We start from the raw sequence: 95,770 nt of genomic DNA, 5'->3' as shown, positions 1-95,770 counted from the left end.
CAAGTTCAACCGTAACGATAGGATCATTTACCAGAAGAGCTGCGGCATGAGCGATATTCATTGTGCTATGTCAGGAAACACAGATTTCTGGCTGGCCGTCCGAGCCTTCCAGTCGGAAATGGACGCCAGCTCAGACAATTCACCCGATCATCCGGCTGACCCCTACAAAAGGTTATATAGTTTCATAGGCGATCTAGCTTCATACCAATGGGTATGAATGTTTAGGAGGACTATGGAGCGATTCTCCGCTGGATGTCAATCGATTGGATACATGAGTTCCAGTATAAAATATGGATAATTTATAAGGTCAGATCGCAGGCTCGTATCATTGAGATCAACCGCATGTGAGATTCAGAATCCGTGAGTAATTATGCCACTGGAGAGCGATTCCTTACAAACTATTCTATGAATCGAGCCCACTACCTAAGGTTAGATTAATATGCGGAATGATATGCGGAATGCTGCGGTAAAATATGGTATGATGAATATGAGACCATTATGGATGTTTTATCTGATGATGCTTTGTATTTTTTGTGCACAATCATCAGCTCAGAGCTCTTACACGGATTCGCTGGCAGGAGATCTGCTCTATTCAGATGAATTCTCAGATCCATCAAGCGGATGGCCACGGGTGACCACAGAGGGCTACAGGATGGACTACATGAATGGCATGTACCACATCTACGTCAACACCACCTATACAGTAAAAAATGCCAAGGTACCTGTGGGAACTGAATTCAGCGATTTCGTGCTTGAGACGACTGCATACGTGGTGGACGCGTCTAAGTATAGCGAGTTCGGGCTGAATCTCAGGAGAGATGCGGAGAGCGGCGATTTCTACAGGCTTGTGCTGAACACCGATCACAAGTTCGCCTTCTTCAAACATAAAAATGACTCTTGGACGGATCTCATACCCTGGACGAGGTCAGATGCATTGGATTCGAATGCGAACAAAATAAAGGTGGTGGCATCCGGAGAGGAGTTCACAATATACATAAACGACCGCTTGGTTGGAAGCTGCAAGGACGGCAGCATCCGCTCTGGAGTCATAGATATCTTCGGCGAGACACAGGATGAATCGCCGGTGCATGTCGCATTCGATTATCTGAAGATCTGGTCCATCAGGGGCGTATCAGAAGGTCAGGCACCAGCAAGCAGAAACATCCTGACGGTTGGTGTGGGTAAGCAGTACTCGCGGATCCAGGACGCCATAAATGCCTCCACCGAGGGAGACACGATCGAGGTCAGCCCCGGCACGTACAGGGAGAACATCTTCGTCGACAAAAAGCTCACGATACACGGCATCGGTATGCCTGTGATAGATGCAGGCAGGCTTGGTGATGGCATCACAATATCTGCGGATGGCGTCACTATTGAGGGCCTGAGCGTGATCAACGCGAGGGGCGGCTTTCTCGGATACTCCGGAATGATGGTATACTCCAGCAGCAACGTCATAAGAAACAACAGCATAAAGCTATGCGATAAGGGAATTGAGCTGTACGATTCAGGCAGCAACCTGATCGAGGCAAATATCATAGAGGAAAACGATGACAATGGGATATACCTCCTGAGCGGATGCAATGAGAACACGATCCGCGGAAACAGAATATCGAGAAACGGCGGCGATGGAATACATGTTTATGAGTCCAATCGGAACCTGATATTCAACAATCTGATCACAGATAACATCGGTGATGATGCATACGATGATTACAATGCCACAGAGCTCGGTACAGGCGACGCCAACAGATGGGATGATGGATCTAGAGGCAACTACTACAGCGATAATCCCTGCATCGACTCGAACCGCGATGGAATCTGCGACTCTCCGTATAGCATTCCAGGCGGTGATGGAGTTGACAGATACCCGCTTGCATCGCCTTTGATTCCTGAGGAGCGCCCGCCAGAAAGGCCACTGGAGGGAACTGGATCTGCCACACTTTCAGGCAGCCAGTCCGGGTCTGTCTCCCTTGGCGGTGCTGTCGTTGATATACCCGCCGGATCCATTCCGCCCAACGAGGATGGCACTCCTGGGACGATGGTCATCAGCATAGAGAAGACAGATATGAGACCCGAGCTACCGGAAGGCCTCTCTCCAGTCGGAGAGGTGTATCAGCTCGGGCCTGAGGGTACGGTATTCGAAAGACCGGTGCAGATCACCCTGAGGATACCGGAGGGGGTTGATCCGAACACGATCATAGGAGTGACGACCTTCAACGCTACCTCTGGAAGATGGGAGCTGATACCAGGCACAGTCGATCCAGAGGGGAGAACTGTGACGATATTCACGGATCACTTCTCCCCCTACGCTCTGGTCAGCGGTGCTGATGAATGGATGAGAAGAAATGGCGGATGGATCGAAGTGATCAATGCGCATCGCTACAACAGCCCGCCGTACTACAGCCCCTGTGCCGGCGAAGAGCGCTGCAGAGTTCTTCCGACGCACACAGAGCACGGCATATGCATACAGAATGTCGTCTTCAACGATCCATCTGTGGCGGTCTCCTGGACCCCTCCGAGCAACTGGCTGATACTGGCATTTGACGTTCCGTCTGGAAGCACGAGAAGCGAGACCAGAGAGCGCTTCTGGGTGCCTGCAGGTACGTACACGCTGACCGAGTTTCTGTTCGTATCAGAGGTGAACCCAGGAGATCCGATGTACGTTCCGTGCTGCCATGCTGTATCAAAGCCGACAAAGGTATACCAGATAGATCCGGGGGAGACGCTGCGGTTCGATCATCTCTCTGAAGAAAGCATGGACAGGAGCAGATGCGTTCCTGGAGGATATCCGTGCAGGTCAGCTGTTGCCACCTCTGCCAGGAGTGGCAGGACCACATCGGTCCACACAGGAGACGTCCAGGTCACACTGACGTGGTATGCGAACGCAGACATCGATCTCTACGTGGAGGATCCGAATGGGGACGTGGTATACTACAGCAACCCCCAGGTTCCGTCAGGAGGCCAGCTCGACCGCGACAACATGTGCTCCAACTTCGAGATGGGCAAGCCGGAGAACATATTCTGGCCGACTGGCAGCGCGCCGCCTGGCGTTTACAAGGTCCGAGTCAATTACTACAGCGACTGTGAGGACGTCGGTCCGGTCAGATGGACTGTGCGCACAGTGGTCGGCGGGAACGTGAAGACATACACGGGAGTTCTGAATGAGGTGGGCGAGACACAGGAGGTCACTACATTCGAGATCCGATAGCACCGCCCTCACGGGCGGGGCCATTCTCTTGGATCAGTTATTTTTTTAGATCGACACCCTGAATACCAGGTCTCCCACATATCCAGAAATTGCATGAGAAGATCGATCGCAGAGATAGACGAGCGAATACGCAGGGGTGAGGCGACGGTGCTCACCGCTGAGGAGGTGAGGGATCTCGTGGACGGTGGCGCGGTCGGCGAGCTCCGGGATGTCGATGTTGTCACAACCGCCACCAGAGCTGTGATGAGTGGGACGTATGCTGTCCTCTCATTCAAGATCGCAGAGAGGGATTCGTTCACTCGCGCTGTGGATGCCAGAATCAATGGCGTTCCCGCATATGTGGGACCATGCCCTAACGAGCGTCTGGGGCATCTCGACCTCATGGTCTTCGGGACCGCACACCGGGACGGGAGGTACGGGGGAGGTCATCTCTTCAGAGACCTTGTTGCTGGAAGAAGCGTTTGTGTTGATGTTGAGACCTCAGATGGGCGCCAGATATCGAGAGATATCACCCTCGATGAGATGCCGCATGCCAGGATCTTCGGCACGAGGCACGCTTTCATGAACTACTCCGCGTTCGTGAACAGGGGGAGAGATGCTCTGAGCACTATATTCCATGCGATCCCGTTTCCCCCGGCCATGAGCGGTGCCTCTTTCTCAGGATGTGGCTCTCTGAATCCGCTCAAGAACGACCCGCACCTAGAGACTATAGGCGTCGGAACGCGCGTTCTCATAAACGGGGCTGAGGGCTTCGTTATCGGGACTGGAACAAGAAGCACTCATGAGAGGCCGAATCTAGCCGGATTCGCTGACATGCATCAGATGATCCCGGAGTTCATGGGCGGATTCGTGACATCTGCAGGTCCGGAGTGCATAACCTCCTGGGCTGTGCCGGTTCCTGTTCTGAGCACCTCAGTCTTTGATGCTGTTGTGCGTCCCGAGGAGTCCATCCCGATGCCAGTGATGGACGTAAGCACGCGATCCGCATTATGGATTGCGGATTACGCCCAGGTCTGGCGGGATGTGGATCTCGCTGTTCGTGCAAGATCAGACTCATGCAAGGACTGCACGAGTTGCATCGCAGAGATGAGCTGCCCGATGGGCGCAATTAAAAGACCGCTGCGCATAGACAGGAGCTTGTGCTTCAACTGCGGCCTCTGCTCGGTGCTCTGCCCGGATGTCTTCCATGCGCGGATGGGCACAATAAGATCGCCTGATGGTCTCAATATTCCCGTGACTTTAAGACAGTCAGACCGCCTCCGCGCCGCCAAGCTCGCGGGGATCCTCAAAAAGAGGATACTCGATGGGAGCTTCAGGATCTCCGCATGCGTGGAGAGGCTCTCTCCATGAACCTGCTCAGGATCTCCTCAGGGGATAGAGGAACCACAGGGACGTCTGCATTCCCTGGCTCCACGATGGCCACAACCACACCGCTCCCTGAGAGGCTCATCCTGAGCTCTTCTTCGCTGGAGACAACCCTCACGTACCTCACACCCGCCCCTCGGGCGACTGCGGCCAGATCTGTACATCTGGAGGTGCATGTCGGCTGGCATCCTGTGGAACCGTACACACGGTTATCGAGCACGACGAGAAGATAATTGGATGGCGCAAAGCTCGCGATGGTCGCAAGCGTGCCGAGGTTCATGAGCACGGAGCCATCTCCGTCGATTGCCATAACCCTCCTCTCCGGAAGCGCCAGCGAGAGTCCCAAAGCTATGGAGGAGGCCAGACCCATCGATCCGAGCATGTAGAAGTTCTCCGGCCTGTCTCTGACATAGAAAAGCTCCCTGCTCGGATATCCCAGATTGCAGACGATGAGAGCATTCGATGCATCAGCCATCTCTGCGATGATCGCTATTGCATCTATTCTCTTCATGTGACCTCCTGGAAGGCATGGACAACTCCGGTCCTCAGGACTGAGCGGCTGCCCTCCACTCCCAGAACTGTATATCGAGGAGGATTGCGACAGGATGTCGCTCGCTCACCGCAAGGCTCCAGGCGGCCTCTATCATCTCCTCTGCATCATTCGGTCGCGGCCTGAAGAACGTGATCCCCATAGCGTTCAGCAGAGGCTCTGTCAGCCTCCCCATGGGGATCTGGCCCACAAGCCGCTCTCCCTGAGTCCCGCGATGGCTTATCACCATAAGAAGCGGTATCCCGTAGAGCATGTTCAGGGATGCCAGGGCATTTATGCTGTTTCCAAGACCTGAGTTCTGCATCGCAATCGCCGGGCTCCTGCCGCCCATGTATGCGCCAGCGCATATCCCGATGCCCTCCTCCTCTCTCGTGACAGGTATGTGCATTATATCCGGATCAGATGAGATGAGGCATAGAAGCTCCTGGAGGTTCACACATGGAACTGAGGCGACGATATCTATGCCTGCACTTTTTAAACCCCTGTAGACCAGCTCGCTTGGTCTGAGATCGGTGAGCATGATTCTTGACTCGTTTCAGTCCGTGATTGTAGCGCTGATGTTGAGCGTCTCTCTACCTCTTCTGATTCAGCTCAGCAGCTCTGAATGCCTCCTCAGCCTCTTTATTCATGCCGAGCTTTTGCAGCGCAAGGCCCTTGTTGCGCAGCGCATTTGGGTTGCCAGGGTCCAGCTGGAGGGCCCGCTCATACATCGCCAGGGCCTCGTGGTACCTCTCCTGGTAGTAGAGGGCCATCCCCTTGCCTATCCAGGCGCCTGTGTACGTCTGATTTATAATGATAGCTCTCTCGAATGCTGAAAGGGCGTCATCGAGCATCCCCATGCTCACGAGCGTGTTGCCCTTGTTGGTCCAGGCCTCGTAGTTCATGGGATCTGCCTGTATCGCTGCATCGAAACACCGGAGCGAATCGTTGTATCTCCTCATCGCCACCAGCACAATCCCCTTGAAGTTCCATGCCTCTGCATCAGATACATCGAGCTGTGTGGCCCTGTCGAAGCTCTGGTATGCGTCTCTCAGCATGCCACTTGTGAACAGTATCTTACCGCGGAGAAGCCAGGCCTGCTCTAGGCTGCTGTCCATTCTGAGCGCAGTCTCTGTGAGATTCAGGGCCTGAGCGTAATCCTTCGCAGCAAAAAGCGCCTTTGCATTCTCAACAAGCTCATGGGGTGTGTTCTGAGCCATGGATGCATCGAATAGGAGAACCAGCATGAGCAACACTGTCGTTTTTCTCATGCTGAGCTCCATGCAGCGGAGATCAAATATAGATTCCGGTCAGCACTATTCGCGCTCAGCGAGCCGCATCAACAATCGGGGAGATCTCAGCAGAGAGGCCGGATGATCCTTAGATACAGAGCACCAGGCCCTCTGGCTCATAGAACCCCTGGGGTGGAGGGGTGTCGGAGACGCTGGTCTTCAGGCCGGAGTTGCTGACATACCTCTATCTTTGTGATGAGGCGCAGCGAGCTTGTGAGACTCAGGCAGTGTTATGCCATTGACTGCTGATTCCTCTAAGATTTTCAGCGACCAGGCAAACAGACCAGAATTCTATTCCTCTCGATGCCAGCTCCCATCCTCATGCAACCCAAAAAAAAGATATTGTCACATGCCCAACTGAGGGCTGATGTCCTACCTGGTCCATCCACTTCTCAAACCGGAGAGCGTGGAGAAGCGGCTCTTTCAGATGGATCTAGCCGCCAGAGCGCTGCGCGGATCGACGCTTGTTGTGATGCCGACAGGTCTGGGAAAGACCATCGTGGCGCTGATTGTCCTGCTCGCCCGCCTCGAGAGGGGGAGGGTGCTCTTCCTGGCGCCGACGCGCCCACTGGTTGAGCAGCATGCAGCCTTCCTTCGCAGAGTTCTCACAGCCCCGGAGTACGTCGCATCTGTGACAGGTGAGACTGATCCTGAAAGCAGGGTTGAGATCTGGAGGAACAGCAGGATAGCTGTCTCGACTCCCCAGGTCGTGGAGAACGATCTCCTCTCAGGCAGGATGGATCTCAGGGATGTATCGCTTGTTATATTCGATGAGGCGCACAGGGCGACGGGAAACTACGCCTACGTATACATAGCGGAGCGCTACAGGAGAGATGCCAGGGATCCGCTTGTCCTGGGCATGACAGCAAGTCCTGGAAGTGAGGCGGAGAGGGTAGCTGAGATCTGCGCCAACCTCGGGATAGAGAGCATCGAGACGAAGAGCGAGAGCGATCCCGATGTCGCCCCCTTCGTCCATCACAGGGAGATAGAGTGGATAAAGGTGGAGGTGCCGGAGCAGCTCCAGAAGATTCGGGGCGTGATAGACAGCCTCGTGGGCGAGAGGATGGAGGAGATCAACAGCCTGGGGATGTGCAGGATAGATCCCAGGACATCAAAGGGCGAGCTTCTCGATCTCCAGAAGCAGTTCAGCAGCGCGCTCGCGCGTGGACCTAATCAGAACGTCTTCAGGGGCATCTCCCTGCTCGCGGAGATCCTCAAGCTCAAGCACGCGGTTGAGCTCGCGGAGACGCAGGGGGTTAGCGCTCTCAGACAGTACCTTGAGCGTCTGGCCCATGAGGCTAGATCGAGAGGGGGATCGAAGGCATCCCGCAGGCTCATGGAGGATCCAAGGATACAGCATGTTCTCTCTTCGCTTGAGAATACAGATCTGGAGCACCCCAAGCTCAGCAGGGCGCTAGAGATCATCGAGGATCAGCTCTGTAGATATCCAGAGTCCAGGATAATCGTCTTCACCAACTATCGCGATACAGCAACAGCGCTTCTCAGGTTTCTTCAGTCGAACGCATCTGATGCGGTGAGACCCGTTCGTTTCGTCGGCCAGGCTAGCAGGGAGAACGATGAGGGTCTGAGCCAGAGAAAGCAGTCTGAGATCCTGGAGAAGTTCAGAACTGGAGATTACAATGTACTCATAGCGACCTCTGTTGGTGAGGAGGGCATAGACATACCGTCCACGGATATGGTTCTGTTCTATGAGCCCGTGCCCTCTGAGATAAGGAGCATACAGCGCAAGGGCAGAACAGGGCGCGCAAGGGCCGGCCGGGTGGTCGTGCTGATCGCGAAGGGAACCAGGGACGAGGCATACTACTGGATAAGCGATCGGAAGGAGAAGACGATGCGGAGGCAGCTCCAGGGGATGGCAGAGCCCCTGCCTGTTGACTCTGCTGGATCTTACATGTCAGCGAGGGCATCGAGGCAGATCAGCATCACTGAGATCTGCGAGCCTGATGAGCCCCCCGAGGATGTGCCTATCATAATCATCGATCCCCGTGAGCGCGATATGGCCAGGCTTCTAGAAAAGACGGGCCTCAGAATAGTCCTGAGGGCGCTGGAGGTGGGGGATTACGTCCTTTCCGAGCGGCTTGGTATAGAGCGCAAAACAGCGGACGATCTAATAGATTCGATCGTATATCCTGAGCGGGAGCTCTTCCGGCAGATAGGGGATCTTGCCAGAACATACGACAGACCGCTGCTGATCATAGAGGGCCAGAACCTTTACTCCCGACAGGTCCATCCGAACGCTGTCAGGGGAATCCTGGCCACGATAGCAGTGGATTTCGGCGTCCCGATCGTGCCGACAGCCAGCATGGAGGAGAGCGCAGCCCTGATATCGCTGATGGCGAGGAGGGAGCACGAGGCCGGCTACAGGGATGTGAAGCCGCACGGCAGGAAGACGTCCAGAACGCTGAAGGAGCAGCAGGAGTATCTCGTATCAGCGCTTCCTGGAGTCGGGCCGTCGGTGGCGCGCAGCCTCCTGCGCCACTTCGGATCTGTGGAGAGAGTCATGACAGCGACAGAGGAGGAGCTGATGGCTGTGGAGAAGGTCGGCCCGAAGACAGCTGCCAGGATAAGGGAGATCGTTGCAGGCGAATACAAGGGTTAGGTTTCAGTGAGATTCACGCGATACAAAACCGCCGTCTACTTATGAGTTTCATCATTTGCATCAGGATTCATCGCCCTGTATCTTCTCATCATACTTGTCCGGGAAGTCTGTCAGACGCCTCTGTGAGATCACGCATCTCTCACCTGGTATTTCCAAGGGGTATATCCCTGTGAGGCAGCCGGTGCAGAAGTGATCTTCCGGAAGGCCGATAGCTCTTATCAATCCATCCAGGCTAACGTATCCCAGAGAGTCCGCGTCTATGACGGTCTCGACGCCTGCCACAGTCTTGTGAGCTGCTATTAGCTCATCCCTGCTCGCCATGTCGATCCCGAGATAACAGGGCGCGATTATCGGCGGGCTTCCTATCCGCACATGCACCTTCCGCGCTCCAGCATCCTTTACCATCTTCACGATCCTGCGGCTCGTGGTGCCTCTGACTATGCTGTCGTCCACCAGGACGATGCGCTGCCCCTCGATGTTCGGCCTGATCGTGTTCATCTTCATGCGCACCGCTGCCTCTCTCATAGATTGATCCGGCATGATGAACGTCCTCCCGACGTAGCGGTTCTTCATTAGACACTCCTTGTACCGTATACCGGAGCGCTGATGGTAGCCTACGGCCATTGTGATCCCTGAGTCGGGGATCGGAGAGACAACATCCGCATCTGCTGGATGCTCATCTGCGAGGATCGAGCCTATGTTCACCCTGACATCGTAGATCAGCTTTGTATCCATGATGCTGTCAGGCCTCGCGAAGTAGACATACTCGAATATGCAGTGAGCAGGCCGCGGAGAGTTCACGAGCTTGATGCACTTCATCCCCCCATCTCTCAGCACGACCATCTCGCCCGGGGCCACATCTCTTATGAGGCTGCCGTTGAGCGCATCGATGGCGACGCTCTCAGATGCCACCATGAATCCATCATCTAGCGCCCCGATGCAAAGCGGCTTTATCCCGAGCGGATCCCTGAGACCGATAACAGTGTCATTGCACATGATAGCCAGAGAATAGGAGCCGACTAGCCTGCGCATGACTGCCCTTACAGCATCTGCGAGATCGTATCTCTGTATCTCTTTCACTAGAAGATGGGCTATGACCTCTGTATCTGATGTCGTGGAAAATATATCACCGGCACCCTCGAGCTCAGATCTCAGCTCCCCTGAGTTCACCAGGTTGCCGTTGTGAGCTACTGCGATGGTCTTGTCCTTGTATTTCACAAGAATCGGCTGGCTGTTCTCCAGGGTGTGCGCGCCTGATGTGGGATAGCGGACATGCCCTATACCCACAGGCCCGGGGAGAAGTGTGATCTGGGCATCGGTGAAGACATCTGCGACCAGCCCCAGCCCCCTGTAACTGTGGATGGATTTACCATCATGCACACAGATGCCGGCGGCCTCCTGGCCGCGGTGCTGCAATGCATGCAGGGCATAGTAGATCATCTTCGCCACAGATCTGTCAGCATCCCCCAACGAGATCCCAACGACCCCGCATGCATCTCGCATATCTCAGTATCCAGCCTTACGCATCCACTTGTAACTTCTGAGCCTCTTCGACCTGCCGAAACCGCACGCAACGCATATCTTTCTGTTGAAGTTGTATGAGAGCTTGCCGCATCTCCTGCACCTTACATGCGTCCTCTTGTGACATTTGCCCATCGAGGGCGTGCCTTTGCTCATCTAGTCCACCTCATGGCGATATGTATACGACGTTATCCCCACGTACTATCACAGCGCCGATCTTGCGTGCTGTGCCCTCTACGATCTCCTCCGTGTTCTCCAGGACCAGGTTCATGTGTATGTCATATCCCTGGAGCTCTCCGCGAAATGCCCTTCCATCTTTGAGCTTCACTATCACGGGCGAATTTAGCGATTCATTCAAAATATCAAGCGGCCTCTGAGCCATCAACTCCTCTCCACGCTGATGTACCAGCAAAATGCTTATCTGCACCTGACTCTCTCGTTGCATATTTAAATTTGTCGGGAAAACCTCTCGGCCATGAGGATCAAATCCAGGCACCATCTGAAGGGCAGCGATGTCAAAAGGATACTGAGCGCAATAGGGGATCGGATCGAGGATCCTGATGTTCTGAGAAAAGCCTCGATGGAGCTCGCCGAGACGGATGAGGGGTTTGAGATCATAATCGTTAACGGTAGGCCTCTTCTGATGATAATAGACGGAGAGCCCTTCTTCACCGTCCTGGGGGCCATTGAGCTATCTCCCAAGGGGAGAACCGTGGTTGTTGATTCGGGCGCTGTTCGTTTCATAGCCAACGGCGCCGATGTGATGGGGCCAGGGATAGTGCATGCAGATCCCGAGATCGAGGCCGGAGATCTTGTAGTGGTTGTGGAAGAGCGGCACAGAAAGCCGCTTGCTGTGGGGAGAGCGCTCAAGGCCGGTCCGGAGATGAAGGGCGAGGGGAAGGCTGTTGAGTCGATCCATCACGTTGGCGACAGGTTATGGAAGAGCATCTGCTGAGATGCCGGCGCTTTGGACAAAAAAGGCCTGCGCAGCTGTCACAATGGTCGTGTGCTCGAACGGCTGAATGGGCCGTCAGTATCCAGCATCCACTGGCATAATGCCAAATGAATCCCATGATGTCGCACGCCTCTGAATTCGAGATATGAGTATATAAACTCTCAAAGACCGATGGTCTCACCACATTACATCAGGCGGCCAGATCGGCTGTTCGGGTTCACCGCCGCGGAGTAAAAATAACATAATTATAATAGATAAACTTCATCCAAAAAGTCTATAAGCTAGTATACGCAATATAAAAAACAGGTGTTAGATATGTTCGGAAAGAGATACATCTGCGGTTGCTGTGGTGCTGAGATCGACGTGAAGAGGACAAAGAAGGTCGATCTCGGGAAGGGCTGGGTTGAGTGCCTGCCTCCTGCCGGCAGAGAATGGAGGGCTCCGACAGCTAAAAAAGAGCTATCAGATGGAAATGTGTATTATATTGATGTACTGAACAATCTCCATAAGAGGGAGGAGTTCATAGAGCTCTTCGGGGTGGATCCTGAGAAGGCGATAAAGTACATGCGCGAGCACATAATGCTGAGCAGCAGGAGGAGTGATGGGAGTAAATGATATGCCTGTTAGAAAAGCTCCCATCCATGATGGATAAAAGGCCATCCTGAGAAATGAAATAGATATAAAACATAAGTTATATATACATGTGTTCAGTACAAAAATAATATAGTGTGGGTGATGTGATAATGATTAAAAAGCTTATCTGTCATCACTGTGGTTCTGTGAACCTTCTCGACACACAGCAGCTTGAGCAGAGCGTCGCTGATAATGAGGACTGGCTCGAGTGCTCGGAGCCGGATGATTTTCAGTGGAGGCTGCCTGCAGGGAAGATCACCCCTGTTATAGGAGATCCGATATACATCACAGCTGGGGGGATGCGGCTGACCAGAGGGCAGTATATAGAGCAGTACGGCATAGATCCCGAGATCGCGCTGACCATGATGAGGGGCATGGGCAGAGCTGTGAGGGCAACCATAAATACCGCTGCTGAGATCGGCAAGACAGACTCCAGGGTTCCGGGATCGATCAGAAAGCTCATGGAGAAGTTCAGCCGGACTAAGGGCGATCTTTGAGGGCCTTGCGGATACGGCTTCCGCAGGCTCAGATAGCTGAGCGTCCGAATCGTTGGAGATCTCAACCTGGCCTTCATCGAGCGGGTCTTCAAATCCCACTCGGGTTCACAGGCCGGGCTGTAGCTGGATGTAGCTGAATGATACAATGTGACGAACCGCATCGGCGATCTAACGATGGACCGAATGATGCGCAGATGAAACGGATATACAGCCTGAAATTAAAAAGTGATGAAAGGAGCTCTCACTTCTTGAATGCGGACTCGAGCGGCGGGATGACCTGCTTCTTTCTTGAGAGCACCTTCTCCTTGTAGATGGAGTTGTTGACGATCTTTCCACCGAATGCCTTCTCGAACCCCTCTTTTGCGGCCTCTGTGCCGACGAAGAGGAGGTCTGACGCCTCCTTTATAACGTCTGTGAGCATCAGGACAACCATATCGAGCTTCTCAGAATCCATGGTCTTTCTCATCTCTGCAAGGATCTCCTCGCGCTTCGGAGCTAGATCAGCGAGATCCATGACCTCGATCTGGCCGACGCCAGCCTTGACCCCACTGAAGTCGAACTTCTTGAAGTCGCCAAAGACTATGTCCTTCGCTGTCTTGGACTTTATATCGCTCTTGGCCTTGAGCATCTCCATCCCGAACTTCTGCGGGTCCTCTCCGCATATCTTCGAGAGCTTCTCCACTGTTGCCTTGTCCTTCTCGGTGCATGTGGGAGACTTGAAGAGAACCGTATCGCTCAGGATCGCGGCCATCATAAGGCCTGCCATCTCCTTTGATATCTGAACTCCATTCAGCTCGTACATGCTGGCGATGATCGTTCCGGTCGCGCCCACAGGCTCGTTGTGGAAGAATATCGGCTTGCCTGTCTGTATGTCTCCAATCTTGTGATGGTCGATGATCTCCTGGATGTCAGCCTTCATTATGTTGTCCACGGCCTGGCCCACCTCGTTGTGATCGACCAGGATCACCTTCTTATCTGTCGCGTCCTTCAGCACAACCGGGGGAGCTATCCTGAAGTGCTCAAGCACGTACTTCGTCTCGTTATTGATCTCACCTGCAGCTGCGGGGACAACATCCTTCATTCCAAGCTGGTTCTTCAGATTCGCATATGTTATCGCAGAGGTCACGGAATCTGTATCCGGACTCTTATGCCCGACCACATAGATATTATCTGCCAAACCCAACACCTCGGGGCTGTTGATAGCTGGACTGCCATGGCGGAGAGATCCGCAGGGCATATCACTGCTTGAGATGCATCATAAATGGAGATGCATCAGCTCAATGAGTGTGCGATCTCTTCCCTCCCAGCAGCCGTCTTACAAGCAACCGTAAGACAAAATAATCAGTAAAGAATCATAATATTTAACAGTTATCGGCCATGCACATAAATCCTGGAAGGATCAGGGCGATTCGCGACGGCGAGGCTCACGGGCCTGTAATCTACTGGATGAGCCGTGACCAGCGTGTCAGTGACAACTGGGCCCTGCTGTACTCTCTTGATATCGCCAGAAGGCTGAATGAGGCCCTGGCTGTTGTATTCTGCCTGACGCCACGGTTTATGGGCGCAACAGCCGAAGATCGCTCTTACAGATTCATGCTGGATGGGCTGAAGGAGCTTGAAAAGCGCCTTTCAGGCCTTGGGATCGCGTTCATACTCGCACACGGAGATCCTGGCGATGTGATTCCGTCTCTTATTGATGATTCCAGAGCCGGTATACTGGTGGCAGACTTCAGCCCTCTGAGGATCTCGCGAACCTGGAAGTCGATGGTCGCAGGGCGTACAGAGATACCATTCCACGAGGTTGATGCGCACAACATAGTTCCATGCTGGATCGCGTCGCAGAAGCAGGAGTGGTCTGCACACACATTCCGATTGAAGATAAGAAAGCATCTCGCAGAGTTCATGGAGGAGTTTCCGGATCCCCGGCCACCGCCCAGACCGTGGAGGGAGAGCGTGGATAACAGATGGAATGCTCCGGCTGATCAGGATGCGCCGAGCTGGATGATCCGCTCCGGCGAGCAAGCCGCAGCGGCGCAGCTGGAGCGTTTCATCTCGGAAGACCTGGATCTGTACGCATCACATCGCAATGACCCGACAAGAGATGTTCAGTCCGGACTCTCCCCTTATCTCCACTTCGGCCAGATCTCTGCTCAGAGGGTGGCCCTGAATGTCATGGCCGTGGGTGGGGATCACAGTGAGTTTCTCGATGAGCTGATCGTGCGCAGAGAGCTGGCCGACAACTTCTGTTACTACAACGAGCACTACGACTCCATGGATGGCATGCCTGAATGGGCGCGCACGACTTTGGATGATCACAGAGGTGACAGGCGCGATTACATATACTCTCATGAAGAGCTGGAGTGCGCGAAGACTCACGACGACCTGTGGAACGCAGCACAGCTCGAGATGCGAATCCGGGGAAAGATGCACGGGTATCTCAGAATGTACTGGGCAAAGAAGATCCTCGAGTGGTCGGAATCTCCAGAGGATGCGCTCAGGACTGCTATACGCCTCAACGATAGATACGAGCTCGACGGCCGCGACCCGAACGGCTATACAGGCTGCGGATGGAGCATCGGAGGCCTGCACGACCGTCCCTTCGGGGAGAGACCTGTGTTCGGCAAGATAAGATACATGAGCTATGGGGGTATGAGAAGAAAGTTTGATGTCCGGAAGTACATCGATCGCATCTTCCAGATGGCAGATCAGTAGATCTCCTCGAGATCGTTTATCTGCTCGAACGCCTCATACAGCTCGCTTCTTGCCCTGTCCTTCCGCTCGCGCTCCTCCTGGATGGCCCACTTCGCCTTCTCATAAAGCTCCACCAGGCCCGGCGCCCTCTCAAGTGAGAGGACTGAGAGCACCCTTGGCTCGCCCTTCTTTATCACTATGCCCTTGAATACATGGCCTATCGTCTCGGTCAGAGACTCGATCTCTTTTGTTATCTCATCAACATCCAGATGCTCTTTTGAGCCCTGTATCACTATCATCGCCCTGCCGGCCTCTCCCGCGTCGACGTTAGCTGGATAGAGAAGACCGACCTCGCGCAGGCTGTTCTTTATCGCCGCTCTCACTGATGGGCTCTTCTTGTCCGCCTCGTAGTATCCCAGTGTGCCCATCCGCAGGCCTCCGCTCATCACGGTCTTGAAGTCGCCGAGGTCCGTGACTGAGAGCATCTCGCTGTCCAGAGCCTCTATCAGGAACAAAAGCCTCTGGGCGACCATTGTGTTGATCCTATCGTACGCGGATGCGATGTCGCCGCTGAACCGCTTGAGGTACTGGTTATCCACGAGTATCATGCCGTCTGCCTCTACCTCGATCATCTCTCTAAGACAGAAGGCGGCATTCTGGAGGTATATCGTGCCCTCCTCGCGGAAGGGAAGAACAGCGATCGGCACTATTGTGGCATTCTTGTATCTCTTTTTGAGCTCATGGATCATGAGGGGGGAGAACGACGATCCCGTGCCGCCTGAGACTGAGGTCATAACAAATATGAGATCAAAATCGCCCCGCCTCTCGATCTCCTCCATGATCATCTCCTGGTTCTCCCAGAAGCCCTGCTTGCCCTTGTTCCTGTTCGCGCCAACACCATGCAGGTTTGGCACATGAAGCCTGTCCTTTGCGGCGGTGAACTTGAGCTCCTTCAGATCGTTTATGGCGGTGTTAATGGCGATCGTCTCAACGCGGCTCGGAAACCTCTGCCTGGAGTAATACTTCGCGAGCCTGGAGCCTCCAAATGCCTGCTTGTTCACGGCATCCAATATCCTGTTGCCGCACTGACCAACTCCCAACATGAGTACGTTCAACATGATCTCAAACCCGTTCCTGGGTGTTTAGGATTTTCATCTCAGCAGCACCATTCATACGATTACTATAACTGTTAGTATTTATATTCCTTGTATCTTTTGTATACCCATAACCCCACTATCATCAATGGTAGAACGAGTAGGTAATACAGATATTTATACTCTCGTTCGAGAACGCTCACACTCGCAGCCGTCTTTGTGATTGACATTGTCTCTCCGCTGCGGTAGCTCACTGTCAGGGTGATGGTGTAGTTGCCGCTTCTCTCCCCCCGCATCTGCGCGGTGTAGCTCTTCGCGCTTCCGGGGGGAATCTCCGGGATCAGCTGATCGAGGCCGGTGCACCTCAGCCCCTCCGGCGGCTTCACCTCAGAGCTGACCTCAACCATTGTTGCGGTCGCCTGCCCGGTGTTCTCTATGCTCACCTCTATCTGAGCTGTCTCTCCGGACGTTACATTTGTGACGTTTATCCTCGCAACGAGATTCGGCCTCTTTGGCGGCGCCACTATTATCTCAAGAGGCTCAGTTGTGTTCGTCTTGATCCTGTCCTTTGCGTCCCTGTACCTGACCTCTATCTGGGGGACCTTGACGAGACCCTCCTTCACGGCGCGCATCACATAGACAGCAGAATCGGACTCTCCAGGACCGAGCTCGCTCTTTATCTTCGGCGGATAGCCTGCTATGTATGCGAACTCAGCCAGCGGCGGTATGTCGTATACCTCCACGCTCCTGGCAGCCTCGGTCCCGATGTTTTTCACCGTGACAGTCACCTTCACCTCATCGCCGTAGTTCACTGTGCTCTTATCGAAGCTCTTCTCCACCACCAGGTTCGGGGCTGCCCTCGGCTCGCGCCTCTCAGCGGTCCTCTTCCTCGGAGTCCCCAGGCTCTCTCTGTACTCGACCCTGAGCTTGGCCGACTCCTCATCGAATATGTCTGTTATTGTGAGGGTCAGGCCCCCCTCCTCCGCGCCGCCGTTGAAGCTGTTCGGGCTGCCCTCTATCACGACCCTCTGCTCTTCGAACTTGCTGCCCTGAGTGACAAGGAGCACCACAAGGCCGTCCTTCAGAGACTGTATATCGACAAGCTCAACCCTGTAATCGCCGATCTCCACACGGTCTCCGATGCTCAGCGTGAACTCCTGGAAGCTCACGCTCTGATCCTCGTTCTTCTCGGCTGCCAGAGACGCATGCGCTAGAAGGATGAGAATGAGAAAGATGTATCGCATAAGCGCTCACCGCTCTTTCATCTGTTGCGGACCTCCATGCTGAAATCGATCCACCTGGCGCTGCGTGTGAGTGCGCCCATAGATATCACATCCACGCCTGTTGATGCGTATGCCTCGAGGTTGCCCGGATTTATTCCTCCTGAGGCCTCAAGTATGACTCTCGGCCTTATGCCCATCTCATCGAGCATTGCAACGCCCCTCTTTATATCCTCAGGATCCATGTTGTCAAACATTATGATATCAGCTCCGAGCTCTGCAGCTCTCACCATCGTATCCAGGTCCTCCACCTCGACCTCGATCCTCTTGGTGAAGCTCGCGCGCCTCCTCGCCTCCTTTATCGCATTCTCCAGGCCCATTATCGCTATGTGGTTGTCCTTTATCATGACAGCTCCTGAGAGGTTGAACCTGTGAGTATCCCCTCCGCCGATCAGTACAGCCTTCTTCTCAAAGTACCTGAAGCCAGGCGTGGTCTTTCTCGTGCATGCTATCCTCACTTTCTGCGCCCTCAGGACGCATTCTCTTGTGAGCGTGGCTATGCCGCTCATCCTGCCGAGCATGTTCAGAGCCACCCTCTCGCCCCTCAGGATGTTCCGGGCGCTGCCGTTGAGAGCCACGACCTCGGCCCCGGCAGGCGCGTACTCTCCATCATCGAAGAGGGGATTCGCATTCACATCAAGGTATTCGAAGAGCTCCGAGACCTCCTCCAGTCCGGCTAGTATACACTCCTCCTTGCACGTGATACATGCATCAACATGGACATCAGGCAGAATGCTGTTTGAGTCGTCCCACTCGCCGAGATCTTCCTCAAGAAATCGCTCGATATAAGACCGTAGCATACCGCAAAGGCTTTGATCTCCAATTGATTTATAGCCTTTGATGCCCCTAAAAGTTGGCCTTGTAGGCTGCGGAGCCATAGGTTTTGAGATTGCGTCTGCTATCGATCGTGGAGATGTAAATGCAGATCTTGCAGCTGTATTCGATCGAAATCCTAAGAACATTAGCAGGCTCATAGACGCCCTGAGAAAGAAGCCGGAGGTTGTGGAGCTCGAGAGGCTCGTAGAGCTCTCAGACATAGTCGTAGAGGCTGCATCTCAGGCTGCAGTTCCCCAGGTCGCGGAGGCAGCTCTCAAGCGCGGAAAGGATATCATGATAATGTCTGTGGGCGCGCTCATGGACAGAGAGCTTTACAGAAGTATATGCTCGATGGCCGAGTCTAACGGGTGCAGGGTGTACATCCCCTCAGGCGCCATAACCGGCCTTGATGGGCTCAAGTCCGCCTCCATCGCCCGTCTCAAAAGTGTCGTTCTGACGAGCACGAAGCCCCCTGCGGGCCTTGAGGGCGCGCCGTATGTTGTTGAGAAGAAGATAGATCTTCACGCATTCAAAGAGCCGAGTTTGATATACGAGGGGCCCGCCTCAGAGGCTGTCAGGGCGTTCCCTGCTAACGTCAACGTTGCAGCGACACTGAGCCTGACCTACGGGCAGGATGCATGGGTCAGGATAGTGGTTGATCCAGACGCCACAGTCAATGTGCATGAGATCGTCGCAGAGGGAGATTTCGGCAGGATGGTGACGAGGGTGGAGAATGTGCCATCGCCCAGAAACCCCAGGACAAGCTATCTGGCAGCCCTCTCAGCGATAGCCACCCTCAAGAATCTCACGCTGAACGTCAGGATCGGCACTTAGGAGGAGGCATGCGCAACACCACAGCTCTTCTTCTCATGGGATGCCCTGAGGTGCCGGTTCAGATGAGCCTTGTGCTCTATCTCTCAGGAACTCTCAGGGATAAAGGAGTGGAGGTGTTCATCGCCGGCAATCCCGCCGCCCTCAATCTCGCCCGGGTCGCGGACCGGAAGAGATGTTACTTAGGAAGAATGATCGAGATTGACAGGGCGATCGCGGATATCGTAGAAGGGCGCAGGGATTTCAGCATGTGCTTCGCCTTCGCTCACAACGATGCTGGAATCACATATGCCGCCACTGTCAGGGCGCTGCTGCCTGAATCAAAGTTATTCATGATAATCTTCGGGAGGAATGCGGAGGAGCTTGCTGCTGTCGTTGATTTCGATGCAGAAAAGCTCGTGGAGAGGGCCGTACATAACCCTCTGGGCCTTAAGAAAAAGATAGACGAGGTTCTGGCATGGGCTGTATAGAGATGCTCAAACCTCAGGTGCTCCTCAGAGGCATCTCCTTTAAGGAGGCAAGGGAGTACATAGAGTCGAGCTGCGACGAGTACTACTACTTCCAGCCAGGGTTCAAGCTCTTCGGAGAGTACATAATCGGGGTGCCGCCGATAGCTGTGGGCATCATGAAGGATGGTAGCGTTGTATTCCCGTACACTAAGCCATGCCACGGGACCTTCGTGCTGAAGCACAGGGATGAGGCGGAGGCAGAGCGTGTCAGGAGGCTCGGAAGGGAGGAGGTAATGAGGTCGATAAAGAGGCGCTGATATGAAGATAAATATAAGGGCGTTTGCGGGCTTCAGGGAGATACTCGGAAGGGAGATCTCTCTGGAGATTGAGGAAGGCTCAAATGTATCAGATCTCATCGAGCGTCTCTGCAGAATTAAGCCAGGGTTCAGGGATGCTGTCTTCTCCGAGACCGGAGAGCTCAGGGATTATGTCATCATCATGCTCAACCGCAGACGGCTGGATATGCCAGAGGATCTCAATTCACCTCTCTCAGATAATGATGAGGTGGCCATATTCCCGCCGGTGGCAGGTGGTTGATTGATAACAGAAGGTGCTATAGACCTGGCAGAGATGCTCCGCGGAGCCATCAGCCCCGAGTCCGGGGCGGTGGTCGCGTTTATCGGGGTCGTCAGGGCGGATCCGGGCGTTACAGCTCTTGAGATAGAAGCTTATGACGATGCAGCTCTGGATGAGCTCAGAAGGATAAAAGAGGAGGCGATCTCCCGCTTTGGGGTCTCCTACGTGAATATCTTGCACAGAAAGGGCAGAATCTCACTTGGAGAGATTATTGTGGTGGTCGCATGCGCATCACCACATCGGAAAGATGCCTTCGATGCCTGCGAATATGTTATTGATGAACTGAAGAGAAGGGTTCTGATATGGAAGAAGGAGCTGACCGGCGAGGGCGGGAGATGGGTGAATACACGCTGATAATAACAACTGCTCCCCCAGGAGAAGCGGACAGAATAGCACAGGCCCTGGTGGAGGAGCGTCTGGCAGCATGTGTAAATATACTCCCCGTCAGGTCGCACTTCCTCTGGGAGGGCAAGCTATCGAGGGAGAACGAGGAGATGCTCCTCGCCAAAACGAGGTCTGATGTGGCCGAGAGGGCGTGCAGGCGCATCAGGGAGCTTCACAGCTACCAGCTGCCTGAGATCATAGCTCTGGAGATCGCCCACGGGCATGAGCCGTATCTGAGATGGATCGATGCGTCTGTGGAGTAATTGCCGCACTATTGCTCCGGCCTAAAGACGCTCTGGAATGGACGCGGCCGTTTCGCTTTGCGCTCTTCAGTCGCCCGGGGAGAGGCAATCCGTACCGCAGATCCTAAGGAGGGTGTTGGGAATGAGGCGAGATGCTGAGCCCTGGTACCGGGAGGGGCTGAGGTTCGAGTGTATCAGATGCGGCAGATGCTGCAGCGTCCAGGGGATCGTCTGGATCTCGCCTGAGGATTGCAGGAGGATCGCGGAGTTTCTGGGAGTTTCTCAGGATCTTCTGATACGCGAGTACCTTCTCGAGTGCGAATATGGATTTCTCATCAGGGAGAGGATGGACATGGGCTGCGTGATGCTTGATGGCGATCGCTGCACCATCTACCCGGCAAGACCTCTGCAATGCAGGAGCTACCCGTTCTGGCCTGAGATCCTGAGGAGCAGGGAATCCTGGCTCTCAGAGGCATCGAGGTGCCCGGGCATCGACCGAGGACGCCTGTGGAGCTTCAGGGAGATACGGGAGAGGATGCTGCGATGACGAGTGACCCAAGAGATGCGGAGATCGCATGTTGTAATTTCATTGGGCACACACGCCTCCCACATTATGGATGGCGCTCCATTGGACGCTGATTACAGCACATTCAGTTATTCGAGGCAAGTACCTGCTCACCAATCCATGAACCCGTGCTATCCTGAACATCACCACAACCTGCTGTGTTGAATAATTAAGAGCTCTAAGGTCGAGAGCTATCGATTTTTACTAGAATTGCAATTCGTATGAATCCAGCCTCTGCTATCGGGTTCTCAAACATTATTCAACACATCACCACAACCGCAACCATTAAATCTGATTCTCCGCATTCGCAGCCCTAATTGTACAAAGTTATCCATCAATGCCAAAAATCTTGTAAGAAAATCTGTCGCACACGGCGGGCAGATTCAGAGTGCTGGTGGAGTGATCTGAATGAGGTCCAGTTACCACAACGAAAGGATGGAGAGAGCTTCCAGAGAGGAGCTGCGCGATATACAGACGATGGGACTTCGCAGAATCGTGCGTTATGTCTACAGATCGAATTCCGTCTACAGGAAGCTCTTCGATGATCACGGCGTCTCGCCTGAAGATATCAGGGGTCTGGAGGACCTCCAGAGGCTGCCGATGACGAACAAGGAGCTGCTCCGGGAGAGCTATCCGATGGGGCTCTGCTGTGCTCCAAGAGAATCGATCGTGGAGATGCACATGTCGAGCGGCTCCACCGGGACCCCAGTGATAATGCCCTACACAGAAGGGGATCTGGAGCAGTGGGCTGAGTGCATGGCCAGGTGTTACATGATGTCCGGCGCCAGGAAGGGAGATGCAGTCCAGATCACACCCCTCTTCGGGCTGTTCAACGGCGGCTTCGGCATGTACCATGGCGCAAGGGCGGCGGGTCTCTTTGTAATACCAACAGGCCCCGGAAACACCGCACGCCAGATAAAACTCGCGAGAGACCTTGGAACCAGAATAATCACCGGGGTCGTGAGCTACGGAGTGCGCCTGATAGAGGTCATGAACGAGCTGGGTGTGGAGCTGCCTGAGCTCGAGATCGGGATATTCGGCGCGGAGACCTTCTCGGATACGATGAAGAAGAGGATCTCCGCAGGCCTTGGAGTGGAGGTCTTCGATATATACGGGATGACAGAAACAGGCGGCGTCGGAACCCTCGGGATGGACTGCGAGATGCACGACGGCATCCACGTCTGGGAGGACCATTACATCGTGGAGGTCGTGGATCCGAAGACGGGTGAGCCTGTGGAAGACGGCGAGCCCGGGGAGCTGGTCGTGACATCGTTCACAAGAGAGGCTCTCCCTGTAATACGATTTCGCACAGCAGATCTCACAAGGGTCGTCTCAAGGGAGCGGTGTGATTGCGGGAGAACTCATCTCAGGATAGCGCCAATAACAGGGAGGCTGGACGACATGATAATAGTGAAGGGCGTGAACTTCTTCCCGAAGCAGGTCGAGCAGGCTCTGATGCAGATCCCAGGAGTTGGCGCGAACTATCAGATCATCGTCGAGGATGTTGATGGCGTCAAGGATGTCAGGATCAACGTCGAGGCAGAGCCAGGGGTGACAGGTTATACCGTTGAGAAGGCGCTCAAGGAGGCGCTGGGATTCAGCCCGAAGGGCGATGTGTTTCCAATAGGCTCCCTTCCGAGAACGGAGGGCAAGGCTCAGAGGGTCATACACATAAAGCGGTAGCCTGGACAAAGTTCATCTTCATCGCACGACTCCCAGAGATACATGCCAGATGTATCGATAATCTCAGGATCAAAATCGGATCAGCATGTTGTGGACAGAATTCTGAGAGTGCTTGATGAGCGGGGCGTGAGCTACGAGCACAGGGTCATCTCTGCGCACAGGAACCCGAAGGAGCTCGATCAGTACATCGAGAGCACTGATGCGAGGGTCTTCATCGCTGTCGCTGGAATGTCAGCTGCACTCCCTGGCGTTGTGGCTGCGAGAACGGACAGGCCTGTGATAGGCGTGCCGGTGAGCGGGAAGCTTCTGGGTATAGATGCGCTTCTCTCCATAGTTCAGATGCCTCCAGGAGTGCCTGTGGCCTGTGTTGGGATAGATGCAGGAGAGAACGCCGCATTACTGGCTCTGCGGATGCTAAAATCATGAAGATAGCTATTTATACCAAGTCGTTGATAGAGGTCACAAAGGTGGGATTAGGATGTACAAGCGTATTTTGATCGCCACAGATGGCTCCGACAAGTCCAGACTTGCTGCGCAGGAGGGGCTTGAGCTTGCGAAGGCTCTGGGTGCGGAGGTCCTAGCGCTTTACGTGGTCAATGAGGTCGTCATAGCGAGCGCTGTAAGGCAGCTGGGTGCCGACAAGAAGGAGGTCGAGGCTAAGCTGCAGAAGCAGGGCGAGAAGGCCTTGGATGACATAAAGGAGATGGGCGAGAAGATGGGCGTCAAGGTAGAGCCTGTCATAAGGATCGGGGCGCCTGCAAATGTCATCATAGATGTGGCCAGAACCGAGAACATCGACTGCATCGTGATGGGCAGCCACGGCGAGAGTGGCGTGTCGAAGCTTCTCATAGGCAGCGTGGTCCAGAAAGTCTTATATTGGGCAACAACTCCTGTCCTGGTAGTGAGATAGATGACTGGCGGAGAGTTTGTCATAGCAGATTCGATGATCTTTGGCGCATTTGCAGTTGTGTTTGTCGTTGGTACGCTCCTGGCTTATCTGGTCATAAGCCTGATTGGGGGCAGCTGAGGCGGAGTGTGCGTCTTAGCCGCCTCATGTCAATGTTTTTGCTTTTGTTAATTGCTGAGCTCTGGTTAATCTGCGCATATCGATGTTTGCCATTCACTGTATCTGCGTTGCGGCCCATCTCGTAAATTTGATCGCCTGAGGGAAAGGATGCTTGAAGAATGGGTTCATGACAATACAGGTTCCTTCCACAACTACCTCCCGCCTGGATGTGAGATATGCAGGCAGGGAGCATCTCTGGTCCTCTTCGTGACAGGCATCTGCACCAGAGGCTGCTTCTACTGTCCGCTCTCAAATGAGCGGAAGGGGAAGGATCTGATCTTTGCGAACGAGCGGATGGTCTCATCCCCGCAGGACATCCTGGAGGAGGCGCAGGCTATAGATGCCCTCGGCACGGGCATAACCGGAGGGGAGCCTCTGCTGAGGCTGGATCTGGTTCTAGACACAATTCGCATGCTCAAGAGAGAGCTGGGGAGGAGTCATCACATCCATCTCTACACCGGAATCTTGCCCGGGGAGAGGGTGCTCTCAAAGCTTCGCGATGCAGGTCTGGATGAGCTGAGGATACATCCGGATCTGGAGCGGGAGGATCGCAGCCTCGCGGAAGCACTTAAATCCGCGATGGATCTCGGGATCGAGGCAGGCGTGGAGATCCCCGCGATCTCTTCCGCCCGGTGGATCGCAGAGGCTGTGCAGAGCGCAGATGCTTTTCTGAACATCAATGAGCTCGAGTTCTCAGAGACGAACGCGGATGCGCTCAGGGCCAGAGGCTTCGTGGCCGATACAGACTCGTGCGCAGCGATCGGGAGCGAATCGATAGCCAGATCCTTCATGCGCCACAATATCAAACTCCACTACTGCTCCTCCGTATTCAAGGACGCTGTCCAGCTGAGGGAGCGTCTGAAGAGGCGCGCTGAGAGGGTCCGGAGAGAGTTCGATATGGTGAGCGATGATGGCACTTTACTGACGGGAGTCATCCTCACTCCTGATCCGCGGCATGCGATGCGATTGCTCTCAGATCTGGGGGTTCCGGAGAACATGTACATTCTCGTGGACGGCGAGATAGAGATGGCTGCCTGGATCCTCGAGGAGATCGCGGATGATGTGAGGCATATCGGATCTCCTTACATCATTGAGAGGTATCCAACAGAGGATGGACTGGTCGTGGAGAGAATACCTTTATAAGCCATCGCTTCCTTCTTTATGGCCGGTGAGCTTGCTGGATGGAGAGCGCTGAGGAGAGAATTCAGGAGCGGCTGAGGAATTATCTGAAGCGAGATGGTATAGGAATCAGAAAAGCGGTGTTGAGGTTGTTCCTGAGCGATTCGTCTTTTACGACCGAGGACATATTCACGTATCTGGAGAAGGAGGGCTTCAATGTAAGCTATCGCGGCGTGTCTGCCATGGTCGGACTCATGAACACTCGCCTGGGTATTCTCAGCATAGATGTATCTGGGGACCACAACGTCTACTCGCTGAAGAACGACCACAAGATGATAGTGAAATCGGTGCTGGAAAACTACTAGCTTCAGGCCATCCTCAGTCTTGGATTGAAGATTTCTTTCAGTTTGGCGGTTCTCCCCTTTTCATTCTTTCCATGTATTTCGGGAGAACGATGTCCGCTGCCATGTTGATAAGACGCAGGCCCAGGTGTACCATTGGGTTGGGAGTCATGCGCTCTCTGTACAGACTGTGAAGCTTCCTGAGATGTCTGAGATTGTACTCCATGCACGTCCCGACCAGCTCCCAGTGCTCAGGAAGGGCATTATCCTTTCCGAGTCCTCTATAACTGCCAAGCGATGTGCCTGCCATCGGCGTGAAGAAGAGCGGCAGCATCAGCCCTGTGTACCCCTTAAGCGACTCCACAAGCTCCGTGGTCCTGACAACATCATCAGCTGTCTCACCTGGCAGCCCCAGGACCAGGCTCGCGACCGGCACCCACTTCTCCTCGTGGAAGAGCGCGTAGCAATCCCTGACGATCTCCGGCCAGCGATCGGGAGATTCTGGTAGCGCCTTTCTGGGCATGTGCATCTCCAGGATCCGACAGCTTCCGGTCTCTATTCCTATCCATGCCGACATGTATCTCTGATCTGTGCCTACACCAACCACCTCAGAGACCTCGCTGAGCAGATCGATGGACTGATGAACAGTTGCCAGGCTGAGATGGGAGACGTCTATCGTGCGTGGCGAGAGCTGCTTGACGCTCCTGAAGAGCTCCAGAACCTTCTCAGGCTCGGGGCGCATTCCTCTGGAGCCGTATGTGAAGACGTCCTCTGAGTGAAGCAGAACATCCCTCATGCCCTCCCTCATGTTCACCCTGACGTCCTCCAGGATGCTTGAGACCGGCCGGTGTCTGAGTGATCGCATTGTTGGGGAGCAGAATGCGCAGCCACGCCAGCATCCCCTTCCGATCTCGACTATGCCTGCGATTGTGGCGCCCCTGTTCACAGGGATCCTCTCCCCGGCCACAGGCGTTCCCTGTATGATCCTGGGGACGTCCTTCCCATCGAGGATCGCCCTGCATACCTCCGGAAACTCGCTCTCGCCCTCGCCAAGGTAGATGTGATCGACGCCCACATCCTCACCGACGAGCTCCCATGCGCCATTGCCACCAACGACGATCACGGGATCGTATTTTTTTATCAGAGGGTGATTTATGAGCTTCAGGAAGCTGTGCCTGTTGTGCGGCGGGCCCCTGTTGATGATATCCTCAATCTCGCGAACCGCTATCTTTCCCATCGGATCGTCGTGTGTTATGCCCAAGATCTCGGTCTCGCTGCCTATCGCCTTCTCGAGGTGGTCCGGATGCGCCACCATGACCTCATCCCTCGAGAAACCAGCCTCTAAGAGCGCAGCCTCAACCTTTCGCATGCCGCATGGCGCATAAACCGCCCTGCCATCTGGATATGCCCTCACGGGAGGGCAGAAGAGCGATCTGAGCATCCAGTCGGGCATGACTGCCCTGGGCATTATTGCGGCAAATCCCAGCAGCACACCTCCATGGTAGGAGGACATCATTGTGCTATCGCTGGTCAGGACGATCCTCTTTCCGGACATCTGTAAAGGCTTCTCGGGATGTAGAATATAACCCTGTTCGTGCGGGGAGGCATGTGGAGGATCCTAGGGGCAGGATCTCTGCGACAGGTGAATGCTCCCTTTAGACTCTGCTACAGCACTGATAGGTGACTCTCAAGACGTGAGTATCTCGCAAAGACCCTGGTCTCAAACGGCATCTCGCGAAGCTGCGGCCTCTTGAGTGCGATCTCGCCGCACGTGTCTTAAAAGACCTCTCCTTGTCTCATGCTTCGTGACCGATTTTTAGTATCCAAAGCTCTTTTTCGATACGCCATAGTCTCGTTGTATGTCTAGCTGCAAAGCTCAAGCGTTCGCCCCATTCTCGATTTTTTGAGCCTTTGCTGGATAGATCCGATATTTGAACGTCCTGAACATCAATGCTTCTTATGCTGTCTGAATGTTTTGTGCTTTTCTGGATAAGAAGGGGCTTCGCTTTCATTCCCATCCTGAAGGTCTCGCTTCGCCCTTTCCACTCCCAAAGAGCAGAGCGCGACTCGGTTCGGCCGGAGGCTTGTGCTTTTTGGAGATCTCAGCCATCCCACCCATGCCAGGTGGCGACGCCTCCTGTGACCTTTTCAAGCCGGTTTTCTTGCGGATATCCTCAAGCTGCACACAGACCTTGAGAGATCGGCTTTGTCGATGCTTGCGGGCAGGCACTCTGTCGGGAATTGTGACTCCCCGAGGATCGATATCTCCTTGAATCCAGCGGATCGTATCGCATCGATGTACTCCTCCACAGTCACCGCACCTGCAAGGCACCCTATGTAGGCCTCCTTGGATCTTCTCACAGACTCCGGGATCTCTCTTTTAAGGACAACATCTGATACGATCATCCTGCCTCCGGGCTTCAGCACCCTGAAAGCCTCCCTGAAGGCCCTGCGCTTGTCAGGAACAAGGTTTATCACGCAGTTGGATATGACGACATCTACGTAGTTATCGGCAACCGGCAGGTTCTCCAGCTCTCCCTGCCTGAAGTCCACGTTCCTGTAACCGCCCTTCCGCGCGTTTTCCCGTGCTCTCTCCACCATCTCTGTGGTCATGTCCACACCTATGACCATACCCTCGGGGCCAACGGCTCTTGCCGCCAGGAAGCAGTCGAAGCCAGCGCCGGATCCCATGTCGAGCACATACTCGCCCCTCCTCAGGGAGGCTATGGCAAGGGGATTTCCGCAGCCGAGGCCCAGGTTCGATTCAGGCGGCGCGGAGAGCATCTCCTCCTCGGTGTACCCGATCCTCCTGCTTATCTCGGCTGCAGATCCTGTTCCACAGCACGAGCCAGCGCAGCATGATGGCTGCTTCGCGATGCGGGAGTACCCATCCCTCACGGCCTTCTTGATCTCTCTTTCTCTGAGCATGTCAACCATCTTCAGCACCACTCTTGAGGCGTACATGGCCAAGAAAAGTGGCAATACTTCTCGTTGAATGCGATGGGATATAAGCACACTGTGTCTCAGAATGGCATGCACGCGTCATTCTGAGGCAATCATCAAGAGAGTTCTCTGAGAGTAGCACTCTGTGCGTCATATGCAGGTATCAGGAACTGCTTCTCTCCACTGCCCTCAACAAATGGAGGCTCTGGCTGGCAAGGCTTTTATCTCCGGTTATCTGCTTCTAACAGCCATGAGAGATTATGCCATGATCGTCCCATGCCTCGATGTCAAGGTCGTGGGTGGGGTTCCCTCGGTCGTCAAGGGCGTGAAGTTCGTGGACCTGAAGCGCCAGGGCGACCCGGTCGAGTTCGCACGCCGCTACCAGGAGCAGGGCGCGGACGAGCTTGTTTTTCTGGACATCACCGCATCCCATGAGGGGAGAAGGACAATGGTGGATGTCGCCAGGAGGGTTGCGGATGCTGTTGACGTACCCTTCACGGTGGGTGGCGGGATCAGCAGCATTCAGGGCATAAAGGAGATACTCGATGCGGGCGCGGACAGGGTTGGGATCAACACAGCCGCGGTCAGGGATCCGGATCTGGTCAGGAGCGCAGCCAGGACATTCGGCTCAGAGAGGATCACGGTCGCGGTCGACGCCAGGCGGAACACTGAGATCATACCCGGAGTGAACGTCTACGAGCTGGAGGACGGCAGACGCGCATGGTTCGAGGTTGTGATCTACGGAGGAAGGGAGCCAACCGGCATGGATGCCATCGAGTGGTGCAGGAGGGTGGAAAGGCTCGGAGCTGGCGAGATACTCCCCACCAGCATGGACAGGGATGGAACGAACATAGGATACGATCTGCCGCTCACGAAGGCAATATCTGATGCGGTTGACATTCCGGTCACCGCCAGCGGTGGAGCCTCCACGCCACAGCACATACTGGAGGCATTCACGTTAGGAGGCGCGGACAAGGCTCTCGCTGCAGGCATGTTCCACCGTGGAGAGTACACGGTCGGGCAGGTCAAGGAGTACCTGAGAGCGAATGGGCTTCGTGTAAAATGAACGCTCCCCCTGAAGGGCGGAGCTTCTGGGCTTGCCGCCAGAGAGTGTGTTTCCCAGTCTCGTATGGAGAGACCCCAGGGCGGCATTTCCTATCTTGAAGTCGAATTAGTCGCCATGATGCATATGGAATCGCCCTGAAGTGGGGCTTCGCTCACGTCCTAAGGGCAGGGTCCTCTCGCTTCGCCCTCTTCGCTCCCAAAAGATACAAATCGAAAGATTCTGGTCGTGGGATCGAGCATATCAATAATGCAACAGAGATCCAGGAGTTGTTGAGGGGCGGCAGTGGCGCAAACTTCGGCCGGAGGGAATGCCACAAAAATGCTCAAGCATGCATCCTTTCGGCACGCCTATGCTGTCGCATGTGGGGTTTCCATCGCATGCATCGGAAAATCGGCATCGAAAAATATGTAAAATTGTATGACCATCAGCAAAAAAACAGAGGCTGCGTGGTTCGAAGAACCAGCATACTCCTTACACAAAAGCTGAAGGTTTTCAGACCTTGTGGCCAATCGCGAAGCGGCGCATCACACGGTCGATCTGTATCCTTACCTGATCCCCAACCTGGGTATCCGGGACAAAGATAACGAAGCCTTCAACCCTTGCGATACCGTCCCCTTCACGGGCGATATCCTCGATCTTCACGTTGTACTCGCTGCCAACGGCCACCGGGGCAGAAGGAGCAGAGCCACGAGAAAATCCTTCCTCACTTCTAAACAATTCTTCACCGTCCTTAGCGAAAAACTACACAGAGTTTTTGCGCATTCATAGCTCTGAAATACTGGTATTAAAACCTTTTGCATGCCTGCTGCGAGCCGGATGTTATCATTCTTGCAGAATAAGTGCCGGGGGCGGGATTCGAGCCCGCGACTTCCAGATGACCCAGGCGCCTGTGGCTTACCCTATGAGTCTGGCGCCCTAACCAGCTAGGCCACCCCGGCCCGGAGAGAGCCCTCGTTCGAGATCTTAGATAAGGTTTGTGCTCAAGCACGGACATCAGATGATCCAGGCACGCGACCTCCAGTCGTGTCTCTGACAGCCGAAAGAGATGGGTGGCACCGAGAGCCTCTGCTGTATTTGCGAATCCGGCAGGGCCGGGCGCCGGGTCCCAGTGATACAAGCACCTCTCCCTGGGATAATTATTTCTTGGTCGACTCAGAGCATCACGCGATGGAGCTTAGCATCTCTGGGTCTGTCAGCGATACCCTCGCAGGAAGGACGGTGGCTCTTGGCGTCACAGGAAGCATCGCGGCCGTGAGGGTTGTCGATCTGGTGCGCGACCTGATCAGGCGCGGCGCGGATGTGCACTGCGTGATGTCAGAGGCGGCGCAGAGGATACTGCATCCCCATGCGCTTGAGTATGCCAGCAACAATCCGGTTATAACGGAGATAACAGGCCGCGTCGAGCATGTGGAGCTGTGCGGGGTTGAGGGGCGCGCAGATATGCTTCTGATAGCCCCAGCCACCGCGAACACTATAGGGAAGATCGCATGCGGCATAGACGATACGCCGGTCACGACCTTCGCAACCACTGCTATAGGAAGCGGAAAGCCGGTCGTTGTTGTGCCTGCGATGCACGAGGCCATGTACCGCCACCCTGCGGTCGTCGAGAACCTGAAGAGGCTCATATCAATGGGAGTTGTGTGCATAGATCCCAGGATCGAGGAGTCTAAGGCGAAGATCGCGGAAAACGCGAGGATAGTCGCTGAGGTCGAGCGGATTCTGGGGCCGGGAGATCTCAGATCGAGGCGCATTCTTGTTACAAGCGGCGCAACTGCTGAGAGCATAGATCCGATCAGGATAATAACAAACCGCGCATCAGGAAGAACCGGCGTGGAGATAGCGCGCGAGGCATACAGGCGCGGCGCTGAGGTGACCATAGTACACAGGTCCAGGCTGGGGCTGCCCTTTAAGGAGATATATGTCGAGAGCGCCCAGGATATGCTCGACGCTGTTATGAGAGAGCTCTCCACGGGGTACGACGCCCTGATAGGCGCAGCAGCTGTCGGTGACTTCACCGTGGATACGGAGCAGAGAAAGATCAAATCAAAGGATGAGGTTGTCCTGAGGCTCAAGCCGGCCCCGAAGATACTGAGATCTGTGCGCTCGATGCATCCAAATCTGGCGATTATAGGGTTCAAGGCCGAGACTTTCGTGAGCGATGAGGATCTGATCAGAAGCGCCCGCGAATCCATGGAGGCATCGTGCCTGAATCTCGTGATCGCGAACGATGTGGGTGCAGGCGGGATGGGAACCGACGATAACAGGGTTTTGATTGTAAGAGAGGATGGCTCTCATGCAGATGTCTCAGGGAAGAAGAGCCTCATAGCGAGAAGGGTGATAGATGAGCTTGTGAGGATCCTGAATGATAGAGATCAAGGATGCGGGGATGCGCGCAAACTGCAGCATTGAGCGATCTCAGTGGAAGCTCGCTGGGTTGGCGAGGGCCACGGTCCCAGGGCATGTGACCGGATTCTTCGCAGCAAGGCGCGAGGATGATCCTCTTGCATCTGGCTCCATAGGGTGCGGATTCACCCTGGGGCTCCTAGCGAGGACCACTGTGAGCGCAGCAGAATCAACCCAGATAATCATCAACGGGCATCCATCCGACGCGCCGGTGAGCAGACATGTCATCGATTCGCTGGCGCAGTCGCCTGTGAGGGTTGAGACGGAGCTGGATATGGTAATGGGAGCGGGATTCGGGGCGAGCGGCGCAGGGGCACTGAGCTGCGCATACGCGCTGAACCATCTCTTCGACCTCGGGCTGACGTCAAACCAGGTCGCTTCGGTCGCGCATCGCGCTGAGGTCCTGAGCGGCACAGGCCTCGGGGATGTCATAGCGCAGAACACAGGTGGACTTGTCATACGCATAGCACATGGCGCTCCTGGGAGGGGTGTTGTCGACAGGATTCCGGTTTCGAGAACGAGGATCTACGCGGTTGTGAGAGGGCCCATCCCGACCAGGGAGGTGCTCAGGGATGCGAGCGTGATGAAAAGAATCAATGATGCGGGTGAGAGGGCTGTGAAGGAGATCCTGCGGAGGCCGACTCTGGGGGATTTCATGCGTCTTTCGAGGAGGTTCACATCTGAGATCGAGCTGGCGAGCTCATGGGCGATGGATGCGATAGAGGCAGTCGAATCTGCGGGTGGGATGGCGAGCATGATAATGCTTGGCGACTCTGTTTTCGCGGTGGGAGGAGATGAATGCAGGGAGGCGCTTCAGCATTTCGGAGATGTGATCGAGACCGAGATCGTTCAGAGGGGGCCTCTGCTTGACTGAGATACCAAGATCGCATCCAAGATATGCCTCACTCATGACGCGCGAGAGGATCGCGGATGGCGTGAGGAATGGGATAACAAGCGTCCAGGGGCTGATCGCACAGGGGCGGGGCGAGGCGTTCGATTACATCCTCGGCGAGAGGACCATGCGCTCAGCGGATCGGGCAACACTTGCAGCCGCGGCAGCCCTTCTTCTCGCGAAGAGGCCGGCGATCAGCGTGAATGGGAACGTTGCTGCTCTTGTTCCCGGAGAGATGGTGGAGCTTGCCTCTCTCCTGAATGCGCCCCTGGAGGTGAACCTGTTCCACAGAAGCGAGGATCGGGTGAGAAAGATCGCGGATCTCCTCAGATCTCACGGTGCGCGCCTGGTTCTGGGAGAGAATCCCGACTGCAGGATACCGGGACTGGAGCACAGCCGCGCTCTGGCTACCAGGGGCGGCATATACGATGCAGATGCTGTGCTGATACCCCTGGAGGATGGTGACAGGTGCGAGGCGCTTGTGGGGATGGGTAAGACTGTGATAGCCGTGGATCTCAATCCCCTCTCAAGGACGGCCATGATGGCCAGCATCACGATCGTGGATAACATAACAAGAGCTGTGCCAAATCTGGTGGGAAAGATAAGATCGCTCTCAGGATCCCCCACAGAGTATCTCCAGACTGTACTGAGGGATTACAGCAACAGGAACACATTGAGGGATGCTCTGATCGAGATGCAGGAGTATCTAACTTCAAGAATGGGTCAGCTACTCCAGTCTGAAGACCGGAGCCTGTAACTCCATATGCACCGCTACAATAGGCTGGTCGACAGCTGTCCTGGCTGTGATGTTTACTGCAGCAATATGATCTGCAAGCTCAGCAAATGCGCAAGACTCACATCTGAGCTCATCGCGGTTAGGCCGTTTGCTCTAAGAGACATGCCCATATTCCGGACATGTTCTGGAAGTCTTCCTCGAATCCAAGAGCACAGCCGACACTCCAGGCTTTCGGGCGTTGTACTCAATGAGACGAGATTCAGCCCGGACTCTTGATGCATTCCCAGCTGAAGTGGAGATCGCATGAGGAAAATCGATCCGAAGCTGATGATGAGAGCAGTTTGGCAGCTGCGTGTGAGACGCAGGCCCTTTGTTCTCTCCCATACGGTGAACACTGGCTGCAACCTCAGATGCAGCTTCTGCCCTCACTGGCGCAGGCGCGGTAATGAGATGGGCTACAGGGAGATTAAAGGGATGCTCGATGACGCAGCGCGATTCGGTATAGGCGCATACAATGCATGGGCCACCGAGCCTCTGCTGCGGCACGAACTTCCGGAGATCCTGCGGCACGCGAGATCTCTGGGGATGTTGACATCGCTGGTGACGAACGGCATTCTGCTAAGCGAGAGGATAAATGATCTCGAGAGCCTCAACTACCTCACGGTCTCTGTGGACGGGATCGAGAGTCTCAGGGAGATAAGAGGCATAGATCTCGATGAGATCGTGGATGGCATCGTGGAGGCCAGGAGGAGGGGCATCGAGGTCCTGATGAACTGCGTGATCAGCAATAAAAATCTCGGAGAACTTACGGCTCTGGTGAAGCTTGCGAAAAGGATCGATGCATGGATCTCGTTCGAGCCGCTCCACGAGTTTGATGAAGCAGAGTGCGACGATCTTAAGATCAGAGATCGGGGACGCTACAGATCAGCGATCGGGGAGCTGATCGATCTCAAATCAAGAGGCGCTCCGATCATCAACTCCATCACATACCTCAGGATGATACAGGAGGGGAGGCCGGAGTTCAGGTGCCATGCAGCGGATCTGATACTCCACGTATCGGTGGACGGGAGCATTTACGTCTGCCGCGTCCACGACGAGCCTCTGGGCCATGTATCCAGGGGCATATCAAATGTCTGGCGCGAGTCTCGCGAGATGCGTAAAAATATATCTGAAGGCTGCAGTGGGTGCCTGTTCTTCGGCTACGTCGAGAACAGCCTGCTCTACAGCATGGTTCCTGAGGTCATGATGCACTACGAGTGGATGTAGCTATGCGATGAGCTACACCGAGATCCGCCGTGCTTCCGGGGTCATTGCGGCGGCTTCAGCGCAGCAGCGATGGATCTGCAGATGAATGTATTCGAACTCCATGTTTCAATTCATATTCCGGGCTATGACGCCGGAGCTGGATGAGATGCGGAATGATTTCGGGAGTCTACAATGTGTACGGGCTGTATCCCGCCTTTGAAAAGGCGGGGATTAGCCCTGCTATCGTCCTAAAAGTCCAGCAGGGATCGCTGCTTCTGGGCCCGCTGATCAAAATGGAGGAGGCTTTTCTGAGATCTGCACTGGAGCAGGCTCTCCCTGCCCACATCAAATGGCGTGAAGAGCCTGAGAACAGGCGGGAGAAGCTGCTTCTCAATGTAATATTCTGTATCCACCGGAAGGTTGTTCTCCACAGCATACTCCGGATCCTCAGCCCTGTCGACAAAGAGCGTCTTTTTGCCTCCCTTGACTATTATGAACGCGACCCTGTCGCCCACACCCGGCACCCTCCCTCCGCGCCTCCGCATCTTCTCGACCAGCTGGATGTGGGGCTGCTTGTTCCTGTATGTGGATGCATCCTTTGTGAAACGTCTTGTGAGCACAAGATCGTCGAGAAGCTCCCTGTCCCGCGTGATATCCATATCCCTGAGCCTCTGGATCACATCCCTAACGTGCTCAACTGCATCATCCACCCGGCCCTCCTTCAGAATCAGCTCAAGGCATCTCCGGAGAGTCTTGGAGGTGAGATCGCACCAGTCCCTTCGCACAGTCTCCATGCCTCTGACCTTTATCCTGTCCCTCCATCCGCTCTCGGAAGCCCTCTCGAATAGCCAGAGGGCATACCTTTTCTTCGCCAGGAAGATCGCACGCCTGGCGAACGCCTCGAATACGAGCTCCATCGGCTCCGGGAGCTTCGATGTTATCGTCTCCGCGATCTTTCGTCCTATAAGCTCCGCATCCTCAGGGGAGATGCTCTGATCAGAGGATATCCTGACAAATACGCTGTCCGTGTCCCCGTAGACGACAGAGAGATCGTAGCGCCTGCCTCCAACGGGATTCTCTCTGGGGAGCACAGCCCTCCCATCAACAATGTAAACGGAGCCGATCTCCTCGATCATCTCCTTTGTCCTTATTATGTTATGCCTTCCGAAGCTTGTAACAGCGTTCGCCAGAGTCAGACTGTAAAGCCTCGCCCTGGCGTATCCAGAGTATCCATAGAAGCTGTTCAGCAGGATCTTGAGCGCGTACTGCTTTGCATCGAGAAACGCACGCTCCTCTTCGCCCGCGCTCTTCATGAGCCTCTTCGTCTCTGTCCTTTTCTCCAGCAGCTCCCTCAGTATCTCCGGCACAATCCCTTTGCAAACAGAGGGGGCTGCGAAATCTCCACCAGATGGCGATTTTATAACTTCTAACGGCCTCTCCTTTGTGACCACTGTCGAGTAGCAGAGGTTGTGGGCCATCATTATCGTGGGATAGAGCGATTTGTAGTCCAATATGACGACGTTCTCCACAAGTCCCTTCACGGGAGTGAGAACCGCCCCGCCCTTCAGCTCATCTGCATCCATGAACCGCTCGTCCGACTCCTCCGAGTCCGGCTTCGGCGGGAGAACTCTCCCATGCGATCTGAACCTCCTGAGCAGCAGGTTCTCAACCATGCCGCTCTGGCCGCCATTGACTATGTCCTGGAGCAGCGAACCGCTCGCCCTCGCCAGGGCTATGTATTTATCCATCAGCCTCAGGCGTAGGAGGAGCTGCATGACAAGCACCGCATCCTGCCTCGAGTAGCTTATGAGATCTGAGAGCCCATCGCCTTCAAGCCAGATCGATTCCATCCTGGCAGGGTTCACGTCTCGCTTCTCCTCTCCGATCAGCTCCATGGCAGCGTTTCTGAGAGTGTACTGCTTCAGGCTGAATGAGGATCTGATGATCGGAAGCAGGTCCACAACGACCCGGCCGGTCACAGCGACATTTTTGTTACCGCCTATGCTTTTGATGAGCCATGTGCTTCCATCGCGACCCACATCCATCTCTATTCCCAGCCTGGATGCCCGCTCCCTGAGATACGGGATGTCGAACTCGTTCGAGTTGTAGCCAGCCATGATATCAGGATCGTATTCGTCGATTACAGAGACAAACCTGGAGATGAGGTCTCTCTCATCAGCACAGCCCTCAACATCCTGCCTCTCGCATTTGAGCTCCCTCCCCACCAGAACGAGGTCGCTCAGCCCTCGATAGGGGGGATTGAATGCCATGCTTATCAGTATCACAGGTGAGCTCTCAGGCCTGGGCATCTCCCCGTTCTTCGGTAGGCATTCGATATCGAAGGCCATGAACCTCAGAGGCGCCGTGCTCTCAAGATCCTCCTGCGCCAGCTTATCCACAGGCACATCAACGATCAACCGGCGCCTGTCGCGCATCTCGCCTCTCTCCCCGTCCGGGACTTTAACCCACGCCATGCCGCCGAGGCCTGTATCTATGAGAAATCTGTTCTTGAAGAGAATGTCGGTCTCGTAGACCGCCTTAACGGAGGGGATCTCCTTCACCCTGTCCCTTATCTCCCTGACAGACTTAGGATCCCTCGCGATTATCCTGAGCATCTCTGATGGCCTCGACTGGTACCCTATGGGCTCGTATCGCTCGACGATCTCCACATCGAGACCCAGGGATCTGACAGCATCCGCTGCACTGGCGAGGTCATGAGCGCTTGCATAAAAATAAGGCCGGAATCCTGACACACGGCAGATAACGCTATCCCCACCATCGCTGACGCCAAACAGCTGCACGACAGGATATCCACTTCTGTCGTAGACGTAGTTTGCATCCAGGATCTGGAAGCGCATCATGCAGAAGATAAACCGGATCGGTTATAAAGTATTCGAAGTGCGGATCCCCATTCTGATAAGTCCGGTGCAGAATCGAACAAAGAGCATGCGTCTTTGCAGGATACGTGGGATGCTGTGCTAGTGTATGCAGATTCCTGAGATGATAGTTGGATACAGTGATTTGAAATCCAGAACGAGTATGTCGTGCTGTGCTATTGTATGCAGATTCCTGAGATGATAGCCGGTGAATCGAGCCCACGACCAAAGCATGAAACCTGAGATGCATACAGGGTTGGGGCAACCTATTTAAAACTTATTTTAAATGTTTATTATCTTCGACCACGCGAGAAGGTACCGGTGTTATTCGGACAGGTCCCCTGATACGACCTGTTGTGTTGAATAATGTTTGAGAATCCGATAGCAGAGGCTGGATTCATACGAATTGCAATCCTAGTAAAAATCAATAGCTCTCGACCTTAGAGCTCTTAATTATTCAACACAGCAATACGACCGAAATATTTATATTCGACAATTGCCTTAATTTGTTTGGGCAAAAGCCGGACGCGTTCCCACCTCCGACACCCGCCTTTTGCCTCCTATCTTCCCAATTCTCTCAACGCTCTTAGCGATAACTTGCTCGAGCAGTCACGCTATGCGCTCCTGTCGAGCGAGTGAGTGCATTCAGCAACCGGCATACGGCGAGGTTGCAATAAATAGAGCGTTCTCTCAGATATCGCACTATCTTCAATCCTCGCAGTATGCCCTGAGCTTCCTCTCAAGCCGCTCCACCTGCTCGACAGCTGTGCCTGTGTATCTGTGTGGATCGAGCAGCTCTCTGAGCTCATCCTCGCCGATGTATTTCGTGACAGTTCCATCCTCTAGGAGGACATCGAGCAGCTCACGCCTCTCCTCAAACGCCCTCATCGATGCCTTCCTCAGTATCTCATGAGATGTCTGCCTGCCAGCGCCCCTCTTCGCCAGCTCAACCATGACAGCCTCAGCCATGTTCAGACCCTTGAGCAGGGTGAGGTTTCTCTCGACGTTCTCCTTTCGTATCCTGAGCCCTTTCAGAATCCTGATGGTGAGATTGAGTATGTGATCTGTGAGCACGAAGGCCTCAGGGAATATGACGCGCTCGCAGCTGGAGTTTGTGAGATCCCTCTCATCCCAGAGCGGTATGTTCGCAAACGCTGGCTCAACCTGTGCTCTGACAACCCTCGCAAGGCCACAGACCTGCTCAGATCTTATCGGATTTCTCTTGTGCGGCATTGTGCTGGAACCTACCTGCTTCTTGCCGAAGCTCTCCTCCACCTCCCCGATCTCTGTCCTCTGTAGAGTCCTGATCTCCACGCAGATCTTGTCGAGCGTGGAGGCGATGAGGGCCAGGAGACATATGACCTCTGCGTGGCGATCCCTCTGCACGACCTGGTTGGAGACATCGACCTCATTGAGCCCGAGGATCTCCATGACCCTGCGCTGTATGGTCATGCCGTGGGGGCCGAATGCTGCCTGTGTCCCAACGGCACCGCTGATCTTCCCGACCGCAGCCCTGGGCCGTATCTCCCTGAGCCTCTCGATGTGGCGGGAGACCTCTGAGGCCCATATCGCAAACCTCAGCCCATAGGTCGTTGGTACAGCCATCTGTCCATGTGTCCTACCGGCGCATACGAGATCCTTGTTTTCCAGGGCCATCTCCAGGAGGACTCTGAGCAGCTCCCTGAGCTTCGACTCGATGATCTCCAGGGATGCTTTGAGCTGCAGGCCTGTTGCTGTATCCAGAATATCATTCGATGTCGCGCCGAGATGTATCCACTCCCCGTAATCGCAGGCCTCAGCCATCGCCAGGACCACTGCCATCATGTCATGCCCTATCTCGGCCTCGATCTCCTTTGCCCGCTGGGGCGATGCGATCTCCGCTGCCCTCGATATCGCATCTGCGGCTCCCCTCGGGATGAGGCCGACCTCCTCCTCTGCCCTGGCAAGGGCTGCCTCCACCCTGAAGAGCATCCTGATCCTGTAATCCTCCTCCCAGATCGCCTTCATCTCCGGCGTCCCGTACCTGTAATCTATTGGATGTATCGGCATGCTTCTGCAGGTGAATGTGCTATGTTAAAGGAGTTTACGGAATCTGGTGATTGTCAAACACGCCGGCCTGAAGACGGGAGTCTCAGTTGCGCGCAGATGATCCTGTGAGCTCAGAGGTGCACCATCCAGACATCTCCCAAAGTTAAGGCGCATGGAGCTGAAGCAACTGATTACTGAGCACTGGTCTTTTCTTAGATGACGATATCGATCGCCTCATTTTCTTCTCACTGATCACAGGCAGTTTGGATCTCAGGATCCACCCAGAATGAGCCAACTTTTATATTTCATCAGCTCACAATATATTTGTCGGTTGCGCTCCCTGCTGTGCAGCATGTGGCGCATCGAGCCATTGCAAGCTATGGAGGACCACACTCATGAGTAGAAACCTGGCCGCATGGGATGTACGTGAGGAGGATTTTCCGTCACAGGGAAGCATGTATGATAAGCTGAAATTTGTCCTGAGGTATGCGGTTCTCGCCCCATCAGGCCCAAACACACAGCCATGGAAGTTCTCAATCAGAGACAGCAGCATATCTGTGATATTTGACAGGTCCAGAACACTCCCCGCAGTCGATCCGACGCACAGGACCGCATACATAAGTTTGGGCTGTGCGGTGGCAAATATCCTAATCGCTGCGGAGCACTTCAATCTGGGTTACAGGATTGAATGCTTCCCCGACGGCATGGACGCGGATCGCATCGCTCTGATCAGCTTTTCAGAGGGTCTCACTGAGAGAAGGTTCCCCGACCTGTTCAGACAGATAACAGAGAGGCACACGAATCGAAGCAGGTTTGAGGATAGGGAGATCGAGCCTGAGAAGCTTCAGAGGATGAAAGAGCTCGTGGAGAAAGATGGCTTCAGGCTTGACATAATGACAGATCCGGAGGGCAAGAGCCGGATGGCAGATATACTCGCGCGCGCACACAAAATACAGCTCGGGAATAAGGAGTTCAGGAGGGAGCTGGCATCCTGGATAAGACCCAACACCTCGGATGCGTACGACGGGCTGCCTGGCTATGCATTTGGCTATTCTGATTTCGAGTCGTATCTTGGAAAGTTTATATTCGGAACATTTGACACATCCTGGTCGAGGGCCAGAAAGGAGTCAGCTCTAATGAGAGAATCTCCTGCGGTTGGAGTTCTATCATCGAACTCAGAGGACAGGCTCACGTGGGTCAGGCTGGGCGTCACCTTCGAGAAGCTGTTCCTCCTGGCCACAGAGATGGACGTGCGCTTCGATCTCTTCAGCCAGCCTATAGCAATAGATGAGCTCAGAGAAGAGATGGCGAAGTTTCTTGGCGTAAGATATCCACAGCTGCTCATACGCATGGGATACGCTCCGCCGACAAGACATACTCCGAGACGGCCGGTGGAGATGGTGCTCGTGGAATGAGCGTTGTGGGGCTGTGATTCTGAAGCAATAATCACAGGCAGCATCATATCCATAGAGGAGAGTCATGTGAAGGCAGCAGATCTGATCCTGGGACACATAGAGGAGAAACGACAAGCTCTGTGGATCTGATTGAGATGCGTGTCATTGATCTGGCATCAGCTTCCATATCGAGCAGATCAAAGCTCTTGGATCAGCAAGCGGATAACTGGATCTCACGCATCTCCAATCTCGAGATGAGAGATCGGATTGCTTCTGCGATTTGAGAAACCATATGCATATGAGGGAAGGAAAGGCTGATTAGCTGTGCTGCACATCTGCACAGTGGGGAGGATCATGACCAGTGATGTTTACTTTGCGGATATCAGAGCCAGGAGCGATAGTGAGAACAAGCTCGAGAAGATCAGGAGACTTTTCAGCGCTGCCGGTTTCGATAAAATTCTCGATAAAGGTGATCTCACTGCCATAAAGCTCCACTTCGGCGAGGTGGGTAACGATACTTACATCAGCCCCGTCTTTGTGCGTGAGGTCGTGAAGCTTGTGAAGGAGAGAGGCGCGCGGCCGTTCCTGACGGACACGAACACGCTCTACAGCGGCGGCCGTGGGAACTCGGTTGACCACACCAGGACGGCGATAGAGCATGGCTTCGCTTATGCTGTTGTCGATGCGCCCGTTATAATCGCAGACGGCCTGCGCGGGGGGAACCACATCAGCGTTGATGTTAACCTCAATCACTTCAGGTCTGTGAGGATAGCCGGAGATATCGCCAGCGCCGACAGCATGATCGTCCTCTCGCACTTCAAGGCGCACATCCTCGCCGGCTTCGGCGGGGCGATAAAGAACCTCGGCATGGGATGCGCGCCTCCGATCGGAAAGGCAGAGCAGCACACCGCAAAACCCATGGTGCATAAAGAGAGATGCAAGGGGTGCGGCAGGTGCGTGAAGGCATGCCCGAGATCTGCGATATCTCTGCTTGAAGGGAAAGCCTCCATCGATCTCAGTATCTGTGTCGGCTGCGGTGAGTGCGTCAGGGCATGCCCCGAGAGGGCAATTGACTTCGACTGGGCCATTGCGATACCGCCATTCGTGGAGAGAATGGTCGAGTACGCATACGGAGCTCTTCTCGGTAAATCCGGACGCGTCGGTTTCTTCAACTTTCTGATGGATATAACGCCGGACTGCGACTGCGTGCCGTGGTCCGATGCTCCGGTGGTCCCAGACATAGGAATTCTCGCATCCAGGGATCCGGTTGCCATCGACATGGCCAGCTACGACCTCGTCAACGCTCAGATGGGCCTCGAGAACAGCTACCTGAAGAGCAACAGGAGGCCTGGAGAGGACAAGTTCAGGGGGTGCTGGGAGTCGACAAACGCTCTGCACCAGGTTGTTTATGGGGAGAAGATCGGCCTTGGGACCAGCAGGTACAGACTCATCAGGATCTGATCCCAGGGTTCTCTGTGCGTTCAACGTGAATATCGACTGTGTTCACACCATCACAGGGAAGGAGATCGAGATGCTATCACACCGCATCGATCTCCCGGCCGAAAGATCCGGGGTTCCATCAAAGATCGGTTCTCTGGAGGATCTCATCATATCTATCCTGTATCACATGCGCCGTGGAACAGGCGGCGAGCTAATCATTAAGAGTGAGAAGGTCGCTGATGAGATCGCATCGCTCTTCCCCTGGGAGAGAAGGATGGGAGGGAATGCAGGGAACATCGCAAACGTTCTCGCCGCGCTCGGAGCAGAGCCTGTAGTCAACGTCCCATCCCTGACTCCGCTCCAGGCATCTCTCTTTCATCCAGCGGTCAGGGTTCCGGTCATGGGAAGAGGCGTCTCACTCTCAGATCCCGTGAACGCATCAGAGGAGGGGCAGGAGCTCAGGCACTTCGTGATACAGTACAGGAGCGGTGAGGATCTCGATATTCCTTCGGGAAGATTCACAGCTCCGAGGGATAACAGGATAATCGCGACGTTCGACCCGCTGAATCGAGTGATGCACATAAATCCCTCATTCCGCGCGTTTCTTGAAAAGCCCGCTCCTGATGTGAGGGGTGTGGTGCTTTCGGGGTTTCATCTCGTCCCCTACGAGCTTCACAGGGAGATCTTCGAGGAGCGGCTGGGATCTATGAGTCAGTGGATCTACACAAGATACAGCCACGCTGAGATGGGCAGCTTCGAGCGGCCGGAGGTCATGAGAGCCCTCCTGGAGATCCTGGATGTCGAGAGCATAGGCATGAACGAGGATGAGCTCTCGATGCTGGCGCATTCGGGAGAGGACTGGGAGGAGATCGCAGGGGCTGCGGAGCAGGTCCATGATGAGTTTGATATTCCAAGGGTGTGCGTTCACACCCGGGAGTTCACGGTGAGCATCTCGCCTGAGCCGGTAAAAGAGATCGCGGCGCTGGGGCTGGGCGCGGAGATCGCAGGCAGGCTCGCTGCCACAGGGTGCATTGAAAGATCGGTAAAGCTGAGCGTGAGCGATGAGGGGAGAATGGCGGTGGAGGATCTCGTGCGCGCCGGCGGGAGGAGGGCCGGTCTCGGCGCATTCAAGGAAAAAGATGGATCGAGCGTCTGCGTCCATCCATCCTTCCTGGCGCCTGAGCCTGTGACCACCGTCGGCCTCGGGGACGCGCTGACCGCGGCCACATTCTACATGCTCGTGAAGTCTTCCGCGTCCTGAGAGGGGAGATTACTCCTCCTGGACGAAATGCACGCCGACACGGCGCATTTTGTTCAGGCGCGCGATGTTGAGCAGAAGCGGCGTGAGCCCCTCGACCTGATGCGATACGCTCAGCGGGCCGGCATCGAGTGGCCTGAGATCGCGGATCTTTCTGCACATCTCTGCCACGAGATCCTTAGCAGCTTTATCATCGCCGCATATGGGCACATCGAACCTGAGGATCTTCTCTGCATCCATGAGCGACTTCGCAGGTATCGTGTGAAACGCAGAGACAACCCTCACGCTCTCCGGCAGGGAGTTCTTTACAAGAAACGCTGCACATCCCTCCGGAGGTGGCCTGTACTCGAAGTGGTCCGTCCGGGCCATGGGGACCACAGGCGATATCACGATCTGGTCTGAGTAGCAATCTCTCAGATCAGATGTCACCATGCTCAGGCTCTCTGGAGGAACACAGAGGACGACGACGTCCGAATCCATGATGGCGTTTGCGTTATCTCTTCCATACATCACTGCATCAATGCCCAGAGATCTCATGTATCTGCTGAGCTCAGATGCGCTCTCCTGGGCCCGCTCCGCCTTTCTGGACCCGATGACAACCTCATAATGGGGGGCCCAGCGGACCGCAAATCCATTACCGATATCCCCGGTACCACCGACAAGAGCAACCCTCATGGGCTAGAGGCTGCATATACTGATATTTATTCTTTTCTGAAAAAGAAAGTTGGTATTAATGATGATAGTAGCGAGACGAGCAAAAGATAATAGTAACAAAATACAATAGTAGTATAGATATTAGTGCAGAAAGACGGCTCTCAGAATCCAGGATGAAAGCGCGTATACTGCCATGCCCAGGGCTATTGATAGCCAGACGCCGATGCGTTCGAAGGTGATCATCACCGTCAGCACATAGGCGATCCATGCGGGCGTGAAAAGCAGAAGGCCTCTCGCATACTCACACAGATCAGCGCTGCTCCCCTCCATGGATATCAGTATGAATGTGAGGGCTGTGAGCACGGGAAAAGTGGCGATGAACGCTGATAGCGTCCCGCGGCCTGAGCTGCCGAGATGAACAACGAGCGCTGTGATGGCCCCACCAAGCACGAAGTAGATCAGCAGACGCATGCAACCTCTGTAAGAAGAAGGGATGGCACGAGATGCGAAAGGGAGTAGCAATGAAGGGGGTAATTAAACGCGACCTCGTGCCACATGTACATCTGCCTGCAATGCTCTCGAAGCATTACAGTTATCATTATCATATACCTTCTTCCTTATTAACTTTTAGGTTCTCAATTCTGGGCTGAAGATCTTCCTGCCAGATTTCATGGTTTACGGATTGGATCCGGTCGATTGCCAGGAAAGATCTGGTGCTGTATTCCCAAACATCCCATCAGGCCAGCAGAGAAACCAGATCCCTCAAAGGAGCATCGGTCTTTATACCGACTCCAGTGAAGTGCGTCCTGGAAGCCCTGTAGCCATGCTCAAGCAGATCGGATATGACGGACTCGACCTTCGACGGTGTGATTCTCAGCCTCCTGCAGATCTTATGATGATCGTAGTAGAACGGGACGTCAACCTCCTCAGAGCATAGTAATACTAATCTGTGGGCCCTGCTCTCAGGATCAAGTCTTTTGAGAGCTGCTCTGAGGATATCTTTATCGTGAAGCTGGCCGAGCCAGAGAGGCCCTGCAGTGCAGGTCCTTCCTCCACAGAAGCCGCACGTGCCTGAGGATGTGCAGCCCATGCCCATCCTCAAACTCCAGCCTCCACAACTGAAGCAGTGCTCGACATATCCCATGGACTCGAGGGCCTCATCGGCCTCACGCGCACCTTTTTTTATTCGCAGATGCAGGCGAACATAGTGCTCTGTGGCATACGAGAGCAGGGGTATTCCCCGCCTGTCGGCCCTCGCCATCTCCCGTATTACAGCTCCAATCAGGATCCGCACGCCCATCTCCCTGTGGTACTCGGTATTCAGAGGGACTGCAAGATATTTTCTCATGCCGCTCCGGAGATGTGCCCCGCAGAGTGGGGCGGTATCCGTTGCCGTTATGAAGAGATACGATCTTGCGGAGGATGCTGCAGGAGCGAGGAACTGCGCGGGGGAGCCGAACGGATCGAGATCTATCGTCTCGAACCGTCTCCTGCTCATGATGACACTGGCGCTCTCGCAGGTCACCTCACAGTCTGATACATCATTCAGGGCGAGGTTCTCCCTGATGCGCTGGCATGCTGAAGGGCTGATATCGTTCATCACGACACGCTCGACGCCTGCCTCCTTTCTCACCCTGATGCCACGTATGCCGCTGGCAGAGAACGCATCCAGGTACTCCTTTATTCCGAGCTCTGAGGCCATCGCGACGCAGATATCCCTGTTCGTTCTCATCCTGGGATTGTAGAAGACCCCGTCTGTGTTAACCCTGACCGAGCCCTCCACCGCGATCATCGACAGGCCTCACGCTCAGAATATGTCGCCGTGTATGATCGTCAGCCTTCTCTTCAGGTTTGCCACGGTCTCGATCAGCTCCCTTGGGACATCTCTCTTCTCCTTGGGCCGGTCTGGAAGAGAGAGTGGGGGTCTCCCGATCATCTTCATTATAGCATCGACCCACCACTTCGGGAGCTCCTCCGGCATCTCCTTTCCTCTCAGGGTCTGGAATGCCAGAGTCCATGCGAGCGGCACAACCTCCAGGTTGTAGCCGCCACCGCCCAGAGCGAGCATCCTCCCATTCGCGTACTCATCTGTGAGCTCTTTTATCCTCCTGACGAGATAGCCGTAGCCCTCAAGCGTGAGATCGAGGCTCGCGAGAGGATCTGCATAGTGAGTATCGGCGCCGAGCTGCGCGACGACCGCATCAGGTTTGAACCACCTGAAGAGCGCGGGGATTACGGACTCAAAGGCATATCTGTAGCATTCATCATCCGCATTCAGCGGCATCGGTATGTTCGCGGAGTAGCCATACCCGTCTCCGCTGCCGATCTCGTCCACGAAGCCGGTTCCTGGAAAGAGGTACTTTCCAGATTCATGTATGGATATGGTCAGGACTGATGGATCCTCGTAGAAGATGTACTGCACGCCATCGCCGTGATGTGCATCGATATCTATGTAGAGGACTCTGTCGAATCGTTTCCTCAATGTGCGGATTCCGAGGGCGCAATCGTTGAAGACGCAGAATCCTGCCGCTCTGGCCGGAAACGCGTGATGAAGCCCGCCGGCCAGGTTGAACGCCACACAGGGCTCTGATGCAACACGCTTCGCGGCCTCGATGCTGGCTCCGGCGATCAGCGCGCTCGCGTCATAGATCCCAGGGAATATGGGAGTATCAGGCTCATCCAGGCCGAGCGCTGGATCTGGTCGCTCATCCCTCACCGCCTGTATATACCCAGGATCGTGGACCATGAGGAGGTCGCTCTCGCTCGCATAGTACGGCTCCAGAACCTCTGTGTCGTATCCGAGGAAGAACCCATACTCCTCGATCATCCTGTAGGTGAGCATGATCCGCGCTGGCTGCAGCGGGTGTTCAGGGCCGAAGCTGTAGCCCATGAACATATCTGTATAGTATAGATAGATCATTTATAGCCCTTTTCCACCAGACCTTCGCTCCAGTAGTTATCACATCTGGGGCAATAGTATATAGTTTCAACGATTATCTTCTTCCAGCTCTTGGAATCGAGAGCCCTCCGCAGCTCCTTGGGCATGCACTCGTTCCCGCATTTCGGGCAGAACGGGACGAACTGGTCGAGCACGCTCTGGTCTTCCTCCAACTCTGCGACCTCCTTCTCGCCTGGGATCCGAACAGGTTTTGTGGTATGCGAAGATCCGATTGGATATAAGCTATGCGCATACTGTGGGATGTGATCAGGACTTCTGAAGCCCCGGATCTGCTGAATCCGGCCCCTCTGGAATGCTAAAAGCAGTCACAAACCTTTTTATATATGGTTTATCCTCTAGACTGAGGATGTCCGAGACCAGCATATATGTAGTCAAGACAACCGCAAATCAGGAGCGAGCGGTCGCGAATCTGGTCGCCCAGATAGCGAGAAAGGAGAAGCTGGACATACGGGCAATACTCGTTCCTGATGTGCTGAAGGGCTACGTATTGGTGGAGGCTTCGGCCCCAGAGATAGTGGAGCAGGCTATCCAGGGGGTTCCACATGCGCGCTCTGTGATAAAAGGCGCATCCAGCTTCGCAGAGATTGAGCACTTCCTGACGCCAAAGCCTGCAGTCGTTGGCATAAGCGAGGGCGCCATTGTGGAGCTGATCTCCGGGCCGTTCAAGGGCGAGATGGCCAGGGTGAAGCGGGTCGACTCGGCCAAAGAGGAGATAACCGTGGAGCTCTTCGAGGCCATGGTGCCCATACCCATAACGGTCAGAGGAGATCATGTAAGAGTCCTTAGCAAAGAAGAGGCTCAGAGGTGAACAATATTGGCTAATGTCGTCGAGGCGCTGGTATCAGGTGGCAAGGCAACTGCTGGACCGCCCCTTGGCCCGGCGCTTGGACCTCTCGGTGTCAATGTAGCAGCTGTTGTCGCCAAGATAAACGAGCTGACCAAAGATCTGAACGGCATGCAGGTTCCTGTGAAGATAAAGGTGAAGAGCAGGACCGAGTTCGAGATAGAGGTCGGCACACCTCCAACCTCGGCGCTCATACTGAAGGAGGCCGGGGTTGAGAAGGGCAGCGGTGACAAGAAGAGCTTTGCTGGTAACATATCGATGGATCAGGTGATAAAGATCGCAGAGATAAAGAGAAGGAACCTTCTCTCGAAGAACCTGAAGAGCGCGGTCAGAGAGATCGTGGGAACCTGTGGCTCCTTGGGGATAAAGATAGATGGTATGACCTCAAAAGAGGTGCAGCAGGCGCTCGCGTCTGGCAGCTACGACCACCTCTTTGAGGCGAAGTCCTAAATTGCGATCTTTGGAGCCGTAGAAGACCAAAAGTCGTGGACTACGGATGATCTGAATGAAAGAGAATATCGAAGAGGCAGTCAAAAAGGCGATCTCTGAGGCCCCGCCCAGGGGCTTCAAGGAGAGCGTCGATCTTGCCATAAATCTCCATAACATAGATCTGACACAGCCCGGCAACAGGATCGATACTGAAGTTATACTGCCACACGGGCGTGGAAGGCCAAATAGAATCGCGGTTTTCGCAGCTGGAGATACTGCGCTCAAGGCGAAGGGCGCTGGCGCTGACTACGTGATACCTCCAGAGGAGCTGAAGCTTCTGGGGGAGAACAGGAAGAACGCGAGAAAGCTGGCGGATGAATACGATTTCTTCATAGCCGAGACGCAGTTCATGCCAGTCATCGGTAAGACCCTCGGACCCATTCTCGGCAAACGTGGAAAGATGCCCACGCCACTTCCGCCCAATGCGGATGTCACCCAGATGGTCACGAGGCTCAAGAACATCGTCAGGATAAGATCCAGAGACAGGCCGACATTCCACATCGCTGTGGGCAGGAGAGACATGGACGCCAGGCAGCTTGCAGAGAACATAGAGTCCGTAATCACAAAGCTGGAGCAGACCCTGAAGGACGGTCGTCACAACCTGAAGTCAGTGTATGTCAAGACGACGATGGGGCCGGCGGTAAGGGTGATCTAGATGTCAGCAGATGTTCGCCACGTTGCTCGCGTGCCTGAATGGAAGCTGAGAGAGGTTGACGAGCTCGTGGAGCGGATAAGGAGCAGTCGCGTTGTAGGCGTTGCGTGTATACGCGAGCTTCCGGCAAGTGAGTTTCAGAGGATTCGCGGCATCCTGAGACCCCTCTCTGAGGTAAGGGTTGTCAACAACAACATTGCCCGGAGGGCTATACTGAAATCCGATGAATCGCTCAGGCCGCTCGCAGATTACATCGAGGACCAGACAGCGCTGATATTCTCCGATGCGAATCCGTTTGCGCTCAAGAGGATGCTGGACGCGGAGAAGCGCCCGATGCCCATAAAGGCAGGCGCCGTCGCCCCCATGGATATAGTGGTCGAGAGCGGCGAGACCTCTTTCTCGCCAGGACCGATGGTCGGAAAGCTCCAGAGCGCTGGAATACCTGCCGCCATAAAAGGCGGCAAGGTCGTGATAAACCAGAGGGTTGTGCTCGCGAAGAAGGGCGATGTGATATCTCCCAAGGTGGCGGAAGTCCTCCAGCTAATGGAGATATATCCGAAGCTCGTGGGACTGGAGCTCCGGGCCGCTTACAGCGACAGGCTGGTTTTCGCCGCAGAGGATCTCACACTGGACACGGATGCAGTTCTGAGGGATATATCCGAGGCTGCTGGAAAGGCGCTTGCCTTCGCGGTCGAGGTGGCCTATGTGACGCCTCAGACTGTGATCCCGATCGTTCAGCGTGCAGCATCCAGGGCGAGGTATCTGGTGGCCGAGCGCGGTATACCCGTCCCCGGCATGATAGATCTTGTCATAATGAAGGCACATGCCAATGCTCAGGCGATTGCAGGCTTGATGTCTGCCACTGAAGTGGCGCCGGAGCAGAAGCAGGTCGAAGAGGTTGAAGAGGTAGAGGAGAAGAAGGAAGAGGAGGACGCAGCCGCGGGGCTGGGTTCTCTGTTTGGTTAGAGAAAGGTGAGTTTAATGGAATACATATATGCAGCACTGTTACTACATAGCTCAGGCAAGGAAGTAAGCGATGATGGCATAAAGAAGGTCCTAGAGGCAGCGGGTGTGACGCCCGATGAGGTCAGGATCAAGGCCCTGGTCTCGGCGCTTGAGGGCGTTGATATCGACAAGGTCCTCTCCCAGGCGACCGCCATGCCGGTAGCAGCTGCCGCGCCAGCTGCATCTGCCGCAGGGACCGAAGCAAAGAAGCCTGCAGCCAAGGCAGAGGAAGAGGAGAAAAAGGAAGAGGCCGAGGAGAGCGGAATCGAGGGCCTCGGAGCGCTCTTCGGTTAATCCGCCCCCAACAGGGCGGACTGCTCTTTTTCAGTTTTTAGCATCTCTCTCGAATCACCATATCGCTATGCCGAAGTACGCTGCTATGAACTTCACCGAGACGTACAGGAAGTAGAGCCCGAAGATGAGCTTGAGCGTATTCGGCCTGAACCTCTTTATCACAGCAGCTCCGACCTGCGCTCCCACGATCGTTCCGGCTGCGAGGATTAACGCGGTCGTGAGCGCGACGAACCCCTGTGCGAGCTTTATTCCTCCTGCAACAACAGCCATCGGAATCATGACTGCCAGGGATGTTCCCATGGTGATGTAGACTGGTGCGCCGAAGAGGTATATCAGTCCCGGGACGAGCGCATATCCTCCGCCCAGCCCCACTATTCCAGTCAGAACGCCGATCGCAAAGCCGAAGACCGCAAAGCCGCTGCTCCCACCTGGGATAGCATTTCCCTCCTGCTTGGGCTTGCTGCGGCCGATGCCCTCGTAGATCATCCTGATCGCTGGCAGCAGAAATGCCAGACCCAGAATAAGCTGAAGGAGATCTATGTGCCCGACCAGAATCGTGAAGAGCCAGGAGCCGAAGATCACGCCAAGAATACCGCCGCCGGCGAGCCAGAGAGTTGCTCTTCTGTCCAGATTTTTCCGGATGAGGTGGCCGTAGCCCCCTGAGGTGGCGGTGAAGATGACCGCAAAGATCGTCGTGCCAATCGCGATGGGCGCTGGGTAGCCCATCCAGAAATGTATCACCGGGAGCATGATGCTGCATCCGCCGGTTCCAATCAATCCGCCGAGGAAACCAGCTGCAAGGCCAACCACAATCAGCAATACGCCTCTCAGAGGAGTCAGCAGCGGCACGCCGCTCAGCCTGTCCCCTCCGGAAAGGTACGACCATATCGCAAGAGCCGTTATAACAACCAGAAGTACGATTACTGGCCTGTATACCTGCCAAAATCTTCCATTCATATCGCATCCCTCCAGACAGCACCAGAGATGCTGCCATGTGTGGCGTGCAGCCACAATTTATGAATCGATTTTTCTCGATTTAAATCTTTGCTATCCTGGGATATTGTAACGCGCAAATTCACACTGTTATCATTAACAGTGTTACCTAAACGCTATTGTGATCAGCTATACAGACAAACGGATAAGCAGTTTTTTAGAGGACACATCTGAGAAAATAAAAATTATCTGTAAAAACTAATAGACTTTGCATCTCGAAAACTTTAAATCGAAAAGTGTTGATTTGAATTTGGTGAAAGCATGGCATGGCTTGTTGGCTACCCGAGGGAGAAGATAACCTGGCATCCCACAATAGATCGCGAAAAGTGTGTGAAGTGCGGGATGTGCATGAATTGTATGAGGGATGTGTATGACTGGACAGAGGATGGGCCTGTGGTTGCAAGGCCAAATCAATGCGTTGTTGGCTGCACTACCTGCGCCAATCTCTGCATGGGCGAGGCGATATCATTCCCGGATATAAAGCTTGTCAGGGAGATATACAAGCGGGAGCACATCTGGGCGAAGGTGAAGAAACAGCTCGAGGAGGAGGGGAAACTGAGACCGAGGTAGAGCCATATTTGCAAATAATAGCAAGGTCTGACATTCCTGGCCGGTCATCAGGGCGCAGCTCCAGTCTTGAAATGCACATGAACCTGGAAAGGTTCACAAGGTTTATCTTTGGGAGAGCGAAGCGAGAGGACCCCGCCCTTAGGATGAGAGCGAAGCCCCCCTTCGGGGCGATATCTATATTAAATGACGACGACTAATTTTACTTCAAGAGATGATCTAGGAAGGCAGGAAGTGCCGCCTGGGGATCTATCACATATGAGACTGGGAGCGCAGTCTCTGGCGGTGAGCCTAGAAGCTACGCCCTTCAGGGCGGGGAGCGTTCGCATCCGATCGCTTAATAAAAATAGACTGCTGCTATCTGCGGTCGGTCACATAGACAGCTGCCATCTCTGGGGAGTCGTTGGTGAGCTTGGTGGGCGGACTCAAAACCGCACCAAACTATCGACTGCGATGATGCAGTTCCTCTGTGCCAAAGCGTATCTATAAAGCCGCCGGGCATTTTGACGTTCGGTAAGTATTCTGCGCAACGAAACTGCCGATCGATATCCTGAGGTCGGGACCGCAGCGCACGTCGTACTGCCTGAAGCCGCATGGCCCTGGCAGCGCGAGCAGCAGTCCAGAAATTGGGGGATCTCGTATGAGCTGCACAACTGAGATTGATTTTGGGATGCCTCTCCTCGGGGACAGGCTTCCGAGAATGGAGGTGAGGACCACACATGGTCCGATGACTCTGCCGGATGATCTCGCAGGCAAATGGTTTGTTCTCTTCAGCCATCCTGCAGACTTCACGCCCGTATGCACCACGGAGTTCATAGCGTTCCAGAAGAGGAGGGAGGACTTCAAGAAGCTCAACTGCGAGCTCATAGGCCTCTCAGTAGATCAGGTCTTCTCCCACATGAAGTGGACCGAGTGGATCAGGGAGAAGATGGGGGTTGAGATAAAGTTCCCGATCATAGCGGACACTGGAGAGGTCGCCGATCTGCTCGGCATGATCCATCCCGGCAAGGGATCGAACACTGTGAGAGCTGTATTCATAGTGGACCCGAGCGGAATAATAAGGCTGATGCTCTACTACCCTCAGGAGGTTGGGAGGAACATAGACGAGGTTCTCAGGGTGGTGGAGGCTCTGCAGGTTGTGGACAAGAACAAGGTGGCAACGCCGGCCAACTGGCCGAACAACGATCTCATAGGCGATGAGGTCATCATACCGCCGCCAACAGACGAGAAGAGCGCAAAGGAAAGGCTCAAGATGTACGACTGCTACGACTGGTGGTTCTGCCACAAGAAGATATCAAGATGAGGTGTCATAGAGACGTGCCCGCTGGGCAGGGATCGATCAGCAAGGTCATGGCGCGAACGCGTGAAGCATCCTTTTTATTATGTCGCGTCCGCTGTGGTCCTTGCATCACATCATCTGATCCCACCACAGGCCGGAGAATCCGGCAGTGGATGCTTGGACATTCATTTATTTTAACTTAATCACAGGAAGAGCGCGCATTTCCAGGAGCTTGGGTGAGGCACACTGATGGTATGCTAAAAAAGCAGTTGATGATGCTCTGCCTTGCGGTCTGGCATAACATCCTGGCCTGGTTTCAAGCCGCAGATCAGCCCGTCTCGCGTCACCATTAACGGTGTGAAACGCATCTACTCCTCTGAGATCAGCCTCTCGTAGCTTCGCTGCGCCTCCTCCAGTATCTTCTCCTCTCCCTCGATCACGCCATCCCTCATGAGCACCCTTCCGTTGCATATCGTCCAGCAGACCCCGCCAGCCATGCTGTAGACCAGATGTGAGAGCATCGAGGTCTCAGGCGTGAACCATGGCCTCTTGATATTGATCAGGGCGAGATCCGCGAGGGCTCCGGGCCTGATACCTATATCCAGGGAGAATGCCCTGTATGCATTCTCTGTGGCCATCCGCCAGACAGCATCAGCGGGAAGTATCGCTGGACGTCCTGCAGCGCACTTCTGGACCACGGCTGCGACCTTCATCTCCTCGAAGATGTCCAGGTTGTTGTTGCTCGAAGCCCCATCCGTTCCCAGGCAGACATTCACCCCCTGTTCGATGAGTGTCGCGACCGGAGCGATGCCTGATGCGAGCTTGAGGTTGCTTATAGGGCAGTGGGCGACGTTCACATGCCTCTCCGCAAGAATCCTCATGTCTCTAGGCGTCAACCATACGCAGTGTGCCGCCACCACCCTCTCGCTCAGAAACCCAAGGCTTTCCAGGAACTCCACAGGTGTCATACGCCGCTGGTTTACAAATGTATCGACCTCATCCCTGGTCTCTGAGAGGTGTATGTGGATCTTTACATCATACCTCTCCGAGATCTCCCTCGCCCTGAGAAGCGTCTCCTCTGAACATGTGTAGACAGCATGCGGGCCCACAGCCGGCTTTATGAGATCGTCATCTCTCCATTTTTTTATGAACGGCTCGACGTCATCGAGAAGCTCAGGCCGCATATCGAAGAGCACACCTGAGAGCACGCCCCTTATCCCCATCTCCCTGGTGACTGCAGCTGTCTCATCCATGAAGTAGTACATATCGTTATAGCACGTCACTCCGAACCTTATCAGCTCCAGGCAGCCCAGCCTGACCCCTGCGCGGATATCAGATGGCCTGAGCCTCGCCTCCAGCGGCCAGATCTTATCACGGAGCCAGGGGATGAGCTCCATGTCATCGGCATAACCCCTCAGAAGCGTCATGGCCAGATGCGTGTGGCTGTTCACCAGGCCCGGAACTGCGAGCATGTTTCTGGCATCTATGACTTCATCATCATTTGGCCTCAAATCCCTTCCGACCTCGGAGATGCGGTTCCCCTCGATGAGAATGTCGATATCCTTCAGGAGAGACCCGTTTTGAATGAGGAATGCGCTGCGGATTAGCATGGACGGATGTATAAGCGGTAGATATTAATACCCTCTTGCCCGGAAAATGTGATGGGCTGAGGTAGCCAAGTGGCCTACGGCGCTGGTCTTGAGGTTCCGTAAGGAACAGGCTAACCAGTGGTGCATTGCACCGCGTGAGTTCGAATCTCACCCTCAGCGTGTACAAACTTCTCCGAACAAAAGATGATGATATGCCCTCTGAAAATCAAAATGATAACTGCATTGCATCTGAGATCATCCAGACTGCCCTGAGGATCCTCCGGCTAGGCCCGATATGCGACAGCTGCTTCGGCAGGCAGTTCGCCATGCTGGGGACGGGCATGACAAACAGCGAGCGTGGGCGCTCGATAAAGACGTTCATGGTCATGAGCGCGGACCTCCGCGATCCCGAAGAGTCCGGAGAGATGCTGCGCGCGCTCGCGCCGTCCTGCAGGCAGGCGAGGCTCAGGCTCGGCCTGGAGGATTTGGCTGAGCCCTGCTGGGTCTGCCTGGGGCAGATGTATCCCGAGCGCCTGGAGGAGCTTGCAGACAGGGCTGTGGAGGCCCTCAGCGGAATAGAATGCAGCAGGTTTCTGGTTGGCACATTCATGAGCGGCCTTCTTGCTGAGAACGAGGAGCTTCTGCTCGCTGATGGTTGTTCTAGATACGCAGAGCCCATGAAGTCGGAGATCAACCGCGAGGTTGGGAAGCTAATAGCATTGAAGAGCGGGAAGCAGCCTGATCTCAACAACCCTGAGGTTGTCGTTCATCTTCATCTTTCAGACGGACACATAGAGATCCAGATCCAGCCGCTTTACATCTACGGGCGTTACAGGAAACTCCAGCGCGGATTTCCGCAGACGAGATGGCCGTGCAGGGTCTGCGGCGGGAGGGGCTGCGAGAGGTGCGGCAATACAGGGCGAATGTACCAGGAGTCTGTTGATGAGCTCATAAGAGGGCCCATTGTAGAGGCTGCAGATGCTGAGGACACTGTATTTCATGGCGCTGGAAGAGAGGACATAGATGCCAGGATGCTAGGCAGCGGCCGGCCCTTTGTCGTCGAGGTCGTTCGCCCACGCAGAAGAGATCTGGACCTGAATGCGCTCAGGGACAGGATAAACAAAGAGTGCAGCGGCAAGGTCGAGGTCAGCGATCTCATTTTTGTCGATAAGTCGATGGTCGAGACCGTCAAGAACGAGAGGTTCGAGAAGACCTACGAGGCCGTTGTGGAGCTCTCAGCGCCGGTCGAGAAAGAAAAGCTTAAATCCGCCCTGTCCAAATTGGTAGGTTTTGTAGAACAGCGTACGCCAACTCGCGTCTCTCACAGAAGGGCGGATAAGGTCCGCAGGAGGGCGGTGCACAGCGCCGGTCTGGATGAGCTGAACGGCCGAATGGCAAAAATAACCGTCCGCTGCGACAGCGGCCTCTACGTTAAGGAGCTGATATCAGGGGACGGTGGCAGGACGAGGCCCAGCCTTGCGGAGCTTCTAGGGTCAGACGCCAGGGTCGTGGAGCTGGATGTAATAGATGTAGGTGGAGTGTCCGATGCCCAAGTCACACGGATTTCGTAAGAACACCAGGGACAAGCTCAAGAAGAGCGTCAGGGAGAGGGGAATCTCTCCTGTGGTCAGGGCGATACAGGATTTCGCCGTTGGTGAGAAGGTTCACATAATAATAGATCCCAGCATACACAAAGGAGTGCCGCACCCGAAGTTTCATGGCAGGACCGGAACTGTGGTGGGCAGGAGAGGGAGAGCTTACGTGCTGGAGGTCCCGGATCAGAACGCAAAGAAGCTCGTTATAGCCTTACCCGAGCACCTTGCTGCTCAGAAGTAGAAGATGATAGTCAAGGACGTTCTGAAAGAGGAACTGCTCACGATAGCAGAGGTGAACGCACTCCTCAGTGGGATCAGGGAGAAGAGGGCGGGCGAGCCAGAGGAGCTCGGATACGAGCTCAGGCGGGCCATGCGCCATGCGGAGCTGTTCTCCCACGGCACGCCTGAGGAGAGCAGGCGGCTCGTGGAAGCTCTCCTGGCTCTTGAGAAGGTTACCCCCGAGATAGCTGTGAAGATAGCGGACCTCAGGCCTGTGACCAGGGACGAGCTCAGGGCGATCTACGCGAAGGAGAAGTTCTCGCTGACAGAGGAAGAGCTGGACGCGATTCTCGATATAGTGCGCAGGGGGTAAGTCTCTCTTGCCCGATGCCAGGCCTCCAAAGAGGGAAACAGTAGCCCGGATACTCGACTATCTTCCCTACGGGCACGTCTCGGAGGCCATAACAAGCTACCAGAAGCGTCCGCTTGTTCAGGCAGTGGGTGAAGGAAGCTTCGTTCTGATGGAGATGACCCCAAAGGAAGGGGTCGTCCCAACGGTCGGGCAGCGCGTGAACCTGACAGCACGCGATGTGATCGAGCGCGTGAACAGGAGGATCAGCTACAACGAGCTCACAAACAGCGCCAAGCTCGAGCTCGGATATGAGATACAGAAGATAGTGCTCGATAACGAGGAGAGGTTCATCAGGTACTTCAACGAGGCTGGACCGATCACAACAAGGATGCACGGTCTCGAGCTGCTCCCAGGCATAGGAAAGAAGCTGATGTGGGCGATACTCAACGAGCGCAAGAAGGGCCCTTTCAAGAGCTTCAAGGACCTGTCTGAGAGGGTAAAGGGTCTGCACAACCCTGAGAAGCTCATCGCGAAGCGCATTGAGGAGGAGCTCATGGACGACCGGATCAAGTACAGGGTCTTCACAGCAGAGCCGAAGGAGCCGAAGCCTGTCGAGGCCCGCAGAAGGCCGTGAAATACAGGCTCAGCAGATGCTGCTCATGAGGAAGGCGGGATGAAGGCCGGACAGCATTTTCTGGTGGACAGAGGGATCGCGGAGAGGATAGCCGGTTACGCTGAGATCTCGTCATCCGACAGGGTACTGGAGATAGGCCCCGGCAGGGGAAGCCTGACGGAGTTCCTGGCCTCGAGGGCGGGCAGGGTTTATGCGATAGAGGCGGATCCTGATCTCGCCCACTATGTGGAGGAGAGGTTCCCCAACGTTGAGGTGATCCAGGGCGATGCGCTCCGCGTGGATCTCCCCGAGTACAACAAGGTCGTATCGAACCTTCCCTACCACATCTCGACAAAGATAACGCTGAGGCTGCTCGGGAGGCCCTTCGATCTCATGGTGCTAATGTACCAGAGAGAGTTTGTGGACAGAATGCTCGCCTCTCCCGGCACCAAGGATTACGGCAGGCTGAGCGTGAATGTCTCATACTACTCAAATGTCGAGATCCTTGAGACAGTGCCCAGGTCCGCGTTCCGGCCCATGCCGCATGTCAGCTCGGCTGTTGTCAGGCTCAGGCCGAGGGCTGACAGGGAGCAGGTCGACGATGCGATGTTCTCCTCGATAAGCAGGGATCTATTCACCAAGAGGAGAAAGAAGGTCAAGAACGCGCTGGCGTCAATAGGCATCGCAGAGGATGTGATGCTGGATCTCGATCCCGCGATCCTCGATGCGAGACCTGAGGATCTGGGTGTCGATGAGTTCGTCCGGATCGCCAGGGCGGTCTCGGAGCATCAGTCGAGGAACTCGCCGCGATGATCCAGGATCTCTGCGCTGAGCGCGTTACCTGATCGCCCGCTGGGATAGAAAAGAGCGTGCATTCACATTCGCATAACCTTAAAAAATAGCTCTCGGGATCTTCAGATGCAGCGAGATGGAATCACCACAGCGCATATCCGAAGTATCTTGCTGCGAACAGCACTCCGAGGACTACAACAAGAATCCCGAAGATCTTTGTGATGTAGCTGCCTGCTGATATGTATCTGTCTGCTATCCTGGCCGCAGCAGACCTCGAGAGCGCTGCCATCGGGATCACAGGCACCCCGTGTCCAAGGCCGAAGATGAAGAGCATTACACCCCCTCCCAGGGGCGAGACGTCCTGTGAGATGAGCCAGATTATCACTGGAAACACAAGCGATATCGCGCATGGAGCCCATCCCAGAGAGAAGAAAGCTCCGAGGAAGAACGCGCCAAGGGTCGAAGACCGCTCGAATATCTTTAAGGATATGTTGATAAAACGCTCAAGGTAGCTCTTTCCGGATCTCCTGAAGCTGAAGATCGGGCCCACGAACTCGCCCAGAGGGGTGATGCTGTTTATTCCCAGGACGATCAGCAGCATGCCAGCAGCGAGATCGAAGAACCTGGAGCTGCGCATGAAGATGCCGAGCTGGGATACGAAGAGACCGATCACAAAAAACACTGCTGCCATGCCTATTGTGAATGAGAGCCCGATTGCCAGGCCCTCTCTGTAATCGTCTCCGCTCCCATCACGCCTCTTTCTCGATATTATGTATGAGAAGAGGGCCGCAAGAAGAGCCACAGAGCATGGAGAGAGCGATGTCATTATCCCGAGCGCGAACATCCCGAGGGCAGATTTCCCAGAGCTTGAGGCTGAAAGCCAGCCCGGGCTGTATCCATCAGCGCTCATCAGATCAGCATAGAGCTTATCAGAGCTCTGGATGCCGTCGATCAGCCCCCTGCCTATTTGATACACGCGATAGACCTTGACCACATCCCCATCGGAATTCAATATTATTATCGTCGGGTTCGAGAAGCCCGTGCCCGATGACCAGTAGTCCATGTACCGTCCAGCGGCAGGATACGGCTGAAAGTCCTCTGCCCAGGGCCATGTCACATTCACCCCCCACCATGAAAGGGCGAGGGAGCTGCCGTTCGCCGAGTATGGATTCTTCCGTATGTTTATCGTGGTTATATCCGCATCAGGGTGCTCTGCGGCGAGCCTTGCGATCTCGGCGGTCTGCGCGGATAGGACCTCCTCACACTCCCTGCATATCGGGCTCTCTATGTTCGTGATGTACAGAATAGAAGGCCCCTGTCTGCTCTCCGGTGCCGCCTGCACAGCGAAGGAAGAGCAGATCAGCAGGATCGCCAAAAAATGTATGATCGAACGCATCAAGCTCCAGCCCAGCCATCTCTGTTTTCATTGTACAGAGCGATCGCGTCGTCGAGATACGACCTGATCCAGTCCTCTCCGGTGATATCCTCAGAGCTGTGCCATCCGATCTTCACATCGCCATTATCTTTCACGAGTGTGACAACCACTGTGAGCGGCACGAGGGCCTTTCCGCCGTCCGGATCATAGACTCTGGCATCAGCAGCCCGCGCATCAGAATCTCCGGAGAGATCGAATAGCGTCACGTCTCCTGAGTAATCCTTCATCACCTTATCAACCGCCTCCTTCTGTGGAGCACAGTAATCGCAGTTCAGATGAACGAAAATCAGAACTGGCCTCTCCTTCAGTGCATTCAGAACCCACGCTGGATGGTTCACAGAGCCGCCTGCATTTGTATTGTCCTCAGGATACGATATCCACCAGTCGTCCTTTCCAGCGCCGACAGAATGCTCTGCCCCCATCGCTGATAGCGAGAGCATCAGCAGAACCGCAATCAAGCTGTATGGCTTCAACATACGACCCCCAGTGCGGTCTCTCCGCACCAGCACTGCTTTAGTGGAGCTACATAAATCAATTTCGGTTCAACATATATGGATATGAAGCGGACCGCAAAGTATCTATTCCTTCAGATCGAGGAGATGCTGTGGGTCGCATGTCACTCCAACGAGATCTGAAAGAGGATTCTGTCATGAAGCGTCTCACTGCCGTGATTTCAGTGTTTATGCTGGTCCTGATATGTCTCAGTGTGGGCCCTGCATCTGGCGGAGGCAACCGCACCCTGACCCAGCACTCGTATCTCTTTGTAAACGGCTATATGGACGAGACAAAGATATACGAGACTGACTACGGGTTCAAGGGACAGAAGCTCGTCGTCGGGACGCGGGGCAGCGGCACCGTCTCAAGGAGGCAGACGATCGACCTCTGGAGCAGCAACACATCTGACGAGAGCGAGATGTACTTCAACGAGTGGGGTTACTTCGAGTACCATCCTTACTCTGAGGGGCCATCTGAGAGCGATCTGAAGAACGCGCTCTGCGCAAAGAACTACGATATCGGCAGCGTGGTCTCAGAGAGCTACTCATCGATAAGGGATCTCGTCAAGGACACCACCATATACCAGAGCGAGAACGTCTCGCTCTACCAGATCAACTCATATCTCCACGGCACTGCCAGGATAGGGGCGAGGTTCGTCAACAAAACAGACAGGACGACAAACATGCTCATGGGCGGCCTCTACATAGGCGAGGTCAACATACGTGAGGAGATTGAGGTCGGTGAGAATCCGCCGCTGACGCTCCCCTGCGCCTGAGTCCAGATGTTTTTGTGCTCCAGAGCAGAGAGATTGCCGCCTGGATTAGCTGTGCAGCCTCCTGAGAACCGGCGTTCACTGGCATGCCTCTACTGCAAGGTCATATGCTGTTGAGCACAGTGAGCACCCAGCGGATGAAGAGAGATGATCGTTGTATACAGCAGGGGCTTCGAGGAGAGGTATCCCACAAATCCGGTTGAGAACCCTGAAAGGGTCAGGCTTGCAGCTCAGGAGCTCTCAGGGTACGAGTTTTTCGAGCCAGCCCCAGCGAGCCACGAGGAGATCGCGGCGGTCCATACGGCGGGGCATATTGAGCGTGTTGGGATGCGAGGGCTCTACGAGGCTGCGGCTCTTGCAGCAGGTGGTGCCGTTGCAGCCGCGAGGATATCCCTGAGAGAGCCAGCCTTCGGGCTGATCCGCCCACCAGGACATCATGCATCCGCTGATCATTCATGGGGAATGTGCTTCTTCAACAACATCGCCATAGCTGTGAAGGCCATCAGGCCTCATTTCCGAAAAGCACTGATCCTTGACATCGACCTTCATTTCGGCGACGGCACTGTGAGCATATTTCGATGGGATCCGGATGTGAGCGTCGTCAACATCGGCGCCATTGACGTCAACTTCGATTACATAAAGCTCGAGAGCAGCGGATACATCGAGCAGGTGGAGAGGGCGCTCGAATCCCACGAGTACGATATCATATGCGTATCAGCTGGATTTGACACTTACCGACTTGACTGGGGCGGCATGCTCGATATAGATGACTACAGGAAGATCGGTTCCCTGATAAGAGACGCATCTGAGGAGGAATGTGACGGGCGCAGGTTCGCTGTTCTCGAGGGCGGGTATCATAGGGATCTGAGATACTGCATCAGGAGCTTCGTTTCGGGATTTGAATGATCGATTGCAGAGCTGCGATCTTGCAGCACTCGTTCAATCCATCAGAAAAGGCTCAAATATCTTTGGCTCAGGTTTTACTGTGAGGACAATCACATGCACGATCCAGACTATATCGAGAGGCAGCTTCGTGAGCTGATGCTCACAGGCTATGATGAGAGTGTTCGGGCCGAGCTTGAGTCCATTCTTGATGGCATGAACGAAAGGGACTGCCGGATCTCGGAGATGCTCGATGAGCTTCTTGAGGAGGTCGACAGGCTCCTGCTGCTGATGGACGAGCTCGGCCTGGATGAGGAGTAGGGTGGAGTGAATTGGAGAGATTGCCGGATGTTCAGGCCTGTCACCCTGCTTACCCTATCAACCTCACAAGGGTTGGGGTGACGGGAGTGAAGAAGCTCGTGAAGGTCGAAAGGAGTGGCGAGAGGCCAATCGTTCTCATATCGAACTTCGAGGTATTTGTGGATCTGCCATCGAGCAGGAAGGGTGCGAACCTCTCGAGGAACACCGAGGCCATAGACGAGGTTCTCGAGGAGGAGATCTCGAGGCCGGTTTACGAGATAGAGGAGCTCTGCGGCAAGATCGCTCTCCGTCTCCTCGAGCGGCATGAGTATGCGACCAGGGCCGAGGTGAAGATGAAGAGCGAGTATATAGTGAAGAGGCAGACCCCCGCCACGAAGGTGAACTGCCAGGAGGTGGTTGACATCTTCGCGGAGGCGAGGGCCACGATCGGCCCGAATCCACACATCAAAAAGCTCGTCGGCGCTGAAGTCATCGGAACAACAGCATGCCCCTGTGCCCAGGAGATAGTCAGGGAGAAGATGCGCAGAGATCTCCTCAACCTCGGGCTCAGCGAGGATGCGGTCGAGAGCTTCCTTGAGAGGGTGCCGGTGGCCACGCATAACCAGCGGGGACGCGGGAGCATATCGATAGAGGTCAGCGACAGAAAATGCGTCTCCATAGACCGCATAATAAGGATCATAGAGGAGTCGATGTCCTCGAAGGTTTACGGGCTCCTGAAGCGCCCTGATGAGGCTCTTGTAGTATCAAGGGCGCACATGAACCCGATGTTTGTTGAGGACTGCGTCAGGGAGATGGCACAGAGGGTCGTCGCAGCATTCACCGATCTTCCAGATGACGCGATCGTCACGCTGAAGCAGATAAATGAGGAGAGCATACACAGGCACAATGCGTTCGCCGAGAGGGTGGCGAAGATGGGGGAGCTGAGGGCGGAGCTCGCCGCGGTCCAGGAAATCCAGCCGAGCAGCGCCTCTCAGATTTAGAGGAGATCGCCTACTGAGATGGCATCAGCAGGCCATATGCGCAGCTTACGGGCAAAATAGAAAAAGGAGCCTTCATGAGATCATGACAGACAAGATAGGGCTTATAGGGGAGAGGATAAACAGCCTCCTGAAAGAGAGAGGAATCATCGCGAGATGCGAGCTCCTTCACAGGATCTACCAGGCGGTTCGCGAGGCGCGCCTGAGCGACGCTGAGATGGATCTTCTGAGGAGAATGGTTGGGGAGAGACCGGCGCCCGGGATATTCTCGAGCATAATGAGCGGACATCCGGTATTTCATGATACACCGAAGCTTGACAGCTTCATAGTGATCCACGGAAGGATATTCCACTTCCCGCTTTCCGGGAAGTACGACCGTCCGGACTTCGAGAGGGCGTACGAGACATTTAAAAGATCAAGGGATGAGCTGCTCGAGCTCGTTCGCTCCAACCTCGAGGACCTGACAGCAGATTTCCTCAACCGGGCAGGGTACTCGCTATCCCACAGAGGTTCCGGCAGGCTGTCTTTCGTGAAGGGCGGGGATAGACTGGAGGTTCTCGTCTACCCCAGGATCGGCATGCTCGATGTGGAGGAGTGCATCCTCGCTTCCGAGCTTTACGAGGGAATGGCCGCAATTGTGCCGCATGAGGAGAGCCTGGAGCCTTTCATGAGATTCTATCAGGAGCATGCGGGCCTTCTCGATGAGAAGGGTGTGCAGATATGGGTGGCAAATATGGAGGAGGGCTCTGTCGATCCCTTCATAGGGTTCACGACAGATCCGGAAATATACACAAGTTTCAAGAACCCGAAGCTTGCATCTATGGTCAGATCGAGATGGAGGTTAATCAGATGAAACACCCGGAGCGTATATTCTCCTACATGGAGCTGGATAGCGAGGATGAGCTCGTGAAGGCGATGACAGAGCACACATGGCCTCTCTGCTACGGATTCTACCACGGAGATCTCCTGTATCTCGGGGACGGTGACAGTGAGGACGCTCAGGAGTATTCGGTGGTGAGAATCGAGAGGACCGAGGGGCATCATGGCATTGTGGGCACAGAGGTCGGAAGGATCACATCCCACAACAAGGACGAAGTGCGCAGGATCATTAGAGAGATGAAAGCAGGTGTGCACAGCATGAGCAACCCCGTTAAAGTACAGGTTGAGCCCAAGTGGCATCACAGCTGTCAGCTGTGCAGGCTTGAGGAGGATTGAATCCAGGCCATTCGTCTGACTGAGCGCTGGTGTGCTGATGTGTATCATGTGCGTCATTCGGATCGTGTAACAAAGTACGCACTTCACTAATGGCGATAGACATCAGCCATTCCAGACCAAAGGCGAGAATTTCAGATAAAATGGGGGTTTTCATGAGAGAAAGAATTGTCTTGCTCGTTCTGTGCATAACAATCTGTCAGCTGGCAGGTGTCGTCGGATCTTACCTCACGGATCTATCAGTCACCACATGGTATCCGGCACTGATCAAGCCGTCCTACACCCCGCCAGGATGGTTTATAGGCTTGGTCTGGGTGGTGCTCTACACTCTTATGGGCATATCGCTGTTCCTGGTGCTCGACTCGAAGCCCCAGCCAGGACCCCTGAAGAATGCTCTTATGCCATTCAGCATTCAGCTTCTCCTTAACATCGCATGGTCAGGTGCATTCTTCGGCCTGCGGTCACCATTATATGCGCTTGTAATCATTGCTGCACTCTGGTTATCGATAATAGTAACCATGAAAAGATTCTTCGAGATATCCCGAAGGGCTGGCGTTCTTCTAATACCATATATCCTCTGGGTGAGCTTTGCAGCATTCCTCAACTACACAATCTGGAGGCTGAACTGAGCGTAAACTGAGCGTATAATCCTGCACGCTGTTTTGAACGTCCTTTTGGAGAACCCAAATCACAACACCCCAGCATCATGATATGTAGGCAGAAAGGCTTGCCCTTCAGCAAACATTTCTCTGATTTTTATATAGATGCGGCGGCCTGATTGTGCAGAGGACGATTCACGCAAAAGCTAAATATCGTCCCTGCAGAGAGTGCCTGGATGTTTGCGAATTGGGAAGAGCACGGGCTCATCGAGGATGGGCTGCGAGCGCTGGTGCATGAGTCCCGCGGGCTGCACGTCGGCGAGGTGATCGAGTACGTGCTCCTCTCTCCTGGCAAGAGGGTTCGCCCCCTTATACTCCTCTTCTCATCAGAGGCCTTCGGATTCGACCCACGAGATGCGCTCAATGCAGCGCTGGCGGTGGAGCTCGCACACGCAGCATCCCTGATCCATGATGACATCCTAGACTGCGGGGTGGAGAGGCGTGGAGCTCCGAGCGCGCTCAGGAGGTTCGGCATGGAAGCCTCATTGCTTTGTGGCGACTACATGATATCGATGTCGATAGGGCTGATCTCCTCGTACGGCGAGCCAGCAATCAGGCTCTTCTCAAAGGCGTGCATGGATATGGCAGAGGGGGAGATCATAGATCTATCGAGGATAGCATCTCCGCATGAGTACTACCAGTGCATAACAAAGAAGACAGCATCCCTTTTCGCGGCATCTGCCAGGCTCGGGTGCATGATATCAGGCGCTGATCGTGAGGATCAGATGCTGTACGAGAGGTACGGGCTAGAGCTTGGGCTTGCCTACCAGATCGTGGATGATCTCGAGGAGCTCATCGGTATCGACCAGGGAAAGAGATCTGCCAAGAAATCGATGACCCTGCCGAGGATCCACAGTCTGCGGTCTGGGCCTGAGGAGACCCTGCGGATGTGTGTTGATGCGGTGAGAGAGCATACAGGCAACGCTAGAGCCTCACTGCTCAGCGCAGGTGGCGATCCTGAGATGAAGGAGCGCCTTCTCACGATACTTGAGAGCATGACAGAGAGCATGGTGAAGAGATGCAGCTTGCCGAATCCCCTCTTCTGAGTTTAACCGTTGATATGGATGGTGGCATCAGGCTCAATGCGACTGGCCCACTGGCCCCATTTGCGAAGCCGATCGTTAAAAAGATCAACGGGATATTCGAGACCGAGAAGCCGATCAGCTCCGGTGAGAGGCTGATCTTCTCAACCTGGATCCCGCCAGCGCCCAGCAGAGCATTCGACAGGATGATATCCGCTCAGCTGAGATCTCTCACGCGCAGGAGGGTTCCGGATCAGCTCTCGATCTCGGTCTTCCGTGGCTGCCCGAACAGCTGCATCCACTGCTCAGCTCCCTCAAGAAGCGGGGATCTACTGGAGAGAGATCTTGTTAAAAGGGTCATCTCCGAGTCCCTGGATCTCGGAACATATCTTGTCACATTCGACGGCGGAGAGCCGATGCTGAGGCAGGACCTGCCGGAGCTGGTCGCGGCCGTCGACGAGAGGGCGATCGCGACCTGCTTCACCAGCGGATACGCTTTGAGTGAGAATCTCGCGCTGGAGCTAAAGAAAAGCGGCCTATACGCTGTGAGGGTGAGCATAGACAGCCCTGTTGAAGAGCAGCACGATCATTTCCGGGGAAGAAAAGGCGCCTTCAGAGATGCGATCTCTGGAGTCCGGAACGCTCTGAGCGCCGGACTTCTGGTGGATCTGTTCATGGTGGTCTCGCCATACAACATAGACCAGCTTGAGGATGCATACTCCCTGGCATGTGATCTCGGAGCGCACGAGCTCTCGCTCTACGAGATCGTGGCAGTGGGGCGATGGAAGGATCATGCGGATGAGGTCCTCTCCCACAGCGATATCGAGCATCTTGCTGAGTTTCACATGATGAAGAACAGGCTGCCAGACGGGCCGAGGGTGACAGCCCTGCCATACCTTCTCTCCCCGGAGATGTTCGGCTGCTTCGCGGGAAGGCGATGGATGCATGTTGACCCGTCCGGCGATGTCATGCCATGCGCATACATGCCGATCAGCTTCGGCAACGTCAGAAAGAGCTCCCTTAAGGACATCTGGCGGAGGATGAGCAGATACAGCTGGTTCCGGCATCGCTGCTCATGCCAGATGAAGGATGATCTTTTCAGGCATCTGCATTTTGAAAAGGAGGATCTGAAATGAGGTCTGGCTTTACTGTAATTCTGGTCATCGCCATCATGGCGATGGGTGCAAGTGCTCAGAAATACACTTCGACACCAACGCAGTATAACGATTCACTGGGCGAGGGTCTGGGTTGGATGAACATAGTGAGCCCGGAGCATACCGCTGAGTACCTGGCGAAGACCGGGGGCGCCACTGGCAGCGCAACCGCTCCCACAAACATCGATCTCAGGGGAAACTGGTCGTTCGAGCTCAGGACTCTTGACGAGAAGATGGTCGGCACCGTCAACCTGAACCTGGCCCAGATCGGCACAGTTGTCTTCGGTGCCGGCACTGTCAGGGGTTACAATGCGATCGCCACAGCAAACGGCGCGATCGTTGATAACATGCTAACGCTGAACATCGTGACGTATCCCAATGTGGTATACTACCAAGCAAGAATAGACAAGATCGGAGGTGGCGGCACATCTGCCGCAGGACACTTCGACGCTTACTCACCATCAGGTGAATCCCTGCAGGGGACGATCAGGGGCGAGAAGGACGTGCCCAGAACGCTGAGCTGATCCTCCCCGGACTGTTCTTTTTATTCCAACGAGCGATCAGTTAGTCTGCCTTCAATCTATTTGGCTCCCATCATTTTTAATTGAAGATCAAAGCCCAAATGGACAAAAACGCATTCAGCACTTCGGCCTCCGAGAGCGATCTGTTGGAGGAGATGCGCCGATCGGGATTCGAACCCGAGTTTAGGCGTTGGCAACGCCTAGTGATAACCGCTACACTATCGGCGCACCGGCACAGACTGCTCATGTCCTTTTAGGTTTTAAACGTTACGGGCCAATGGGGCGCTCGGATCATCGAGATCACCACAGTCCATGTACATTGGTTGTATGCCCAGCGTCACGGATATCATCAGAATGCTCGCAGGTTTCACGAATCATCTTGCCACTGGGCATCGATTCCTGGCAGCAGTTCAGCAGTTCGAGCCCCGTCAGGAGATGCTTTCAGTCTTTTTGGCACATCCCACTATCGCATGCGATGATTCTCTGCGTTAACTACCGCGCCCTTGAGGTCGCAGCCTCCCACATCACGGCCAGAACTTGCGTCACTGATAACATCGTGATTCCCCCCGCTTTCTGCTGTGTTGAATAATGTTTGAGAATCCGATAGCAGAGGCCTGATTCATACGAATTTCAATCCTAGTAAAAATCGATAGCTCTCGGCCTTAGAGCTCTTAATTATTCAACACAGCACCGCTTTCGGAATATTTATATAGAACCTCAAACAGCTTTAAGCCCAGCCAGGCTTTGGAGGAGTTGATTTGGCTGGAATGAGCGGCTATCCGATCATCATTTTAAAGGAAGGAGCCAAGCGTGATGTGGGACGCGAGGCCCAGCATAAAAACATAACAGCTGCGAGGGCGGTGGCAGAGGCTGTGAGAACAACCCTCGGCCCGAAGGGCATGGACAAGATGCTGGTGGACAACAATGGAGATGTGGTGGTCACGAACGATGGCGCCACGATACTCTGGGAGCTGGATATAGAGCATCCAGTCGCCAAGATGATCGTGGAGGTCGCAAGGGCGCAGGATGATGAGGTGGGAGATGGGACCACAACAGCCGTCGTCCTTGCGGGAGAGCTTCTGAAGAAGGCAGAGGCGCTTCTTGACAAAGGCATCCACCCCACCACGATAGTTCAGGGATACAAGACAGCTGAGGCGAAGGCCAGCGAGATACTCGAGAGCATGTCGCTCGAGGTGACCAGGGAGAACAGGGACGTGCTGAGAAAGATAGCGATGACCGCGATGACGGGCAAGGGCATCGAGACGATGAAGGAGAAGCTGGCGGATATTGTGGTTGATGCAGCTCTCGCCATAGAGGACAACGGGAAGGTGGATGTTGAGCACAGGGTGAAGATAGTGAAGATCACCGGCGGAAGTCTGGCTGACACAGAGCTCGTGCACGGCATCGTCCTGGAGCTTGAGCGCCTGAACCCCGAGATGCCCAGAAAGGTCGAGGATGCGAGGATCGCCCTGCTGGATGCGACTTTAGAGCTGAAGAAGCTTGGAACGGATGCGAAGATAACGATCTCAGAGGTCGAGGGTCTCAGGAGCTTCAAGGAGGGTGAGAAGAAGGTCCTGGAGGCACAGGTGGAGGCTCTAGCAAAGGCCGGAGCAAATGTGGTGCTGTGCCAGAAGGGGATCGGCGTTGCTGCATCGCATTTCCTGGCAAAGCACAACATACTTGCTGCACGCAGAGTCAAGGACGAGGATATGAAGATGCTCGCCCTTGCGACAGGCGCGAGGGTCATAGGCGATCCGATGCAGGCATCCCCACAGGATCTCGGCCACGCAAAGGTCGTGGAGGACAGGAAGGTCAAGAAGGACAAGCATATGATCTTCATCGAGGGATGCAGGGATCCGAAGGCGGTGACCATCGTCGTCCACGGTGGATCTGAGGTATTCCTGGATGAGATGGAGAGGGCCCTAAACGATGCCCTGATGGTCGTCGGTGATGTGCTATCCTACAGGAAGATCGTCCCAGGCGGCGGCGCTCCTGAGGTTGAGGTCGCTGAGAGGATGAGGGAGTATGCTGCGACGCTCAGCGGCAGGGAGCAGCTCGCGGTGGAGGCATTTGCAGATGCAGTCGAGGTCATACCCAAGACGCTTGCCGAGAACGCAGGTCTCGATCCGATAGACACCATTGTCGCGCTGAGATCGAAGCATGGTGCAGGCCTCAAAGCGTATGGGGTTGATGTGCATAACGGAGGCACTGCGGACATGCTCGATGGCGGCGTCGTGGAGCCCCTCAAGGTCAAGCTACAGGCGGTGAAGTCAGCTGCAGAAGCCGCCACAATGGTCCTCAGAGTGGATGATGTGATAGCTGCTAAGAGAGAGGAGCTCAAGCCGAAGCCAGGGCAGAGTCCACACGACTACACGAGGATGTGAGCAGTCACATCCTCTTTTGAAGGTGAGCGTCATGGCAGATGAACCTTCAGATGAGATCACTGATGGTTCTGAGGAGGACCGAGGAGCAGCTTCTGCTGAGGGCGCCTCTGAAGAAATTTCTATGGATGAACTGGTTAAACTCAGGCAGGAGCTCGAAGAGGCAAAGAGGCTTGCAGATGAGCGGCTCGAACAGCTGTTGAGATGTACGGCTGAGCTGGACAATGTCATAAAAAGAAACACCAGAGAGAGAGAGGAGTTCGCAAGGTTCGCATCTGAGACGATCATAAAAAAGCTCCTGGTCTTCCTTGACAGCCTGGAGCAGGCAGCGAAGCATGATGATGGATCCAGGGCGCTTTATGATCAGCTTCTGGATATACTGAGGTCTGAGGGGCTGGAGCCGATAGAGGCTGTGGGGAAGCGGTTCGATCCGTTTGTGCATGAGGCGATGATGCAGGTCGAATCCCAGGAGGCCGAGGACGGGATCGTGGTCCAGGAGTTCCAGAAGGGCTACATGCTCCACTCAAAGGTGATAAGAACATCGAAGGTCGCTGTCGCAAAACGTGGATAAGGTTAAATCTTAATTGCATAATTATGTTTAGGGGATGGTAGCATGTCGAAGATCATAGGCATAGATCTTGGGACCAGCAACTCCGCTGCTGCGGTGCTTATTGGCGGAAGGCCTACAATAATACCGAGCGCTGAAGGAACAAGCCTCGGCGGAAAAGCGTTCCCATCATATGTTGCATTCACAAAAGATGGCCAGGTGCTGGTAGGAGAGCCGGCAAGGAGACAGGCCATCACAAACCCTGAGGGGACCATAACAGGGATCAAGAGGAAGATGGGGACCGATTACAAGGTCAAAGTATTCGGGAAGGAGTACACCCCTGAGGAGATATCCGCCCATATTCTGAGAAAGATCAAACAGGATGCTGAGACATTCCTGGGGGAAAAAGTGGAGAAAGCTGTAATCACAGTCCCGGCGTACTTCAACGACAACCAGCGTCAGGCAACGAAGGATGCGGGCACCATAGCAGGGCTTGATGTCGTGAGGATCATCAACGAGCCCACGGCTGCTGCTTTGGCATACGGCCTCGACAAGAAGGGAGATCAGAAGATAATGGTCTTCGATCTCGGCGGAGGAACGCTCGATGTCACGATCATGGAGATGGGCGAGGGGGTCTTTGAGGTGCTCTCGACGAGCGGGGACACCCAGCTCGGCGGGCGTGATATGGACGAGAGGCTTCTCAACTACGTCATCGAGAAGTTCCGCCAGGAGACAGGGATCGACCTGCGCAGGGACGCGATGGCGATGCAGCGTCTCCGCGAAGCTGTGGAGATCGCAAAGATCGAGCTGTCATCCATGCTCCAGACCACTATAAATCTGCCATACATAACAGCGGATGCGAGCGGCCCGAAGCATCTGAACATGACGATAACGAGGGCGAAGCTGGAGGAGCTGATACAGGACGTCCTGGAGAGGTGTCGCGGCCCGATGGAGCAGGCGCTCAGCGATGCGAAGCTGGACAGGAGCGAGATCGACAGGATCATACTCGTCGGCGGCCCGACCAGGATGCCTGCGGTCCAGGAGTTCGTCAAACGCTTCATGGGGAAGGATATCGAGCGCGGCGTGGATCCGATGGAGTGCGTCGCGATGGGCGCAGCGATCCAGGCCGGAGTCCTCGCGGGAGAGGTCAAGGATATACTGCTGCTGGATGTCACGCCGCTGTCTCTGGGCGTGGAGACGCTCGGCGGGATAATGACTAAACTGATCGAGAGGAACACCACGATACCTACCAGGAAAAGCCAGATATTCACGACTGCTGCGGACAACCAGACGAGCGTCGAGATACATGTGCTTCAGGGCGAGAGGCCTCTGGCAAAGGACAACATCTCCCTGGGTAGATTCACGCTCATGGGCATACCGCCAGCGCCGCGGGGTATTCCGCAGATAGAGGTCACGTTCGATATAGATGCGAACGGCATACTCCACGTCTCTGCGAAGGATCTTGCTACGAAGAAGGAGCAGAGGATCACCATCACAGCTCCGCACAGGCTCTCCAAGGAGGAGATAGAGCAGAAGGTCAAGGAGGCGGAGAGGTACGCGCAGGAGGATGCGAAGCGCAGGGAGGAGATCGAGACCAGGAACCAGGCTGACAACCTGATATACACGACTGAGAAGATGCTGAAGGAAGCCGGAGATGTGGCAACGTCCGATCAAAAGGAGAGGATCGAGAAGGCGATATCAGAGCTCAGAGATGCGCTTTCTGGAAAGGATATCCAGGAGATAAAGAGCAAGATGGAGAAGCTCCAGAATGCTGTTTACGAGCTCTCAGCTGCCATGTATCAGAGGGCTGCACAGAGCCAGAGCGGGTCTGCGACAGGATCCACAGCTGGATCTGCATCTGGCGGGAAGACCGTAGAGGCGGATTACGAGGTCGTGAACGACGAGAAGCGCTGAAGAGGCGGTTGGGGTGGCGGAGAAGAGGGATTACTACGAGATCCTGGGCGTCGACAGGAACGCCACTGAGAAGGAGATAAAGAGCGCTTACCGGAAGCTGGCGATGAAGTACCATCCCGATCGCTCCGACGCCCCCGACGCAGAGGAGAGGTTCAAGGAGATCTCTGAGGCGTATGCTGTGCTCTCGGATCCTGAGAAGCGCAGGCAGTACGACCAGTTCGGGCATGCCGGCATCGGTCAGTACTCTCAGGAGGACCTCTTCAGATCCGTCGACTTCGAGGACCTGTTCAGAGGCTTCGGCTTCGGCACCGACAGCATCTTCGATCTCTTCTTCGGCAGGGGCCGCCGCGGGCCTGTGAGGGGAAGGGATCTCAGGTATGATCTTGAGATAACGCTTGAGCAGGCGGCATCAGGTCTCGAGACAACGATCGAGGTCCCCAGGACAGAGGTCTGCAGGACATGCTCCGGCACAGGCGCAAAGCCCGGGACATCGCCGGTGAGGTGCCAGAGCTGTCACGGCACAGGACAGATAACGAGAACACAGGTGACCCCGTTCGGGCAGATCGTGACATCAACGACATGCTCGAAGTGCGGCGGCAGGGGTCAGGTGATAGGGACGCCCTGCGATGACTGTGGCGGATCAGGCAGAGTTCGCAAGTACAGAAAGATAAACGTCAGGATCCCGCCGGGAGTCGATACAGGCCATCACCTCAAGCTGAGGGGTCAGGGAGAGGCGCCGCCGTTCTCGCCGGGGACACAGGCAGAGCCAGGGGATCTCTACATATTCATCAATGTCAGACCGCATCCTCTATTCTTCAGGGATGGCGATGATCTCATCCACGAGATGAACATCAGCATGACCCAGGCTGCTCTCGGCACAGAGCTCGATGTCCCGACGCTTGATGGTAGAGCTCGTCTGAAGATCCCTCCCGGGACGCAGAGCGGCTCTGTCTTCAGGATAAAGGGAAAGGGCATGCCAAGGCTTCATGGATCTGGCACGGGCGATCTTCTGGTAAGAACTAATGTCAGGATACCCAAATCACTGACACCAAGACAGCGCCAGCTCCTCGAGGAGCTCGCCAGGGAGTTCGGGGAGGAGGAAACCAAAAGGCATCATGGGAAAGCCGGTCTTTTCGAGAAGATCGTAGACGAGGTCAAGGGCGCTGTGCGTTAGATGACTATGAGCTGCTCATATGCGATTGGACAAAGAACGTGGCGGTTTCTGTCGCTCTCCCGGGAACAGATCTGTGCCAACTCCCAACACACATTCCGCATTTAAGTCATGATTCGCTGGTGTTCTCATAGTTCAGACGAATGCAATACGTCATCATGAGAGCACGCTGATTCCCGGCAGCGCACTCAGTTCTTCGAGCCTGTGACTCGTGCTACTTGAGTCGGGTCACATTTTGAAGCCACATCAAAATTGGCAGTGTATCGATTCAGAGGCAGTCATTCTCCAATCGCAGTCATCGGCCTTCAGATCCTGCTTAAATGGTTTCGAGACAAGTTCGTTGTTTCCAGAGGGGACCAATATCCTCCGGCGCTCTGGAGCTCCACATATCCTGGGGATATCGAGATGTCAAGCCGCGCATCTGGGCATGACGACAATTTTATAAATAAACAATTCTACCACAACAGGTGATGTTCCGCCGGAAGAGGGAGTGGATATCGGCATCTGAGATCGCCGAGTATGCGTACTGTCCTGTGGCGTGGTATCAGAGCAGGATGGGGATGCGACCGTCAGGGCATATGCGCCGGGAGATGAGGGACGGAAGGGAGATGCACAGGGCGGCTGGCAAATCGCTCTCAAGATCCCATCATCTGGAGAGGCTCTCTGGCGTCCTGAGAGTCACAGGAGCAATTCTGATGATCGTGTCAGCGATTGGATGGTTTGTTCATGAATGAGATCGCGCCGCTCCTTTTCGCTCTTGGCGCAGCATCTCTGCTCCTCTCCATCAAGATATCCTCGGCCGCGAGATCTCTGCGCCTCAGGTACAGGCTTCCAGATGGAGATGCCATCTACTCAGATCTATCCGGATCCGGAAAGATACTGCGCTCTGAGCGCTACCGGCTCTCAGGAAAGCCGGATTACATAATAAAAGAGGGCAGGCATCTGATACCTGTCGAGGTCAAGAGCTCCGCGGCTGAAGCGCCGTACAGGGGCCATCAGCTCCAGCTCGCAGCCTACGGCATGATCATGGAGGATCTCTACAGAACAGATGTTCCCTATGGCTATATCGTCTACAGGAACAGGCGCTACAGGATAGAGCTCGACGACGATCTCAGGGCCGAGGTTCTTGACAATCTGGATGGTATGAGGCGCGCGCTCAGAATGAGACGCGCTCAGAGAGACCACAACGAGAGGGCGAGGTGCGTGAGGTGCTCCTTCCGCAGGAGCTGCAGGGAGGCAATTTCTTAGGAGAGCGTTAGAAATCTCGACCTGAAGACGCTCCCGTGAGTATGGCGGTGCTTACATCCTGCAGGCTATCGGCATCCTCCAGCCGCTTCCGAAGGCGCGGTCTGTTACCTTGATCCCGGGCGGCGCCTGCTTCCGCTTGAACTCAGCGGTTTTCACCATCCTGAGCACGTATCTCACCAGCTCAGGATCGAAACCCGCGCTCACGATCTCCTCCTCTGACTCTCTCTGCTCTATGTGCCTATGCAGGATCTCATCCAGGGTCTCGTAGGGGGGCAGCGTGTCCTGATCCCTCTGGCCAGGCCTGAGCTCTGCAGAGGGCGCCTTCTCGAGGACCCTCTCAGGGATCACAGCTTTTCTTCTGTTAATCCATCTGGCTATCCTGTACACCATCGTCTTTGGGACATCTGAGAGCACCGCGAATCCACCCGACATATCCCCGTAGATCGTGCAGTAACCGACCGCTAGCTCTGATTTGTTCCCGGTCGAGAGAACGATGTGTCCGAACTTGTTCGAGAGCGCCATGAGTATATTCCCGCGAATCCTCGCCTGTATGTTCTCCTCGGTCACATCCCGCTCAAGGCCCGTGAAAACCGGCTCAAGTGTGCGCTCATATGCTGCCATTATCTCAGCTATCGGTAACGTGATCGTCTTTATCCCGAGATTTCCTGCAAGCTCGACTGCATCCTCGATGCTCTCTCTGCTCGTGTAAGGAGATGGCATGAGAACTCCTGTCACATTCTCAGGGCCAAGCGCCTCAGCAGCGATCGCTGCTGTGAGAGACGAGTCTATGCCGCCGGATAGCCCGATCACAGCGGATCTGAATCCACACTTTCGAACGTAATCCCTGGTGCCTAGCACCAGCGCCCTCCATATCTCTGACTCGGGAGAGAAGTCGTCCTGGGAGACATAACCGCTGGCGGAATCGATGTCCACTACGAGCACATCCTCCGCAAACGCCGCTGCTCTGGCCATCAGCTCTCCGGAAGGAGCAAAGGCGCAGCTTCTGCCGTCGAAGACCAGGTCGTCATTGCCTCCCACCTGGTTCACATAGATAACAGGGACTCCATACTTGCGGGCGATGCTGCTGAGCATCGCCTCTCTTCTGAGATGCTTCCCTGCTGTGAAAGGCGATGCTGACATGTTTATAAAACAGTCAGCTCCGCGCAGATCATCCAGAGGATCTCTGTGGTACCTTCTGCGCCTGAAGACGTCCCGGTCGTTCCAGATGTCCTCGCATATGGAGATTCCAAATGTTCTCCCGTTTATTTTCAGCATCTGAGGCCCTGATGCAGGCTCAAAGTATCTGTCCTCATCGAATACATCGTATGTTGGAAGCAGCGTCTTGCGGAAGATCTGCCTCACAGACCCATCAGCGAGAAGAGCTGCGGAGTTGAAGAGCGGTCTCCCCGTATCAGATCTGTTCGGCTCCGCTATGCCGACAAGCACCGGCGGAGATCCCCTGAGATCGAGCGCGAGCCTCCTCAGCACATCCCATGCTTTATTCACAAAGCCGGGCATCAGGAGGAGATCGCGCGGCGGATATCCCATCAGAGACATCTCGGGGGTTATCGCCAGATCCACATCTAGAGACGCCACCGCCTCTCTTATAAGAGACGCGTTGCCCTCGAGGTCTCCAACGGTTGTGTTGATCTGGAGAAGAGCTGCTCTCATCGGATCGGCATATGCGCATCTCTTGTATATACCAATCTTGCTCGAGCAAGATGCTCTTCGTCGGAACTGTAGTGGTGTCGTGATCGATATGCAGAGATCAGCTAATCTCTCCGACACCCCACATCTTGATTGATGGCTATGAATCGCCTGAAGTTTTGCGATTACCCAATATCACAGGCAGACCACAAGCAGTCGTGCACGCCTGGAACTGCATCCTCGATCAAAGCAGTTCAGGCATGCCCTCAGATGCACCTGCGAGCGAGTTCTTCAGCGCCCTCACGAGCTCCGCGCGGATCCTGCTGTTCCTGTCGCCACCACAGACCGCGCCCCTCACCCCGAGTATGTCAGGAGATACCGCTCTGATGGCATCAAGGTCTTTAATCCCGAGGTTTCCTGCCAGAGCGGCCTCGAGCCCAAGATCATGGGCTGAATCGACAAACATCTTCAGCTCATCCACAGCCATGAACTCCAGCGTGGATCTTCCATCCTTTACGGCGGTATCAACCATGACAACATCAGCTCCGCATTCGGCAGCTATCTCCGGAAGCGACAATGGCGGGAGAGAGCCCGCCCTCCTGAAATCGGAGTATGCTGCTGCCACTATCTTCCTTCGCGAATCGAAATCCCTCACAGACCTCACGATCGGCCTCAGAAGCTCGATCGCCTCCCCAGGCTCACTCACGCCCAGCAGGCCTGCCTTGATGTAATCGGCGCCTGATACTGCCGCGCCCAGGGCGGCGAGGCTCGCAGTTCCGGGCTTGAACGGAAGATCTCCTATTGTGGCGCTGACTGGCGCCCTTCCCGCGACCAGCTCCACCACAGACCTGATCGCCCACGGAAAGTTCGCCCCGAGTGAGCCCTCCCTTGGGTTCTTGACATCGATTATGTCTGCACCGCCTTCCAGGGCAGCTATCGCCTCTTCCAGATTCATCGGACTTACCAACAGCCTCATATTCATCATTTCCCGAGAGGATAGGGATGCGTTGCATCTTCGTGATGGACATATTTAACGGTGAGGTGGTCCATGCGGTAAGGGGGGAGAGATCCCGCTACCGCCCCATAAGTACATTCAGCAGGGTGGTATCGACCTCGGATCCAATTGAGATCGTGGATACCCTTGCCCCGAAAGAGGTTTACATCGCGGATCTGAACAGGCTCTCCGGCAGCGGAGATAATCTCAAGATAATCGAGAGCATATCTTCGAGATCAGCCACCATGGCAGACATCGGCATCTCCAGCATCTCCGACCTTGATATGCTTCCAGAACCTGCAGCACCTGTCCTGGGGACTGAGACGGCATCGCTGGATCTTATCTCAAATGCATCATATCTTCGCGATACAGTTGTGAGCATAGACATGAAACACAGGAGGGTAATATCGGAGAGGGATGATCTGGATCCGCTGGAGCTCATAAAGGAGGTGAACGATCTCGATCTTCTTGGCATCATACTTCTGGAGCTGGACAGGGTCGGGACGTCAGCGGGCACAGACATCGAGTTCCTGAGCCGCGCCGTGGCCGCAAGCGATCACCCTGTTCTTGTCGGCGGTGGCATCCGAGGCCTGAGCGATATTCATGCCCTTAACGAGATCGGTGTTCAGGGAGTGCTCGTTGCGACCGCCGTGCACTCTGGGGCGATACCCATCGAAGTTATACGGCTGGGAGATGCTCGGTAGGGTTGGGACGCGGTGCCATTAGGCCTCAACCATCTCCCACGCCGGTCCATTCTTCCCACTCGCGTGTCAGCTGGGTGCATGCGGGCGGTTTTCTGACACACAGATCCACTCACAATACCACAATTTCATAAAAACATGAGCTCATGCCGGAGCTCTATCAGGTGAACCTCAGCTTCCTGACCTTCATCGTCGATAGATCGACGTGCGGCACGATTCCGGGCGTGGGCTGTATGTTCATCTTCTTCTGGAACTCGGTCTGTCCCTGCCACGTGCCGCTGTTGATCAGCGTCACGCCCTTGTATCTCGTTATACCCACGACATGCACGTGCCCGCAGTGGAGTATCGCAGGCGGCCTGTCTATCACGTAATGATCCTCGACCTCTGGAGCGACAGAGACCCTGTTTCCGTATATCGGGCAGAGATGCCTCCGCCGGAGCATCTCAACCATCGCGAGCTCCGGCTCTCTGTATGAGAGACCCGGAACCTTGAGCACGAAGTCGTCAATCGATCTCCCATGGTAGATCAGCACCGGCCGGGAGGAGATCGTTATCCAGGAGGGGTTCCCGACGAATATCACGTTGCTGGAGAAAAGCGATTGTATCTCCTTCGGCAGCGCTGGCTGCGGCTCTGCCTGCCTCACTATATCGTGGTTCCCCGGGGATATCACGATCTTTATCCCGGAGGGGATCTCTGAGATCAGATCCGCGGCCAGCTGGTACTGCTCGTAGATGTCCTTTATCTCGAGCTCGTCCTCCTGCCCCGGGTAGACTCCGATCCCGTCGACGATGTCTCCAGCGATCACGATACAGCCAACATTCGAGCTGAGCCCTGTCGGATCCTCTCCGGATATCCAGGAGACGAAGCGGTTCCAGGTCTCCCTCATAAACTTCCTGCTCCCCACGTGGAGGTCTGATAGAAAGAGAGCTCCGCCGGATGCAGCTGTCAGGGGCTGTGGCTGAGCCTCAAGATCCGGCCAGACGATTGACTTCGCGAATATGCGACCCTTTCCATCTGATGTTCCGGTGATGCCCACGACCTCGTCTGTGACGAGAAGCATCGAGTCCTCATAAGCTGGTGATTCCCTGGCGAAGAGCACGGTCACCATCCCTGTGGGATCCTCGAGCTCCACGACTCTGGCTCTGGATGTGTTTCGTATATCCATTATCATGCCGATAACAGAGACCTCGCGCCCTGCGGTCTGTGCGCCCAGGCTTTCGATTGGACGGGAGCTCATCCGCCTGCTCAGAAGATCGTGGATCTTCGCGTATCTATCCCGGAAGTACTTCACGAAGTCGGAGTAGTTCCCCAGACAGGTCGATCTTCCTGTGATCTCCCTCAGCACCTCGACCTCGACGCCGGAGCCCGTCTGCTCGGGCGCGCAGCTCGTCGCTGAGATTTCCTTCACCATTTGATATTCTGTTCTCACATTCTTAGCTGCCTTTCCGCCCTCACCATCCAGAAGTGAGAGCACATGCTCAGCGCTGACCACGACAGTGCTGGCGTCGAGACTGCTTATCAGATGGTCGATCGATCCCGTGTCTTTTTTAGAGAGTATCTCGAGGGCCTCAGGTGTGAGCTGGTATCCCCTCTCAGCGAACATCTGAACGATCTCGAGCATCGAAAGCCGTATAACACCCTCCACCAGATAAACCTCCCGATGAAGCTATCGGATACTCTGTCAGGTCTTCCGTCCTTTGTCAAGGACATCATATTCGTAGTCGTGGTGGTCGGCGGCGTCTCCCTTGTCTCCCAGGCGCTCCTCGGCCTCTGGACCCCGATTGTCGCGGTTGAGTCAGGAAGCATGGTCCCGAACATGAACATCGGAGATATCATAATCGTGCAGGGCATATCAAGAACAGATGTGGTCACGTGGGAGGAGGGCGAGGCGAGGGGATACAGATCTTTCAACAACCCCGGGGATGTCATACTCTACCGCCCGTATGGCAAGGAGAAGCTGGGTGTGCTCGATATCATCCCCGGCATCCTGGGTATCGGGAGCGGTGGGGATAAGGCCACTCCCATAATACACAGGGCGATGAGGTGGGTGGAGAAGGGCGAGCCGATGTGGGAGGGCGGACCGCCAGCGCCATTCGCGGGATACATAACCAAGGGGGATCACAACGAGGTCATCGACCAGATGGCTGGAAGGATACTGGGGATGCCCAACTACGCATACATCAGAGAGCATCCGGAGCGGTTCAGGGAGACGGCAGATGGCATCTTGGTCGACAGGGAGACTGGCCTTGTCATTTACAGCCAGGGCAACACATCGTATGTGACAGATGGGATAAGCTATCTGACACCTGTGAGAAAGGAGTGGGTCATAGGCGTCGCGAGATATAGGATACCGTATGTGGGCTATCTCAGACTCATACCTGAGATGATCGTGGACCGGATTCGCGATATCATCTGACCTTTCTCGCGATGACTGCGATGTGATCCCTGTGGTGTGGCAGGTCCACCCTTCTCAGGACCTCCACGCCCCTGAGGCGCTTTATCTCCTCATCGAAGATATCAGCGGCCCGAGCCGTTGAGTCGATGGACATCGCCTTTATCATCACCACCATCAGACTGTTTGGCTTCAGGTATATCGCTGCGTTTCTCGATGCGATCTCAGCCTGGTTCCGCTGCGCCACATCCTGGTATATCAGATCCACTGGCTCGACGATCCTGCGGTACGTCTCAGGTCGCGCCGCATCCCCGAGCACCGGTATTACGTTCTCCCTCCTCTCTGCCAGATGCAGTAGATCTCTCATCGCCCTCGGAGAGATCTCGACCGCGTAGATCAGCCCATCTGTGAGAATATCGCTGAGGTAGCTGACCGTGGCGCCGTTCGCAGCGCCGAGATACAGCACCTTTCCGGATGGCACCACCCCTTCCAGGCAGTGATGCCTCAAAAGAAGGGAGGCGAGCTTCGATCTTCTCGGATCCCATACTCTAAGGCCGTCAACTATCTGCTCGCCGTAGAGTGGCTCCTGTGAGGGCGAGCGGGTCGCGAGTCGATCCTTTCTGAGAATGTAAAGCCCGGGGAGTATCTCCCTCATAGCTCCGCGCCCACAGAGGTTGTGGTGAGCTTCACATGCTTGACGCCCTTCAGCGCCATCATCCTCTCCGCCGCCCTCCTCACATCCTTCCCCTCGCCGCGGAGGATCACCACCTCGAGGCAGTTGTCCTTGTCCAGGTGGACGTGGAGGCTCGAGGTTATGATATTCCCAAACTCATGCTGTATGTCCGTCAGGTTGTCCACCAAGCCGCGCTGATGGTGGGAATAGACTATGGTTATCACGCCCACCCTCTCGCCCTCTACATCGCTCATCCACTCATAGTGAATGATGTAGTTCCTTATCGCGTCCCTGATTCCCTCTGACCTCGAGGAGTACCCCCTCTGGGTGATTATCTCATCGAAGCGGCTAAGCAGCTTCTCCGGAAGAGATACACCAATTCTCATGAGCTCCTGTTCCATTAAACCACCACCATTTATTTTGGTCAGATATAGTAATAAAGTTATTGGAATAAAATCTTACTATTTTTGATTTGCGCTTTTTTCGGTAAGTGCCACTCAGATAGGGGAACGCGGATCGAAAACCATTCAGGTGGAAACAGACCTTGCTGCTCTCAACCCACATCATCTGGCTGTGTACGCGAATCATCGAGATCCTCATTGCATACATGCTGCTTCGGGAAACCTCTCGTCAGATGCTCTCGATTGCAGCTCTATCTTTCAGCTGTTCATGCCCATAGCTCAGGAGGGGCAAGAGGTTTTTCATCATATTAATGCATAGCTGAGATCATGATGCCCGCACTTATAATCGCAGGAACCCACAGTGGGGTTGGCAAAACCACTGTCACGCTGGGCCTGATGGCCGCTCTGCTGAGAAGAGGGATGATCGTGCAGCCATTCAAGGTCGGGCCTGATTTCATAGACCCGACGCATCACACGGCGATATGCGGCCGGCCCTCCCGCAACCTGGATACGTTCATGATGGGCTCAGATGGCGTGAGAAGATCGTTCCTCTCTGCGATAAAGGGGGCAGACGTAGCGGTGGTAGAGGGCGTAATGGGGCTCTACGATGGGATCGGCGGTACCGATGAGGCCAGCACCGCAGATGTGGCAAAGGTTCTCGGCATACCTGTCGTGCTCGTGGTGAACGTGCATGGCATGTCCAGATCCGCAGCAGCCCTGATACACGGCTTCCGTTCCTTCGATCCTGCTGTCAATATCGCCGGGGTCATACTGAACCAGGTCGGGAGCGAGCGTCATCTGAAAGCGCTGAGAGAATCCATAAACTTCAGGATATTCGGAGCGCTTCCGAGGAGGAAGAGCATCTCGCTTCCGAGCAGGCACCTCGGCCTGGCGATGGGCTTCGAGATCGATCATGATGTGAATGCGCTTGCAGATCTAATGGAGGAGAACGTCCTGCTGGATGAGCTGCTCGATGCATGCACGCTCCAGATCGCTGTGCCGGAGACGGAGATCGGAGAGAGCGGAGAGGGCAGGGTGCGCATCGCGATCGCCCATGACGAGGCCTTCTGCTTCTACTACCAGGATAACATCGATCGCCTGAGGGCTGCGGGGGCGGAGATAGTACCTTTCAGCCCAATCCGGGACGCACTTCCTGATGTCGATGGCATCTACATAGGCGGAGGGTATCCTGAGCTACATGCTGCCTCACTCGAGTCCGGGAGGTGTATTCAGCAGATCAGAGCGGCTGCATCTGATGGCATGCCGATCTATGGTGAGTGTGGGGGTCTCATGTATCTCGGAGAGCATCTGGTTCTGGATGAGAAGAGCTACAAAATGGCCGGGGTCCTGCCGGCCTCGACGGTGATGACCGGACGTCTTCAAGCCCTGGGCTATGTTGAGGCGGATGTCATCAGAGAAAATCCGGTGGCTCCAAATGGCAGCGTGGTACGAGGGCATGAGTTCCATTATTCGAGAATGGAGTGCGACAGAGACGCAAAGCTCGCATACAGGCTCAGGCGCGGCCAGGGGATTGCAGACGGCATGGATGGCCTGGTCGAGCACATGACCCTCGGCGGATACCTCCACGCGCACTTCGCCTCATTCCCCGTGGAGCATTTCATGGAGAGCTGCATGGCCTACAAAAGGATGTAAGACTAAAAAATGAGAGACAGGAGATAAACGCAGTTACATCCTCCATTTCCCTGCGGGGAGGGGTCTTCTGCCTGCTATAATGGAGATATCACAGATCTTTAACATATATTCCTGACCGACACCCTTATATCATGATAATATGTAACACGCTGTCACTGTACACGCTCTGGGAGGGCTGCAGGAGGGTGCCGATGTGCTTGGAATAGATGATCCTTGGATATGGGGTGTTTACATTTTATGCATTTTGAGCACAGTTCTGTGCGTCTCATACGGCATCGCCAACTGGAATAAAGGCGAGGAGATGGAGAAACAGGAGCTGATGGAGGAGGCTGCCTGGGAGGCCCAGGAGCTGGAGATGCAGGAGAAAGAGCTTGGAATGTGATTTTTATGAATCTGTTACTGCTCAATGTGATAGTTCTGGTCTACCTGCTTGTCACGCTCTACCTGGGCTACAGGGGCTGGGCGACAACCAGGGACACTGAAGGATACATGGTGGCGGGCAGAAAGATCCATCCTTACATAATGGCGATGAGCTACGGGGCGACCTTCATCAGCACCTCCGCGATCGTGGGATTCGGCGGCATGGCGGGGCTCTTCGGCATGGGTCTCCTCTGGCTGACATTTCTTAACATCTTTGTGGGGATATTCATAGCGTTCATAATTTACGGAAAGCGCACCAGGCGGATGGGTTACAACCTGGGGGCCATGACGCTTCCAGAGCTGATGGGCAGGAGGTTCGACAGCCAGTTCATTCAGTGGTTCAGCGGGCTTGTGATATTTCTCGGTATGCCCCTCTACGCATCTGTTGTCTTGATCGGAGCTGCCAGGTTCATGGAGACGACGCTCTCCATAGACTTCAACCTCGCGCTGCTCCTGTACTCCATCATAATCGCAGCTTATGTAGTCTGGGGCGGACTGAAGGGGGTCATGTACACAGACGCTATGCAGGGCACGATAATGTTCCTGGGCATGATATTTCTCCTCATAATGACCTATCTTCACCTTGGAGGTGTGACCGCTGCACATCAGGCGCTCACAGACATGGCAAGCCTGGTCCCGCAGAACCTTGCGGCTCAGGGGCACAGGGGCTGGACGAGCATGCCAGCGCTCGGAAGCGCATGGTGGTGGACCCTGGTATCGACCGTGGTTCTAGGTGTCGGGATAGGCGTTCTGGCGATGCCGCAGCTCGCGGTGCGCTTCATGACGGTGAGGTCCAGCAGGGAGCTGAACCGCGGGGTCCTGATCGGCGGCATTTTCATACTTGCAATGACCGGCGTTGCATTCGATGTCGGGGCTCTCTCAAACGTCTTCTTCTACACCACCCAGGGGAAGATAGCGATAGAGGCGGCAAAGGGGAACGCGGACAGCATAATACCTGTTTACATCAATGCAGCGATGCCTGAGTGGTTTGTGTATCTCTTCATGCTCACACTCCTCGCAGCAGCGATGTCCACATCGAGCTCCCAGTTCCATGCCCAGGGCACTGCGATCGGCAGGGATATCTATGAGACGCTCACAGGAAGAAAGGGAACAGGATCCATACTGGTGACGAGAGCAGGGATCATAGCGGCTGTGGTTATTGCGGTCGTCCTCGGATACATACTTCCGGAGAACATCATCGCCAGGGGCACATCCATATTCTTCGGCCTCTGCGCGGCTGCGTTTCTCCCGATGTACACATGCGCTCTCTTCTGGAAGCGCGCCACAAGAGCTGGTGCGATCGCAGGGCTCGTGACCGGCACGCTCTCAAGCGTGCTCTGGATGGTCTTCGTCCACAAGAAGGAGGCCGAGGCACTCGGCATATCCAGATTCATCTTCGGCAGGGATGTGCTGATAACCCAGATGCCCTGGCCTGTGGTGGATCCGATAGTTGTCGCACTTCCACTCGCGTTTCTCGTCACGATTGCCGTGAGCATCCTCACGAGACCGCCGGATAACGCGCATATTGATAGATGCTTCAAGGGCATCAAATAAATTTTTATTTTATTATTTTCTTTACTCAACTATGGCTTTTTTCGCATCGGGATTTTTATATCTTGACATTGTATTTCCGTATGTTAACACTGTGATGTCTCCACTGGAAATCTATTAATACGGTGAGATGCTCTCAGATCCTGAATGCAGAGGAAAAGGCCTTTTCATGTTATGATCATTCCCACACTGGGGTGTCCTTCTAAGTGCAGCTACTGCTGGAGCTCTGAGGAGGGCTCTCCGGTGATGAGCATCGATACTGTAAAGGAGATCGTCGAGTGGCTGAAGGTCTTTCGTGATGATCCTGTGACCTTCACCTTCCACGGCGGTGAGCCGCTGCTGGCGGGCGTGGAGTTTTACAGGGAGGCGCTGCCGTTGCTTGCAGATGGCCTTTCACACCTCACTCCATCATTCGCATTGCAGACGAACCTCTGGAGGCTCACGCCTGAGCTGGCTGAAGTCCTCAAGGAGTACGATGTGCCGATCGGCTCCAGCCTGGACGGCCCGAAGGAGATAAACGATTTTCAGAGGTCAGAGGGTTACTACGACCGGACCATGCGCGGTTACGGCATCGCCCGCGATCACGGCCTGAGCGTGCAGTTCATATGTACATTCACCTCACACTCCATAAAGTACAAAGAGGAGATCTTCGATTTCTTCATGAGCAATGGATTGACACTGAAGCTCCATCCCGCGCTACCATCGCTTCGCAGCGACGAGCCGGAGCGTTGGGCTCTCGATCCGGCTGAGTATGGGGAGCTTCTGGTGTATCTCCTCGACAGATACCTCGAGAACATGGAGAGGATCGAGGTGAGGAACATCAACGATCTCTGCAGGTGCGTCTTCAGCGGTCGCGGGACTGTGTGCACATTCGTGGACTGCATAGACAACACTTTTGCTGTGGGGCCGGATGGAAGCATATACCCTTGCTACAGGTTTGTCGGGATGCCCGATTACGTCATGGGCAGCGTCTACGATCGCCCCTCGATGGAAGAAATCAAAAGCTCAGACGCCTGGAGGCGGATGAACCGCTTCAGGGAGTGCGTGGAGGTGCACTGCAAGAAATGCAGACACATCAAATACTGCAGGGGCGGATGCCCTTACAATGCGATATCACATACAGATGGAATGATAAGAGGCGTGGATCCATACTGCGTCGCCTACCGGAGGATCTTCGACGAGATCGCCGAGAGGTTCAACAGAGAGCTTCTCAGCTCCATGGGGTTGCAGAGCAGCAAGCCTGGCATAATCGCGCTCATCCGCAAGATCGCATCAAAGGAGGAGCCGAAAGGGCTTTGATATTTTATTCGTCGAATACCTGCAGCAGAGCAGTATCTATATAAGTACGCTGTAAAATTACCATGGGTGACCAATATGAGTAAACAGATCGTGTTTGCGGCTTTGTTCTGCGTCACAGTCCTGCTCTTCACAGGGATTGTCGCTGCTGAGCCGGTGCTTCTGAGGGCTGATAGCGGAAAGAACGTGACTGAGATGAACGCCACCCTTACCACCAACTACTTCCTTGGAAAGGCGGTGAAGCTGACCGCGCCGAGCCAGAACTGGAAGATTCAGGAAGTGCTCGTTCCGGGAACCGACGGCTGGAACAAGACACAGACAGAGCTGCCACCAGCAAGGACCATAGCACTTGAGATAAGAGACAGCGACCTCAAGCTCCTGTATCACTGGTCTGATATCCAGCTTGAGTACTTCACGTTCCCAGCAGGTTTTGGGGTTGCGAGAATTGAGGTGCCCTCTGTGGCAGTCAACGGTGATTTCTACGTAGTCTTATACGAGCGTGGAGCTGTGGGGACACTTGCAGAGCTGGATAACGCGAAGAATCAATCGTTCGTATTCGACAGATCCACAGGCAACCTCTCTCCCGCCGTGCTTCCGGTCAGAGATAACAGAACAATTCCGGTGAACTGGGTCATCTGGGCTGTTGGGGAGTGATCTCTCCAATATTTTCAGATCTGTCCGGATGGGGCATATAAAGTCGAATCATCTGCAGATGGCTCCCGGAAGTCTTCCGGGCAGGCCCTCTTTTCATCCTTTTGGCACGCCTCTTCTCTCGCATGCGGGGGTCTCTATCGAAACCATGTTATAGCCGCACTTCCAACCCTGAGGCGATGCTCTTCGAGAGAAAGGTGGCGGTTGTGAGCTTCCCGGGGATAGGCAGCGTTGGGAAGGTCGCGGTCGATTACCTGATCAGCTATATGAATTCAAGAATGATCATGACGCTGCCCTTCAGCGGCTTCCCCCCACAGGTTCTGATCCAGGAGGGCATAGCCAGGCTCTTCACGCTCGACGTCTTCTCTCCTGAGGGAAGAGATGATATCATTTTGCTCACGTCAGATGCCCAGCCGCTTGAGGTCCTGGGCATGAACAGGCTCGCAGGCGAGATCCTGAGCGAGATGAGGGCGATGGGAGTGAGGGATGTCGTGACTCTCGCCGCCTACGTGGGAGCTGTTCATGAGAATGTTGTGGGAACATCCACAGAAGCTGCTGGTGTGGAGCTGCTGAAGAACGCGGGCATATCTGTGATGCCCAGCAGCATAATAGGCGGGATGAATGGAATCATAGCTGGCATGGCCCCACTCTACGGCCTCAGAGGATTCTGCATCCTCGGGACAACATCAGGGGACAGACTTGTGGATCTGAACGCTGCCAGGAGCCTCCTGCTATCCCTCAAAAATCTTCTCAAGATGGAGATAGACGTCTCGCAGCTCGAGATCGAGGAGGAAGAGGAGGCGGAGGAGATCGAGGCGCCAGAGGTCGAGGAATATGAGGATGATATGCTCTACAGGTAGGCCCTCGCGACCAGAGATCCCCGGCGGACGCAGTTCGCGCGCGCGACAGGCTCGCACTTCGCCCTGAGGATGTAGATCAGTCTCCCTCTGAGAGATTCCTCAAACTCGCTGATCGTCTCGAAGTTGCCCATACCCTTCGCGATCACCAGCCACTCAGTATCGAAAAGCAGCCTCCTCGCATCAGGGTTTATTCTCTCCAGGGAGATCCCGACCACGCCCCCTGTGGGCACGATCTCCGCATCGGTCATCCCTCTCAGCTCATCAGCTGTAACATCATTCAGTATCGGCTCTGCCTTCGGACCTATGACCACCCTCTTTCCCGCCTCTCTGAGTTTCTCTATCACAAAGAGATCGAACACGACCTCTCCAGCATTGTCTGTGAGGTAGAATATATTCGAAGAGCTGGCCAGGAGTTTCTTCAGAGCATCCAGATCTCCGACCAGATCCTCTTTGAGCGTCTCCTCGAAGACAGATGAGAACGACCTGTTATCGAACTCGTGACCCCTCACCCCGAACTCCATCGAGTTCGCTGCAGCAGCTATCCTGACAAGAGCCTCCATACGATCTTCGCTGAGATCGTAGAACCTCTCAGCCACATGAAGAAGATCACGGGCGACGGAATTGCTCTCCTCCTTGAGTCTCCTGTACGGATCCGCGACGCCGCTTATCCGCTTGAGCATGAGCTCACGCTCGGTTCCAACGGTGGCAGGCACATCTCTCATGTGCGATGCCATGAACTTCAGAAGACCCTCTACCAGATCGAGCCGCTGCCCCTCAGGCAGTGAGAGGAGCTCGCACTCGAATCCAGCTCTCTCCAGTATGCATATGTAGCAGCTCGACGCCATCCTCAATACGGCCACCGTCCCGCGAGCACAGCGATCACATCCGGAATCGCACGGCGAGCCACATCAGGATTCGAGCCGCCGCTTAGGACGAATATGAGAGGTTTGCCATCGACCGCTTTTTTGATCATGCTCGCCATCTTCGGGTACGCATTCAGCGTGAGGTCGAACCCGCCATAGTCATCGGTATGCGAATCATGCCCGAATATAACGAAGCATAGCTGGTAGTCGAAGCCTTCCGTGAGCTTCAGCGCGTTCTCCAGCTCCCTCAAAAACGTCTCGTCGTTCGCGTTCCACCCTATTCCAAAGTCGTAGTTGTTCCTCTCTCGATCGAACTCCTTCTGCGATCCCGAGTGGAAGTTGATGTGGAAGACATCCGGATCGTTCCCGAAGAAGTCTCTGGTTCCGTCTCCGAAATGCGGATCGACATCTATGATAAGAAAGCGCTTGAGTCCCATCTTGCGGAGCTTGAGTATCGTTATCGCGACATCGTTGAAGTAGCAGAACCCCCAGCAGCTTCCCCTGGATGCGTGATGTCCTGCTGTTCCGGTGTACGCGAATGCCGACTCCGCCTTTCCGGAGACCACCAGATCAGCTGCCATCAGCACGCTTCCTGCAGAGAGCAAAGCGACGTTCCAGTGCGGGTCGTGCCTCATGTTGTGCATGTGGTTCTCTGTATGCGCCTCGGCCACAAGTTCTACAGGCGCTGGCTGAGGCCTGAACACCTGCACTTCAACGCCATCTACTAGCCCGGAGCTCATGAGGGCGTCGAAAGATGGTTTGATCCTGTCCTTCAGCACAGAGTATCCATGTACCGGAAAGTCCTCGTGGTACACAACAGCTACCTTCATCTTCTCCATGTGAATCCCTCTCTTACATCTGATAATCGGGTCATGCTAAGCGCTTTGGCAAATTGGTGCCACCAGACTGCATGACCTTCAACTCGCTAAACACACAAGAGCGAATCAATCATATCGTTCTCGGATACCTCTCGGTCGGGTACCTCTCGAGCAGCATGCCCTCCACGACTATCGGCGGCTGCTCCAGGGCGTCCCTCATCGAGCACATCTTCACCGCGCACTCCAGCTCCCAGTCTGTGCTTGAGCATATCGTGAGCAGCGGCTCGCCCTTCTTCACGATCTCCCCCATCTTCTTGTGTATTATCACTCCCGCCTTCTTGTCAGCGGGCGCGCCTGCAGCCCTTGCGATCTCTATGATTCTCTTATTGTAGAATGCGACCACGTATCCGTTCGTCGGGGAGAGTATCTGCTTCTGATGCTCTCCGATCTGGATCTCCTCACTCTTTATATTCGGATCCCCGCCCTGCGCCTCGATGATCTCCATGAGCTTCCTGTGGGCCTTTCCGCTAGTCAGTATCTCCTCCGCGGCTCTGTACCCCTCTCCCCTGGCCGCGACCCCTCCCATCTCCAGGAGTATGCCTGCGAGGGCGAGGCTCTTCTCCCTGAGACTGTTCGGCCCCTCGCCTGTCTCCAGCATCTTTAAAGCCTCTCTGACCTCGAGAGCAGGCCCCACTGTGCGGCCAACCGGAGAGCCGCCAAAGGTCATCGCGCACTCCACCCTGATCCCCAGCCTCTCTCCAAGGTCTGTGAGGTCTTTCGCGAGCGTCCTCGCCTTCTCCGGCGTCTCCAGCTTCGTTCCAGGGCCGGTGGGCATATCGACCACGACAGCGTCAGCGCCGACGGCCCCCTTCTTCGCCATTATCGAGGCGAGCATCTGGCTGTAGGGATCGATGGCGAGGGCATACTCCGCTTTTATCAGCCTGTCGTCAGCTGGCGCTATGTTCGTGGCGCCGCCCCATGCGATAACCCCTCCAACGGTCTCTGTGATCTCCTTGATCTCATCCGCTGTGAACTCCACGGGCGCGAGAACCTCCATCAGATCCGCGGTCCCGCCTGCGCCTGTTATCGCTCTAGAGCTTGTCTTCGGTATGAGCAGACCTGAGGCTGCGACAATCGGAACCACGAGCATCGAGACCTTGTTCCCGGGAACCCCACCTATGCTGTGCTTGTCCACGACAGGATGCTTATCGAAGTATATCCTCTCGCCTGTCTCTATCATCGCCCTGGTGAGCCATTCCGTCTCCTGTGGATCCAGGTTATGGATGTAGGATGCTGTGATGTACGCTGATAGCTCAATCTCGCTGAGGTTGTTATCGACGATATCCCTCACTATGCTCCTGATCTGGTCCTCGCTCAGCTTCTGCCTGTCCATCAGCATCTTTATGTATGATATCGAGGCAGGCCTTGGCGCAGGCGATATCTCCACGCTCTTAGCTTCCTTCAGATGCATGAAAGCCTCTGTGAATATGCCGACCTGCCCCTGCTTGATCATCTGCCCGGTCACGTCAAGAATCGCTGTCAGAGATGCGCCCCTCGTTCTAACACGAACCCTGTCTCCCGGATTGAGACCCATCGCTCTGGCATCTGCGATGTTGAGCATGACTTTGTACTGCCCGATCGCTATATCGAAAGGAACAACCTCGAACGTTCAGATCACCCCCATCATCCGCACCCTCTGGATAGGCTCGACATGAGCGTCAGCGAGCGTATCCACTCACCCTTCGCCTCTCTCGTCGTGCCGACAACCATTCTCAGGCCGTTTGAAGTCTCCTCGATCACTCCAGATGCCTCGATCATCTCTCCCTCGAATGCCTGGCCTGCATATGTGTGAGAGTAGCAGAGTATCTCCCCGATCTCATGATCAAGCCTGAAAATACCGGGGCTGTCGAAGGAGTATCTGGCGTCGACAACCTCTGCGACTATTCTGCTTCTGCACACTGGCCTTCCTTCGGGTACAGGAACGATCTCATCCCATTCTCTTGTAAAGAGGAGATCAAAGTACGTGCCATCTATCATTCCGCGGTTGCCCTTGCGCATCTCATGCGCCACGAACTCATCGAAGGGGATCGAGGGCTTCCTCTTCATGTAGATCTTCATCCATGTTGCGCTGTCTAGCTCCTGGATCGAGCCGCTGCGCTTTGCATCAGCTATTGCATCCCTCGCCCTCCACCAGGCGTTCCCATAAACAACCAGATCTATGTCTGATGATCTGCTGTGGAGGCCCAGGAGCATCGATCCAGTGATCCCGATGCATCTCTCAGGGACGCCGTGATCCTCCAGTATGTCAACGATCCTCCTGACCCTCTCATCCTCAGCTCTCACCCTCGGAAGCTCATCAGCCGGCCTGAAGAATCTCTTCACATCATCAAAAGGAACTACATGGACATCCCTGACATAATCAGGATGCTGCATCCTGAGAAAATCAAATGCTTCCTCGAAATCCAGCTTTCTGTATCTTGTGCCACGTGCGATCCTGTCCCCGGATTCATCCGGGATGTATCTGAGCAGGGATCTCACGCCATCGGTGTGGATGTAATCCACGACCGAGAATATCCAGCCGTCCCTGCTCTCAAGAAAGTCCCTGATTCTGGCTCTCATCGCCCGATTACCTCTAGAACCCTGTCTGCCATCGCGCCCATCCTCAGGATCCTCATGGTGGAGAGGTCCACGAGGGTGGAGGGTATGGCGTATCTGCATCTCCCTCCATCGATGAGCATATCCACCCGAGATAAAATCTCCGGATCGATATCTCGTGGATCTGATGGTGGCGTGCCGCCGGTGATGTTTGCGCTTGTGGACGTGATCGGCCCGGTCATTTCGATGAGCCTGAGCGCTATCTCATGATCAGGGTACCTGACTCCGACAAGTGGAGATCCGGCTGTGAGCATATCTGGGACGATTGGCCTCTTCCGCACAAGAAATGTCACAGGCCCTGGCAGAAGTTCTCTCATCATGTCCAGATCTTCGGGCCGGAGGTATGCCACCTCGCAGAGCATCTCGAAGCTTGATACGGCTATGGATATCGGTTTGTCGAGGGGGCGCCTCTTGATCGCGTAGACCCTTGCGATGCAGCTTTCATCAAGAGCGTTTGCGCCTATGCCATAGACGGTCTCTGTGGGATATACCACAATGCCGCCTGAGAGTATGCATCTTGCAGCCTCTTCTGCGCCTCCAACGACAGCCATTGAGAGATCATCTCTTTCTGATGTTTGCGATATCCCCTAGCGTCAGAACCTTCGAACCTCCCCGGGATTTGAGCCTCTCCTCGGTCGTCTCCTCGGTGAGCTTTATCTTGAGCTCCTTCTCGAGCTTCTTCCTAACATCATCCTCGGGGACGAGCTCCTCGCGCTCGATCTTTCTCAGAAGAGATGCCCTCTCCTTAATCCTGAGGGCCAGGTCCTCGAGAGAGAGATTCATGCTCTCCCTGGCATTTTTTATAATATTTCCATAATCCGGCACTACCTCCACCAGATCCCTGAAGTGGTCGCGTGGCTTTGGCTTCTGCACGCGAAAGCTCCTCTCAACAGGCACGATCTTTCTAGGGACAGGAGACCATTTATCCTCAGGCTTGCCGAAGCGAGCGCAGCTCTTGCACACCTCCAGGACAGAGCCTTCGATCACTATCCTCTCGGGAGAGCCAGAGATGTCCGCGCCGCAGATCTCACATTGCCTATCGCTCATCTCTCTCATCTCGGAAATCTTTTATAGCCCTCGGAGTTTAATAAGCTTTGGAGATGGGATGAACGAGCCTCAAAGTGGACCCGACTTCTCGAAGTACATCCTGGACAGGATGAAGCAGCTTGAGGAGCGAAACCTCGCGCTGAGGGAGCAGAAGGACCGCGCTGAGGGCGAGAAGCGGCTCATAGAGAACCAGAAGCTCAAGTACGAGCGCGAGGCCCGGAAGCTCCGCAGCGAGCTTGAGCGCCTGCGCGTCGGGCCCATGATCGTCGGCACGGTTGTGGAGGTTCTCGACGAGAGCAGGGTGATAGTGAAATCGAGCACCGGTCCGAGACTTGTCGTGAGCGTCTCACAGTTCATCGAGGAGGAGCTCAGGCCCGGCGTGCAGGTCGGCCTGAACCAGCAGACGTTCGCGGTGATGTGCGTCCTTCCATCGCCGCGCGATCCGATGGTCTTCGGCATGGAGGTCGAGGAGGTGCCTGATGTCACATTCGAGAGCATCGGCGGTCTCGACAGCCAGATCGCAGAGCTCAGGGAGATCGTGGAGCTTCCTCTGAAGAGGCCTGACCTCTTCCAGGCGGTCGGGATAGAGCCGCCGAAGGGCGTTCTTCTCTATGGGCCTCCGGGCACCGGCAAGACCCTTCTCGCGAAAGCTGTGGCAAACAGCACAGAGGCGACGTTCCTGAGGGTGGTCGGGAGCGAGTTCGTCCAGAAGTACATAGGCGAGGGGGCCAGGCTTGTACGGGAGCTCTTCGACCTTGCAAAGAACAAGGCCCCTGCGATCATATTCATAGATGAGCTCGACGCCATCGGCGCGAGGCGTATTGATGGAGCCACCAGCGGTGACCGCGAGGTTCAGAGGACCCTGATGCAGCTGCTCGCTGAGATGGACGGCTTCGATCCGCGGGGAGAGGTGAAGATCATAGGCGCCACCAACAGGCCTGATATGCTTGATCCAGCCCTCCTGCGGCCCGGAAGGTTCGACAGGGCGATATACGTCCCTCTGCCGAATCGCGATGGCAGGCACTCGATTCTGCTCATCCACACAAGGGGAATGAACCTCGGCCCAGATGTTGATCTGAGAAGCATAGCGGATCTCACAGAGAACGCGAGCGGTGCAGACCTGAGGGCGATCGTCACCGAGGCAGGAATGTCTGCGATCCGCGAGGAGCGGACGCAGGTGCTCCAGAGGGACTTCGAGCGCGCGATCGCCAGGGTGCTTCAGGCAGATACGCATGGCGCGTGCGAGGAGCCGGATCTCCCGAACTATGCGTGAGTCTGGCAACTTCACTGTGAGAAAATAGCTACTTTATCAGGCACGCTTCCAGCGCACCGTATCGGATTCTTGTCGTACTGGCGATTTGCTCAGCGATAGATGCGGTCTTCGCATCCACGGACGATAAGATTCCTGAGAGGGCGTAAAAGATGCGCATGATTCCGCATTAG

Annotated in this window: 98 protein-coding genes, 3 tRNA genes and 1 pseudogene; 65 read left to right on the top strand and 37 right to left on the bottom strand. The window is 54.9% G+C overall.

Annotated elements, in window-relative coordinates:
- The first annotated feature begins 631 nt into the window (after positions 1-631).
- Together NQU42_RS01105 and NQU42_RS01100 are read left to right on the top strand one after the other, a co-directional pair.
- The gene (locus NQU42_RS01105; protein ID WP_296608324.1) at positions 632-3,208 is read left to right on the top strand and encodes a right-handed parallel beta-helix repeat-containing protein; all 2,577 of its coding nucleotides are present in this window, start codon (positions 632-634) and stop codon (positions 3,206-3,208) included.
- A gap of 93 nt (positions 3,209-3,301) precedes the next feature.
- On the top strand, positions 3,302-4,558 hold the full coding sequence (locus NQU42_RS01100) for a methanogenesis marker 16 metalloprotein (RefSeq protein ID WP_296608322.1): 1,257 nt from the start codon (positions 3,302-3,304) through the stop codon (positions 4,556-4,558).
- On the opposite strand, the gene comE is transcribed toward NQU42_RS01100, so the two are convergent.
- From comE to NQU42_RS01085, 3 genes are read right to left on the bottom strand one after another with little or no spacing between them, the layout of a single operon-like run.
- The gene (gene comE, locus NQU42_RS01095; RefSeq protein WP_296608320.1) at positions 4,521-5,084 is read right to left on the bottom strand and encodes a sulfopyruvate decarboxylase subunit beta; all 564 of its coding nucleotides are present in this window, start codon (positions 5,082-5,084) and stop codon (positions 4,521-4,523) included. The genes NQU42_RS01100 and comE overlap by 38 nt on opposite strands.
- A 34-nt stretch (positions 5,085-5,118) precedes the next feature.
- Positions 5,119-5,643, bottom strand: coding sequence for a sulfopyruvate decarboxylase subunit alpha (gene comD / locus NQU42_RS01090; protein WP_296608318.1), 525 nt, complete (start codon positions 5,641-5,643; stop codon positions 5,119-5,121).
- 52 nt (positions 5,644-5,695) lie between these two features.
- A complete protein-coding gene (locus NQU42_RS01085; RefSeq protein ID WP_296608317.1) occupies positions 5,696-6,373 on the bottom strand; it encodes a tetratricopeptide repeat protein in 678 nt (225 codons plus the stop codon).
- 388 nt (positions 6,374-6,761) lie between these two features.
- On the opposite strand from NQU42_RS01085, the gene NQU42_RS01080 reads away from it, so the two are divergent.
- Positions 6,762-9,014, top strand: coding sequence for a DEAD/DEAH box helicase (locus NQU42_RS01080; RefSeq protein WP_296608315.1), 2,253 nt, complete (start codon positions 6,762-6,764; stop codon positions 9,012-9,014).
- Positions 9,015-9,074: 60 nt separating this feature from the next.
- On the opposite strand, the gene purF is transcribed toward NQU42_RS01080, so the two are convergent.
- The 3 genes from purF to NQU42_RS01065 are packed head-to-tail and all read right to left on the bottom strand — an operon-like array spanning position 9,075 to position 10,917.
- Complete coding sequence (gene purF, locus NQU42_RS01075; protein ID WP_296608313.1) at positions 9,075-10,517, bottom strand: amidophosphoribosyltransferase; 1,443 nt, start codon at positions 10,515-10,517, stop codon at positions 9,075-9,077.
- A gap of 3 nt (positions 10,518-10,520) precedes the next feature.
- On the bottom strand, positions 10,521-10,691 hold the full coding sequence (locus NQU42_RS01070; protein ID WP_296608311.1) for a 50S ribosomal protein L37e: 171 nt from the start codon (positions 10,689-10,691) through the stop codon (positions 10,521-10,523).
- A 10-nt stretch (positions 10,692-10,701) separates the two neighbouring features.
- A complete protein-coding gene (locus NQU42_RS01065; protein ID WP_296608309.1) occupies positions 10,702-10,917 on the bottom strand; it encodes an LSm family protein in 216 nt (71 codons plus the stop codon).
- Positions 10,918-11,010: 93 nt separating this feature from the next.
- Between NQU42_RS01065 and NQU42_RS01060 the strand changes: the two genes are divergently transcribed.
- The 3 genes from NQU42_RS01060 (at position 11,011) to NQU42_RS01050 (ending at position 12,620) form a co-directional block, all read left to right on the top strand.
- Entirely contained in the window at positions 11,011-11,490 is a 480-nt protein-coding gene (locus NQU42_RS01060) for an RNA-binding protein (protein ID WP_296608306.1), read from the top strand.
- Positions 11,491-11,805: 315 nt separating this feature from the next.
- Positions 11,806-12,105 carry a hypothetical protein gene (locus tag NQU42_RS01055; RefSeq protein WP_296608304.1) on the top strand — a complete coding sequence of 100 codons (300 nt, stop codon included), beginning with the start codon at positions 11,806-11,808 and terminating at the stop codon, positions 12,103-12,105.
- 164 nt (positions 12,106-12,269) lie between these two features.
- Positions 12,270-12,620: a hypothetical protein gene (locus tag NQU42_RS01050; RefSeq protein WP_296608303.1), complete on the top strand. Its 351-nt coding sequence runs from the start codon at positions 12,270-12,272 to the stop codon at positions 12,618-12,620.
- A 241-nt stretch (positions 12,621-12,861) separates the two neighbouring features.
- Here NQU42_RS01050 and NQU42_RS01045 read toward each other — a convergent pair whose 3' ends face one another.
- Complete coding sequence (locus tag NQU42_RS01045) at positions 12,862-13,806, bottom strand: manganese-dependent inorganic pyrophosphatase (RefSeq protein ID WP_296608329.1); 945 nt, start codon at positions 13,804-13,806, stop codon at positions 12,862-12,864.
- 191 nt (positions 13,807-13,997) lie between these two features.
- Between NQU42_RS01045 and NQU42_RS01040 the strand changes: the two genes are divergently transcribed.
- Positions 13,998-15,332, top strand: coding sequence for a deoxyribodipyrimidine photo-lyase (locus NQU42_RS01040; protein ID WP_296608302.1), 1,335 nt, complete (start codon positions 13,998-14,000; stop codon positions 15,330-15,332).
- Here NQU42_RS01040 and NQU42_RS01035 read toward each other — a convergent pair.
- The 3 genes from NQU42_RS01035 to nadC all read right to left on the bottom strand — a co-directional run bounded on the left by NQU42_RS01035 (position 15,326) and on the right by nadC (position 18,485).
- A complete protein-coding gene (locus NQU42_RS01035; protein ID WP_296608300.1) occupies positions 15,326-16,429 on the bottom strand; it encodes a cell division protein FtsZ in 1,104 nt (367 codons plus the stop codon). The two genes, NQU42_RS01040 and NQU42_RS01035, sit on opposite strands and share 7 nt — an antisense overlap.
- Before the next feature lie 71 nt (positions 16,430-16,500).
- Complete coding sequence (locus NQU42_RS01030) at positions 16,501-17,649, bottom strand: CARDB domain-containing protein (protein ID WP_296608298.1); 1,149 nt, start codon at positions 17,647-17,649, stop codon at positions 16,501-16,503.
- 17 nt (positions 17,650-17,666) lie between these two features.
- Positions 17,667-18,485, bottom strand: coding sequence for a carboxylating nicotinate-nucleotide diphosphorylase (gene nadC / locus NQU42_RS01025; protein WP_296608296.1), 819 nt, complete (start codon positions 18,483-18,485; stop codon positions 17,667-17,669).
- A 40-nt stretch (positions 18,486-18,525) separates the two neighbouring features.
- Between nadC and NQU42_RS01020 the strand changes: the two genes are divergently transcribed.
- From NQU42_RS01020 to NQU42_RS00965, 12 genes are all read left to right on the top strand, one after another.
- Positions 18,526-19,335: an aspartate dehydrogenase gene (locus NQU42_RS01020; protein WP_296608294.1), complete on the top strand. Its 810-nt coding sequence runs from the start codon at positions 18,526-18,528 to the stop codon at positions 19,333-19,335.
- A gap of 8 nt (positions 19,336-19,343) precedes the next feature.
- On the top strand, positions 19,344-19,802 hold the full coding sequence (locus NQU42_RS01015) for a DUF1890 domain-containing protein (protein ID WP_296608292.1): 459 nt from the start codon (positions 19,344-19,346) through the stop codon (positions 19,800-19,802).
- Complete coding sequence (locus NQU42_RS01010) at positions 19,790-20,098, top strand: DUF1894 domain-containing protein (protein WP_296608290.1); 309 nt, start codon at positions 19,790-19,792, stop codon at positions 20,096-20,098. The genes NQU42_RS01015 and NQU42_RS01010 overlap by 13 nt, the downstream gene beginning before the upstream one ends.
- Position 20,099: 1 nt before the next feature.
- Positions 20,100-20,378 carry a ubiquitin-like small modifier protein 1 gene (locus tag NQU42_RS01005; protein WP_296608288.1) on the top strand — a complete coding sequence of 93 codons (279 nt, stop codon included), beginning with the start codon at positions 20,100-20,102 and terminating at the stop codon, positions 20,376-20,378.
- Positions 20,379-20,771, top strand: a complete 393-nt coding sequence (locus NQU42_RS01000; RefSeq protein WP_296608287.1) for a molybdenum cofactor biosynthesis protein MoaE — start codon at positions 20,379-20,381, stop codon at positions 20,769-20,771.
- The gene (gene cutA, locus NQU42_RS00995; RefSeq protein ID WP_296608285.1) at positions 20,753-21,064 is read left to right on the top strand and encodes a divalent-cation tolerance protein CutA; all 312 of its coding nucleotides are present in this window, start codon (positions 20,753-20,755) and stop codon (positions 21,062-21,064) included. Before NQU42_RS01000 ends, cutA begins: the two co-directional genes overlap by 19 nt.
- A gap of 121 nt (positions 21,065-21,185) precedes the next feature.
- The gene (locus tag NQU42_RS00990; RefSeq protein WP_296608283.1) at positions 21,186-21,590 is read left to right on the top strand and encodes a YkgJ family cysteine cluster protein; all 405 of its coding nucleotides are present in this window, start codon (positions 21,186-21,188) and stop codon (positions 21,588-21,590) included.
- A 426-nt stretch (positions 21,591-22,016) separates the two neighbouring features.
- Complete coding sequence (locus NQU42_RS00985; protein WP_296608281.1) at positions 22,017-23,291, top strand: phenylacetate--CoA ligase; 1,275 nt, start codon at positions 22,017-22,019, stop codon at positions 23,289-23,291.
- Positions 23,292-23,333: 42 nt separating this feature from the next.
- Positions 23,334-23,717 (top strand): 5-(carboxyamino)imidazole ribonucleotide mutase, encoded by a 384-nt coding sequence (purE, locus tag NQU42_RS00980; protein ID WP_296608280.1) that lies wholly within the window; start codon positions 23,334-23,336, stop codon positions 23,715-23,717.
- Positions 23,718-23,769: 52 nt separating this feature from the next.
- On the top strand, positions 23,770-24,201 hold the full coding sequence (locus tag NQU42_RS00975) for a universal stress protein (RefSeq protein WP_296608278.1): 432 nt from the start codon (positions 23,770-23,772) through the stop codon (positions 24,199-24,201).
- Positions 24,202-24,465: 264 nt separating this feature from the next.
- Entirely contained in the window at positions 24,466-25,500 is a 1,035-nt protein-coding gene (locus tag NQU42_RS00970; RefSeq protein ID WP_296608276.1) for a radical SAM protein, read from the top strand.
- 38 nt (positions 25,501-25,538) lie between these two features.
- A complete protein-coding gene (locus tag NQU42_RS00965; RefSeq protein ID WP_296608274.1) occupies positions 25,539-25,841 on the top strand; it encodes a DUF2551 domain-containing protein in 303 nt (100 codons plus the stop codon).
- 37 nt (positions 25,842-25,878) lie between these two features.
- Here the strand turns inward: NQU42_RS00965 and NQU42_RS00960 are convergent, their stop codons facing one another.
- Entirely contained in the window at positions 25,879-27,372 is a 1,494-nt protein-coding gene (locus NQU42_RS00960; RefSeq protein ID WP_296608272.1) for a radical SAM protein, read from the bottom strand.
- A 593-nt stretch (positions 27,373-27,965) separates the two neighbouring features.
- Entirely contained in the window at positions 27,966-28,799 is an 834-nt protein-coding gene (locus NQU42_RS00955) for an arsenite methyltransferase (RefSeq protein ID WP_296608271.1), read from the bottom strand.
- A 211-nt stretch (positions 28,800-29,010) separates the two neighbouring features.
- Between NQU42_RS00955 and hisF the strand changes: the two genes are divergently transcribed.
- Complete coding sequence (gene hisF / locus NQU42_RS00950; RefSeq protein WP_296608270.1) at positions 29,011-29,826, top strand: imidazole glycerol phosphate synthase subunit HisF; 816 nt, start codon at positions 29,011-29,013, stop codon at positions 29,824-29,826.
- Between the two features lie 492 nt (positions 29,827-30,318).
- Here the strand turns inward: hisF and NQU42_RS00945 are convergent, their stop codons facing one another.
- Both NQU42_RS00945 and NQU42_RS00940 read right to left on the bottom strand, forming a co-directional pair.
- Positions 30,319-30,543 (bottom strand): TRAM domain-containing protein, encoded by a 225-nt coding sequence (locus tag NQU42_RS00945; RefSeq protein ID WP_296608268.1) that lies wholly within the window; start codon positions 30,541-30,543, stop codon positions 30,319-30,321.
- A 123-nt stretch (positions 30,544-30,666) separates the two neighbouring features.
- A tRNA-Met gene (locus tag NQU42_RS00940) sits at positions 30,667-30,764 on the bottom strand.
- A gap of 229 nt (positions 30,765-30,993) precedes the next feature.
- On the opposite strand from NQU42_RS00940, the gene coaBC reads away from it, so the two are divergent.
- The 4 genes from coaBC (at position 30,994) to NQU42_RS00920 (ending at position 35,123) form a co-directional block, all read left to right on the top strand.
- On the top strand, positions 30,994-32,235 hold the full coding sequence (coaBC, locus tag NQU42_RS00935) for a bifunctional phosphopantothenoylcysteine decarboxylase/phosphopantothenate--cysteine ligase CoaBC (RefSeq protein WP_296608267.1): 1,242 nt from the start codon (positions 30,994-30,996) through the stop codon (positions 32,233-32,235).
- Positions 32,189-33,103: a pantoate kinase gene (locus NQU42_RS00930; RefSeq protein ID WP_296608265.1), complete on the top strand. Its 915-nt coding sequence runs from the start codon at positions 32,189-32,191 to the stop codon at positions 33,101-33,103. The genes coaBC and NQU42_RS00930 overlap by 47 nt, the downstream gene beginning before the upstream one ends.
- Positions 33,096-33,878: a 4-phosphopantoate--beta-alanine ligase gene (locus NQU42_RS00925; protein WP_296608264.1), complete on the top strand. Its 783-nt coding sequence runs from the start codon at positions 33,096-33,098 to the stop codon at positions 33,876-33,878. Before NQU42_RS00930 ends, NQU42_RS00925 begins: the two co-directional genes overlap by 8 nt.
- A gap of 282 nt (positions 33,879-34,160) precedes the next feature.
- Positions 34,161-35,123, top strand: coding sequence for a radical SAM protein (locus tag NQU42_RS00920; RefSeq protein ID WP_296608262.1), 963 nt, complete (start codon positions 34,161-34,163; stop codon positions 35,121-35,123).
- A gap of 227 nt (positions 35,124-35,350) precedes the next feature.
- Here the strand turns inward: NQU42_RS00920 and NQU42_RS00915 are convergent, their stop codons facing one another.
- Both NQU42_RS00915 and purB read right to left on the bottom strand, forming a co-directional pair.
- Positions 35,351-37,963, bottom strand: a complete 2,613-nt coding sequence (locus NQU42_RS00915; RefSeq protein WP_296608261.1) for a DNA-directed DNA polymerase — start codon at positions 37,961-37,963, stop codon at positions 35,351-35,353.
- Between the two features lie 723 nt (positions 37,964-38,686).
- Positions 38,687-40,027, bottom strand: coding sequence for an adenylosuccinate lyase (purB, locus tag NQU42_RS00910; protein ID WP_296608259.1), 1,341 nt, complete (start codon positions 40,025-40,027; stop codon positions 38,687-38,689).
- Positions 40,028-40,401: 374 nt separating this feature from the next.
- On the opposite strand from purB, the gene NQU42_RS00905 reads away from it, so the two are divergent.
- The 3 genes from NQU42_RS00905 to NQU42_RS00895 all read left to right on the top strand — a co-directional run bounded on the left by NQU42_RS00905 (position 40,402) and on the right by NQU42_RS00895 (position 44,101).
- Positions 40,402-41,421, top strand: coding sequence for a hypothetical protein (locus NQU42_RS00905; protein WP_296608258.1), 1,020 nt, complete (start codon positions 40,402-40,404; stop codon positions 41,419-41,421).
- Positions 41,422-41,754: 333 nt separating this feature from the next.
- Positions 41,755-42,861 carry a DUF362 domain-containing protein gene (locus NQU42_RS00900; protein ID WP_296608256.1) on the top strand — a complete coding sequence of 369 codons (1,107 nt, stop codon included), beginning with the start codon at positions 41,755-41,757 and terminating at the stop codon, positions 42,859-42,861.
- Positions 42,827-44,101, top strand: coding sequence for an ADP-dependent glucokinase/phosphofructokinase (locus NQU42_RS00895; protein ID WP_296608254.1), 1,275 nt, complete (start codon positions 42,827-42,829; stop codon positions 44,099-44,101). The genes NQU42_RS00900 and NQU42_RS00895 overlap by 35 nt, the downstream gene beginning before the upstream one ends.
- A gap of 9 nt (positions 44,102-44,110) precedes the next feature.
- Here the strand turns inward: NQU42_RS00895 and npdG are convergent, their stop codons facing one another.
- The 5 genes from npdG to NQU42_RS00870 form a co-directional block, all read right to left on the bottom strand.
- Complete coding sequence (gene npdG, locus NQU42_RS00890; protein ID WP_296608253.1) at positions 44,111-44,773, bottom strand: NADPH-dependent F420 reductase; 663 nt, start codon at positions 44,771-44,773, stop codon at positions 44,111-44,113.
- 120 nt (positions 44,774-44,893) lie between these two features.
- Positions 44,894-45,223 carry a hypothetical protein gene (locus NQU42_RS00885; RefSeq protein WP_296608252.1) on the bottom strand — a complete coding sequence of 110 codons (330 nt, stop codon included), beginning with the start codon at positions 45,221-45,223 and terminating at the stop codon, positions 44,894-44,896.
- 265 nt (positions 45,224-45,488) lie between these two features.
- The gene (locus NQU42_RS00880; RefSeq protein WP_296608250.1) at positions 45,489-46,544 is read right to left on the bottom strand and encodes a tRNA (guanine(10)-N(2))-dimethyltransferase; all 1,056 of its coding nucleotides are present in this window, start codon (positions 46,542-46,544) and stop codon (positions 45,489-45,491) included.
- Positions 46,545-46,559: 15 nt separating this feature from the next.
- Positions 46,560-47,648: an acetoin utilization protein AcuC gene (locus NQU42_RS00875; protein WP_296608249.1), complete on the bottom strand. Its 1,089-nt coding sequence runs from the start codon at positions 47,646-47,648 to the stop codon at positions 46,560-46,562.
- A 20-nt stretch (positions 47,649-47,668) separates the two neighbouring features.
- The gene (locus NQU42_RS00870) at positions 47,669-47,863 is read right to left on the bottom strand and encodes a hypothetical protein (protein ID WP_296608247.1); all 195 of its coding nucleotides are present in this window, start codon (positions 47,861-47,863) and stop codon (positions 47,669-47,671) included.
- A 194-nt stretch (positions 47,864-48,057) separates the two neighbouring features.
- Between NQU42_RS00870 and NQU42_RS00865 the strand changes: the two genes are divergently transcribed.
- From NQU42_RS00865 to rpl12p, 5 genes are read left to right on the top strand one after another with little or no spacing between them, the layout of a single operon-like run.
- Positions 48,058-48,519: a transcription elongation factor Spt5 gene (locus tag NQU42_RS00865; protein ID WP_296608246.1), complete on the top strand. Its 462-nt coding sequence runs from the start codon at positions 48,058-48,060 to the stop codon at positions 48,517-48,519.
- A 3-nt stretch (positions 48,520-48,522) separates the two neighbouring features.
- On the top strand, positions 48,523-49,005 hold the full coding sequence (locus tag NQU42_RS00860; RefSeq protein ID WP_366069953.1) for a 50S ribosomal protein L11: 483 nt from the start codon (positions 48,523-48,525) through the stop codon (positions 49,003-49,005).
- Between the two features lie 55 nt (positions 49,006-49,060).
- Positions 49,061-49,699, top strand: coding sequence for a 50S ribosomal protein L1 (locus NQU42_RS00855; protein WP_296608242.1), 639 nt, complete (start codon positions 49,061-49,063; stop codon positions 49,697-49,699).
- Positions 49,700-50,662, top strand: a complete 963-nt coding sequence (locus tag NQU42_RS00850; protein ID WP_296608240.1) for a 50S ribosomal protein L10 — start codon at positions 49,700-49,702, stop codon at positions 50,660-50,662.
- 15 nt (positions 50,663-50,677) lie between these two features.
- Complete coding sequence (rpl12p, locus tag NQU42_RS00845; RefSeq protein WP_296608239.1) at positions 50,678-50,995, top strand: 50S ribosomal protein P1; 318 nt, start codon at positions 50,678-50,680, stop codon at positions 50,993-50,995.
- Positions 50,996-51,049: 54 nt separating this feature from the next.
- Here rpl12p and NQU42_RS00840 read toward each other — a convergent pair whose 3' ends face one another.
- A complete protein-coding gene (locus NQU42_RS00840; protein ID WP_296608237.1) occupies positions 51,050-51,952 on the bottom strand; it encodes a sulfite exporter TauE/SafE family protein in 903 nt (300 codons plus the stop codon).
- A 297-nt stretch (positions 51,953-52,249) separates the two neighbouring features.
- On the opposite strand from NQU42_RS00840, the gene NQU42_RS00835 reads away from it, so the two are divergent.
- Complete coding sequence (locus NQU42_RS00835) at positions 52,250-52,558, top strand: ferredoxin family protein (protein ID WP_296608236.1); 309 nt, start codon at positions 52,250-52,252, stop codon at positions 52,556-52,558.
- 637 nt (positions 52,559-53,195) lie between these two features.
- On the top strand, positions 53,196-53,858 hold the full coding sequence (locus NQU42_RS00830) for a peroxiredoxin (RefSeq protein WP_296608234.1): 663 nt from the start codon (positions 53,196-53,198) through the stop codon (positions 53,856-53,858).
- A 344-nt stretch (positions 53,859-54,202) separates the two neighbouring features.
- Here the strand turns inward: NQU42_RS00830 and NQU42_RS00825 are convergent, their stop codons facing one another.
- Positions 54,203-55,444 carry an amidohydrolase gene (locus tag NQU42_RS00825; protein WP_296608233.1) on the bottom strand — a complete coding sequence of 414 codons (1,242 nt, stop codon included), beginning with the start codon at positions 55,442-55,444 and terminating at the stop codon, positions 54,203-54,205.
- Positions 55,445-55,499: 55 nt separating this feature from the next.
- Here NQU42_RS00825 and NQU42_RS00820 point away from each other — a divergent pair.
- From NQU42_RS00820 to rsmA, 6 genes are all read left to right on the top strand, one after another.
- Positions 55,500-55,603, top strand: a tRNA-Ser gene (locus tag NQU42_RS00820).
- 32 nt (positions 55,604-55,635) lie between these two features.
- Entirely contained in the window at positions 55,636-56,994 is a 1,359-nt protein-coding gene (locus NQU42_RS00815; protein ID WP_296608231.1) for a tRNA pseudouridine(54/55) synthase Pus10, read from the top strand.
- A complete protein-coding gene (locus NQU42_RS00810) occupies positions 56,969-57,259 on the top strand; it encodes a 50S ribosomal protein L21e (RefSeq protein WP_296608229.1) in 291 nt (96 codons plus the stop codon). Before NQU42_RS00815 ends, NQU42_RS00810 begins: the two co-directional genes overlap by 26 nt.
- Positions 57,260-57,262: 3 nt before the next feature.
- The gene (locus NQU42_RS00805) at positions 57,263-57,610 is read left to right on the top strand and encodes an RNA polymerase Rpb4 family protein (RefSeq protein ID WP_296608228.1); all 348 of its coding nucleotides are present in this window, start codon (positions 57,263-57,265) and stop codon (positions 57,608-57,610) included.
- A 7-nt stretch (positions 57,611-57,617) separates the two neighbouring features.
- Positions 57,618-58,223, top strand: a complete 606-nt coding sequence (locus NQU42_RS00800) for a DUF655 domain-containing protein (protein ID WP_296608226.1) — start codon at positions 57,618-57,620, stop codon at positions 58,221-58,223.
- Between the two features lie 39 nt (positions 58,224-58,262).
- Complete coding sequence (rsmA, locus tag NQU42_RS00795) at positions 58,263-59,015, top strand: 16S rRNA (adenine(1518)-N(6)/adenine(1519)-N(6))-dimethyltransferase RsmA (protein ID WP_296608224.1); 753 nt, start codon at positions 58,263-58,265, stop codon at positions 59,013-59,015.
- A gap of 121 nt (positions 59,016-59,136) precedes the next feature.
- Here the strand turns inward: rsmA and NQU42_RS00790 are convergent, their stop codons facing one another.
- Positions 59,137-60,390 (bottom strand): cytochrome c biogenesis CcdA family protein, encoded by a 1,254-nt coding sequence (locus tag NQU42_RS00790; RefSeq protein WP_296608223.1) that lies wholly within the window; start codon positions 60,388-60,390, stop codon positions 59,137-59,139.
- Positions 60,390-60,905, bottom strand: coding sequence for a thioredoxin family protein (locus NQU42_RS00785; RefSeq protein ID WP_296608221.1), 516 nt, complete (start codon positions 60,903-60,905; stop codon positions 60,390-60,392). Before NQU42_RS00785 ends, NQU42_RS00790 begins: the two co-directional genes overlap by 1 nt.
- Positions 60,906-61,078: 173 nt before the next feature.
- Here NQU42_RS00785 and NQU42_RS00780 point away from each other — a divergent pair, with 173 nt between their 5' ends.
- The 10 genes from NQU42_RS00780 (at position 61,079) to NQU42_RS00735 (ending at position 68,447) form a co-directional block, all read left to right on the top strand.
- Entirely contained in the window at positions 61,079-61,699 is a 621-nt protein-coding gene (locus NQU42_RS00780; RefSeq protein ID WP_296608219.1) for a hypothetical protein, read from the top strand.
- A gap of 144 nt (positions 61,700-61,843) precedes the next feature.
- Positions 61,844-62,602, top strand: a complete 759-nt coding sequence (locus NQU42_RS00775) for a histone deacetylase family protein (protein WP_296608217.1) — start codon at positions 61,844-61,846, stop codon at positions 62,600-62,602.
- A gap of 93 nt (positions 62,603-62,695) precedes the next feature.
- On the top strand, positions 62,696-62,899 hold the full coding sequence (locus NQU42_RS00770; protein WP_296608216.1) for a hypothetical protein: 204 nt from the start codon (positions 62,696-62,698) through the stop codon (positions 62,897-62,899).
- An 11-nt stretch (positions 62,900-62,910) separates the two neighbouring features.
- Positions 62,911-63,879 (top strand): GTP cyclohydrolase MptA, encoded by a 969-nt coding sequence (mptA, locus tag NQU42_RS00765; RefSeq protein WP_296608214.1) that lies wholly within the window; start codon positions 62,911-62,913, stop codon positions 63,877-63,879.
- A gap of 82 nt (positions 63,880-63,961) precedes the next feature.
- The gene (locus NQU42_RS00760; RefSeq protein WP_296608212.1) at positions 63,962-64,729 is read left to right on the top strand and encodes a hypothetical protein; all 768 of its coding nucleotides are present in this window, start codon (positions 63,962-63,964) and stop codon (positions 64,727-64,729) included.
- Complete coding sequence (locus tag NQU42_RS00755) at positions 64,726-65,091, top strand: hypothetical protein (protein ID WP_296608211.1); 366 nt, start codon at positions 64,726-64,728, stop codon at positions 65,089-65,091. Before NQU42_RS00760 ends, NQU42_RS00755 begins: the two co-directional genes overlap by 4 nt.
- 152 nt (positions 65,092-65,243) lie before the next feature.
- On the top strand, positions 65,244-65,717 hold the full coding sequence (locus NQU42_RS00750) for a TspO/MBR family protein (protein WP_296608209.1): 474 nt from the start codon (positions 65,244-65,246) through the stop codon (positions 65,715-65,717).
- Between the two features lie 206 nt (positions 65,718-65,923).
- Positions 65,924-66,793, top strand: coding sequence for a polyprenyl synthetase family protein (locus tag NQU42_RS00745; RefSeq protein ID WP_296608208.1), 870 nt, complete (start codon positions 65,924-65,926; stop codon positions 66,791-66,793).
- Positions 66,766-67,905, top strand: a complete 1,140-nt coding sequence (locus NQU42_RS00740; RefSeq protein ID WP_296608206.1) for a radical SAM protein — start codon at positions 66,766-66,768, stop codon at positions 67,903-67,905. Before NQU42_RS00745 ends, NQU42_RS00740 begins: the two co-directional genes overlap by 28 nt.
- Positions 67,902-68,447 (top strand): hypothetical protein, encoded by a 546-nt coding sequence (locus NQU42_RS00735; protein WP_296608204.1) that lies wholly within the window; start codon positions 67,902-67,904, stop codon positions 68,445-68,447. The genes NQU42_RS00740 and NQU42_RS00735 overlap by 4 nt, the downstream gene beginning before the upstream one ends.
- A 153-nt stretch (positions 68,448-68,600) precedes the next feature.
- Here the strand turns inward: NQU42_RS00735 and NQU42_RS00730 are convergent.
- Positions 68,601-68,672, bottom strand: a tRNA-Gly gene (locus NQU42_RS00730).
- A gap of 539 nt (positions 68,673-69,211) precedes the next feature.
- Between NQU42_RS00730 and thsA the strand changes: the two genes are divergently transcribed.
- The 6 genes from thsA (at position 69,212) to cas4 (ending at position 75,705) form a co-directional block, all read left to right on the top strand.
- Positions 69,212-70,828, top strand: coding sequence for a thermosome subunit alpha (thsA, locus tag NQU42_RS00725; RefSeq protein WP_296608327.1), 1,617 nt, complete (start codon positions 69,212-69,214; stop codon positions 70,826-70,828).
- Between the two features lie 121 nt (positions 70,829-70,949).
- Complete coding sequence (locus NQU42_RS00720; protein ID WP_296608203.1) at positions 70,950-71,396, top strand: nucleotide exchange factor GrpE; 447 nt, start codon at positions 70,950-70,952, stop codon at positions 71,394-71,396.
- A gap of 42 nt (positions 71,397-71,438) precedes the next feature.
- The gene (dnaK, locus tag NQU42_RS00715; RefSeq protein WP_296608200.1) at positions 71,439-73,286 is read left to right on the top strand and encodes a molecular chaperone DnaK; all 1,848 of its coding nucleotides are present in this window, start codon (positions 71,439-71,441) and stop codon (positions 73,284-73,286) included.
- 13 nt (positions 73,287-73,299) lie between these two features.
- Positions 73,300-74,460, top strand: a complete 1,161-nt coding sequence (gene dnaJ, locus NQU42_RS00710; RefSeq protein WP_296608198.1) for a molecular chaperone DnaJ — start codon at positions 73,300-73,302, stop codon at positions 74,458-74,460.
- Between the two features lie 467 nt (positions 74,461-74,927).
- Positions 74,928-75,191 carry a hypothetical protein gene (locus NQU42_RS00705; RefSeq protein WP_296608196.1) on the top strand — a complete coding sequence of 88 codons (264 nt, stop codon included), beginning with the start codon at positions 74,928-74,930 and terminating at the stop codon, positions 75,189-75,191.
- Positions 75,184-75,705 carry a CRISPR-associated protein Cas4 gene (gene cas4, locus NQU42_RS00700; RefSeq protein WP_296608195.1) on the top strand — a complete coding sequence of 174 codons (522 nt, stop codon included), beginning with the start codon at positions 75,184-75,186 and terminating at the stop codon, positions 75,703-75,705. Before NQU42_RS00705 ends, cas4 begins: the two co-directional genes overlap by 8 nt.
- Before the next feature lie 51 nt (positions 75,706-75,756).
- Here cas4 and NQU42_RS00695 read toward each other — a convergent pair whose 3' ends face one another.
- Positions 75,757-77,376 (bottom strand): NAD+ synthase, encoded by a 1,620-nt coding sequence (locus NQU42_RS00695; protein WP_296608193.1) that lies wholly within the window; start codon positions 77,374-77,376, stop codon positions 75,757-75,759.
- A gap of 220 nt (positions 77,377-77,596) precedes the next feature.
- The gene (locus NQU42_RS00690) at positions 77,597-78,328 is read right to left on the bottom strand and encodes a (5-formylfuran-3-yl)methyl phosphate synthase (RefSeq protein WP_296608192.1); all 732 of its coding nucleotides are present in this window, start codon (positions 78,326-78,328) and stop codon (positions 77,597-77,599) included.
- A gap of 26 nt (positions 78,329-78,354) precedes the next feature.
- On the opposite strand from NQU42_RS00690, the gene NQU42_RS00685 reads away from it, so the two are divergent.
- The gene (locus NQU42_RS00685; protein ID WP_296608190.1) at positions 78,355-79,050 is read left to right on the top strand and encodes a HisA/HisF-related TIM barrel protein; all 696 of its coding nucleotides are present in this window, start codon (positions 78,355-78,357) and stop codon (positions 79,048-79,050) included.
- Between the two features lie 157 nt (positions 79,051-79,207).
- Here the strand turns inward: NQU42_RS00685 and NQU42_RS00680 are convergent, their stop codons facing one another.
- Positions 79,208-80,668: a DNA-directed DNA polymerase II small subunit gene (locus NQU42_RS00680; protein WP_296608188.1), complete on the bottom strand. Its 1,461-nt coding sequence runs from the start codon at positions 80,666-80,668 to the stop codon at positions 79,208-79,210.
- 39 nt (positions 80,669-80,707) lie between these two features.
- Here NQU42_RS00680 and NQU42_RS00675 point away from each other — a divergent pair, with 39 nt between their 5' ends.
- The gene (locus NQU42_RS00675; RefSeq protein WP_296608187.1) at positions 80,708-81,463 is read left to right on the top strand and encodes a S26 family signal peptidase; all 756 of its coding nucleotides are present in this window, start codon (positions 80,708-80,710) and stop codon (positions 81,461-81,463) included.
- Here NQU42_RS00675 and NQU42_RS00670 read toward each other — a convergent pair.
- Complete coding sequence (locus tag NQU42_RS00670; protein ID WP_296608185.1) at positions 81,456-82,094, bottom strand: fibrillarin-like rRNA/tRNA 2'-O-methyltransferase; 639 nt, start codon at positions 82,092-82,094, stop codon at positions 81,456-81,458. The two genes, NQU42_RS00675 and NQU42_RS00670, sit on opposite strands and share 8 nt — an antisense overlap.
- Positions 82,091-82,513 (bottom strand): nickel-responsive transcriptional regulator NikR, encoded by a 423-nt coding sequence (gene nikR, locus NQU42_RS00665; protein WP_296608184.1) that lies wholly within the window; start codon positions 82,511-82,513, stop codon positions 82,091-82,093. The genes NQU42_RS00670 and nikR overlap by 4 nt, the downstream gene beginning before the upstream one ends.
- Before the next feature lie 327 nt (positions 82,514-82,840).
- On the opposite strand from nikR, the gene NQU42_RS00660 reads away from it, so the two are divergent.
- The 6 genes from NQU42_RS00660 (at position 82,841) to NQU42_RS00635 (ending at position 88,944) form a co-directional block, all read left to right on the top strand.
- A complete protein-coding gene (locus NQU42_RS00660) occupies positions 82,841-84,166 on the top strand; it encodes a cobyrinate a,c-diamide synthase (protein ID WP_296608182.1) in 1,326 nt (441 codons plus the stop codon).
- Positions 84,167-84,359: 193 nt separating this feature from the next.
- Positions 84,360-84,548, top strand: coding sequence for a symporter small accessory protein (locus NQU42_RS00655; RefSeq protein WP_366069933.1), 189 nt, complete (start codon positions 84,360-84,362; stop codon positions 84,546-84,548).
- 5 nt (positions 84,549-84,553) lie between these two features.
- Complete coding sequence (locus NQU42_RS00650) at positions 84,554-86,140, top strand: sodium:solute symporter family protein (protein ID WP_296608179.1); 1,587 nt, start codon at positions 84,554-84,556, stop codon at positions 86,138-86,140.
- A gap of 144 nt (positions 86,141-86,284) precedes the next feature.
- Positions 86,285-87,436, top strand: coding sequence for a TIGR04083 family peptide-modifying radical SAM enzyme (locus tag NQU42_RS00645; protein WP_296608177.1), 1,152 nt, complete (start codon positions 86,285-86,287; stop codon positions 87,434-87,436).
- Positions 87,437-87,502: 66 nt separating this feature from the next.
- The gene (locus tag NQU42_RS00640) at positions 87,503-88,087 is read left to right on the top strand and encodes a hypothetical protein (RefSeq protein WP_296608175.1); all 585 of its coding nucleotides are present in this window, start codon (positions 87,503-87,505) and stop codon (positions 88,085-88,087) included.
- Between the two features lie 176 nt (positions 88,088-88,263).
- Entirely contained in the window at positions 88,264-88,944 is a 681-nt protein-coding gene (locus NQU42_RS00635; protein ID WP_296608173.1) for a PAC2 family protein, read from the top strand.
- Here NQU42_RS00635 and NQU42_RS00630 read toward each other — a convergent pair.
- The 6 genes and pseudogenes from NQU42_RS00630 to NQU42_RS00605 all read right to left on the bottom strand — a co-directional run bounded on the left by NQU42_RS00630 (position 88,935) and on the right by NQU42_RS00605 (position 94,327).
- Positions 88,935-89,789: an ARMT1-like domain-containing protein gene (locus NQU42_RS00630; protein WP_296608325.1), complete on the bottom strand. Its 855-nt coding sequence runs from the start codon at positions 89,787-89,789 to the stop codon at positions 88,935-88,937. The genes NQU42_RS00635 and NQU42_RS00630 overlap by 10 nt on opposite strands.
- A 2-nt stretch (positions 89,790-89,791) precedes the next feature.
- On the bottom strand, positions 89,792-90,646 hold the full coding sequence (locus NQU42_RS00625) for a histone deacetylase (RefSeq protein ID WP_296608171.1): 855 nt from the start codon (positions 90,644-90,646) through the stop codon (positions 89,792-89,794).
- Positions 90,647-90,755: 109 nt separating this feature from the next.
- Positions 90,756-92,288: pseudogene (locus NQU42_RS00620) on the bottom strand (AMP phosphorylase); the annotation flags it as partial.
- A gap of 20 nt (positions 92,289-92,308) precedes the next feature.
- Positions 92,309-93,244, bottom strand: coding sequence for a nucleotidyltransferase domain-containing protein (locus NQU42_RS00615; RefSeq protein ID WP_296608170.1), 936 nt, complete (start codon positions 93,242-93,244; stop codon positions 92,309-92,311).
- Positions 93,241-93,831 (bottom strand): L-threonylcarbamoyladenylate synthase, encoded by a 591-nt coding sequence (locus NQU42_RS00610; RefSeq protein WP_296608169.1) that lies wholly within the window; start codon positions 93,829-93,831, stop codon positions 93,241-93,243. The genes NQU42_RS00615 and NQU42_RS00610 overlap by 4 nt, the downstream gene beginning before the upstream one ends.
- 7 nt (positions 93,832-93,838) lie before the next feature.
- Entirely contained in the window at positions 93,839-94,327 is a 489-nt protein-coding gene (locus NQU42_RS00605) for a multiprotein bridging factor aMBF1 (protein WP_296608167.1), read from the bottom strand.
- Positions 94,328-94,385: 58 nt separating this feature from the next.
- On the opposite strand from NQU42_RS00605, the gene NQU42_RS00600 reads away from it, so the two are divergent.
- A complete protein-coding gene (locus NQU42_RS00600) occupies positions 94,386-95,600 on the top strand; it encodes a proteasome-activating nucleotidase (RefSeq protein WP_296608165.1) in 1,215 nt (404 codons plus the stop codon).
- Positions 95,601-95,770: the final 170 nt, after the last annotated feature.

This window comes from Methanothrix sp. (assembly GCF_024518575.1).
Classification (GTDB): Archaea; Halobacteriota; Methanosarcinia; order Methanotrichales; family Methanotrichaceae; genus Methanothrix_B.
The sequence above is the reverse complement of the archived record's forward strand: the minus strand, read 5'-3'. Positions and strand labels throughout refer to the sequence as shown.

Bases quoted from the DNA above. Each gene is read 5' to 3' on its own strand.
- NQU42_RS00970 (WP_296608276.1), top strand. From the start codon at position 24,466: ATGCTTGAAGAATGGGTTCATGACAATACAGGTTCCTTCCACAACTAC.
- NQU42_RS00780 (WP_296608219.1), top strand. From the start codon at position 61,079: ATGAAGCGTCTCACTGCCGTGATTTCAGTGTTTATGCTGGTCCTGATA.
- NQU42_RS00750 (WP_296608209.1), top strand. From the start codon at position 65,244: ATGAGAGAAAGAATTGTCTTGCTCGTTCTGTGCATAACAATCTGTCAG.
- cas4 (WP_296608195.1), top strand. From the start codon at position 75,184: ATGAATGAGATCGCGCCGCTCCTTTTCGCTCTTGGCGCAGCATCTCTG.
- cutA (WP_296608285.1), top strand. From the start codon at position 20,753: ATGGGTGAATACACGCTGATAATAACAACTGCTCCCCCAGGAGAAGCG.
- NQU42_RS00600 (WP_296608165.1), top strand. From the start codon at position 94,386: ATGAACGAGCCTCAAAGTGGACCCGACTTCTCGAAGTACATCCTGGAC.
- NQU42_RS00680 (WP_296608188.1), bottom strand. From the start codon at position 80,668: ATGCTCGAGATCGTTCAGATGTTCGCTGAGAGGGGATACCAGCTCACA.
- NQU42_RS00855 (WP_296608242.1), top strand. From the start codon at position 49,061: ATGAAAGAGAATATCGAAGAGGCAGTCAAAAAGGCGATCTCTGAGGCC.
- purB (WP_296608259.1), bottom strand. From the start codon at position 40,027: ATGCCGATACATCCAATAGATTACAGGTACGGGACGCCGGAGATGAAG.
- NQU42_RS00690 (WP_296608192.1), bottom strand. From the start codon at position 78,328: ATGAGGCTGTTGGTAAGTCCGATGAATCTGGAAGAGGCGATAGCTGCC.
- NQU42_RS00785 (WP_296608221.1), bottom strand. From the start codon at position 60,905: ATGTTGAAGCCATACAGCTTGATTGCGGTTCTGCTGATGCTCTCGCTA.
- rsmA (WP_296608224.1), top strand. From the start codon at position 58,263: ATGAAGGCCGGACAGCATTTTCTGGTGGACAGAGGGATCGCGGAGAGG.
- NQU42_RS00650 (WP_296608179.1), top strand. From the start codon at position 84,554: ATGAATCTGTTACTGCTCAATGTGATAGTTCTGGTCTACCTGCTTGTC.
- NQU42_RS00685 (WP_296608190.1), top strand. From the start codon at position 78,355: ATGCGTTGCATCTTCGTGATGGACATATTTAACGGTGAGGTGGTCCAT.
- purF (WP_296608313.1), bottom strand. From the start codon at position 10,517: ATGCGAGATGCATGCGGGGTCGTTGGGATCTCGTTGGGGGATGCTGAC.
- NQU42_RS00805 (WP_296608228.1), top strand. From the start codon at position 57,263: ATGATAGTCAAGGACGTTCTGAAAGAGGAACTGCTCACGATAGCAGAG.
- NQU42_RS00960 (WP_296608272.1), bottom strand. From the start codon at position 27,372: ATGTCCGGAAAGAGGATCGTCCTGACCAGCGATAGCACAATGATGTCC.
- NQU42_RS01005 (WP_296608288.1), top strand. From the start codon at position 20,100: ATGAAGATAAATATAAGGGCGTTTGCGGGCTTCAGGGAGATACTCGGA.
- NQU42_RS00695 (WP_296608193.1), bottom strand. From the start codon at position 77,376: ATGAGAGCAGCTCTTCTCCAGATCAACACAACCGTTGGAGACCTCGAG.
- NQU42_RS00850 (WP_296608240.1), top strand. From the start codon at position 49,700: ATGTCAGCAGATGTTCGCCACGTTGCTCGCGTGCCTGAATGGAAGCTG.
- NQU42_RS00915 (WP_296608261.1), bottom strand. From the start codon at position 37,963: ATGATGCGCTTCCAGATCCTGGATGCAAACTACGTCTACGACAGAAGT.
- NQU42_RS00615 (WP_296608170.1), bottom strand. From the start codon at position 93,244: ATGAGAGCCAGAATCAGGGACTTTCTTGAGAGCAGGGACGGCTGGATA.
- NQU42_RS01020 (WP_296608294.1), top strand. From the start codon at position 18,526: ATGCCCCTAAAAGTTGGCCTTGTAGGCTGCGGAGCCATAGGTTTTGAG.
- NQU42_RS00735 (WP_296608204.1), top strand. From the start codon at position 67,902: ATGAGGTCTGGCTTTACTGTAATTCTGGTCATCGCCATCATGGCGATG.
- NQU42_RS01070 (WP_296608311.1), bottom strand. From the start codon at position 10,691: ATGAGCAAAGGCACGCCCTCGATGGGCAAATGTCACAAGAGGACGCAT.
- NQU42_RS01080 (WP_296608315.1), top strand. From the start codon at position 6,762: ATGTCCTACCTGGTCCATCCACTTCTCAAACCGGAGAGCGTGGAGAAG.
- NQU42_RS00920 (WP_296608262.1), top strand. From the start codon at position 34,161: ATGAGGAAAATCGATCCGAAGCTGATGATGAGAGCAGTTTGGCAGCTG.
- NQU42_RS00705 (WP_296608196.1), top strand. From the start codon at position 74,928: ATGTTCCGCCGGAAGAGGGAGTGGATATCGGCATCTGAGATCGCCGAG.
- NQU42_RS01035 (WP_296608300.1), bottom strand. From the start codon at position 16,429: ATGTTGAACGTACTCATGTTGGGAGTTGGTCAGTGCGGCAACAGGATA.
- NQU42_RS01040 (WP_296608302.1), top strand. From the start codon at position 13,998: ATGCACATAAATCCTGGAAGGATCAGGGCGATTCGCGACGGCGAGGCT.
- NQU42_RS00835 (WP_296608236.1), top strand. From the start codon at position 52,250: ATGGCATGGCTTGTTGGCTACCCGAGGGAGAAGATAACCTGGCATCCC.
- NQU42_RS00770 (WP_296608216.1), top strand. From the start codon at position 62,696: ATGCACGATCCAGACTATATCGAGAGGCAGCTTCGTGAGCTGATGCTC.
- NQU42_RS00875 (WP_296608249.1), bottom strand. From the start codon at position 47,648: ATGTTCATGGGCTACAGCTTCGGCCCTGAACACCCGCTGCAGCCAGCG.
- NQU42_RS00760 (WP_296608212.1), top strand. From the start codon at position 63,962: ATGACAGACAAGATAGGGCTTATAGGGGAGAGGATAAACAGCCTCCTG.
- NQU42_RS00755 (WP_296608211.1), top strand. From the start codon at position 64,726: ATGAAACACCCGGAGCGTATATTCTCCTACATGGAGCTGGATAGCGAG.
- NQU42_RS00905 (WP_296608258.1), top strand. From the start codon at position 40,402: ATGAGTAGAAACCTGGCCGCATGGGATGTACGTGAGGAGGATTTTCCG.
- NQU42_RS00930 (WP_296608265.1), top strand. From the start codon at position 32,189: ATGATAGAGATCAAGGATGCGGGGATGCGCGCAAACTGCAGCATTGAG.
- NQU42_RS00865 (WP_296608246.1), top strand. From the start codon at position 48,058: ATGTCCGAGACCAGCATATATGTAGTCAAGACAACCGCAAATCAGGAG.
- NQU42_RS00675 (WP_296608187.1), top strand. From the start codon at position 80,708: ATGAAGCTATCGGATACTCTGTCAGGTCTTCCGTCCTTTGTCAAGGAC.
- NQU42_RS00670 (WP_296608185.1), bottom strand. From the start codon at position 82,094: ATGAGGGAGATACTCCCCGGGCTTTACATTCTCAGAAAGGATCGACTC.
- NQU42_RS00605 (WP_296608167.1), bottom strand. From the start codon at position 94,327: ATGAGCGATAGGCAATGTGAGATCTGCGGCGCGGACATCTCTGGCTCT.
- NQU42_RS01055 (WP_296608304.1), top strand. From the start codon at position 11,806: ATGTTCGGAAAGAGATACATCTGCGGTTGCTGTGGTGCTGAGATCGAC.
- NQU42_RS01030 (WP_296608298.1), bottom strand. From the start codon at position 17,649: ATGCGATACATCTTTCTCATTCTCATCCTTCTAGCGCATGCGTCTCTG.
- coaBC (WP_296608267.1), top strand. From the start codon at position 30,994: ATGGAGCTTAGCATCTCTGGGTCTGTCAGCGATACCCTCGCAGGAAGG.
- NQU42_RS00625 (WP_296608171.1), bottom strand. From the start codon at position 90,646: ATGGAGAAGATGAAGGTAGCTGTTGTGTACCACGAGGACTTTCCGGTA.
- NQU42_RS01060 (WP_296608306.1), top strand. From the start codon at position 11,011: ATGAGGATCAAATCCAGGCACCATCTGAAGGGCAGCGATGTCAAAAGG.
- NQU42_RS01100 (WP_296608322.1), top strand. From the start codon at position 3,302: ATGAGAAGATCGATCGCAGAGATAGACGAGCGAATACGCAGGGGTGAG.
- NQU42_RS00830 (WP_296608234.1), top strand. From the start codon at position 53,196: ATGAGCTGCACAACTGAGATTGATTTTGGGATGCCTCTCCTCGGGGAC.
- NQU42_RS00645 (WP_296608177.1), top strand. From the start codon at position 86,285: ATGCAGAGGAAAAGGCCTTTTCATGTTATGATCATTCCCACACTGGGG.
- nikR (WP_296608184.1), bottom strand. From the start codon at position 82,513: ATGGAACAGGAGCTCATGAGAATTGGTGTATCTCTTCCGGAGAAGCTG.
- comE (WP_296608320.1), bottom strand. From the start codon at position 5,084: ATGAAGAGAATAGATGCAATAGCGATCATCGCAGAGATGGCTGATGCA.
- NQU42_RS00810 (WP_296608229.1), top strand. From the start codon at position 56,969: ATGCCCAAGTCACACGGATTTCGTAAGAACACCAGGGACAAGCTCAAG.
- NQU42_RS01065 (WP_296608309.1), bottom strand. From the start codon at position 10,917: ATGGCTCAGAGGCCGCTTGATATTTTGAATGAATCGCTAAATTCGCCC.
- NQU42_RS00630 (WP_296608325.1), bottom strand. From the start codon at position 89,789: ATGGCGTCGAGCTGCTACATATGCATACTGGAGAGAGCTGGATTCGAG.
- NQU42_RS00720 (WP_296608203.1), top strand. From the start codon at position 70,950: ATGGATGAACTGGTTAAACTCAGGCAGGAGCTCGAAGAGGCAAAGAGG.
- NQU42_RS00815 (WP_296608231.1), top strand. From the start codon at position 55,636: ATGCCCTCTGAAAATCAAAATGATAACTGCATTGCATCTGAGATCATC.
- thsA (WP_296608327.1), top strand. From the start codon at position 69,212: ATGAGCGGCTATCCGATCATCATTTTAAAGGAAGGAGCCAAGCGTGAT.
- nadC (WP_296608296.1), bottom strand. From the start codon at position 18,485: ATGCTACGGTCTTATATCGAGCGATTTCTTGAGGAAGATCTCGGCGAG.
- NQU42_RS00900 (WP_296608256.1), top strand. From the start codon at position 41,755: ATGACCAGTGATGTTTACTTTGCGGATATCAGAGCCAGGAGCGATAGT.
- NQU42_RS01085 (WP_296608317.1), bottom strand. From the start codon at position 6,373: ATGAGAAAAACGACAGTGTTGCTCATGCTGGTTCTCCTATTCGATGCA.
- NQU42_RS00990 (WP_296608283.1), top strand. From the start codon at position 21,186: ATGAGGCGAGATGCTGAGCCCTGGTACCGGGAGGGGCTGAGGTTCGAG.
- NQU42_RS01015 (WP_296608292.1), top strand. From the start codon at position 19,344: ATGCGCAACACCACAGCTCTTCTTCTCATGGGATGCCCTGAGGTGCCG.
- NQU42_RS00880 (WP_296608250.1), bottom strand. From the start codon at position 46,544: ATGATCGCGGTGGAGGGCTCGGTCAGGGTTAACACAGACGGGGTCTTC.
- NQU42_RS00985 (WP_296608281.1), top strand. From the start codon at position 22,017: ATGAGGTCCAGTTACCACAACGAAAGGATGGAGAGAGCTTCCAGAGAG.
- NQU42_RS00745 (WP_296608208.1), top strand. From the start codon at position 65,924: ATGTTTGCGAATTGGGAAGAGCACGGGCTCATCGAGGATGGGCTGCGA.
- NQU42_RS00885 (WP_296608252.1), bottom strand. From the start codon at position 45,223: ATGCGTCTGCTGATCTACTTCGTGCTTGGTGGGGCCATCACAGCGCTC.
- purE (WP_296608280.1), top strand. From the start codon at position 23,334: ATGCCAGATGTATCGATAATCTCAGGATCAAAATCGGATCAGCATGTT.
- npdG (WP_296608253.1), bottom strand. From the start codon at position 44,773: ATGAGGGTTGCTCTTGTCGGTGGTACCGGGGATATCGGTAATGGATTT.
- NQU42_RS00975 (WP_296608278.1), top strand. From the start codon at position 23,770: ATGTACAAGCGTATTTTGATCGCCACAGATGGCTCCGACAAGTCCAGA.
- NQU42_RS00825 (WP_296608233.1), bottom strand. From the start codon at position 55,444: ATGCTAATCCGCAGCGCATTCCTCATTCAAAACGGGTCTCTCCTGAAG.
- NQU42_RS00840 (WP_296608237.1), bottom strand. From the start codon at position 51,952: ATGAATGGAAGATTTTGGCAGGTATACAGGCCAGTAATCGTACTTCTG.
- comD (WP_296608318.1), bottom strand. From the start codon at position 5,643: ATGCTCACCGATCTCAGACCAAGCGAGCTGGTCTACAGGGGTTTAAAA.
- NQU42_RS00660 (WP_296608182.1), top strand. From the start codon at position 82,841: ATGATGCCCGCACTTATAATCGCAGGAACCCACAGTGGGGTTGGCAAA.
- NQU42_RS00740 (WP_296608206.1), top strand. From the start codon at position 66,766: ATGCAGCTTGCCGAATCCCCTCTTCTGAGTTTAACCGTTGATATGGAT.
- NQU42_RS01010 (WP_296608290.1), top strand. From the start codon at position 19,790: ATGGGCTGTATAGAGATGCTCAAACCTCAGGTGCTCCTCAGAGGCATC.
- NQU42_RS00610 (WP_296608169.1), bottom strand. From the start codon at position 93,831: ATGGCTGTCGTTGGAGGCGCAGAAGAGGCTGCAAGATGCATACTCTCA.
- NQU42_RS00635 (WP_296608173.1), top strand. From the start codon at position 88,264: ATGCTCTTCGAGAGAAAGGTGGCGGTTGTGAGCTTCCCGGGGATAGGC.
- NQU42_RS00775 (WP_296608217.1), top strand. From the start codon at position 61,844: ATGATCGTTGTATACAGCAGGGGCTTCGAGGAGAGGTATCCCACAAAT.
- NQU42_RS00965 (WP_296608274.1), top strand. From the start codon at position 25,539: ATGGAGAGCGCTGAGGAGAGAATTCAGGAGCGGCTGAGGAATTATCTG.
- dnaK (WP_296608200.1), top strand. From the start codon at position 71,439: ATGTCGAAGATCATAGGCATAGATCTTGGGACCAGCAACTCCGCTGCT.
- rpl12p (WP_296608239.1), top strand. From the start codon at position 50,678: ATGGAATACATATATGCAGCACTGTTACTACATAGCTCAGGCAAGGAA.
- NQU42_RS00790 (WP_296608223.1), bottom strand. From the start codon at position 60,390: ATGCGTTCGATCATACATTTTTTGGCGATCCTGCTGATCTGCTCTTCC.
- hisF (WP_296608270.1), top strand. From the start codon at position 29,011: ATGAGAGATTATGCCATGATCGTCCCATGCCTCGATGTCAAGGTCGTG.